This is a genomic window from Methylobacterium sp. OAE515, from assembly GCF_041806315.1.
GTDB classification, from domain to species: Bacteria; Pseudomonadota; Alphaproteobacteria; order Rhizobiales; family Beijerinckiaceae; genus Methylobacterium; species Methylobacterium tardum.
This window is the reverse complement of sequence record NZ_JBGMUV010000001.1, coordinates 511055-624973: the sequence shown is the minus strand read 5'-3', so window position 1 is coordinate 624973 and position 113919 is coordinate 511055. Positions and strand designations below refer to the sequence as shown.

Genomic DNA, 113919 nt, shown 5'->3' with positions numbered 1-113919 from the left:
GCAGAAGTCTTTCCCGACCGTGATCATTTCGGCCGCATCTTCTACAACCAAGCCCGGCTCTCGGCGGCCGGTATTCCGCAGATCAGCTGCGTCATGGGCTCGTGTACGGCCGGGGGCGCCTACGTGCCGGCCATGTCGGACGAGAGCGTGATCGTGCGCGGCCAGGGCACGATTTTCCTCGGAGGCCCCCCCCTCGTGAGAGCGGCGACCGGCGAGATCGTGACGGCCGAGGAACTCGGCGGCGCGGAGGTCCATACCCGGCTGTCCGGGGTCGCCGACCACGAGGCCGCCGACGACGCGCACGCGCTCGCAATCCTGCGCCGCATCGTCGGCACCCTGAACACCCGCAAGCAGCCGGACTTGGATATCCGGCCGCCCGTCGAATCCAGCCTCGATCCGGGCGACCTCGACGCGATCGTGCCGGTCGATCTGCGCAAACAATACGATGCCCGGGAACTGATCGCCCGGATCGTCGACGGGTCGGAATTTGATGAGTTCAAGCGGCTCTACGGCACGACCCTCGTCACCGGCTTCGCGCGGCTCTGGGGCATGCCGGTGGGAATACTGGCCAATAACGGCATCCTCTACTCTGAGAGCGCGCTGAAGGGCGCGCATTTCATCGAGCTGTGCTGCCAGCGGCGCATTCCGCTGCTGTTCCTGCAGAACATCGTCGGCTTCATGGTTGGGCGCGACGCCGAGGCCGGCGGGATCGCGCGCAACGGCGCCAAGCTCGTCACGGCGGTCGCCACCGCCGCCGTGCCCAAGCTGACGCTTCTCGTCGGCGGGTCCTACGGCGCCGGCAATTACGGCATGTGCGGGCGCGCCTACGCGCCCCGGTTTCTGTTCGCGTGGCCGAACGCGCGCATCTCCGTCATGGGCGCCGAGCAGGCGGCGAGCGTGCTCGCCAGCGTCCGGCGCGACAACATCGAGGCTGCGGGCGAAACCTGGACCGCCCGCGACGAGGAGGCGTTCAAACAGCCGATCCGCGCCGCGTTCGAGGCGGAAGGCTCGCCCTACTACGCCACGGCCCGGCTCTGGGATGACGGCATCATCCTGCCCGAGGAGACCCGGCGGGTGCTCGGGCTGGCTCTATCGGCCTGCCTCAACGCACCGGTCGACGAGACGCGCTTCGGCCTGTTCCGGATGTGAGGCGTCCACCGATGACCCGGCCCCTCACCTCCGTCCTCGTCGCCAATCGCGGCGAGATCGCTTGCCGGATCCTGCGCACGGCGCGGCGCCTCGGAATGCGGACGGTCGCGGTCTACTCGGAGGCCGACCGCGCGTCCCTGCACGTGGCCCTGGCCGACGAAGCCTACCCGATCGGGCCGGCGCCGGCCCTGGATTCCTACCTGCGGATCGACCGGATCGTGGAGGCCGCTTCGCGGGCCGGGGCCGATTGCCTCCATCCGGGATATGGCTTCCTGTCCGAGCATCCGGGCCTCGCAGAGGCCTGTGCGGAAGCCGGCATCGTCTTCGTCGGGCCGCCCGCCGCGGCGATCCGGGCCATGGGCCTGAAACATCGCGCCAAGGAACTTGTTGCGGCGGCCGGCGTGCCTATCGTCCCAGGCTATCAGGGCGAGGACCAAGACAGCGATCACCTGCGCGCCGAGGCCGACACGATCGGCTACCCCTTGCTCATCAAGGCGGTCGCCGGCGGGGGCGGGAAGGGGATCCGGCGCGTCGATGCGCCGACGGCCTTCGCCGAGGCCCTCGAGAGTGCGCGACGCGAGGCCACAAGCGCCTTCGGCAATGCGCAGGTCCTGCTCGAGCGGTACGTGCCGAACCCGCGCCATATCGAGGTTCAGGTCTTCTGCGACGCACAGGGCGGCGCGGTCCACCTGTTCGAGCGCGACTGTTCCCTGCAGCGCCGCCATCAGAAGGTCATCGAGGAGGCGCCCGCACCGGGCATGACGGCGGCGGTGCGCGCGGCGATGGGGCAGGCCGCCCTCGGTGCCGCCCGGGCGGTCGATTATGTCGGCGCCGGAACGGTCGAATTCATCGTCGCTGGGGACCAGGCCCTCACGCCCGAGAGCTTCTGGTTCATGGAGATGAACACCCGTCTCCAAGTGGAGCATCCGGTCACCGAGGCGATTACCGGCCTCGACCTCGTCGCGTGGCAGTTCAAGGTCGCGGCCGGCGAGCCGCTTCCCGCAAGCCAGGACGATCTGCGAATCGAAGGACACGCGATCGAGGCGAGGCTCTACGCCGAGGATCCGGCGGCGGGCTTTCTGCCCTCGACCGGCCAGCTCCACGTGCTGCGCCTGCCCGAGGCCGTGCGCGTCGATACGGGCCTGCGTGCCGGCGACGTCGTCGGCCCTCACTACGACCCGCTGATCGCCAAGCTGATCGCCCACGGCCCAACACGCGCCGAGGCCATCGCACGCCTGCATCAGGCGCTCGAGGCGACGCGCGTTGCCGGGCCGCGGACGAACCTCGCCTTCCTGCGGCGCCTGACCGCGTCCGAGGCCGTCCAGGCCGGCCGGTACGACACCGCCTTGATCGAGCGCCAGCGGGACAGGCTCGCGGAGTTCCCGTCGGACATCGACCCGGCCTGCATCGGCCTTGGGGTGCTGGCGCTGCTGGGCTTCGAGCCGCGGTCCATGGAGGGCAGGACAGCCTCACCCTGGGATTGTGCCGACGGCTTTCAGCTCGGCGCGCCGCGCCGCCAGCTCTGGCCGCTCCGGATCGACGGTCGGCGCGACGAGGTCATCCTGGTCTGGCCGGATCCCGGCGCGCGCGGCCTGCCGGAGGTCCGCTACCGGGGGAAAGCCTGTCCGACCCACGCGGCTGAAGACCGGATGATCGAGGTCGTGCCCACCGGGTGCGGGATTCTCGTCCTGCACGGAGGGCGCCAGATCAACCTTCAGGCGCCCGATCCGGCGGAGGTCGCCTCGGCGCAGACGGCGCAGGCGGGTGACGTCACCGCACCGATGCACGGCCGGATCGTTGCCGTCCATGTCGCCCCCGGCGATTGTGTCACGCGCGGCCAGCGCCTCGGCACCATCGAGGCGATGAAGATGGAGCACACGCTCACCGCACCGGCAGACGGTACGGTCCGCACGGTGACGGCCGAGCCCGGCCTGCAGGTGGCGGAGGGCGCCAGCCTGTTCACCCTGACGCAGGCGGAATCCGAATGACTCCCTCCTCCCACGCGCCCCATCCGCGGGGCGGCCTCTATTACGAGGATTTCGAGGTCGGCGCGGTCCTGTCCCATCGGCTCACCCGCACGGTGACGCAGACGGACAACATCCTGTTCTCGAGCATGACACTCAACCCACAGCCCCTCCACATCGACGCGCATTTCTGCGCGACCGAGACGGAGTGGGGTCGGCCGCTGATGAACTCGCTGTTCACGCTCGGGCTGATGATCGGCATCGCGGTCAACGACCTGACGCTGGGCACCACGATCGGCAATCTCGGCATGACCGAGGTGCGCTTCCCGGCCCCGCTCTTCGAGGGCGACACCATCCGCGTGACCACCGAGGTGGCGGCCAAACGCGTCTCGCGCTCCCGCGCCGATGCGGGGATCGTCGATCTCATCCACCGGGCCTACCGGCAGGACGAAGTTCTGGTTGCCGAGTGCCGCAGGCAGGCCTTCATGCGCCGTCGGCCCGCAACGAGCGGAGCGTGACGCCGATGCGCGCGCTGCTGTTCGTTCCGGGCGACGCGCCGCGGAAGCTCGAGACGGCGCTGAACGCCGGCGCCGACGCCCTCATCGTCGACCTGGAGGACTCGGTCGCCGCGAGCGGTAAGGCGGCGGCGCGCCGGCAGGCCGCCGCGTTCCTGGAGGAGGTCGGGAGCACCGCCGGGGGGCCGCTGGTTTTCGTGCGCGTGAACGCGCTCGGGACGGGTTGGGCGGAGGATGACCTCGCGGCTGTGATGCCGGCGCGACCTTACGGCATCGTGCTGCCCAAAGCCGTCATGAGCGCTGACATCCGCGCGCTCGATGCACATCTCCACCGGCTCGAGGCCGCCAGCGGCATCGCTGCCGGCGCGACGCGGATCCTGCCCATTGCCACCGAGACGGCCCGCGCCGTCCTCGCGCTGACAGCCCTGTCCGAGGGGCATCCGCGTCTCTGCGGGCTCACCTGGGGGGCGGAGGACCTCTCCGCCGATCTGGGGGCCGAGACCAACCGCGACGGGACCGGAGCCTGGACCGGTCCGTATCGCCTGGCGCGCGACCTCACCCTGCTCGCGGCGGCCGCAGCCGAGACAGACGCGTTCGACACGGTTCATCTCGCCTATCGGGACCTCGCGGCGCTCGAACGGGAATGCCGCGAGGCGCGCCGGGACGGTTTCGTCGGGAAGTTGGCGATCCACCCGGCTCAAGTTCCCATCATCAACGCGGCCTTCTCGCCCTCTGAGGCGGCCCTGGCCGAAGCGCGGGCCGTGGTCGCGGCCTTCGCGGGTTCGCCGGGGACGGGGGTGATCGGGCAGGCTGGGGCCATGCTCGACCGTCCCCACCTGCGCCGCGCCGAGCGGCTGCTGGAGCGCTTCGACCGGGGCGCCCCTCGGGGCCAGGCGTGAGGCCGGGGCCGCGTCCAAGCCAGATGGCCTCAGGGCAAACATCCGGCACGAGGCGGTGCCGAGCTACGCATCCACGAAGATCAGAGCCGGCGTTTCCAAGAGCGTCTTGATCCGCTGGACGAACACAGCCGCATCCCAGCCGTCGATGACGCGATGGTCGAAGCTCGACGACAGATTCATCATCTTGCGCGGGATGAACGCCGCCCCGTTCCAGACCGGCCGCATCGCGATCCTGTTGACACCGATGATGGCGACCTCCGGATGGTTGATGATCGGGGTCGAGGCGATGCCGCCCAGGGCGCCGAGCGAGGTGACGGTGATCGTCGAGCCGCCCAATTCCTGCCGCGTGGCGGAGCCCGTTCGGGCCGCCTCCGAGAGGCGGTTCAGTTCGGCGGCGCAGTCCCACAAGTCCCGCGCCTCCACGTGCCGGACGACGGGAACGACGAGACCCGCGGGGGTCTGGGTCGCGACACCGATATGCACGCTGCCGTGCTGGTGGAGGATGCCGGCTTCATCGTCGTAGAGCGCGTTCAGATGCGGCTGGTCGGCGATGGCTCTCACCAGAGCCCGCATCAGGAACGGGAGCAGCGTCAGCTTCGGTCGCTCCGCGCGCCTGTTCGCGTTGAGCGTCGACCTGAGATCCTCGAGCGCCGTGACGTCGATCTCCTCGACATAGGTGATGTGGGGAATGCGCGAAGCCGCGAGGGTCATCTTCTCCGCAATCTTGCGGCGAACACCCGTGACTTTGATCTGTTCGACGGTTGTGTTCGGCCTGGGGCTTGGCGTTCCCATCCTGCGGGCGTCACCGGTCAGATAGGCGTCGAGATCTTCGTGCGTCACGCGGCCTGAGGGCCCCGAGCCGGGCACACGACCCAGATCGATTCCGGCCTTGCGTGCGCGATGCCTGACCGCCGGCGACGCGCACGCCTTCTCGCCCTCCCTATGCGCGGCGGCAGGATCATGGCCGGGCGTAGGGGAGGGCTGATCCGCGTTCGGGGTGGGGAGGCCGTCGGGGACTTGGTCTGCATCGCCCGCATCCTCGACCGCCAAGCGGATCAGCGGCGCGCCGACAGCGACGATGTCGCCGGCCTCGCCCCCGAGCCATACGACGCGCCCCGTCACCGGGGAGGGAATCTCCGCGGTCGCCTTGTCGGTGGTGACGGCGGCCAGCACGGCGTCCTCATGGACGAACTGGCCCACTGTCACGAACCACTCGGCCAGTTCGGCTTCGGCAATCCCCTCGCCGACATCGGGCATGGTGATCAGGTGCTCGCCCATGTCAGGCCTCCACCGTCTCGACCAGCGCACGCGCCACGCGTCCCGGACCGGGGAAGTAGTCCCATTCCTGCGCGTGCGGATAGGGTGTGTCCCATCCGGCAACCCGGGCGACCGGCGCCTCAAGATGGTAGAAGCAGGTCTCCTGGATGAGGGCTGCCAATTCTGCGCCGAACCCCGACGTCAGCGTCGCCTCGTGGATGACCACGCAGCGACCGGTCTTGGCAACGGAGGCCACCATCGTGTCGAGATCGTATGGAACCAGGGTCCGCAGATCGATGATCTCGGCGTCGATGCCCGTCTCCGCGGCGGCCGCCTGCGCGACATGCACCATCGTCCCGTAGGCCAGCACCGTGACGTCTGTTCCCGCCCGAACGATGGACGCCTTTCCGAGCGGGAGAGCGAAGTGGCCGGCCGGAACGTCGCTGGCTGCGTGCTTCGACCACGGCGTGACGGGGCGCTCGTGATGTCCGTCGAAGGGGCCGTTGTAGAGCCGCTTCGGCTCGAGGAAGATCACGGGATCCGGATCCTCGATCGCCGCGATGAGCAGCCCCTTGGCATCGTAGGGGTTTGAGGGGACGACGGTCTTGAGCCCCGAGACGTGGGTGAAGAGCGCCTCCGGGCTCTGGCTGTGGGTCTGTCCGCCGAAGATGCCGCCGCCCGTCGGCATGCGGATCACCAAGGGGCAGGTGAACTCGCCGTTCGAGCGATACCGCAGCCGCGCGGCCTCCGACACGATCTGGTCGTAGGCCGGGTACACGTAATCGGCGAATTGGATCTCGACGCAGGGCCGCAGGCCGTAGGCGGCCATGCCGACGGCCGTTCCCACGATCCCGGATTCGCTGACGGGCGCGTCGAAGCAGCGCGACGTTCCGTATTTCTGCTGAAGCCCGTAAGTGCAGCGGAAGACGCCGCCGAAATAGCCGACATCCTCGCCGAAGACGACGACGCTCTCGTCGCGCGCCATCATTATGTCCATCGCATCGCGGATGGCTTCGACCATCGACATGCGCGGCATGGCCTACACTCCGGCCTGCTGGCGTTGACGGAGCAGGTGCGGTGGCATCTCGGCGTAGACGCCCTCGAACATCTCCCGCGCCGACGGCCTCGAGCCGGAATGGAGCGTCCCGAAACTCTCCGCCTCCTTCTGCGCAGCGATCACCGACTCGAGGATCTCGGCCTCCGCCTGCTTGTGCCGCTCCTCGGACCACGCGCCGCGCCGGATCAGGTGGTTCTTCAACCGAATGACCGGATCGCCGAGGGGCCAGGCGTCGGATTCGGTCTTCGGACGGTAGGCAGAGGGGTCATCCGACGTCGAGTGAGCTCCGACGCGGTAGGTCACATACTCGATGAGCGTCGGCCCGAGATTGCTCCGGGCCCGCGCGATGGCCCATTTGGCGACCGCGTAGACGGCCAGGTAATCGTTGCCGTCGACCCGGAGCGCCGGGATGCCGAACCCCAGGCCGCGCGCCGCGAAGGTTCCGGCCCCGCCCCGGGCAATGCCCTGGAAGGTCGAGATCGCCCATTGGTTGTTGACGATGTTGAGCACAACGGGGGCCTTATAGGTCGACGCGAAGACAAGTGCGGCGTGAAAGTCCGACTCGGCTGTCGAGCCGTCCCCAATCCAGGCCGCCGCGATCTTCGTGTCCCGCCTGATCGCGGAGGCCATCGCCCACCCGACCGCCTGCACATATTGCGTGGCAAGGTTTCCCGATACCGTGAAGAACCCGTGCTCTTTTGACGAATACAGAACCGGCAGCTGGCGGCCCTTCAGCGGATCACTCGCATTCGAGTAGATCTGACACGCCATGGTCACCAGCGGATAACCGCTCGCAATCAGGAGTCCGGCCTGCCGGTACGTCGGGAAGTTCATGTCTCCCGGCGCGAGGGCCTTCTGAAAGGCGCAGCTCACGGCCTCCTCGCCGAGGTGCTGCATGTAGAAGGACGTCTTGCCCTGCCTCTGGCTGAGCAGCATCCGCGCATCGAAGGTGCGCAGGGTCATCATATCCCGCAGGCCGTCCCGGAGCTCATCGTCGCTGAGCAGGCCGGCCCACGGCCCCACCGCCTCGCCCTCGCGATTCAGGACGCGGATGATCGAGAAGGCCAGATCCCGGATCGCTTCCGAACCGGTATCGACGTCGGGACGCGGCACCGCCCCGGCCTTGGGGATCTTGACGCTGGAGAAATCCGGGACCCCGCCCGGCCGGACCGCTGGCTCTGGAACGTGGAGCGCTAAAGGCGTGACTTCGGCCATTGCTTGCTCGCTCTCGCGAAACACGACGTGCAGGCCGGTCTATTCATGCACGAAGCCAGGGTAGATCACATCCACGAAATTCCGGTGTCCCTCGGAAGATGGCTGCCCGGTTTCTCTCTTAGAACACGCCCCCGGGCGGCTTGCGACTTGGGCATGAGGTAGCCCACACGCTTCTCCCGCAGCGGCTGGCTTTGGCTTACACGAAGCCCTCGACGGCATGTCGGCAGGTCGCCTCGGCGGAAACGGCCAACGCGCTGTTGCGTCGAACACGCTCCCAATCAAAAGGCTTTCAACCGCAGCCTGCAGTTAATCCCGTTCCTCGCGACGAATTTTCTTATTTCATAGCATGCGATTAAATTGCGCTCGACACCGGAGCGTAGAGGAATTTGATCTTGCCCCAGAAATTGCAGACTCTGACTGCTCTTGAACAGTATTCCTGCCTGTGCAAAAAAGCGGTGTCCGCAAGAGGCGATGCGGGAGAGCCCAGGCTGGCGTGAGCCGGTTATGGCGTCGAGGAGCGACCGCCCCCGGAAGCTCTGAGGCACAATCTCGTATCGCTGGACGATCTGGAGTGCGACGCATTCTGCGTCACTGACGAGCCGCAACCGCCAACGTAACGGTGGCATCGGCTTGCTGGCACCCGCGACAGAGGGGGGCGATCGAAATGCTTGGACGGGCATTTCCTCGCCCGTTTGTCGAGGGATCGCGGTATGTTTCCAGACGACGACGAATTCGAATTCAGCGCTCCTGACCGCGGCTGGAACTACGAGCCGTCGCGTGCCGAGCTGTTCCGAGATTTCACGTCGCCGGTCTACACGACCGACGCCGATGGTTGGCTGACCTACTACAACGATTCGGCCGCTGAGCTATGGGGCTACCGGCCTGAACTCGGCAAGACGCGCTGGTGCGGGTGCTGGCGTATCTACACGCCTGACGGGGCGCTCCTGCCGCTCGACCAGTGCCCGATGGCCGTAGCCATCAAGTCAGGGCAGCCCATCCGCGGTGTGCAGGCCGTGTTGGAGCGACCGGATGGTACACGAATCCCGTTCATGCCCTACCCGACACCGCTGCGAGATTCGTCGGGCAATCTGGTGGCCGCGTCCAACGTCCTTCTCAAGATCACGAACCTGAACGCGTCCGACCCGACCGATCTTCCAGCCGAGGAATGGGCTGCACCGGTGCTGGAGATGCGGACAGCAGGTCCCCATCTCGAAGATCTGACAGGCTCACTCCAGGCCACCTTGGCTGCCCTGGCTGATGTCGAGTTCAACTACCAGATCGACTGCGAGCGCCTGGAGGGCTGGTCCGGTTCTGCGGACGAGAAGGATCGGGTTCTGAACCAGCTTGGGCAGAAGCGGCAGCACCAGCGCGAGGCTCTGAACAAGCGGTTTCAGCAACTCCAGCAGGACGCCGTACACGCCATGATGCGAGGGGCGCTCGACCCGAAGCGAGCGACAACACGCGTCCCGTCAGGCTGCGACACGGTCCATTGACCGCCCTTGCGCCCTGTCGGGCTTCATCAGGCGAGCCCGCTGAGTTTACGCGTGCAACGCGCGAGCCGCCTCGCTGGCCGCGCACGGACCGTGCGTGAGCAGCGCCGCCGGAACGGAGAGGTCAGGCTCAGCGGCGTCCGGAAGGAGATGGCCGCGCGAAATCGGCGGCACAATCATCGCCGGCTCGGCATGCGCTTCCATGAACGCGACGATCTTCGGCACGATCTCGGTTCGGAACCGTGATCCGTTGAAGATGCCGTAGTGACCTGCCCCCATCTGGAGATGGTAGGCTTTCTTCTCGGCTGAGAGGTTGAGCGTCAGGTCGAGTGCCGCTCGGGTCTGGCCGATGCCGGTGATGTCGTCCTTCTCGCCCTCGATCGCCATCAGCGCGCAGCGCTGGATCGCGGCGGGATCGACAGGCTTGCCCCGATGGCGCATCTCGCCCCTCGGCAGAAGGTGCTCGATGAACACGGTCTCGACCGTCTGGAGGTAGTACTCCGCTGTGAGGTCCATCACAGCGAGGTACTCGTCGTAGAACTCACGGTGTTTGTCCGCCGAGTCGCCGTCGCCCTGCACCAAGTGGTTGAACATGTCCCAGTGCGCCGTCTGGTGGCGGTCAAGGTTCATGCTGATGAAGCCGGCCAGCTGGAGAAAGCCGGGGTAGACGTCACGGCCGTGGCCCTGGTGGGTCCATGGAACCGGGTGGATGCAGTGCCGCTTGAACCAGCCAATCGGCTTCTCCTGCGGCAACTTGTTGACCGCGGTGGGTGAGCGGCGGGTATCGATCGGGCCGCCGACCAGCACGGCTGAGCGCGGCACCAGTGGGTGATCCTCGGCTTCCATGCGAGCGATAGCCGCGAGAACCGGGACTGAGGGCTGGCACACGGCCATGACGTGCAGGTCCGGCCCGAGCGCCTCGAAGATCGCCGTGCAGTAGTCGATGTAGTCGTCGAGGTCGAAGCGTCCGGCGGAGAGCGGTACCTTCTTGGCGTCAGCCCAGTCGGTGATGAACACCTGATGCGTGTCGAGGAAGGCCGCCACCGTCCCGCGGAGCAGGGTTGCGTAGTGCCCGGAGAGCGGGGCGACCAGCAGCAATTTCGGCTTCGCCGAAGGCATACCGAAGGCGATCACGCGACAGAACGGGCGCTCCCACACCACCCGTTCACATGTGGGGAGGTTGAAAGCCGGCTTGGGATAGGTGCGCGTTGCCCGCTCGAACAGCTCGCAGGAAGCTGCGACGGCCCGGCCGTTCGGGGTGTAAGCGAGGGGGCTGAACGGGTTCTCGCAAGCGGTCCGGGCCATCTCTGCCGCCATCCGCATAGGCGAGAGCATCTGGTCGTAGGCATCACGCATCAGGTACAGCATACGAGCAGTTCCTCCGGCAGCCGCATGGCCGCTCATCTCCGAGGTGCCCAACGCTCCGGCACTATGATGCGTTGCATGCACGCCGCGAGGGCGAATCGCCCGCGAAATTGGCATAAAATTGCCAGCATGGAATTGTTCTGACCATGGCTGTCTGAGGTTGGTGTCGGCAATTGAGGGGCTGTGGTGCCGGCGAGCAACAGAGTCCTGTTCAAACCCTTCGGCGTCGCCCCGCGGTGGCAGTCGATCAGCCGCGACTTCCACGTCCGCGTTGAACCGGGGTTCCTCCATAAGGTTCTCGTTGAGTGCGGCTCTCGAATTGTTTCCGCCGCTCTACACGAAATGACCGGAGGACACGCTCGTGAACATCGCCCCGAACCTTGAGGTACCGAACGCGTTGCGCGAGCTGGCTGAGAAGGGCATCGACCAAGCGCGCCAGGCATTTGAGAGCTTCATCGAAGAAGCGCGCCGGACGGTTGCAGCAACCCAGGGCGGGGCGCACACGGCGGGTGCGAGCACGCAAGACATGGCGTCTTACAGCCTCCAGGCTGCTGAGCAGAATGTTCGAGCGACCCTCGACTTTGCGCAGAAGCTTACTCGGGCCAGGAGCCTACAAGAGGCCTTGCAGCTACAGGCCGACTTCGCTCGCAGCCAACTTGCGGCCGTGCAGGCGCAGGCGACCGAGTTCGGCGGCACGGCTCAGAGTGCGACGAAGCAAGGCGCGGAACACGCGATGAACGCTGCACGGAGCGGTGCCGATCAGTCCCGCATGTCCATGGAGGATGGTGACGAGGTCGGCCGTTAGCCGACAAGGTCGCCCCGGGGGGCTCTGAAGCCCATCAAGGGGCCGGCTCGTGCGATGTCGTCACGGACGAAACCTGCGGATTCGTCCGGCCAAGCGCACGACGCGATGACCACCCTCCACCAAAGCCGCGACAGCCGCCTGCAGGTCGAGAACATCAAAACACAGACCCGGCTTCGCCACTGAGCCTGGCGGGTTCGGAGTCCGGGAGTGCGAGGCGTTGCCCGTGTCCACGCTGAGCAGATCCATCTGCCAGCTTGGCTTGCCGACAGCGGCTTCCCTGCCTGCGCCGGGCGCCTGATCGCGGACACTCAAAACCCCGAGAGAAATCCATGCCGCACGTCGTGCTCCTCGGCGATTCCGTCTTCGACAACGCAGCTTATGTGAGCGGAGGCCCGGATGTGGTCTCGCAACTTCGAACGATCCTGCCCGTCGATTGGCAGGCGAGCCTCCTCGCCGTCGACGGTAACGTCATCGCAGACGTACCGCGCCAGCTCGCAGGTCGTCCTCGGGACGTGAGCCATCTCGTGGTCAGCGTCGGCGGTAACGATGCGCTGCGTGCCGCCGCGGTGCTGGAACAGCCAGTTCAATCCGTGGCGCACGCCCTGGCTGTCCTGGCGGACGTGCGGGATCGCTTCCTCGCTGCGTACGGCACCATGCTGGACGCGGTGCAGGCGACAGGGCAGCCGGCGGCACTCTGCACGATCTACGATCCGCGCTATCCCGACCCGCAGCGGCGGCGTCTGACTGCAGCAGCTCTCGCCCTGCTCAACGACGTCATCACGCGCGAGGTCTTTGCCCGCGGCCTGCCGCTGATCGACCTGCGCGTGCTGTGCGGCGAGGACGCTGATTTTGCCAATCCGATCGAGCCCTCCGTCCAGGGCGGGTGGAAGATCGCGAAAGCCGTCGCGGCTTTCGTGCGGTCGTGCCCCGAGCATTCGGGCAGCCCGGTCTTCGCGCGCTGAGGACAGAGCGCCCGCTGCACCGTCGGTCGCCGAATCCGCGCCATGCCCTGCGCCGGATACGGGTCGTCCTGTCACTCTCCAACGGTGACGCGGCGCTTCCCTCCTTCCAAGCACCTGCGCGTACGCTCGGAACTCACCGAGCGGTTTGGCGGCGTGATGGCTTTTACCCGCCGCCCGGCCGAAGGCCTCAGGAGGAAAACGGCAGGACGGTTCGCGACCTCTACGCTCCGTGGCGGGATGGCTACCGGCGCAGCCTTGCCCGGGTTCTAACAGGAGCGCATCGTTACCCGCGCACAGGACATCGCGCTGCTCTGATCGGCCGGGTCAGTAAGAGCGAAGCCTGCCGGCCGTGCCGAGCACAGGAGCGGTCGAGCGGGCGGTCGGCGTTGTTCCTGCTATCCATGAGAATGGAAACTCAGGTTCGCGTGCGAGCGGCGTGGGCAGCAGCACGTACGACGAGGATGGGTCGGGAGCGGCACGTCTGCTTATCTGGCCGTCTGTCTCCGAAGCAGTCATTCCGCTTTCGACCCAACCCAGCCGTCCAGACTGCTGTTGGCGCTTCCATAAAGCGATCGTTCGTCAGCGAGCCAGCGACTGCGGCACTAAGTGGAAAGCCAACACGCGGGTTGCGCCTATGCACGAACCCGCTTTCGAGAAAGGGTCCTGTGTGAAGGTCGAGCACTGTCGAAGGCGTCGCTCTCAACCCATTGCTCTAAGGATTGAGCGACCTAGATCCGGCGCTCCAGATCACCAGGGATCAAAGCGGCCGGGCTGAGGCCGCCGACTGTCCATACGGTCGTAACCAATCCGGGTTAGAAGCGATCCCATGGGTTCTGCCCCCAAATTTGGAAACGTCCGGCGATGGCCGTAGGTCGCGATGTAAGCCTTGATGCCGCGCGCGGTCTCGGAATACTGCTCGTGATATGCGGCCATCTGCTTGAGCCAGCATTCATCGGGCAGGAAGATGTTACCCGTGGCTTGGCTTTTACAATCTGGCGAACCATCTACGCCTTCCATATGCCGTACTTCTTCCTCGTCACCGGCATGATCGACAAGCTTGTTGAAGGCAGACGCTCTTCCGACGTGACCGCGACCGCTCTGCAGCTAGTGCTGACCGCACTCGCCTTCAGCCTCCTTGCGTACATCCCTCAGGTAATTGCCGAGAGCGTCTCGGTCACGGAAATCTTGATGCGCCATCTGGCCGGACAACGGCTCGGACTGGCGCCGCTCTGGTTCCTCATCGCTCTGGCACTCGTGCGCATTCTATATGCTGCCGCTTCCAAGATAAGTGGCCGAGTGGTGTACTGGTCATTTCTCATTGCAGTGTTGGTGGTGTCCTGGGGTTGCGCAAAATACCAATTCCAGCCTTGGTATTTCCAATCATTATTGGGCGCGCTTCCGTTTTATCTTATTGGGCGCCTGGCAGGGGCCGAAGGGCTGAAGGTTTCCGCCTCTGCTGCCTTATGTGGTCTGGCTGCGCTCCTGACCTGCTCATCGGACAATTTCGTTCATCTCGCGGCCGGGCAATACGGAGACCTTCCGCATTTTGCAGCCGGCGCTCTCGGTGGCTGCTGCTTTGCGCTGGCTCTGGTCGGCTATTTGCGGGGCGTAGCCTTGACGGCAGCTGCTTACTTGGGGCGCCGAAGCTTCGAGTTGTTCGTTATAAGCGGCATCGTCCTTGCTGCCTCGCCGGTGATTCGGCAGCTCGACAACGCAGTGGGCCTTCTGCTTATCTTCTTGCTCGGGGTCCCTTCGCAGATCGTTCTCGCCAGATTTCTGAGGCGTCCAATTACTGCTGCTCGGCAGGCGACCGGCGTTCTCGTTGAGCTTTGGAGGCATCCGCGAACACCCCCTGCTGGCGCGTGACCCTCCTGCATGACGCGATGGTAGCCAGCCCACCGTACTGCCTGGAAGCGGACCGGCAGGAATCCACACATCTAAGACGCTCACGCGGGCCCGCGTGATGACCGAGACCAGCACAAGCGCCGATTTCTTGAAACACAATCGAACCAGACGCTTACGAAAATCTACGCTCGCGGCCACGCGACATTCCATTGAACGTCGTTGAACGTGCCCGTCCAATTCGCAGCGTAGGATGACGGCGCGGTGCCCGCCAACCGTCTTTTGCCCTTCCGCGGGCTTGCCCAGGCTCTGGACGCGTTGGCGAGCGAGCCGGCGTAGGACGGCGCTCCACCCGTCGATCCGTCGCGAGGTGCCGGCGCCCACGTGGCGCTCGGCTCGCCGTTGACCATACGGGGCGTTCCCCGTCGCATGGTCGACGGGCTATCTTTTCGCGCTCACGCAGCGTTGCCGTCGTCACGACGCTCGACCGCTGATGAAAACACCTATCCAGGCTTTGATGTGCCGCTCTCCCCGTTCGAGGCTGATTGCTCGTGAGACTTGCTCCGTGTGGAGAGTGCAAGTGTTTCGAGAGCATTCCCAAGGGCCGCGAACTCCGCGGTGTTGTCGAAGATACACCACGCGCGACGTCCTTGGATTGTCTTCTGGTGCAGGCGCTCGGCGATCCGGGTGAGAACGGGCGGCTCATAGGCCGAACGGTACATGCGTGGGGAGCCATGGAGCCGGTAATAGGCGAGATCCATCCAACCGCCGGGCCTGCCCGCCTCCGGGACGGGCGCGGGATCGGCAGCGACCCGGGCGATCGCATGGTCGCAAAGCACTTTATCGACGTCCTGGGTAAACCAAGTCGCGTGGCGCGGTTCACAGACGATGTCGCCCGCGAAGCACCGCCTGAAAGTCGCCAGAAATCGCGCGGCGGATGCGCAGTCGAACGCCAGGCTCGGCGGAAGCTGAAGCAGCAGCGGCCCGAGCTTGGACCCAAGGCCCGCTACCTCAACCAAGAAGCGGGCGAGGACCGCGTCCACATCGGTCAGGCGCCGCTCATGCGTGACGGCCCGCGGCACCTTCACGGCGAACCGGAATTCGGTCGGCACCGCAGCAGCCCATTTTTCGTAGGTTGCAACGCGATGCGGCCGGTAGAAGGACGTGTTGATCTCGACGGCGGAGAGGCGCTGCGCGTATCGCTCCAGATGGCTGCCGTCTTCCGGGAAGTGCGGCGCGTAGGTTTTCGGCAGGCTCCAGCCCGCGGTGCCGATCATGATAGACTCTGGTGTGCGCATCGGCTGCCGCGGAGGCTCGTGAGCCGCGCCCGTCAGATGCGCGGCGGTTGAACGGGTGTCGATACGCATGCGCGCGCTTGAAGAGGTCTTCGATCGCCTGCCGCAATCCGCATTCCGTCAGCGATTCCGGCTTGCGGCCGCCGACCGGACCTACCTGCGCGACAAGGGCCTCTCGACGGTTCTCGAGCATGCACGGGACTTCGTCAAACGGCGCCTCGCGCCCGCCGAGCCGATGAATGACGGCAAGCAGACGCCCTTTCGCGGTCATCCGGTCTTCACGGCGCAGCATGCGACGGCGACGTGCTGCCGTGGCTGTCTGGCCAAGTGGTACGCCATACCGGCGGGGCGGGCCTTGACCGGTTCCGAGCAGGCTCACGTGATCGAGGCGATCGCGCGCTGGCTGCGTTCCCAGAGCGTCGATGGCGCGTGACGCGACACGTTCCCGAACTGCGCTGAGACCCGCAGCGACCGGGTGGAAGGACCACGCGCCACCTGAAGAGCCAGGATCGAGCCCTGAGATCTTGGACGACTGCAGCCGGCAACTTCAAGCTTGGCGTCGCGCTGCTGCCTGTCTCGGCTTTCCCGCCACTCTGCCCCGCCGCTTCCCACGATCAACCGGCGCTTTGCCTTTTCTCGCGCCAGGGTTGCCGGCTCCGGGTCGCTCCTGCGGCGGGGGGACGTGCGCGTCGAGGAAGCGCCGGCACGCGTCGAAATCCGTCTCTGTCTCCGGCGGACAGGGGACGCCTCGCTGCTCTGCCAGACTGCGCGCGTAGCGGAGCATCGCCGCGCTCGGGATACGCCGATCGCGAGGCTCGCCGGCGCCGTCCGTCTGAGGCACGCGTGGCCCGGCATGGGTGTCCAGGAAGGATCGGCAAATGCTGATGCTGCTCTTGCAGCCGCGGGGCAGCGTCACGCCCTTTCGCTCGGCCAAGCTGACGGCAAACGACATCATGGCCGAGGTCGGCGGCCGGTTGTCGGCCTGACCGGGCGGGATGAGGCTCGGATCGAGGCTGACCACCGGTGAGTCCGCGATCGCGGCGATCAGCTCATCGAGGCGCGCGCGGGTCCGCTGCCGGAACGCGTTCGCACGATCGACGGCCTCGGCACGCGTCGCCGCGCGACCGATCTCCGCCAACTCGGCCTCGAACATGGCGCGCCCGACCGGGTCACCGTAGGCCGGGAATACGCGCCGCACCGCCGTGATGAAGGCCAGCCCCACCTCGGTCACCGCGATGGCTGGATCCTTGCCGCTGGACAGCGTGACGTAGCGGCTCTTCAGCAGCTTGGGCAGGATCGTGTCGCGGGTCGCGGCGGTGCCGAGGCCCTTGGGTTCGTTCGGGTTGACCGGATTCTCCAGCGCGCGCTTGACCGCCGGATCATCCACCTGGTCGATCAGCCGGCCCATCACCACCGGCAGCTCGCCGCGGCTGATCCGCCGCGGCGGTTCGGTCATCGCGGTTGCGACGCCTGCCTTCGTGGCCGATGCGCCCTCGCCATCGTCCACGGCCGGCAGGCGCGCGGACGTGGCCTCGGCGTCGCGCTTCGCCTTGCCGGGGACGGCGTCGGCCTCGAGGTCAGCCTCGCTGCCGTAGATCGCGCGCCACCCCGGCGCGCGTATGACGCTGCCCGACACGGCGAAGCGCTTCGTCCCCAAAGGGGTCCCGACCTCGGCCGCGACACGCGTGCGGGCATCGATGCCGTCGGGAAGGTGGGCGGCCAGATAGGCCTTCGCGACGAGTTCCCACAGCCGGAACTGGTCGGCCGAGAGGCGGCCGCGCTCAGGAACCTTGCGCAGGGGCACGATGGCGTGGTGCTCGCCCGGATCCTTGACGTAGTGTCCCTTGGCCCCGCGTCGGATCACGGGCGCCTCGGTCCCGGGTATGACGCTGCGCAGATCGGTCAGCACGGAAACCACGGCCGTCATGACCGCAGCGGCATCGCCCGCCTGTCCGTCCGGCAGGTATTCGGACTCGGTCCGCGGGTAGCTGAGATAGCCCTGATCGTACAGCTCCTGGGCGAGACCGGCCGTGTGCTGCGGATCCCAGCCGAACCGCTTGGCGCAGCGCCGCGCCAAGGTGTCTTTCGAGAACAGCCGCGGCGGCGCGCGCCGCACGTCCTTGTGTTCGACGGCCAGGGGACCCGACCACGTCGCCGCGGCGGCACGGATCGTCTCGGCGATCGCCGGGTCGAAGATCCGCTCGTTGGGCGCATGCCACAGGATCAGCTCGGCGCCGGACCGCGTGCTCAGGTGCAGGGCCACCTTGAAGAAATTCTGCGGCACGAAGGAGCGGATGCGCGCCTCCAGATCGGCCAGAATCGCGAGGGTGGGTGTCTGCACGCCGCCGAAGCGCCAGGGCTCACGGAAGGCCGGCGGGCGCAGCCGCAGCGAAATCGCCCGTGTGCCGTTCAGACCGAGGTGGTAATCCTCGTACTGCCTGCACAGCGCCTCCAGGTAGGCGGCGTAGTCGCGCTCGCCTGAACCGGGCTCCTTGGCCAGGGCCGCGAAGGCGCGGCGGATCGAGACATCGTCGAGCGCACCGAGCTTGAGCCGGTCGACGCGCCCGCGCCAGCCGAGATGCTCCAGCACCTCCCAGGCGATCATGGATCCCTCGCGCCCCGGGTCGGTGGCGATGATCACCCGCTCGACGCCGCTCAGGGCCTGCCGGATCGAAGCGATCTTCGGCGCATGCGATTGGCCGGACCGGTTCGTGCCGTGGCTGACCGGGATCGTATCGAGCACGATTGGCAAGGCCTCGAAGCGCCAGGGCTTCCACTCGGGCCGGATGCTGCCCGGCTCCTCGGCCGACAGCAGGTGCCCCTCGGCAGCCACGCAGACGGTCGTCGGCGAGCGGAAGAAGCGCTGCAGCTGACGCATGGCCGAGGGCTTCTCGAAGAAGAACAGCGTGCGACCGGAATTCGGAGGTGACATGTCGCTGACCGCGAGGACGCTCGCTGCCCTTGGCAGCGGGTTCGCATTTTGTTCTAGTCGGGCTCCGCGCGCAACAGGCACACGGGATGGGACAGCTGCCGCTCATGCCGTACGCGAGCCGATGCCGCTTTAACGGCATCAGAGATCGTGACGCAAGTCTGACGCTTCCGCCGACGCAGCGGAAACTGGATCCGGGCGAGGGGGAGCGACATGCGCGGCGGCATCGCGGTCTCTGAGGGCCTCGTCTTCGGCGTCCGTGCCGACGGTACTCTCGCCCACATCTCGGAGGTCGGCTCCGGCTTGGCGTGCGGCTGTCGGTGCCCACGCTGTGGAACGCCGCTGGTGGCCCGCAGAGGTGACCAGGTCCAACACCATTTCGGGCATCACGGCGCGGCCGGGGAGCGCTCCTGTCACGGCGGCCCGGAGACAGCGTTGCACCGGTTCGCCAAGGAACTGCTCGCCTCCAAGCTGACGCTCGCCCTGCCTCCCGTGCTCCGCGCTGGTGAGCGGCAGCCTCTTCACCCGGGCGGGCCCTGCCGGTTCGATTCGGCACTCTTGGAGCACCGGCTCGGTACCATCGTGCCTGACGTGATCGTGCGCCGAGCAGACCGGGATCTGCTGGTCGAGTTTCAGGTCACGCACGCGTGCGGCCCCGATAAGATCGCCGGGATCGCGAACCTCGGGATCGCCGCGGTCGAGATCGACCTGTCAGGCTTGCTGCAGAGCGCAGGGCGCCGAGACCTTGAGGATGCCATCCTCTCCCGGTCGCCTCGTCGATGGCTGCACAACCCGAAACTTCAACGCGTTTCCGCCGCGCTGGCGGAGACGGTCGACCGCCCCCTCCGGCCGGGCCGGACCTCTGCCGCTCTGGAGCGCGCCTACGCCGCAGCGTGTCGAGAGGTGCGCGCGATGCCTGTCGCGGGTTTGGCGCCGGCCCGGATCGCGGCCGACGGCCTGTCCCACGCCATCGGGCTTGAGGTTGCCGGGTTCGGCTGCTTCAGCGTCTCGCCTCGGGATTGGCAGGCTCTGATCCTCATGTCTGCGCTCGATCGCGCGCTGGTGCGCGGCCCCGGCGCGGTGAAGGTCGAGACGGCGCTGCGGCAGGTGCGGGAGCGGGGATGGGTGCGGCGGCGCTTCATCCGCCTTCAACCGGCCGAATTCGCGAGCTTGCGGGCCGCATCGTCCTCGTTCGCGCTGCCGGATAGGGCGATTGCGGCCTGGGCGACGGCGCTCTCGCTGCAAGGCCTTCTGATCCCGAGCGGTCGGCGCAATGAATGGATCATCCGGCGCGAGACGCTGCACTCGGCGCGGGATGCACGCCATAATGGGGCGGCGTGCCGGCGGTGATCGGCGGGCCCCAAGGCAGCCAGGACCCCGGTCCCCGTACTTGGAGCGTCCGCCTCTGGGAGGCTTCACCGGCTCAGCCAATCCCGCAGCTTGGTCCAGCGCGGCTTCATGGTGCCGCCGCGGACCGCCACTGCCACGGCCTTGCGCTGCCCGAGCAGCACCACGAGCCGCTTGCCGCGGGTCACGCCCGTGTAGAGGAGGTTCCGCGCCAGCATCGTCCAGTGCTGCATCGCCAGCGGGATCACCACCGCCGGATATTCCGAGCCCTGCGATTTGTGGATGGTGGTGGCGTAGGCCGGCACCAGCGTGTCGAGCTCGCCGTAGGGGTAGATTACCTCCCGGCCCTCAAAATCGACGATCACCGCGCCCTCGTCCACGTCGATCCGCGCGACCGTGCCGAGGTCGCCGTTGAACACCTCCCGGTCGTAGTCGTTCTGGCTCTCCATCACCCGGTCGCCCGGGGAGAAGCGCCAGCCGAAGCGCTCCACCGAGACCGGCGGGTTCGGGTTCAGCACGGCCTGGAGTTCTTGGTTGAGGTTGCGCGCGCCGAGCACGCCGCGCTGCATCGGGGTGAGCACCTGCACGTCGCGGACCGGATCGAGGCCGAACCGGGCCGGGATCCGCCGGGTCACCACCTCGATCAGCGTCTGCACCGCCGGCTCGGGCTCATCGATCGCGATCCAGTGGAAGTCGCTTTCGGCGCCGCGCGGGGCGGGCTCGGGCATCGTGCCCGCGTTGATCCGGTGGGCGTTGACCACGATCCGGCTCTCGGCCGCCTGCCGGAACACCTCGGTGAGCCGCGCCACCGGCACCGCGCCGGAGGCGATCACGTCGGCGAGCACCTGGCCGGGCCCGACCGAGGGCAGCTGGTCGACGTCGCCCACGAGGAGCAGGCCTGCATGCTCCGGGACCGCCTTAGTCAGCGCGTTCATCAGCGGCACGTCGACCATCGAGGTCTCGTCGATCACCAGCAGGTCGCAGGGGAGGGGGTTCTCCTCGTTGCGCGAGAAGCCGCCGTGCTTGGGATCGATCTCCAGCAGGCGGTGAAGGGTCTTGGCCTCAAGCCCCGTCTGCTCGCTCATGCGCTTGGCGGCCCGGCCGGTCGGGGCGGCGAGCAGCACCCGGACCCCCTTGGCCCGCAGGACCCGCAGGATCGTGTCGAGGGTCGAGGTCTTGCCCACCCCCGGCCCGCCGGTCACCACGGCGAGCTTGGCGCCGAGCACGAGCCGCACGGCCGCCTCCTGCGACGGCGAGAGCGTCTTGCCGGTCTTCTCCGCCACCCAGGGCAGGGCCCGGACGAGGTCGATCTCCGGCCAGGGCGGGCCGCCCGCCGCCCGGCGTCGGAGCCGCTCGGCGATGGCACGCTCGGCGGCGTGCAGGCCGGCGAGGAAGATGCAGGCCTTGTCGCCGATGATGTCCTGGACGACCTCTCCGGTTTCCAGCACGTCGAGAAGCGCCGTGCGGATCAGCGGCGCCTCCACCCCGAGGAGGTCGACCGCCAGCGCGACGAGCTCCGCCACCGGCAGGGCGCAATGGCCGGCATCGGTGGCAGTCTGCAGCGCGAAGGAGATCCCGGCCCGTAGGCGCTGGGGCGCCTCCTGGGTCAGCCCGAGCTTCATCGCGATGGCGTCGGCGGTCTTGAAGCCGATGCCGCGGATGTCCTTCGCCAGCCGGTAGGGATCCTCGGTCATGACCGCGATGGCCTCGTGGCCGTAGGTCTTGAAGATCCGCACCGCCCGCGCTGTCCCGACGCCGTGGGCGTGGAGGAACAGCATGATCTCGCGCACGGCCTTCTGCTCGGCCCAGCCGGCGACGATGCGGGCGGCGCGCTTGGGCCCGATGCCCTCGACCTCGGTGAGGCGGCCGGGCTCGGCCTCGATGATCTCGAAGGTGCCTTCCCCGAAGGCCGCCACGATGCGCTTGGCCATGGCGGGGCCGATGCCGCGCATGTGGCCGGAGGCGAGATACTTCTCGATGCCTTCGACGCCCGTGGGTGGCGTCACCTTGAGCGTGTCGGCCTTGAATTGCAGGCCGTGCTGGCGGTCCGTGTGCCAGATGCCGGTGGCGGTGATCCACTCGCCCGCCCCGATCGCCGGGGCGTGGCCGATCACCGGCACGAGGTCGCGCTTGCCGCGCGCCTGCACCTTGAGGACGCAGAAGCCGGTCTCCGGGCTGTGGAAGGTGACGCGCTCGATCGTGCCGGCCAGCGCCTCGACGGGCTGATGGCGGTCGACAGGCTGTGGCGTCGCGCGCTGGTTCATGCCCGGACCGGCTGCGTCCGAGAGGGCGCACCCAAGAGTTCATATCCAAGGGTTCTCACCCGAGAGTTGAAGATCGGGGCTCGCAGGAGGCGAGGCAACGGGGCCGCGGCCGGCTGATCGGGGAGGGCGCCGCGACCCGTCGTCACGTGCGGGAACCCTGCCGGATGTCGCGCCGATCGGGTTCCTCGCGCACGGCGTGGTCGAGCCACGCCGCGGGCGCGGGGTGACCGCACCGCCGGTGCGCTGGGCTCCGGCTCGGTTTGCCGATGCAGACGACAAATCTTACCTAGCCGGCCGGGATGTACTCGATTGTCCGCAATCAATACGTGTCTTAAACGCTGACTTCCCGGTGTTGTACGAGCAGTTTTGTATGGAACCCTTTTCCGCGCTTGCCGTTGCTGCCTTCGATTGAACTCAGGAGGCTAACCAATGCGGAACATCATTCTCTCGGGCGCCCTGTTCGCGGCTCTGTGCGGTGCGGCGAGCGCCGAGGAGACCACCGTCGTTCGCCGGGACGGGCCCGCCGTCGTCGATCACCGCGACACCACGGTCGAGCGTCGTGAGGTCACCACCGGCAGCGTCGATTGCGGCTCGAAGACCGTCCACAAGGAGGACGGCATGGGCAACTCCAAGACCGTCCACAAGGAAGGCTGCAACTGAGATCCCGCGGCTCACATCGTTCTGACGCTCACGGAGACTCACACATGACCAACAAGCTCCTCCTCGCGCTGGCGACCGCCGGCCTCTTCTCCCTGCCGATGGCTGCCCAGGCGCAGGGCACCCTGCGCGGGGCCGCCGAAGGCGCCGAGGCGGGCTCGGCGGCAGCGGGCCCGGTCGGCGGCATCGTCGGCGGCGCGGTCGGCGCGGCCACCGGTACGGTCGGCGGAATCCTGGGCGTTGACGACCGCCCGCGCTTCCGCAGCTACGTCCGCGAGCGCGGCGCGCGCTCCTACAGCTGGGGCGGCCCGGTCCGGGTCGGCACCGTGCTGCCGGAGGACAGCGTGACCTATTACGACGTGCCCAGCGAGTACCGGGTGCGTCCGGGCTACCGCTACACGATCGTGAACGACCAGCCGGTCCTGGTCGATCGCACCCACCGCATCGTCGAAGTCATCGACTGACGATCGACGGATAGGTGGCGGGCGCCGGACCTTCCGGCGCCCGCCACCCGGACGGCCTGTCCGAAAGAGGCTTCCACGTCCTTGCGAGCGCAGCGAAGCAATCCAGGGTGGCGCCGCGTTCAGAGGCGTTCCGCTGCACTGGGTTGCTTCGCTGTGCTCGCAAGGACGGGGTCGCGACCGGGGCGGCGCGACGCCTGCGTCAGCTCCGGGTGAGCGCCGCGTCCGGCAGAGTCAGGGTGATCCGGTACTCGGACGCGTCGTGGCGGCGCTCCACATTCGCCTCGAGCTGCCGCAGGGACATCTCCACCAGCAGCGAGCCGAAGCCGCGCCCGGGCCGCGGCTCGGCCACGCGGGCCATGCGCTCGCACCAGACCAGGGCCAGCCCCGTCGCATCCCGGTCCCAGGTCACCGACAGCGACCCGTCGTCGGACCCGAGCGCCCCGTACTTCACCGAGTTCGTCGCCCATTCGTGCAGGATCATCGCCAGCGACGAGACGTGCCGCCAGTGGATCGCCACGAGCGGGCCCTCGATCACGGTCGGGACATGGTCGCGGTAGGGCCGGAGCGTCGCGCCGATCAGACCCGCGAGGTCGCTCATGCCCTGGCCGTCCGAGGGATCGGCCAGGGAATGCGCCCGCCCCAGGGCCGAGATGCGGTCGCGCATGTCGGAGGCGAAGACGCCGATCTCCCGGTGTGTCCGGGCGCCCGCCGAGATCATGCCGCCGATGATCGCGAACAGGTTCTTCACCCGGTGGTTCATCTCCCGCAGCATCAGGTCGCGGGTCTCGGCCAGCGCGTATTCGGGCGAGACGTCGATGCAGACGCCGACGATCCGCTTCCGGTCGCCGCTCCGGGTCAGGCGCCCGTAGCTCCGGATGTGCCGGGGTCCGTGCTCGGCCACGCGGATGCGCAGGCGCGCCTCGAACTCGTCCAGCCCGTGCGCTGCCTTGGCAAGTGCCGCCTCCAGGCCGGGGCGGTCCTCGGGGATCACGCAGGCGGTCAGGGCCGCGGTGGTGTGGGCGACGTCCGGAGCGAGGCCGAACATCGTGCCGGCCGTGCTGTCGACCAGGACGGTCCCGGCATCCGGGCTGTATTCCCAGACGCCGATGCCCCCGGCCTTGACGGCCAGTTCCAGCCGCTCCCGCTCCGCCGCGAGCTGGCGCTCCAACGACAGGGCGTCGGTGATGTCGGTGAGCACCAGGGTGGCGCCGTCGACGCTGCCGTTCTGCAGGCGGTAGGGCAGCACCCGCAGGGATAGCGTCCGGTCGCCGTCCCGGGTGGCGACGCGCCGCTGGATCACCGAGCCGCCGGCGCAGACCTCCTGCGCGTCGTGCAGGTAGTCCTGCCCGGCCAGGCGGCTCGCGACGTCGGCCAGCGGCCGCCCGCGGTCGCCCGGCTGAAGCGGGAAGATCGTCGTGGCCGTCGTGGTGAAGCTGCGCACCTTCAGCTCGCGGTCCAGCACGATCACCGCGAGGTCGGTGGATTCGAAGAAGTTGCGCAGGTCGGCGTTGGCGACGGTGAGCTGCTCGACCTTCGTCTTCAGCTCGTCGTTGACCGTGGACAGCTCCTCGTTCGTCGACTGGAGCTCCTCGTTCATCGACATCATTTCTTCATTGGAGCTCTTCAGCTCCTCGTTCGTGGTCTCCAGCTCCTCAACGGCGGACCGCAGCTTGTAGCGCGTGCGCAGCAGCTCCTCTTCCAGCGCCTCGACATGGTCGCCGCCCGCATCCATCTCGACCAGGTCGAGGTCGCTCGCCGGCTGGAAGGCGCCGATGTCGCGCAGGACGAGCAGCATCGAGCCGTCCGGCAGGGGATCGCAGATCAGCTCGACCGGCTGCATGCCGTATTCCGAGCGGATCTCCACGGTCTTGACGACGACGCGCTTACGGGCGTCCCGGGTCTGGCGCAGCAGCGGGCCGATCACGTCGCGTAGGCCGGGCCGCGCCAGGGTGATCGCACTGGTGCCGCCGGTGCGCGTCACCGGGAAGTCGAAGTAGCGGCTCAGGCGCCCGTAGGCGGCGATGATGCCGCCATCCTCGTTCAGCACCATGCTGGGTGGGGCGTAGCGCTCGATGACGCGGCGCACCGCCACGGTCTCGTCGGCGATCGAGGGCTCGCCGCGGCGCTCCTCGCGGCCGCCGCGCCGGGCCTCGCCGCGCCGGGCGCTGCCCGGCAGGTCGATCGGGTATTGCGGCGAGCCCGGCGGCCGCTCGAACAGGCGCGCGTGCTGGTCGATCGCCGGGAACAGGTGCTCGAAGCGGCTCACGCTCTCGGAGGGGCCGAGGAACAGGTATCCGCCCGGCCGCACCGCGTAGTGGAACAGCGGCACCACGGATTGCTGCAGGCGCTCGTCGAAGTAGATCAGCAGGTTGCGGCAGGAGAGCAGGTCGACCCGGGAGAAGGGCGGATCCTTGACCAGGCTGTGGCTGGAGAAGCGGATCAGGTCGCGGATCTCGGCCGCGATGGTGAAGCGTTCGGCATGCGGGATGACGTAGCGCTCCCGCAGGGGCGCCGGGATGTCGGCGAGCGCCGCCGCCGGATAGGTCGCCTCCCGGGCGATCTGGAGCATCCGCTCGTCGATGTCGGTGGCGAAGATCTGGACCGCCGGGGCCTGGCCGAGGCTGCGGGCGGCGTCGGCGAACAGCATGGCGATGCTGTAGGCCTCCTCGCCGCTGGAGCAGCCCGGAATCCAGACCCGGATGTCCTCGTCCGGATCGCGGCCGCGCAGCAGCGGCTCGATCGCCCGCTCCCGGAGGAGCTCGAACAGCTCGGCGTCGCGGAAGAAGCGGGTGACGTTGATCAGGAGGTCGCGGAACAGCGCCTCGCACTCGGCCTTGTCGGCGCGGACGCGGGCGAGATAGGCCCGGCCCGAATCGAGGCCGAGGACGTGCATGCGCCGCTCGACCCGGCGCACCAGGGTGGTCCGCTTGTAGCCGGCGAAGTCGTGGCCCACCGTCGTGCGGAGCACCCGGCAGAGGTCGTCGATGTGGTCGGCGACCGGGCCCGCCTCCGCGGCGTCGGTGCCGCGGCGGCGGAAGAACGCCGTGAGGCAATCCACGATCTCGCCCGGCGGCTGCACGAAATCGACGAGGCCGGTCCCGACGGCGGAGAGCGGCATGCCGTCGTAGCGCGCCGTGTCCGGCTGCTGCACCACGCAGACGCCGCCATGCTCCTTGACGGCGCGCAGGCCGGTCGTGCCGTCGGCCCCTGTGCCCGACAGGATCACGCAGGCGGCGTTGGCCTGCTGATCGACCGCGAGCGACAGGAAGAAATCGTCGATCGGCCGCCGCAGCCCCCGCGGCTGCACGAAATGCGTGAGTTCGAGGACGCCGTTCTGGATGACCAGACCCCGGCCCGGCGGGATGATGTAGACCCGGTCGCCGGCGAGCCGCTCGCCGCCCTCGCACTGGTGCACCGCCAACTCGGTGTGCCGGTCGAGGAGCTGGGCCAGCATGCTCTCGTGGTTGGGATCGAGATGCTGGACGATGACGAAGGCCATCCCGGTCGGGGCCCGGGCCCGGGCCAGCATCTCGCGCAGGGCTTCGAGCCCGCCCGCCGAGGCGCCGATGCCCACCACCGGCCCGGTGAAGGGCGGGGGCACGACCTGCCCGGGGCCGTCCAGGATCTCCGAGGCTTCCGCCCCGGGCGTGTTAAGGAAATCCTGGTGCATCGAGATCCGCGAGGGTGAGCTTCGCCTGCGCGACGGTGGCGACGGTGTTGGCGATCGTCATCAGGGACCCTTCGATGACGAGGCCACTCTCAGCAAGCGTCGGGCTCAGCCGGGTCAGGGTCCGGCTCAGTTCGGTATCGTAAGCGGAAAGCAAGTCCGGTTGCGAGCGGCTGACGTCGAATTGGGATGCGAAAAGAAAGCGCACCTCGCCCGACAACGCCTTCAACTTCGACATGTACAGAAGATTGACGAACGGTCGGCCGTCCTTGCGGAAGTTCACGATCGGCGTGCGCACCGAGTCCAGCCGGCCGTTCTCGAGGAACGCGCGGATCTTGGCCCGCGCCTCCTCGTTCGGTGCCTGGCGCTGCAGGAGGCGGCAGTTGCGCCCGACGACATCCGCGTCCGCGTAGCCGGTCAGCCGGTGGAACGGCTCGTTCACCAGCAGAAGCGGGTTGTCGTCTCCGACGGCGGCCAGGGCGAGCGCGATGTGCGTGCTCGCGAAGTAGGCCTTGAGTTCGGCCGGAATGGTCTGCGTGTCCACGGCAGGTTCCCTGTCGCCTCCGATCGGTCCGACGCGGCGCGTCCGGTCGGTCCAACTAGCGCGGTCCGTCCCCATGGCACGCGACGCCCGCCGCGTCTCCTCGGGCGACGTGCCGTCGTGAACGCCCGGGCCGCGCAAGGCAACGACCGGCGCGGCGTCGATGTCGCCCCGGGCCCTGGACGGCGCCCCCGGCTCTCAGGCCTCGCCCGCGATGATGCCGCGGATGCGGGTGGCCAAGGCCTCCAGGGCGAAGGGCTTGGTCATCACCTGCATGCCCGGCCCGAGATGGCCGTGGTTGAGCGCGGCGTTCTCGGCGTAGCCGGTGATGAACAGAACCTTCAGGTCCGGGCGGTGCTGGCGGCCGGCATCGGCCATCTGGCGGCCGTTCATGCCGCCGGGCAGGCCGACATCGGTGATCAGCATGTCGATGCGCACGTCCGACTGGAGCACCTTCAGGCCCGAGGACCCGTCCGCCGCCTCGATCGCCGCGTAGCCGAGATCCTCCAGCACCTCGGTGACCAGCATCCGCACGGTGGGCTCGTCGTCCACCACCAGGACCGTCTCGCCCTGCTCGGCGCGGGGCGCGTGGGCGAGGTCAGGCAGCAGCCCGTCGCCCTCCGCCTCGCCGAGATGGCGGGGCAGGTACAGGCAGACCATCGTGCCCTGGCCGACCTCCGAGTAGATCCGGACGTGCCCGCCCGATTGCTTGGCGAAGCCGTAGATCATCGACAGGCCGAGGCCGGTGCCCTCGCCGATCGGCTTCGTCGTGAAGAACGGGTCGAACGCCTTGGTGATCACGTCAGGGGTCATGCCGGTGCCGTTGTCCGAGACGCACAGCGTCACGTACTGCCCGGGCTTCAGATCGCGCTCCTGCGCGGAGCGGTGATCGAGCCAGCGATTGGCCGTCTCGATGACGATGCGGCCGCCCGCCGGCATCGCGTCCCGGGCGTTGAGGCAGAGATTGAGCAGGGCGTTCTCGAGCTGGCTCGGATCGACGAGCGTCGGCCACAGGCCGCCGGCGCCCACCGACTCGATCGTCACCGCCGGGCCGACGGTGCGGCGCACGAGGTCCATCATCCCCTCGATCAGGCGGTTCACGTCGGTGGGCTTCGGGTCGAGGGTCTGGCGGCGCGAGAAGGCCAGCAGGCGGTGGGTCAGGGCGGCGGCGCGCTTGGCCGCGCCCTGCGCCGCGCCGATATAGCGGTCGAGGTCGCCGACCCGGCCCTGCAGCATCCGGGTCTGCATCAGCTCCAGCGAGCCCACCACCCCGGCCAGCATGTTGTTGAAGTCGTGGGCGAGCCCGCCGGTCAGCTGCCCGACTGCCTCCATCTTCTGCGATTGCCGCAGGGCCTCCTCGGCGCGCATCAGCTCGTGCGTCCGCTCGGCGACCCGCTGCTCCAGGGTCTCGTTGAGGCTGCGCAGGGCCGCGGTGACGCGGTCCCGCTCCGCCGCGACGGCCCGGCGCTCGTCGACGTCGATGAGGACGCCCGGGAAGCTGAGCGGCGTCCCGTCCCGCCCGTGGTCGACGCGGCCGTTCGCCTCCAGCCAGTAGTAGCGCCCGTCGGCCCGGCGGACGCGGTACTGGTGCGCGTAGGCCCCGCCCCGGGCGATCGCGGCCTCGATCGCCTCGGCCAGTCCCGCCCGGTCGTCCGGATGGACGGTCGCCACCACCTGGGCGAGGCTCAGGCCGTCGCGTCCGAGGGCGGGATCGAGGCCGAAGCTCTTCGCGAAGGCCTCGTCCACGGTGAAGCGGTCGCTCGGCAGGTCCCACAACCAAGTGCCGATGATCGCGCCCGCCGCCAGCGCGAGCTGGACGCGCTCGACATTGGTCCGGGCGACCGCCTCGCTGGTGCGCAGGGCGTCCTCCGCCTGCCGGCGCGCGGTGATGTTCCGGAACAACACCGAGACCTGCCGCCGGCTCGGCGGCTCGATGCGGACCGCCGAGACCTCGATGGTACGCTCCACCAGCGCGAAGTAGCGCTCGAAGCGGACCGGGGTGCCGGTGCGGAGCACGCCGCCGTAGAGGTCGAGCCAGGCCTCCGCGTCGTCGGCCGGGACGAGCTCGCGCAGCGTCCGCCCGACGATGTCGGCGATGCCGGTGTGGCGCTCGTAGCCCGGATTGGCCTCGACATGGACGTAGTCGCTCAGCGGGCCGTGCGGGCCGTCGAGGAAGGTGATGACGCAGAAGCCGTCGTCGATGGCCTCGAACAGCGACCGGTAGCGCTCCTCGCTGGCGCGCAGGGCCTCGCGGGCCTGCCACTGCTCGGTGACGTCGCGCGCCACCCCGGAGAACCGGACCGGCCGTCCCTCCGCGTCGCGCTCGATCTCGCCGCGGCGAGCGATCCAGCGGATCGCCCCCGTATCCGGGCGGCGGATGCGGTACGTGACATCGCCGAGGACCCGCCCGTCCCGCCGGCTCTCCGCCGTCGAGACGAGGCTCTGGTCGTCCGGAATGACCAGAGCCTCGACCATCTCGGCCGGGTAGGTCGCGCGCTCCGGCAACCCGTAGAGACGGCAGAAATGCGGTGTCGGGTGCAGGATCTGGTCGTCGATATCGACCGAGAACAGGCCGATCCCGCCTGCCTCCTGCGCCCGCAGCAGGCGCGCCTCGGCGGCGCCGAGCGCCTGCCCGGTGGCGCGCAGGTCCGTGCGGTCCCGCAGGATCCTCACGTAGCCGATGTGAGACCCGGCTTCGTCGCGCAGCGGCATGACCTCGCCGGAGGCCCAGAGACGCGACCCGTCGGCGCGCAGGTGCCAGCCCTCGTCCTCGGCCCGGCCGTGGTCCAGCGCGGCGCGCATCGCGCGCTCCGGGCCGCCCGCGGCCTGGTCCTCGGGGGGGAAGATTCGGGCGATGGACTGGCCGCGCATCGCGTCCGCCGTCCAGCCGAGGATGTGTTCCGCGCCGGAATTCCAGTCGGTGACCCGTCCGTCCCGGTTCGTGGCGATGATGGCGAACTGGGTCGTGCTGTCGAGGATCGCCCGCTGCTGCCGCGCGCGCGAAGCGGGCCCGTCCTGGTCCGCCGCGGAGGCGGCCGCCCGCGCCCGTGTGCGGAGCCCGGCGGCCTCCTCCTCCAGGGCGCGGGCGCGCCGCAGGAGATCGTCGATCCCGGCCTCGCCCATGGTCAGATCCCGCGCCGTGCTGTGGGATCCGCCGGCCGCCCGGCCGCGCGCAGGCCGGCGCCTCTGCGGGGCGTGCGGCCGGTCTCGGTCGAGGCAGCGGTGGGCACGGGCAAACGGGTCCGTCTTGCGGGAGGGGCTTGTCGTGCGGAGGGCGGGCGTCGCGTGGCCGCCTTCTGCCGGAAACCTGCCCGCGGCGCCACAGTCTCAGCCTAACGCACGGTGGCCAAGGCGGCTCCGAGAGCGCCCTGTCGGCGCGGATCCGGCATCGTCGAAGCCCTGATCCGGGCCTTCTCCGGCACGAGCTTGGGGCGAAATGCTCTCGACGGTCCGTCTCCGCGCGGATGTTTTTCGACCGGTCAGTCGCTCCGGAATGCGGGGGCTGACGCGGCTGCGCTGCATCTTCCGCGACCCATCCCCAGCGCGGCCCTAGTGCGGCGCGGCGAGGCGGCAGGCCGCGCCGCTCGCTCGGGGCCAGCCGTAGTAGATCGTCTCTGCCTGCGCGGTCGCACCGGCGGCAACCACCGGGACCGCGGTGGTCGGCGTGTCGAGGACCGCCCCGCCGGCCCCCGTGAACGTGCACGCGACGGTCGCCTGCGTCACCGGATCCGGCCCCGTGTTCCGCACCGTGAACAGGGCGCGCTGCGGCTCGTGCGAATCCGGCGGGGTGTGAAGCCGGGTCTCCTGGACGACGAGGGCGCCGTCGGCCCGCACCGGCGTAACCACCCCGAAGCCGGCGCCGGCTGCCAGGAGGGCGGGAAACAACCGCACGTACCGCAAGCTGTGCATGATCCGTCCCATCCTCCGTCGCGCGCCGGGCCGCGGCGCCGATGCCTTCACCGATCAACGCCGAACCGGCCGTCCGGGTCTCCGGCCGCCGCTCAGTTGCGCAGCGGCTTGGCGTCGATCTGCATCCGGTAGATCGTCGTCGGAAACTTCACGGCCGAGGCCTCGCCGCCATTCATCGTCGGGGTGCGGTTCATCTGCGCCGCCGGGATCCACAGGCCGCCCTGTTCGTCGATCCACATCGCGTCGACCCAGACCAGCCGCGGATCCTGCACCAGGGTGCTCATCGTCCCGTCCGGAGCGATCTTGAGGATGCGCAGGCCGTCCGTGTCGCTCGCGTAGATTGTGCCCGCCGCGTCGATCGCGGTGCCGCCCGTCGCCACGGTGGCGGCGTGGAGCTTCACGTGCGTGGCCCGCTCGGCGTCGCTCAGGGCGTCGTCGTCGAGGTAGCGGGTCTCGATGCTGTAGAGCGGACCGGTGCAGGCCTGGTAGTAGAAAGTCTTGCCGTCCGGGGAGACCTCCAGCTGGTCGGCGTGGATGAACAGCAGCTTGCCCTTGTCGTCCCGGAGCACCCGGCCCTGGCCGGTGAGCGGGCGCTGCGCGATGGTCGACCAATGGCCGTCGAGGACCCGGCGCAAGGTCCCGGTCTCGAGGTCGAGCACGATCAGCCCGGGCTGGCCGGCATCCGTCAGGTAGACGCTGCGGCCGTTGAAGCGGAAATCGTCGATGAAGCTCTTGTCGGTGGTGGCCGCCTGGAGCGGATAGACCTTGCGCACGGCGTTCCGGGCGAGGTCGATCTGCACGAGCTTGGGGCCGCCCGGCAGCGGCGCCGCGCCCATGCCGGGCGCACCCTTGTCGACCACCCAGAGATCGCCGTCCGGGCCGATCCGGATGGCGTTGACCGCCACGAACGCCTTGGCCGGGTCGTCGCCCTGCTTCCAGGCGTTCCAGCCCGCGTCGGGGAACGGCACGGCCTTGCCGTCCCGCCACTCGCCGAGTTCGATCCCCGTGTCCGGACTCTGGCGCTGGAACGGCGAGAACAGCCGGCCGTCCTGGGATCGGGTGATGCCGTTGAAGACCAAATTGTCCGACTGGATCATCGGCTTGAGCGCATCTGACCCGGCCGGGGCCTCCGCGGCGCGGCCGGGCGCCGCCAGGCCGGCGGCCAGCAGGAGGGCGAGGATCGAGGCGCGCATCATGGGGTTCCGGGGCCTGCGAGAAACGGTCTGGGCGGTAAGACTGCCGGGCGGACCCTGTTCCGTGCCGCCCCGATCGGCCGCACCCGATCAGCGCCGCGTCCGGCAGGGACTGCGACCGTTCGCCGGGGCTGGATCCTGCGGAAATGAGAACATATAGTGAACGTATAGGAACGCCGCGCGTGGCGGACGAGGAGGAGCGAGGGATGGCTCGGTACCGGTTCCACTGCACCAACGGTCTCGAATGCGTGTTCGACGCGCGCGGCACGGAGGTGCGCGCCGCCTCGCGCCTGATCACCCGCGCCCGGAAGGTCGCGGCCGACGTGCGGCAATCCCTGGCGAACCGGACCGACTGGTCCGAGTGGCGGGTGAGCGTGCACGACCTGTCGGGCCGGCGCGTCCTCGTGCAGCCGTTCGAGCCGGCGGCGGACCGGATCAAGGTGGCGGCCTGAGATGGCCGCGCCGATCAGGACGGTCCGGGAGGGACTGCCGGTCCCGCCGCGGCCGTCCGCGACAGCCGGAGAGCCGGATCAGACGATCCGTCCGCTGAGCCTGTCCGAGTTCATCGGCCAGCGGGCGGCGCGGGCGAACATGCAGATCTTCATCGAGGCGGCGAGGAAGACCGGGCAGGCGCTCGACCACGTGCTGTTCGTCGGCCCGCCGGGCCTGGGCAAGACCACGCTGGCCCAGATCGTGGCGCGCGAGCTCGGGGTGAACTTCCGCTCGACCTCCGGGCCGGTGATCGCCAAGGCCGGGGATCTGGCCGCGCAGCTGACCAACCTCGACGAGCGCGACGTGCTGTTCATCGACGAGATCCACCGGCTCAACCCGGCGGTCGAGGAGATCCTCTACCCGGCCATGGAGGATTACCAGCTCGACCTGATCATCGGCGAGGGCCCGGCGGCGCGCTCGGTCAAGATCGAGCTGCCCAAGTTCACGCTGGTCGGCGCCACGACGCGGGCGGGCCTGCTGACCACGCCGCTGCGCGACCGGTTCGGGATCCCGATCCGGCTGGAGTTCTACGAGATCGACGAGCTGGAGCAGATCGTGGCGCGCGGCGCGCGGGTGCTGGGCCTAGGCATGTCGGCGGAGGGCGCCAACGAGATCGCCCGGCGGGCGCGGGGCACGCCGCGGATCGCGGGGCGGCTGCTGCGGCGGGTGCGGGACTTCGCGGTGGTGGCGGAGGCCGAGACGGTGACGCGGGCGATCGCCGACCGGGCGTTGCAGCTGCTCGACGTGGACGGGGCGGGTCTCGACGTGATGGACCGCAAGTACCTGAGCCTGATCGCGCGCTCGTTCGGGGGCGGACCTGTGGGCATCGAGACGATCGGGGCGGCGTTGTCGGAGCCGCGCGACGCGATCGAAGACATCATCGAGCCCTACCTGATCCAGCGCGGCTTCGTGCAGCGCACCCCCCGCGGCCGCATCCTCACCAAGCACGCCTACCGCCATCTCGGCCTCGCCGTGCCGCAGGACGAGACCCCCGCGGCGGCGGCCTAGGACCGTTCCCGACCACGTTGAGACGGTCGACGCCGAAACGGTGGTCGTGGGGTGGGTTTGGATCATCCGATCCTCGCCCTCATCCTGAGCTGCGGCGTGAGCCGCCGCGAAGGAGCCCTCCAGCTATCCGCGCGATCCCTGGAGCCCTCCTTCGAGGCCCGCTGACGCGCGCACCTCGGGATGAGGGGGGGGATGGGACATGGCGCGGTCGGCTCCAGCGCCGGAGCCGACCCGCGCCAGGGCAGGGCCCGGCTGGATCCCGGCGGAGCCGGCGACGGTTGATCCTGCGCCGTCGGGAAACGCGGGCGCACCGCATGCGCAGTCGGGACCAGGAGCGGGCGCACCTCGCCAAGACCGAGCAGGACATCGCCGCGGGCCAGATGCGGATCACCGCGCAGGAACTGCAGATCCAGAGGATGCGCCTGCGCGGCCACGATACCCGCCGCGCCGAGGAACTCCTGGATTGCCTGCGCCAGACGCTCGTGCAGTGGCACGCGCATCGCGCGGAGATCCTGCGGGCAATCCGCAGGCTGGAAGGCTCCTAGAGCGCGCGGTCTGTCGGGACGCAGGAGCCGGTTTAGACCTCCCGGCTGAGGCGACGCATGCTCCCCCTCGGGCGTCGATGGCACACCCGGATTGTCAAGCTGAGCGGGACAGTCTTCTCCCTGGTCGCACGGAGGCTCTCACGGAGGCTGTCTTGCCGGACCCGATCTCCGTCCCCGGCCGCGTACAACCGGTGGTTGGTTGAGAGCGCCCGGGAGGCGATCCGGCGGTCGCGCGCTTCTGAAACAGACCGTGCCGATGATTCTCAATCCGGGGCCGCGGGGAATGCGGCCGGCCAAGATCCAGGCCCTTTGATCCGCCTGGAGATCCAAGCCGCCCGCCACCGTGTTCCCCCTGGGCGTGGAGAGCTTAGCATGACCAATCGCGACATCATCGTCATCGGCGGCTCGTCCGGTGCGACCCTGCCGCTCAAGACAATCCTGGGCACGCTGCCGAAGGACCTGCCGGCGGCGGTGTTCGTCGTGGTCCACATCCCGGCCCGGAGCCTCGGCCTGCTCGCGACCGTGACGGCCGCGGCGGCCCACATGCCGGTCCATCCGGCGGCGGACGGCATGGCGGTCACCCCCGGCAACATCTATCTCGGCGTGCCGGATTACCACCTCATCCTGGCGGACGGGCGGATCCGGCTCGGGCGCGGACCCCGCGAGAACATGGCGCGGCCGTCCATCGACCCGCTGTTCCGCTCGGCCGGCGTGTCGTACGGCCCCCGGGTGATCGGCGTGCTCCTGAGCGGCCTCCTCAACGACGGGACCGCCGGCCTGGACGCGATCAAGCGCTGCGGCGGCCTCGCCCTCGTGCAGGATCCGGCCGACGCCATCGCCGACGAGATGCCGCGCAGCGCGCTCTCGACCCTGGAGGTCGATCTCACCCTGTCGGCGACCCGCATCGGCGACGTGCTCGCCGATCTCGTGCGCGATCCCGCCGGCCCGCCGCGGCCGGTGCCGCCGGAGCTGCGGCTGGAGGTCGACATCGCGGCGGGCGCCCGGGTCGGCAGCGACGTGATCGGCAGGATTGCCACGCCGGCTGCCCTCTCGTGCCCGCAATGCGGCGGCGTCCTCTCGACGATGAAGGACGGCAAGCCGCTCCGCTTCCGCTGTCAGGTCGGTCACGCCTTCACGGCCGAGCTCGTCGCTAAGGAGCAGGAGAACTCGGTCGACGAGGCCCTGCGGGTGGCTTTGCGCATCATCGAGGAGCGGGCCGAGCTCGTCCGGCGCATGGCCGCCGACGGCCGCGAGGCCGGGCGGCGGGCGCTGGCCGAGATGTACGACGAGCGCGCGGCCGAGTACCGCGCCTATGCCGAGACGATCCGAAAAGCCGTGCTGCACACGCTTCCCTCGCCCGAGCCCTCGGGTCATGAGGGAGCACAGGAGGAGTGATGCGTACGCCGGCTGCAATGTCCGCGACAGGAGCGGGGTCTTGGCCCCCATTCTGGCGGGTAACGACCGTCCGCACGCGTCCATGAGCCCCGGATCAGCGCCGCGATGGTGACAGCCTCTCCCGATGCGGCCACCCCCGACCACCGGCCCGCCGTCGTCGCGGTCTGTGCCTCGGCCGCGAGCCCGCAGCCGCTGCTGCAACTCCTGCGCGCGCTGACGCCGCACTCCGACATGGCGCTGGTCATCGTGCTGCAGCACCGGGAGGCGCTGGACACGGAGCCGTTCATGCACGCCCTGCGCGAAGCCGGCCACGTGCCGAGCCCGATCGCGCCCGACGCCCCGCTCGAGCCGGGGAAAACCTACCTGCCCGATCCGGACGTGATCGTGAGCCTGGAGAACGGCCGGTTCCGGATCCAGGCCGTCGAGGAGCAGCCCGGCGCGCGCGGAACCATCGACAGCTTCCTGGTGGCGCTGGCCGGCGACGAGGACGGCCACAGCATCGCGGTCATCCTGGCCGGCACCGGCGCGGACGGCACGCTCGGCCTCAAGGCCGTGAAGGCGGCGGGCGGACTGGCGCTCGCGGAGGAGACCGAGGAATCCCGGTCCAGCGAGCTCGCGCGCAGCAATCATCCCGCCGCCCTGGCCGACGCGGTTCTGCCCATCGATCAACTCGCGGAGCGAATCAAGGACGGGGTCCGCCAGATCGAGCCCGCCGCCGGGCTCGCCCGGCCCGACGACGCGGAGGTCTCGGCGGCGCTGGCGAGCATCGCGGGGGTCCTGCGCAAGCGGACCGGACACGATTTCCACGGCTACAAGCCCGGCACCTTCCTGCGCCGCGTCCAGCGGCGGGTGCAGGTCGTCCAGGTGACCTCGATCGGGGCCTATCTCGACTTGCTGCGCGAACGGCCCGACGAGGCTCAGGAGCTGTTCAACGATCTGCTGATCGGCGTCACGCAGTTCTTCCGCGATCCGCACGAGTTCGACCTGCTCGCCCGCGAGGTCGTCCCGAAGCTGTTCGCCGGCAAGGCCCAGAACGACCGACTCCGGGTCTGGGTGATCGGCTGCTCCACCGGCGAGGAGGCCTATTCCCTCGGCATCCTGCTGCGCGAGCACATGGCCACCCTCGATGACGCGCCGCAGGTGCAGATCTTCGCCACGGACCTCGACGGCCGGGCGCTCGCGGCGGCGCGGGCCGCGCGCTACGCGGCCACGATCGCCGACGACATGTCGCCGGAGCGGCTGGCGCGGTGGTTCGTCAAGGAAGGCAACACCTACTGCGTGGTCAAGGAGCTGCGGGAGATGTGCATCTTCTCGCAGCACAGCATCATCAAGGACGCCCCGTTCTCGCGCGTCGACATCGTCTCCTGCCGCAACCTGCTGATCTACCTCGACGCCGAGCTGCAGAACCACGTGATCCCGCTGTTCCACTTCGCGCTGCGGCCGGACGGCGTGCTGTTCCTGGGCAATTCCGAGAACGTCTCCCGCCACACGCACCTGTTCGCGCCGCTCGAGAACCGCTCACGGGTGTTCCGCCGGCTCGAAGCGCCCAACCGGCTGCTGCCCAACTTCCCGTTCACGGTGGCGTCGCTACCCGCCGAGAAGCTGCCCGCGCGCAACGCCCCGCCCCGCGCGATCGAGCCGTCCCTGGCGCAGCGGGCCGAACGCTTCGCGGAGCGCTATGCGCCGGCCTACGTGATCCTCGACGAACGCTACAACGTCCTGCATTTCTCCGCCCGGACGGGCCGCTACCTCGATCCGGTCGGCGGGGCGGCGACGCTGAACCTCCTGCAGCTGATCCATCCCGACCTGCGCTTCGACGTGCGCGAGGCACTGTCGCGGGCCGCCGAGGCGGAGGAGACCGTCGAGCTCGAGGACCGGCGGATCGGGCTCAACGGCCACAGCCTCGTCGTCGACCTCGTGGTCGAGCCGGTCAAGCACGCGTCCGGACCGGTGCGGAGCTACTTCGTCCTGTTCAAGGACGGGCACGCGGCGCCGGGGCCGGAGCAGATCGCCGCCACCATCGCCTCCGACCAGCAGGCCTATATCCAGCAGCTCGAAGCCGAGCTGCGCGAGACCCGGGAGCGGCTCCAGGCGACCGCCGAGGAGGCCGAGACCACCAGCGAGGAGCTGAAGGCCTCCAACGAGGAATACCAATCCCTCAATGAGGAGCTGCAAGCCGCCAACGAGGAGCTGCAGACCTCCAAGGAGGAGTTGCAGTCGCTCAACGAGGAATTGACCACCGTCAATGGCGAACTCAGCCTGCGGGTGCAGGAACTCGGGCGCAGCAACAGCGACCTGAAGAACTTCCTCGAGAGCACGCAGATCGCGACGATCTTCCTCGACAACGAGCTGCGGGTGACGAACTACACCCCGGCGGTCACCGAGATCTTCCATCTCGTCGAGACCGATGTCGGCCGCCCGATCGGCCACATCAAGTCGCGCCTTGCCTACGACGACCTCCAGACCGATGCCCGGCGGGTGCTGCGGACCCTGGCGGCGGCCGAGCGGGAGATCGAGAGCGTGGTGACGGGCGCGCACTACATGGTGCGGGTCCTGCCGTACCGGAGCATCGACAACTTCATCGCCGGCGTGGTCATCACCTTCGTCGACATCACGGCGCGCAAGCGTACCGAGACCGACCTGCGCGAGAGCCAGGAACGCTTCCGCCTCGTCGTCGAGAATGCCCGGGACCACGCCATCTTCACCCTCGATCCCGAGAACCGGATCACCGACTGGTATCCGAGCGCCGAAGCGGTGTTCGGCTGGACGGCCGACGAGGCCATCGGGCAGAGCGGCAGCGTCCTGTACACGCCGGCTGACCGGCGGCACGGGGAGGACGTGAAGGAGCTGGAGGAGGCGCGCCGGGAAGGCTCGGCGCCCAATGTCCGCTGGCACCTGCGCAAGGACGGCGCGCGCGTGTTCATCGAGGGCACGACCCGAGCCCTGCATCACGCGGACGGGTCGCTCCGCGGCTTCCTGAAGATCGGCCAGGACACCACGAACCGGCGGGAGACCCGCGAGGCCCTGCGCGCCAGCGAGACGCGCCAGCTGGCGCTGATCGAGGGCATCCCGCAGCTCGTCTGGCGTTCGGCCGATAACGGGCAATGGACCTGGGGCAGCCCGCAATGGCTGTCCTTCACCGGCCAGTCGCAGGAGGAGAGCGTCGGCCTGGGCTGGCTCGACGCCGTCCACCCGGACGATCGCGACGCCGCCCTGGAAGCCTGGGAGCAGGCCGCGGTCGATGGCGTCCTCGCCGTCGAGTACCGTATTCGCCGCGCCGCCGACGGGGCTTGGCTGTGGCACCATACCCGCTCGCTGCCGGTGCGGGACGCCGAGGGCCGCACCGTGGAATGGCTCGGCACCTCGACCGACATCGATGCCATCCGCCAGCTCCAGGCCCGGCAGGAGGTCCTGGTCAACGAGCTGCAGCACCGGGCCCGCAACCTGCTCGGCGTCGTCTCGGCCGTCGCCGACCGGACGGTGAAGCAGGGCGGGTCGGTGGAGGCATTCGAGGAGCGGCTGCAGGCGCTCAGCCGGGCGCAGGGCCTGCTCAGCCAGGGCGGCAACGACACCGTCGATGTCGGCGCCCTGGTGCGGGCCGAGCTGGCCGCCTACACCGACGAGGCCTCACCCGCCGTCGCGATCGAGGGGCCGGAGGTCCGGCTCAAGGCGCGGCAGGTGCAGAACTTCGCCCTCGCCCTGCACGAGCTCACCACAAATGCGGTGAAGTACGGCGCCCTGAAGGACGGCTCCGGACGCCTGTCGATCACGTGGGACCTCGCGCACGATGAGAGCACGGGCCGCCGGCTCGCGCTGCGCTGGATCGAGAGCGGGGTCGCTATCCCCCAGGGCGCGGCGCCCCGGCGCGGCTACGGCACGGAGCTGATCCAGGAGGCGCTCGCCTACGCGCTGCAGGCCGAGGTCGAATACGTCCTCGAGCCGGGCGGCGTGCGCTGCCGGATCGAGATGCCGGTTTCCTGACCAAGGTGAACCCGCGATCACGCTGTCCGGTTGAATCCCGTGTGTCCCGATCGGTCCCCGGAGAGCCCATGTCCTGCGCTGATGCTCCCCTGACCGGTCGCCGCGTCCTGGTCGTCGAGGACGAGTACCTGATCGCCAGCGAGGTGAAGCGCTGGCTGCAGGCGGCCGGGTCCGAGGTGCTGGGCCCGGTGCCGAGCGTGGATAGGGCCCTGGACCTGATCGAGGAGCGCCGCCCCGACGTGGCGGTGCTCGACGTCAATCTCGGCGCAGGCGATGACGTCTACCCGGTCGCCGACCGATTGGGAGCGCTGGGAGTGCCGTACCTGTTCGCCACGGGCGACGTGCGCTTGGCCGACACCTCGATCTACCGGGACCGGCCGCGGCTGGAGAAGCCGTTCCTGGCGCGGGAGCTGGTGCGCGCCCTGAGCGCGATCCTCGCCGAGAGCCGCGCCTGAGCGGGCCGCGCCGGGAGCGGTGAGGCGGCACACCCGCGCGGTCGGAGCCGGGCCGGGCTGCGGCGCGGTCGCGCGCTCGACAACCCGGCACGCACTCACCATCTTGGCGGCAACAAAGGACGTCCGCCATGACAACCTATCGCAAGTCGCCCGAGGCGATCGCGGCGCTGACGCCGGAGCAGTACCGGGTCACCCAGCAGAACGGCACCGAGCGGCCCGGCACGGGCCCGCTCCTCGGCAACAAGGAGCCCGGCATCTACGTCGACATCGTCTCCGGCGAGCCGCTGTTTGCCAGCGCTGCCAAATACGAATCCGGCTGCGGCTGGCCGAGCTTCACCCGGCCGATCGACCCCGCGCACGTGACCGAGCTCCGCGACGTGTCGCACGGCATGGTCCGCACCGAGGTCCGGTCCACGCACGGGGACAGCCATCTCGGCCACGTGTTCAACGACGGCCCGCGCGACCGCGGCGGCCTGCGCTACTGCATCAACTCGGCGGCGCTCCGCTTCGTGCACCGGGACGACATGGAAGCGCAGGGCTACGGCGCCTACCTGCCTCAGGTGGAGACGGTATCATGAGCATCGAACGCGCAGTTCTCGCCGGCGGCTGCTTCTGGGGCATGCAGGATCTGATCCGCAAGCTGCCCGGCGTGGTCTCGACCCGGGTCGGCTACACGGGCGGGGACGTCCCGCACGCGACCTACCGCAACCACGGCACGCATGCGGAGGGGATCGAGATCACGTTCGATCCCGCGATGATCAGCTTCCGCCGCCTGCTGGAATTCTTCTTCCAGATCCACGACCCGACCACGCCGAACCGCCAGGGCAACGACCGCGGCCTGAGCTACCGCTCCGCGATCTTCTACGTCACGCCCGAGCAGAAGCGGGTCGCCGAGGACACGATCGCGGATGTCGAAGCGTCGGGCCTCTGGCCGGGCAAGGTCGTGACCGAGGTCGCGCCGGCCGGCGATTTCTGGGAGGCGGAGCCCGAGCACCAGGATTACCTGGAGCGGATTCCGAACGGCTACACCTGCCACTTCGTCCGGCCGGGCTGGCGGCTGCCGCAGCGCTCCGACGCGGCCTGAGGAACCGGCGCACCTTGGGGGCGCCGTCATCCCGGGGCGCCGCAGGCGAGCCCGGGATGCAGAACCACTGTCGGAGCAAATCATCGGCACCTCGGCGAGTCTGGATCCCGGGCTCCGCTGCGCGGCCCCGGGATGACGGTGGCGCCGGCGGCCGGGGATGGGGAGGGGGCTTCGAGACTGGCCATGAGCGACGACGCGCCCGGACAGACCCTCAGCATCTACTACGATGGCGGCTGCCCGCTCTGCCGGGCCGAGATCGACCAGTACCGCCGCTGTGCCGGCGCGGAGCGGCTCGCCTTCGTCGATGTCGGCCGCGGCGTGCCGGAGCCGGCGCTCGGGCCGGATCTCCCGCGCGACGCCGCCCTGCGGCGCTTCCACGTCCGCACCGCGGAGGGCCAGCTGGTCTCCGGCGCGGCGGCCTTCGCGCGCCTCTGGCAGACCCTGCCGGGCTGGCGCTGGCTCGGACGGCTGATCGACTGGCGCGTGCTGGGCGTCCGGCCCGTGCTGCCGGTCGCTGAGGCCGCCTACCGCCTGTCCCTGACCGTGCGGCCCCGGCTGGCGCGGCTGGTCGCCCGGCGATCCGGGGCGTGACCCGGTGGCGACGCGCTGCGTCCACTATGTCGGCTTCCGGGACGACCGCTACTGGAACGCGGTCCGGATCTTCGGCGGCCCGCGGGTGATCCATCGCCGCTGGGACTTCTACGCGACCCGCGACATCGGTCCCGACGACATCGTGGTCTTCGCCGAGGGCGACGACACGCAGCCGATCGCCGCGCGCAACGCCACCGACCTCGACGAGCGCTGGCTGTAGCGCCCAGGTGGCGGGGAAGGCCGTCGATCCCGTCATTCCGGGTCCGCGTAGCGGAGCCCGGAATCCGGACCCGCCGCCGCGCCAAGATCCTGCGCCGACAGCGGCTCTGGTTTCCGGGCTCGCCTGCGGCGCCCCGGAATGACGGTGCGGCGTACCGCTTGTCGAGCTCCCGCGTGAGGATGGATCCTCTCAAGCGCGCCGCCCTAAGCCCGTGCGGGCGAGAAGGCCCCGCCGTGATCCTAGAGCGCGCCCGGGAAGAACGTCGCGTAGCCGTCCTCGTGGACCCGGCGGAGATAGTCCCGGTACCGGGCGTGGCCCGGCGCCTCCAGCCCGATGCGCCCGTAGCCGAATTCCGTGCCCGCCTGCTCGGGAAGCAGCGCCAGCGGCGCAGAGGCCGGCGTGAGCTGGGTGCCGCGGCCCGCGACCAGCGTCGTCAGGATCCCGTACATCTCGCCCTGGATGTTCGGGCGGCACAGCACCGCGAGCCGGTGCTGCCCGTGCCAGTTGGTCACCAGATAGATCATGCCCGACTGGCTCGGCACGGCGACGCTGCCGGATTGCGCGAACGGGGCGTCGATCCGCTCGGCCTCGCGGAACACCAGGCGAGCGCTGTCGGCGTCCCAGGCGATCTCGGTCCGGTAGGCGAAGATCGCGCCCGCATCGCCGAAGGAGGGCCGCAGGGTGAGGTAGCGCCCCTCGATCCAGGCCACGCTCTCCCGCGAGTAGGATCCCAGGGCGTCGGGTGCGTGGCGCGCCGCCTCCGGTGCCGGCCGGCCCGTCTCCTGGCGCAGGGACTGGCCCAGAGCCTCCTCGAGCCGGATCGTGGTCGCCAGGGTGAAGGGGCGGCGGCCGGCCAGCGCCTTCTCCAGCGTCGAGAGGCTGATCCGGGCCTCCTCGGCCAGGGTCTGCCGGGAGATGCGGCGGCGGGCCAGGGCCTCCCGCACGGTCTGGGCAATGGCGCGGCTCTGCGCCTCCGACAGCTCGATCTCGCTCACGGGCAGGCTCGCAGGGGCTCGACCCGCACAGATCCGCACGGAACCGCACATTTGCGCAAGCGTCGCCGTGTCGATCCCTGTGGCTCGTCAGGGCGTTTCCGCCTCCGCCTCGACGATCAGCCGCAAGGGTCCGGAGCGCAGGGCCGCGAGCGGCCAGCAGGTGACCAGGGCGAGATGCCGGCCGGGGGCCTGCGGGTCGAGCCCCGACGCGTCCCACGGCGCCACCCGCGCGCCGGTGACGCGGAAGCGGACGGCCCGGCCGTCGCGGCGAGTGACCGTGACGGGGTCGCCCGGCGCGAGATCCGCCAATACCGCGAACTGCGTGTCGCGGTGCGCGGCGAAGACCGCGATGCCGGGCTCGCCCGCCTCCGGCGTGCCGTCGAGCTGCCCGGGGCCGAAGGCCAGGGCCTGCCCGCTGCCGCCGCGCAGAACCACGAAGCTGCGGCCGGCCAGGTCGAGCCGGGCGACCGGTTCCGTGTCGGCCCAGGGCCAGGGCTTCATCGGGCGCCCCTCGGCCAGGGTGCGGGCGAAGGCACGCTCCAGCAGCGCCTGCGCCAGGACGGCCTTGGCGGGGATCCAGGCGGCCTGCGCGGCGAGGCCCAGGCCCGCAAGGGTGAGGAGGACCGCGAGGGCCCTCCCCAGTCCGGTTCCGGGACGGCCGCTCATCGCGCGTCCCCGATCCGACGGCCGCCGGACCGGCGCAGGCCGGCGCTCAGCAGCACGCCCAGGAGGGCGAGCAGCAGGCCGAGGCCGAGCTGCGCCAGGATCCCGGCACCCGTCTGGGGCAGGGCGATGCCGTCCCCGGCGGCGTTGATCGGCACGATGCGGGGCCCGGTCCCGCGGCTCGGGGCCGGTGCGACGCCGGGCTGATCCGATCCGAACACCGTGGCGAAGTCCCAGCCCGCCGGCAGGTTCAGCGGCAGATCGGCGGCCACGAGCGGCGTGCCCGGGGCACGGCGCGGGGTGGCGTCGACCGCCACGAGGCTGGTCAGGCGCGTCGTCAGCCCGTGCTCCAGGGCGAGGGCGAGGATCGCGGCATCGGCCGCGTCGGTGCCGAGGCGATTGGTGATGCGCGCCGTCTCGGTCTCGCCGATCCGGGAGCGCGCCCACACCTTCGAGATGCCGGCGCCCGGCGCGGCCCCGGAAAGGGCCAGCGTGCGGCTCCAGCGGCGGCCGCCGACCCGGCCCGAGACGGTCACGGACCCGCCGATCTCGGGGACCCGGGCGGCGAAGACCAGCGGCTCGCCGCGATAGAGGTCGGGCAGCGCGCCCGGCGTCACCTCGGCGCCGGGACTCGAGAAGGTCGCGGTGAGGTCGGTCACGGCCGGGGATTCGAGCTTGGCGTAGAGCTCACGGGTGCGCGCGTCGACCTGGGCGAGATCGCGGATCTCCGTGAAGCTGCCGCGGCCGATGGCGGCGGCATGGCGCATCAGGTGGCCGTTGGGCGCCGAGCCGATGCCGACCATGAACAGGCGCGAGCGCCCGAGATTCGCGTGGATCGCCGCGAAGATCCGCTCCTCGTCGCCGACCGCGCCGTCGGTGAGGAACACGACCTGGCGCACGCGCCCGTCCTCCGGATGGGGATCGGCCAGGGCCGCCTTCAGGGGCGCCAGCATCTCGGTGCCGCCGCGCGCCTCCAGGGCGGCGACGAAGCGCTCGGCCCCCGACAGGGCCTCCGGGGTCGCCGGGACGGGCTCGGGATGCAGCGCGTCCCAGGTGTCGTCGAAGCGGATGACGTTAAACCGGTCCCGCGGCGTCAGGCCGGCGAGGCCTGCGAGCAGCCCGGCCTTGGCCTGCCGCATCGAGGCGCCGGCCATCGAGCCGGAATTGTCGATGACGAAGGTGACGTCGCGGGCCGGCCGGGCGGCGGCCTCGGCCTCCACCGTCGGCGGGGTCAGGGTGGCGAGCAGGTAGGTCCGGCCGGCGACGGTCTCGCGGAACAGGCCGAGGCCCGGCATCCGGCTCGGGACAGGCTCCCAGGTCAGTTCGAGGTCGCGGTCGGCCGGCACCGCGCCGTCGGCCAGGGTGACGGTGCGGGCCTCCGGGCCGGCCTCGGTCACGCGGATCGCGTGGGTCGCGCTGTGGACGGCGCCGATGGCGAAGCCCGCCTGGAGCCGCACCGTGACGGCGACCGGATTGACCGGACGGGACGCGGCCGGGTCGAGCACGGGCGGGCTGATCCGGGCGCGATCCGGAACGGGATCGCGCGCCGCCTCGGCCGAACCGTCGAGGGCGACCGTACCCAAGGCCGACGGCGCCGGATTGTAGCGCGGCGCCACCACCAGCGGCAGGCGCAGCATCCGCGTCTCGCCGGAGACGGGGATCGTCTGCTGATAGGTGATCTGGACCAGCACCGTCTCGCCGGGGCCGATATTGGCGACCGTGTTGGTGAAGACGTTCGGCCTCTCCTGCTCGGTGAGGGCCGCCGACTGCCCGGCCGCCTTCGCGGCCTCGTAGGCGCGCTTGGCCGCCGCCCGCTCGCGGATATCGGCGACGATCACGCGGGTGCCCACGACGAGCTTCATCCCGTCGACGGCCGCGTCCTCCGGCAGGGGGAATACGTAGGTGCCCTCGACCCAGTCGGCCGTGGTGTTGCGGAAGGCCTGGGTGACGGTGGCGCGGGCGGTCGGGCCGCTGACGTCGACGCCGATATCGGTCGCCAGTCGGACGGCCTCCACCGGCGCGGTGCCGGCCGGCCCGCGCAGCATCAGGCCGCCCCGTGCCGGTCCCGGCATCGCGTGGGCCGAGGCGAGCATGACGAGGAGCGCCAGCAGACCGAGGAAGAGCGGCGACAGCGCGGCGGCGCGCGGCTGCCCGTGGGCGGATCGTGGAACGGAGAACGGCATCGGAGTCCCTCCTGCGCCGGCGGATCGGGGCCGGCTCAGCGCCGAAGTTCCCGCGCCGAGCGACGCGCCGCCACGGGAAGCTTCGCCCTTTTCCGGGCCTGAACCGGACGCGCCGGACAGGCCGCGGCGGATCGGTGCGGAGGCGGTGCGGTCCCGTGCGCCCTACGGCGCGTCCTGACGGATCCGCCACGGCCACGAACTTCGGCCAACGAGGCTTGGCTCAGGCTCGGAGAGACAAATCCGTCACTCCGGAACCGCGGAGCAGGGCCCGGAATCCGGATCCGCAACGCGTGCTCGGCCTGTCACGGTCGGCGGTTCGGGATTGCCCGCCTCTGGCGTGCCCCTCCGGGTCCGGGCCCGCCTGCGGCGCCCCGGACTGACGGCATGCGCATCCACGAAGACCCACGACGCGCCTTGACTTATGCGCAACTTGCGTCTTAGTTATGCTCAAGTTGAGCAGAAAGGCCCTGCGGTGACCGAATCCGAGTTCCTGGCCGGCTACAATCCGGCGGATTACGATCGGCCGGCCCTGGCGGTGGACCTCGTGCTGATGGGCATCCGGGCCGGCCGTCTGGCGGCGCTCCTGATGCGGAGGATCCAACACCCGCAGGCCGGGCTTTGGGCGCTGCCCGGCGGCTTCGTGGGCATCGACGAGACCCTCGACGAAGCGGCAGGGCGCGTCCTGCGCGACAAGGCCGGGATCGCCCGGGCGCGGCTGGAGCAGCTCTACACGTTCGGCGCCGTCGACCGCGATCCGCGCATGCGTATCGTCTCGGTCGCCTACCTGGCGCTCCTGCCCGCGGCGGCCTGCACCGAGGCCCTGGCCGGCGGCGGCCTGACGGCGGCCGTGCTCGGGGTGCCCTGGGCGGGCGAGGCCGGCGGCCCGGTCTCGGCCGTGTCGGAGGGCGGCGCGCCGCTCACCCTCGCCTTCGACCATGCCGACATCCTGGCGCAGGCGGTGAAGCGGCTGCGCGGCAAGCTCGACTACACGGACGTCGCCTTCGCGCTGCTGCCCGAGCAGTTCACGCTGCGGCAGCTCCAGGACGTCCACGAGGCCGTGCTCGGCGCGCCCCTCAACACCTCCGCCTTCCGCCGCCGCATGCGCGACCGGGGCTGGGTCGCGCCGACCGGCGCCCGCGAGGCCGGCACGGCGTTCCGCCCGGCCGAACTCTTCCGCTTCGACAGGTCACGTCAGTCTTGAGGAGACCCCCATGGCCACGATCCGCAACATCGGTGTGATCGCCCAGCTCCGGAGCGAGGCGAGCAGCCACATCATCCGCTTCCAGAACGGCCGCGTCCGCCAAAGCGGGCGGGGGCTGGTGTTCTGGTTCCGGCCGGAGACCGCGAGCATCAGCGAGGTGCCGGTGGACGACCGCGAGATGACCCTGTTCGTCCGCGGCCGCAGCCGGGACTTCCAGACCGTCGTGGTGCAGGGCACGATCGGCTGGCACGTGGTCGACCCCGAGCTGCTGGCGAGCCGGGTCGACTTCTCGATCAATCTCGCGACCGGGCGCCTGCAGTCCGAGCCGCTGGAGCGGATCGAGGCGCGCCTCGGCGGCATCGCGGGTCAGGCGGCCTTGCAGTATCTCGGGGCGAGCCCGATCGGCGCGCTCCTCGACGCGGGCCCGGAGCCCCTGCGGGCCGCTCTCGAGGCGGTTCTCGCCGCCGCCCCGGCTCTGGCCGAGATCGGCCTCGCGGCTGTGTCGGTGCGGCTGACCAACCTGGCGCCGACCAGCGAGCTCGAGCGGGCCCTGCAGACGCCGACCTTCGAGGCCCTGCAGCAGAAGGCCGACGCGGCGACCTTCGCCCGGCGTGCCCTGGCGGTGGAGAAGGAGCGCGCCATCGCGGAGAACGAACTCGCGACGAAGACCGAGCTGGCGCGGCGCGAGACGGTGCTGATTGCCCAGGAGGCGGAGAACGCCCGCGACCGCGCCGCCGGCCTCGCGGAGGCGCGCGGCCTGGAGGCGGCCGCGGAGGCGGAGCGCATCCGGCTGGTCGAGGGCGCCCGGGCCGAGGCCGAGCAGCGCCGCGCGGCGGTCTACCGGGATATGCCGCCGGCCGTGCTGCTCGGGCTGGCCGCGCGCGAGCTCGCCGGCAAGCTGGAGACGATCGAGCACGTCAACGTCACCCCCGACCTGCTCGCGGCGCTCCTGGGCGAGGTCCGCGGCGCGCTTCCCGCGCCGGTCGCGGCGCGCTGAGGAGGGCGCCATGCCGGCCACGACACCCCGCGTGGTCTTCGTGATCCGCGACACCGATTACGAGCTGCTCCTGGCCCGGCACGCGACGAGCGGCCAGGTCCGGTTCTTCCTGGAGAGCCGCGGGCAGTCGATCGCCGAGGTCGAGGCCCGCCACGCACAGTTCCACGCGGTGCTGGCCGAGGCCCGCGGCAGCGTGCCCCTGGACTGGCGGCAGGCGCTGGTGCGGCGCCCCGATCTCGACCGTTTCCTGTTCGCCCCCGAGGACATCGTGGTGGCGGTGGGGCAGGACGGGCTCGTGGCCAACGTTGCCAAGTACCTGGACGGCCAGCCGGTCGTCGGCGTCAATGCGGCGCCCGACCTCTACGACGGCGTCCTCGCCCGGGCCCGGGTGGGAAGCCTGCGCGCCCTCCTGCCCGCCAGCGCCGCCGGCACGGTGCCGCTCCAGCGGCGCACCATGGTGCAGGCTCAGTTCGACGGCGGCGTGCGGCTGCTCGCCCTGAACGAGATCTTCGTCGGCCACCGCAGCCATCAATCCGCCCGCTACCAGATCGACGACGGCGCGCGGGCGGAGGACCAGTCGTCGAGCGGGCTGATCGTGGCGTCGGGCACCGGCCTGACCGGGTGGGCGCGCTCGATCAGCGAGGCGACGCATCTCACCCTGGAGGTGGGCATCGAGGAGGCGGCCTTCGGCTACTGGGTGCGCGAGCCGTTCCCGAGCGTCGCCACCGGCACGGCGATGCGCGCGGGCCGGTTTGCCGGCGCACCGCTCACCGTGACGTCGCGCATGAACGAGGGCGGCGTGGTGTTCGCGGACGGGATCGAGCAGGACTTCGTCGCCTTCGATTGGGGCCGGCGCGTCGCGGTCACGCCCGCGTCGCGGACCCTCAATCTCGTGGTCGCCTGAGCCGCCGCGGTCCCGTCACGGGCCGGGCGGGTTGAGCAGCACCCAGAGGCGCGCGATCCGGCCGCCGACGACCTCGGCCACATCCGCTCCGGTGACCGCGACCGGTCCGCCGTCCGGACCGGCCTGCCACTGCAGCGAACCCAGCCCGTGGTGCCCGACGGCCGGGCCGACGGGCGTGAACCGGAATGTCGGCCCGAACTGATCCAGCAGCCTGCCGGCCAGAGCGGCGATGGCGGCCTGGCCGCGCACGATGTCGGCGGGCTCGTACAGGACCGGCTCGTCCACGAAGAGTTCCGCCAGCGCCGCCGCCCGCTTGCCGGCGTCGCGCTCGTTGAAGACGCGCTCCAGATTGGCGCGCAGCAACCGGTCGTAATCCGGCTCCGCCTCGGGCCGGACGGTGTCGCTGGTCTCGGGCATCGGGTCATCTCCATCCGCAGGCGGGCGCTCGGATCCGCCTGGTTCGTTCGTCAGACGAGGCGGGCGCCGCCGTCAACGTGCAGGGTCTCGCCGTTCATGAAGCCGTTGCTCATGAGGAAGACGATTGCCGCGCCCGCCTCCTCGGCCGTGCCGAGCCGGCGCTGCGGCAGTTTCTCGGTGAGCGCGGCCACATAGGCCTCGCGGTGGGCGCCGAGCGTGCGGGCGAGGAGCGGCGTGTCGGTGGTGCCGGGCGAGAGGGTGTTGACCCGTACCGGGGCCAGTTCCAGGGCGAGGCCGCGGGCCAGGGCCTCCATGGCGGCCGAGGCCGCCGCCAGCACCGCGGTGCCCTGGGCGCTCGGGCGATCCGCCAGGGCGCCGGAGATGAGGGTGACGGAGCCGTCCCGGGCCAGCCGGCCTCCGAGGGCCCGCAGGGCGTGCACCGCCGCCCAGACCCGCTCGTCGAAGGCGCGCTTCAGGTAATCGACGTCGGCCTCCAGCACCTTCCCGGCCACGAAGGTGCCAGCGAGGAGCACGAGGTGGTCGACTTGCGGGATGTCGGCGAGCGCCGCCGCGATGGTCTCGGGCCGGGTCACGTCCGCGGCGCGCCAGCCGGCGAAGCCGTGCTCGGCGGCGACGCGCTCGGCGCCCGCGGCGTTGAAGCCGACCACGACCACCCTGGCGCCGGAGGCCTGGGCCTGCCGGGCGGCGGCGAGGCCGATGCCCGAGGTGCCGCCGAAGATGACGACGGTGCGGTCCTGAAGGGTGCTGCTCATGACGCTGGTCCCGTGCGGCGCCCCGGCGGCGCCTGTGGACCACAGAATGGGACCGGCCTGCGCGCTTGATAATCGGGCTCGTTCTCGGTTCAGTCGTGCCGTCATGGAACAGATTGGCCTCGACCGCCTCACCGGCCTCATCGCATTCGCGCGCTCGGCGTCGCTCGGGAGCTACACGGCCGCCGCCCGCGCCCTCGGCATCTCGCCCTCGGCGGTGAGCAAGAGCGTGCAGCGGCTGGAGGCGCGCCTCGGCCTCAGCCTGTTCACGCGCACCACGCGCTCGCTCACCCTGACGCCGGAAGGCCGCGACCTGCACGAGCGGGCGCTGCGGCTCCTGCGCGAGGCTGAGGCGATCGAGCAGGCCGCCGTTGCGGCGCGCTCCGAGCCGGCCGGCACCCTGAAGGTCACGGCCCCGTTGCCGATCGGCGTGCACCTGCTCGCCCCGGCCCTGCCGCGGTTCCGCGCACGCCACCCGAAGCTCTCGGTCGACCTGCGCCTGGGCGACCGCTTCGCCGACCTGATCGAGGAGGGTATCGACGTCGCCATCCGGGTGGGCGATCTCGCCGATTCGCGCCTCGTCTCCCGCCGTCTTGCGCCGCACCGGCTCTGCGCCTTCGCGTCGCCGGACTACCTGGCCCGTCGCGGCACCCCGGCGCATCCCGACGAGCTGGCCGGCCATGCGTGCGTGAACTTCCGTTTCCAGAGCACGGGCCAGACGCTGCGCTGGCCGTTCCGGATCGGCGCGAAGGTCGTGGATGTCACGCCCGACGCCGGCCTCGTCACGGATTCCAGCGACGCGGTGGCGGCGATCTTGGTCGCCGGCGGCGGCATCGGCATCTCGCCGACCTACGTGGTCGCGCCCCTCGTCGCGCGCGGCGCGCTGGTGCCGGTCCTGCGGGATTTCGCGGTCGAGCGCTCGGCCGTCACGGCGCTCTGGCCGGAGAGCCGGCGCGGCAACCCGAACGTCAAGGCGTTCCTGGCCTTCCTCGGCGAAGTGTTCCCGTCGCCGACCCCCTGGGACGCCCTGATCGGCGCGTGATCCCGCAGCGGCGCGGGCCCGCCTCACAGGATCCGCGGATGGCCTTGGGCTGCATCCGCCGCGCGAACGCCATCGAGCGCACGGGGTAGCGGGTTCCTCCGGTGGCCGGTCGCTGGTATCGGCCATGCCTGCACGTGATGAGCAGCTTTGCCGTTCACGTCTGCTTTCAGGACTGAGCAAGGGATCCGCGCATGCCGAGCACGTTTGGCCTGAACCGCACGCTGGGCAGCGCCATCGGCGTCATCGCCCTGGTGTCGGTCCTCAGCAGCGGCGCGGTCCTGATCACCGGCAACCAGCTGCAGGAGGCAACGGACGCCCGAAACCGCTCCAGTCAGCTGATCCGCGGCCTCGATAATTTCCGGACCGCCATGCTCAATCAGGAGACCGGGCTGCGCGGCTACCTGCTCACCGGGCGCGAGGGCAGCCTGGAGCCGTACAGGTCCGGACGCCTGGCCCTTGATGAGGCCATCAGCCGGCTCAAGGTCATGATCGGCAACGATGCCGAGCGCACGCGTCTCCTGGCCGACGCCGTGGCAGCCGCGCGGAGCTGGCAGGCCGACATCGGCGAGGCGGCCGTCCGCAATGCGGCCGACCCGTCGACCCGGGCCGAAGCGGTCCGCATCGAGGCGGACGGCAAAGGCAAGCAGTTCTTCGACACGGTGCGCGAGAAGCTCGCGGCCATCGAGACCCTTGAGGATGCGGTGCGCACCGCGCTGGTCGGACGTGTCGCGCAGGCACAGCGCGACGAGAGCGTCGCCCTGTGGGGCGGGACCTTGCTGACGCTCCTGATCTGCGCAGGCATCTGGATCGCCATCAACCGTCTGATCGTCCGTCCCCTCGTGCGCGTCATGGCCTTCGTCGCGCAGGTCGGCGAGGGCGACCTGTCGGGACGGCTGGAGGCGGGCGTGGCCGGCGAGGTCGGCCGCCTCGGCACGACGCTGAACGCGATGGTGGCGGGGCTGTCGGACCTCGCGCGCACCAACCGGGCCGCCACCGCCGACCTGAGTGCGGCCGCGGCCGAGATCCGCGCCTCGGCGCAGGAGCAGGCCGCCTCCGTGGAGCAGCAATTCGCCGCCGTGCAGGAGACCGCCGCCACGGTCGACGAGATCACTCATTCGGGCGCGCAGATCAGCAAGCGCGCCACCGAGGTGATCGCCACCGCCCAGGCCACCGCCCAGACCTCCCGCCAGGGGCTGCGCGCCGTCTCGGACACCGCCAAGGCCATGGACGCGATCCGCGAGCAGGCCGAGGCGGTGGCCGGCAACATCGTGAGCCTGTCGGAGAAGACCCAGACGATCGGCGACATCATCGAGACGGTCAACGACATCTCGGAGCGCACGCACCTGCTGGCGCTCAACGCGGCGATCGAGGCGGCGGCGGCCGGCGAGAGCGGGCGCAGCTTCGCGGTGGTGGCCTCGGAGATGAAGCTGCTGGCCGACCAGGCGAAGGCGGCGACCGGCCAGGTGCGCGGGATCCTGGGCGAGATCCAGCGGGGCATCAACACGTCGGTGATGCTCACCGAGGAGGCGGTCAAGCGTGCCGCCGCCGGCAAGACGCGCTCGGACACGACGCAGCGGACCATCGAGGAAATCACCGCGAAGGTCGAAGAGGGCGCTCAGGTGTTCCAGCAGATCATCGCGTCGACGAACCAGCAGCAGCTCGGCATCGAGCAGGTGATGGGTGCGCTCCAGAACATCCGGCAGGCCAGCCAGCAGACGGCGGCCGGCACGCGGCAGGTCGAGACCGCCTCGGCCAACCTGACGGAGCTGGCCCAGGCGCTCATGGCCCTCGCCGAACGCTACCGGCACTGAGGCCTGTCCGGCCTCTTCTGGTCCCGTGTGCTGTGTCGGTTCCGGTTATACGGCCGCCGCTCGCGGCGACGCAGATCCGCAAGCGCCGCCGTATCCATCCTCATCCCGGAGCCGATGTCGGCCTCGATCGCACGGCTGAGCGCGTGCGCAGTTCCGTGAAAGCCTTTCGCTTGGGGAAGCGAAGCGCGTCGCTCGGGAGGCGACCGAAGACCCGGAAGACGGCGGCGCCGTGCACGCGCTGGGCTCCTGACCGCTCCGGGTGGCGCCGCCGCCGCGAGTTGCCCTCGCGGCGGCTTCCGGTGATCCGCCCCGGAGAGGGCGCCACATGAGCGAGGGGGCCTCTCGATGATGGCTCTCCTGCGCCTGGTCGCGGTGGCGGGCTACCAGAGCCGGGACAGGATTACCGAGGGTCCCGGCGCGCCCGCCCGTGATGCTGCGCCTCCGGGTCAGTAGCTGACGTAGCCGCCGGCGCCCTGGCCGGGGCGGCCCGCACCGCTGGTGTTCACGGGCGGGGCGGCCTGCTGGCGTTCGGCCGAGCGGTTGGCCAAGGCGCGCCCGGCGGCACAGCCTCCGACGGCGCCGAGGACGCCGTGCCCCGCATAGTGGCCGGCGATGCCGCCCACGATAGCGCCCTTGATGCAGCCCTTCGCCTCAGCCGCCGGACCGGCAGCCAGAAGGGCACCCGCCGCGAGAGCGGCCGTGACGACACGCTTCATCATGATAGTCTTCTCTCCGCAGCATCATCGCTGTGGCGGAGATGTAAGCTCTGGAAACCCGGCTTTAAGAGGTGTTGAGAAGAATAATTATAACTGTCGTGCCCTTGATTTTCGGAAATCATAGCACTGATCGGAACCGATCCGTCCCTCGGCGCAAAGGTTATGCTGATGAATGCTTGATGAATGGAGCTTGTTAACCGGCTGGACGGCACTGGCCAACCATGAGGTCCTGGCTATGGGCAGGCCCCTTCATCAGGCTGGCGATCTGCCCCCGCTACCAGACGCGCGGATCGATCGCCGTTCCGGGCGCCCGGCCACCCGTTCGCGTCGACCGATAGGCTGGCACCAGGACTGAAACGTCGGCACGCGCAGGACCATCGGTTCAAAAAACATATCGCCGCCTCTAGACGACCGGTCTAATCGAGCCTATGTCGAGTTCATGGCACAGGTCAGCGGCAACATCGACACCCGACGCGGCATCCTCGACACCGCCCACGGCATCGTGGGTGCCAAAGGGTTCTCGGGCGTCGGTCTCAACGAGATCCTGGTCGCGGCCGGGGTCCCGAAGGGGTCCTTCTACCACTACTTCGGCTCGAAGGAGGCGTTCGGCGAGGCCCTCCTGGCCGACTACTTCGAGGCGTACCTTGCCGACATCGACGCGACCCTCGCCGAGCCCGGCCTCAGCCATGCCGAGCGCCTGATGAACTACTGGCGCAAGTGGCAGGCGACGCAGGGCAGCATCGACTACCAGCGCAAGTGCCTTGCGGTGAAGCTCGCGGCGGAAGTCTCGGACCTGTCCGAGCCTATGCGGCTGGCTCTCAAGCGCGGCACGGCCGGGATCATCGACCGTGTGACGGGCGCCATCCAGGCGGGGGTTGCCGAGGGCTCGCTGAAGGTCGAGGCCGAGCCTCGCGCGACGGCCGAGACCCTCTACCACCTGTGGCTCGGTGCGAGCCTCATGGCGAAGATCGAGCGCACCGACGCACCGTTCGAAGCCGCGATGACGACGACGCGGCGCATCCTGGAGCCGGGACCCGCCTGACCGGGCGAACCGATCCCGATGCGGGGCATGTCCGCGCGCAGACCTTAGACGACCAGTCTACTAAATTCCCATCGGAGGAGAGACCATGACCCCACCAAGCGCAAATCCCATCGCTCCCTACCTGCTGCTCGCCGAACTCGGGGCCGCCTTGTTCGGTGGCACCGCCGCCTCGGCCGAGGAGCGCATCACCCTGGAGGTCATCGGCGCCGTCCGTATGGCCGGTCCCGAGTCGGCTCGCCGCGCGGGCCCAGCGCCCGAGGGAGCCGAGGCCAGGCCGGCGCGCGAGGCGACCGCCGCGCGTTCCATCGACGAGATGGCGGCCCGCCACAACTGACCCGCTCGCGCACGTACCGACGACAGATCCACACCAACCCCGGAGAACGACGATGAAGATCCTGATGGTACTGACCTCGCACGACCAGCTCGGCGACACCGGCCGGAAGACCGGCTTCTGGCTGGAGGAGCTTGCCGCCCCCTACTACGTGTTCAAGGATGCCGGCGCCGAGGTGGTCCTCGCCTCACCCAAGGGCGGACGGCCGCCGCTGGATCCCAAGAGCAACGAGCCGGGCTTCCAGACCGACCTGACCCGACGCTTCGAGGCGGACCGCGACGCCAACGCCGTCCTGGCGGACACCGTCCGGCTCGATGGCGTCAACCCTGAGGGCTTCGATGCGGTGTTCTATCCCGGCGGGCATGGCCCCCTGTGGGACCTGGCCGAAGATCCCGCTTCCGTCCGGCTGATCGAGACGACGCTCAGGGCTGGCAGGCCCGTCACCCTCGTCTGCCACGCGCCGGGCGTGCTGCGTCATGCCAAGGCGCCTGACGGCAGGCCGCTCGTCGACGGCAAGGAGGTCACCGGCTTCACCAACACCGAGGAAGAGGCCGTGGGCCTCACCCAGGTCGTCCCGTTTCTCGTCGAGGACGAACTGAAGCGGAACGGCGGCCGGTTCAGCAAGGCCGGGGACTGGGAGCCCTACGTGGTCGCCGACGGCCTGCTGATCACCGGCCAGAATCCGGCCTCGTCCGGACCCGCGGCCGAGCGCCTTCTCGGCCTGCTCGCGCGCGCCTGACGCCCTGGGGTGCACGGACCGCAGACGAACCCGAGGCGCGTTCGGCATCCCGGCCGACCGCGCCTCGGTATCTACCCCGGCAGGAGGCCCGAGGCGCGGTAGGTCTCGATCAGGCTGTCGAACTGCGCGACGTCCGACCGGCTCCTCGCGTACAGCTGGGCTCCGGACACGGCGGCGAAGATCGCTCGGGCCCGCGCCTCGCTGTCCTCGGGCTCCACAGCCCCCGCCATGACCAGCACCTTGCCGAGCCAGGCGATGTTGACGTCGGCGAAGCCTTGCGCCTCCCGCTGCACGATGTCCGGCAGGTTGGCGTATTCCGCCGACATGAAGCTGCACAGGCAGAGCCTGTTCCCGTCCTCGAGCGACCTTCGGAAGGTGCCTGGATAGAGCCGCAGGCAACGGACCGGATCCGAGGTCTCGGCCAGCATCGCATCCAGCTCCGCCGCCGTATCCTCCCAGTAGCGCTTGGCCACGGCGGCGCCGAGATCGGCCTTGCTGGCGAAGTGGTGGTAGATGCTCGCCGCCTTGATGCCGACTGCGTCGGCGAGATCGCGGTAGCTCAGCCCGCCGTAGCCGTGCGCCTGGGCGGTCTTCCGTGCGGCGGCCAGGATCGTTTCCCGCGCGTTCGAACTCATCGCACACACCCCACCCGCACCGAAAAACTAACGATCGTTAGTTAGGGATTGACGAGCCAAAAATCCAGTCGTACTTCTGGCCTGCCTAACGACAGGTAGGGAAGCGACATGACGCAGGACATCATCTTCTCGGACGCTACCGAACTGGCTGAGCTGATCCGGACGAAGCAGCTCTCGCCCGTCGAGGTCGTGCGGGCACATCTCGACCGAATCGAAGCCGTCGACCCCAAGGTCAACGCCATCGTCACCGTCGCGGCGGATGCGCTCGACGCTGCAGCGGCCGCGGAAGCCGCCGTCCTCGCCGGCGAGGAACTCGGGCCCCTGCACGGCGTGCCGTTCACCGTGAAGGATTCCATCGACACCGCCGGCGTGCTGACCCAGCGCGGTTCGCCGATCTTCAGGGGTCGGATCCCGGATGCCGATGCCACCAGCGTCGCGCGGATGAAGAACGCGGGCGGCATCCTCCTCGCGAAGACCAACCTCCCGGAATTCTCCTACTGGATCGAGAGCGACAACCTGCTCTCCGGCCGCTCAAACAACCCATGGAACCTCGACCGCACGCCGGGCGGCTCAAGCGGCGGCGAATCGGCGGCGATCGCGGCGGGCATGTCGCCGCTCGGCCTCGGGACCGACCTCGCCATCTCGGTGCGCGGCCCGGCGGCCCAGACCGGCATCGTTTCGCTGAAGGCGACCCACGGGCGCGTGCCGATGACCGGCATCTGGCCGCGGGCGCCGCGCCGCTTCTGGCATGTCGGCCCGATGGCGCGCAGCGTCCGCGATCTCGCGCTCGCCCTCTCGCAATTGGCCGGCCCCGACGGACTGGACAGCTTCGCGACCAGCACCGTCCCGTTCGACGCCGGCCTCGGCGCCGCCCCCGACCGCAAGCTCCGCGTCGGCTGGATGGTCGGGCCGGGCTTCGGGCCCATCGACACGGAGGTCGCCGCGACCGTGCGGGCGGCAGCCGAGGCCCTCAAGGGCGAGGGTCATCAGATGGAGGAGGTGCGCATCCCGGCGCTGGAGCGCGACTTCGCCCTCGACGTGTTCAACAAGCTCCACGTCATGGAGATGAAGCCGGCATTCCGCGCGGCGATCGCCGGCCGTCCCGACGCCGAGATCTACACGATGGCCAGGACGATGCTGTCGCTGCCCGACACGTCGATGGAGGATTACGTCGCGGCCGAGCAGGCGGCGGAGCGGCTCCGGGACGGCTATGCCGCCTATTTCCGCGACCACGATGTTCTCCTGACCCCCGTGCTGCCGGTCCCGGCGCACAGGCACGGCATCCGGGACCTCGTCGTCAACGGCGAGACCGTCGACCTGACCTACCTGCAGGGCGCGACCGTGCCCCTCAACGTGACCGGCCTGCCGGGCCTGTCGATGCGGTTCGGGACCAGCCGCGACGGGCTGCCGATCAACGTGCAGGTGGTGGGACGCTGGCAGGCGGAGACGACCGTGCTGCACGCCGCGTCGCTGCTGGAGGGCCTGAGCCCGGTCCGCGGGCTGCACCCGAGCCTCTGACGAGAGAGAGGAAACCTGCGGGGCGAGCCGAGGACGCTCGCCACCCGCGCGCCGCGGTCGCAGGTCGCCGGCACCGGTCACGCGGCCGGAAGCAGGCGGAAGGTCGGGGAACGGCTCGGCCGGGTGGCGAACGAGCCGACCGGCAGCACCGGCCCGTCATCGTCCAGGACGAGGTCGTTGTCCCGCAGTAACCGCGCCAGGACCAGCACCGCCTCGGACGTGGCCAGCTGCGCCCCGATGCACACGCGGGGACCCGCGCCGAACGGCAGGAAGCTGTAGCGATCCGGCTTCTCGGGTCCGAGGAAGCGCCCGGGGTCGAAACGCTCGGGCGACGTCCACAGGCGCGGGTCGGTGTGCAGCAGGGTGAACGGCATCAGCACGATGGCCCCACGCTTGACCGGGACGCCGCACAGCGCGTGATCCGCCACCGCCTGGCGTGCCGTCATGTAGGCCGGCGGGTAGAGACGCAGCGCCTCATCCACCACGGCGCGCGTCTGCGGCAGAGCGCCGACGGCCGACCCGGCCCCGCCCGGGGACAGGTCCACCCGCCGCGCTTCCCGCCGGACGGCGCGGCGCCAGTCGGGTGCGTTGGCCAGCAGGTAGCAGGCCCAGAACAGCGTCAGGCCCGTCGTCTCGTGCCCGGCGAAGATCATCGTCGACACCTCGTCGGCCAGGAGGTCCTCCTCCCGATCCCCGTAAGCCTCGGACAGAAGGTCGAAGAGGTCGCGCGGCGCCCCCGGGTGATGTGCGGCCCGGCGCTGGGCGATGATCGCGAGGATGAGCGCCCGCCAGCGCCGACGGAAGCGCGCGCGGCGGAGGGTGGCGAGCGTCGGCACCCGAGGCGGCAGGATGAAGTCGCTCGCCCGCGGCCGCCCGACGCCGTCGGCGTAGGACAGAAGCAGGGCGCGCAGCTGCGGTCCGAACGCGTCGACCTCCAGGGAGAACATGCTCGTGCAGGCGACGGCAAGGCTGAGGTCCTGCATCACCCCGAGCAGGTTCACGGGTTCGCCGCGAGACGCCTCCAGCCGGGCGAAGGCCGCCTCGGCGCAAGCGGCCATGTGCGGGGCGAGCAAGGTCACGGTGCGGGGCGTGAAGGCCGGCGCCAGAGTCCGGCGCTGCCGGCGCCAAGCCTGACCCTCGCTGGCGGCGACGCCGCGCCCGATGAGAGCCCCGAAGATGCGATCGCCGGCCGCGATGCGCCGGTAGAGGTCCGGGCGCGTGGCCAGCACGTCGCGCATCGCCTGCGGGCCGGCAGCGATGACGACGTCGCGGCCGAGCATCGGCAGAACGAGGACCGCCTGCTCGCGGCACCGGGGCGGAAAGGCGGAGTAGGCGTTGCGGCGCAGGCCGGCCAGGACGCCGAGGGCGCCCACGCGGTCGGGCGCCAGCGGCGGCATGGGCGGGGCGAAGGAGGCTTGCCCGGGCGTGTCGGTCGCCGTGATGACGGTGTCCATCGGGTGTCCTCGTTGAAGGCGACGGCGGTCGTGCGTCGCTTCCCGACCGCTGCCGGGCCGGTTCCGACGGGCAGCGGGCATGCCGGGATCCGTACCGGCTTCTCAGGCGCGGTTACAGGCCGGCCGCTGCTTCGGTTCGAAGCGCCCGCTCGGCGTGGATGCCAACGCTATGCCGCTCGGGCTGAGGCTGAGCGGGGCCAGTTGCCGCGACGGCCGCGTGCCGGCCGCCACCCGCGATCGGCGCCGGGGTGAGGACCGGCTGTCATGGGACCAGACCGGCCGCCCGAAGCTTGTCCGGGAGGCGCGGGTAGACCTTGAGCGCGTTCCCCGCGAAGACCTTGGCCCGATCCGTTTCCGACAGGGCGGCGGCTTCGACGTAGCGCTTGGTGTCGTCGTAGGCGTGCCCCGTTTCAGGGTCGATCCCGTTCACCGCACCCACCATCTCCGAGGCGAACAGCACGTTGTCGGAGGGCACGACCTTGAGCAGCAGGTCGATGCCCGGCTGATGGTAGACACAGGTGTCGAAGAAGACGTTGCCCATCAGCGCGGACAGCGGAGGCCGCTTCATGTCCTGGGCAAGCCCCCGGTAGCGGCCCCAGTGATAGGGAACCGCGCCGCCGCCATGGGGAATGATCAGGCGCAGCGTCGGGAAGTCCTTGAAGAGGTCCGACGTGACGAACTGCATGAAGGCGCTGGTGTCGCCGTTGATGTAGTGCGCTCCGGTCGCGTGGAAGTTGCGGTTGGCCGAGGCGCTGACGTGGACCATGCCCGGCACATCGAGTTCGACCATCTTCTCCCAGAGCGGGTACCAGAAGCGGTCGGACAGCGGCGGATCCGTCCAGTAGCCGCCGGACGGGTCCGGGTTGACGTTGCAGCCGACGAAGCCGAGTTCCTTCACGCAGCGCTCCAGCTCGGCCGTGCAGTTCTTCGGCGAGACGCCCGGCGTCTGCGGCAGCTGGCAGACGCCCACGAAGTTTTTCGGCATCAGGCTCGCGACGCGGTGGATCATGTCGTTCGACACGATCGACCAGTCGAGGCTGGTGCGGGCATTGCCGATATGGTGGCCCATCCCGCCGGCGCGCGGCGAGAACAGAGCGAGGGAGATGCCACGCTCGGACTGAAGCTTGAGCTGCCGACCGATCACGCTGGCGCGCACCTCGTCGTCGGTGACCTTCAAGTCGGCGGGCGCGGGCGATTGCGCGGGGTCGTTGATGGCGTCGACTTGGCGCTTGCGCCACGCCAGCATGGCGGCCGGCTCGGTCGTGTAGTGGCCGTGGCAATCGATGACGAGGCCGGTGTGGCGCGCGGGCTCGGCCTGCGCCGAGATCGACACCGCAGCGCCCAAGCCGGCGCCCAAGCCGGCAAGACCGCGCATAAAGCCGCGGCGCGGCAGGCAGCATGGGCAGGACGCGCCTGCGGCAGGCTCGATCTCGACGGTCATCGTTGGGCGTCCTCCGGCTGAGTAACGGGTGCGCGCGACCTCTCGCCGAGGGCCGGCGTGCCGTTCGGAAACGGTCGATCCGCGGTCATCCCGGATCGGCTCCCACCGCGCGCAGGTATGCGGCCGTCGCCGGATGCAGCCAGGCGGCCGGTACGGTCGCGACCAGATTGCGCGGGTCGCTCTCGCGGCCCTGAGGATAGGACCGGGCCAAAATATCCCGGCCCCGGTCGATCGCGCGGACGAGCCGGGTGACACCGATACCGTCGAGGCCGGGGCGCGCCAGGATGAAGCTCCAGGACCCGACGGTCTCGATCGCCGCGTCCTGTCCGCGGAAGGAGGCCGGCGGGACGGTCAGACGGCGCATCGAGGCGCGCAGGGCCAGGATGGTGGGGATCGCCTCGGGGGCTGGGCCGAAGAAGCGGGCGCCGCCCGGAGCATCCGCGAGCGTCCTGAAGCCCGGCCAGCCGAGGCTTGCGCCCCACAGGGCCGCCGCGCGGCCGTCGAGAACCTGTGCGGCGCCCTCGCCGGCGTCGTCGAGGAGGATCGGCGTGATGTCGTGGTCGGGATCGAGGCCGGAGCCCTGGAGCACGGTTCTCCCCATGATCGTGAAGCCCGAGCCGCGCGTCCCGAGCGCCACGGCACGGCCGCGCAGATCCTGAACGCCCCGGATCGGACTGGCGGCCGGGACCACGAACAGCCCGGGCGACGCGTCGATGGGGGCCACGACCGACAGGCGATCGCTTCGGGCCTGTTCGCCGGACAAGGCCTCATAGGCATACTCACCCTGCACCAGCGCCAGGTCGAGCTGCCCCGCTTTGAGCAGGGTCAGGTTCTCCGTCGAGCCCTTGGTGATCCTCGGCTCGATGGTCACCCCGGGATCGACGTCGCGGAGTGCGGCGATGAGCGCGCGGCCGAAGGCGGGGAAGGAACCGCCCGGCGTCGCGGTCCCGAGGGTCAGGTTGAGGGCGGCCTCGGGCTGCTGAGCCCATGGCTGAGCCCATGCGGGCGCGAGCGAGCCGCAGGCCGCCAAACCCAGGAGCAGTTGACGCCGCCGCATCATATTCTCCCTCCGCGGTGTTCAGCAGCGCCGGAGCGGTGCGGCACACCTCGACAATCGCGCCGGAAAGCCCTCAGATCGACGCGCAAGCCAGACGCGCGAACCAAGGCCGCACGCCAACTCCAGCGGCCGACAATGCCCCGCGCTGGATCGGGAGGACAAGGCGATGCGACAGTACGCGTTACTGCCGGTTGTGGCGGCTGCCATGAGTCTCGGTTTCGGTTGCGTCGGCGGCGCCGTCGCGAAACCGCTGGCCTTCTCGGGAATCCGGCTGATCGATGGCCGATCGGCCGAGCCTGTCGAGGACGCCGTGGTGATCGTCGACGGCGACCGCATCGTCGCGGCAGGACCGCGCACCGCGGTCGCGGTACCGCCCGATGCCGAGATCCGGGAGATGCGCGGCCGTACGATTATGCCGGGGCTGATCTCCGACCACTCCCATGTCGGCATCGTCCAGGGCGTCGATGTCGGCGCCCGGAACTACACGCGCGAGAACATCCTCGCCCAGCTCAAGGCCTATACCGACCGGGGCGTCACCACGATCATGGCGCTCGGGCTCAACGGCGCGATCATGCCGGAGATCCGCGCCGAGGCGCATGCGGGCCGGATCCCCGGCGCCGACCTGTTCGGGGTCGATCGCGGCATCGGCGTACCGGACGGGGGCCCGCCCCAGGCGATGATCCGCGTGAGCGCGGATCAGCTCTTCCGTCCCGCCAACGCCGAAGAGGGCCGCGAGGCCGTCCGCGCGATGAAGGGGCGCGGCACCGACATGGTGAAGCTCTGGCTCGACGATTTCGGCGGGGCCGTGCCGGCGAAGATGCAGCCCGCGGTCTACGAGGCCGTGATCGACGAGGCGCACCGGCTCGGCCTGCGGGTCGCGGCGCATGTCCACGACCTGGAGGATGCGCGTGCGATCACCAAGGCCGGTGTGGATGTGCTGGCCCACGGCGTGCGCGACAAGCCGGTCGATCCGGACCTGATCGCGCTGCTCAAGGCGCAGAACACCTGGTACATCGCGACGCTCGCCCTCGACGAGGCGACGTTCGTCTATGCGGACGCACCGGCCTGGGCGCAGACCCCGTTCGTCCGGACGGCGCTGGCCCCCGATCTGAAGGCCCGGTTCGACGATCCGACGTGGCAGCGCGAGACGCGCGCGAGCGCCAAGGCGCAGGCCGCCCGGGATTCGCTGGCGGTGAATCTGGCCAATCTGAAGCGTCTCGCCGACGCCGGCGTGCGGATCGGGTTCGGCACCGACAGCGGCGCGGCACCCGAGCGCGTTCCCGGCGTCGCCGAGCACCGCGAGTTGGCCTTGATGGTGCAGGCGGGCTTCACACCCATGCAGGCCCTCACCACCGCAACGTCGAAAGCGGCCGAGCTTCTCGGTCTTTCCGATCGCGGCACGCTGGAAGCCGGCCGCCGCGCCGACCTCGTGATCCTCGAGGCGGACCCGTCCAAGGACATCGCCAACAGCGCCCGGATCGTCGAGGTCTGGCGCGCCGGCCAACGGCAAGACGGGGCATCGACGGCGCCCGGCGCATCCGCGACGTCGCGATAGCGCCCCGTGCTCCCGATCCCGGTACGGCCGGGCGGGAGATGCCGCTGCGCGGGACACCGATGTCCCGCGGGGAGGCGTGGCCGCCGCTGACGCGGTCACCGATCCCTGCGCGGTCGAGATCGGACGCGTCGTGCAGCCCGCCGAGGCGGAGGTCCCAGAAAACCTTCGCCTTCACGGTGTCGACCGCCTCGGCGCAAGTCGAATTTCCAATCCTGCCCTTGCGCGCAAGAATGCGCTCGCCATCTTCAGGCCATCCAACGGGATGGTCTGAGGAGGGTCGAGATGGCGGAGAACGTGCGTGAGCTGCGGCCGAAGCTGCCCGACAGCGAGAAGCTGACGGTCAATCTCGGCTTCGTCGATCTGGGCCATATCGACCTGATGGTGCGCGACGGCTTCTACGCCAACCGGGCCGATTTCATCCGCACCGCGGTGCGCAACCAGATCGAGCGCCAAGGCGAGGCCGTGAGGCAGTCCGTCAGCCGCAAGCAGTTGCGGCTGGGCCTGTCGTACTACTCGAAGCTGACACTCGAAGCCGCCCGCGACTCCGGGACGCCGATCCACATCCAGGTGCTCGGGCTGGCCAGCATCGCTCCGGATGTCACCCCCGAGCTCGCACGCGCGGCCATCGCCGCGGTCGAGGTGCTCGGCGCCTTCCAGGCCAGCCCCGCAGTCAAGGCCGCCTTGGCCGACCGGATTACCTGACACGCCAACGCCGACACGATGCTTCCCGAACGAGGCCGAGCCTTCCGCTCCGTCCGTCGCGCGCACCAGGATCAGACCCCATGAACGCGTTTCCGAAGATGGACTTCTCCAAGCTCGGCATGCCCAAGCTCGACCCGGCACGCACGGCGCGGATGATGGAGCGGATGGCTCGGTTGCAGACGCAACAGGCCGCGGCCTACGCCCGCTGGGCCGAGGGCCAGAAGGCCGCGGCCTCCGCCGCCGAGGCGAAGGGCGCGGAGGGCGCGGAGGGCGGCGCGACGATCGACATGCGCCCGCCCGCGAGCCCCGGCGAAGCCTGGACGGCGCCGGATGCCGCGCCGGGCGGTGCTCCGGACAAGCCGGCCTTCGCGCCCCACGGCGACATCGCCGGGGATGTGATGCGGACGATCAAGGCGGCGCTGGCGAAGGGCGGCGTCGGGACCGGTCTGGGCTCCGGCCTCGACGACGGTCTCGGAGCCGCAACGCCGGCCGCGCCGCTCCCGGACGGCGCACGCTTCGAGGCCCGCACCTTCACGGGTGCCGTCGGCAGTCGGAACTACAAGGTCTACGTGCCCAGCGGCTACACCGGTCAAGCGCTGCCGGTCGTGGTGATGCTGCACGGTTGCACCCAGAACCCGGACGACTTTGCGCGCGGGACCCGGATGAACACGGTCGCCGAGGAACAGACGTTCCTGGTGGTGTATCCGGAGCAGCCGCGCTCCGCCAACATGCAGCGCTGCTGGAACTGGTACGAGCCGGGCGACCAGCAGCGCGAGGGTGGCGAGCCCGCGCTGATCGTCGGCATCGTCCGGCAGGTGATCGCGGAATTCTCGGGCGACGCGAGCCGGGTCTATGCCGCCGGTCTCTCGGCAGGCGGGGCCGCGGCCGCGATCCTGGCGTCGACGCATCCCGACCTGTTCGCGGCGGTAGGCGTGCATTCCGGGCTCGCTTGCGGCGCGGCCCGCGACATGCCCTCCGCCTTCGCGGCGATGCGCGGGGGCGGTGCCGGAGCGTCCGGAGGGACGCGGCACGGCGTCCCGACGATCGTGTTCCACGGCGACGGCGACAAGACCGTGAACGTGGCCAACGGCGATCGGGTGGCCGCACAGGGACCGGCCGGACCGGACCTCGCGCAGGCGGTCAGCGCGGGGCGGACGCCGGACGGCGTGGCTTACACCCGCACGGTGCGCAGCGACGCGTCGGGCCGGGCCGTGCTGGAGCATTGGGTACTGCACGGGACCGGCCACGCGTGGTCGGGTGGCGATCCGGCCGGGTCGTTCACCGATGCACGCGGCCCGGACGCCAGTCGGGAAATGGTGCGGTTCTTCCTGTCGCATGCCGGCCCGGCGAACCCGTCCGGCAGCGCGGCGGGCCGGGGGTGAGCGGCGCCATCCGCTTGAACGCCCCCGGCCGCGGGGGCGCGCCGACGGACCCTGCTGAACCTCAGCGGGGCGTCCCGGGCGCTGTGGTGCCCGTCGCCGCGCCCGGTCCCGACGTGATCGCCCAGAGTTCCGTCGGAAGGCTGATCGGCGCGCCGGGCTTGTAGTCGGCCGAGTCCTGGATGTGGGACGTCGTCACGTAGATCGTGCCGTCCGGCGCCTCGCTGAACGTATCCGGCCACCGCAATTGCGGGTCCTGCACCAGGGTCGTGAGGCCGCTCCCCTTGGCGGTGAGGTCGCGGACCTTCACGGCATTGTCCTGCGGCGAGGTCACGTACATCCGCCCGTCCTTGCGGGCGATCAGCAGGCCGTCGGCGGGGCCGTTCTCGCCGACCGTGACGATCTTCGAGTCCAGCGTCCGGTCGCTCAGCATCTCGGGCACGAACGCGGCGGTCGCCCAACCGGTGAGCGCGTCGGTCGGCAGGCTGTAGAGCGTCTTGCCCTTGATGGCCTGCCAGTACAGCGTCTTCCCGTCCGGCGAGAGGGCGATGCCGTCGGCCGAGAACGCGACGTCGCGGCCGTCCGGGCGGCGCAGCGGCTTGCCGTCGTACTGCACGGTCACGCTCTTGTCCGGCATGGTCGAGGCATGGCCGGACAGCACGCGCTTGGCGGAGCCGCTGTCGAGATCCACCACGATCAGCGCCCCCTCGGCGCCGGAATCGGTCAGGTAGGCGGTCTTGCCGTCGGGCGCGATCCGCACGTCGTTGATGTACGAGGCCTGCAGCACCGTGCTGGTATCGAACGGGATCGTCTTCACGACCTGGTTGGTCTTCAGGTCGATGCCGACGAGCTTGGGGCCGTCCTTGATCACGTGCGCCATGGCGGGCGCGGCCGCATCGACCACCCAGAGACGGTCCTGGCCGTCGGCCACGACGCTCTGCACGCAGACGAAGTGGGTCTTCGGGTCGACCTCGTCCGCCTTGGCGTTGCGCCAGCTGTTCCAGTCCGCGTCGGGGTACGGGACGGGCTTGCCGTCCTTCACCTCGGCCACCGAGACGGGGGCGTCCTCGCTCCAGCGGGGGAAGTTGACGAACATGCGCCCGTCGCGGCTGACGGTGATGCCGGTGACCTGATGCGCGAAGCTTGCCACCTTGGTGAGCTTCCCCGGCCCGGAATTGGCGTCCTGAGCCGCGGCGGGGCCCGCCAGCCCGACGGCACCCGACATCAACGACGCGGCCAGCCCGATGCGAACGCCAACAGCCAGCTTCATAGCGCGCACTCCAATCCGATGAGGGGGGATGTTCGGGCCAACGCGTCAGGGCGGGGCCGGGTCCTGGATGCGGCGGGATGACCCCCTCAGCTGCGGCCCCACGCCCGCAGATCCCGGACGAACAGGTCCGGGGCTTCCAGGGCGGCGAAGTGCCCGCCGCGCGGCATCGTCTGCCAGCGCGAGACCGCGTAACCGCGCTCCAACCACTCCCGCGGCGGCGCGGGCGTGCGCGGATCCGGGTAGGCCGCGAAGGCCGTCGGCACCGTGACGCGGCGCCCCGGCGGCATCCGGCGCACGCTCTCCTGCTGCGCGCCGGCATAGAACCACGTCGCCGTCGCGAAGGCATCGGTCAGGATGTAGAGCAGGGCGTTGGTCAGGAGCTGATCGTTCGAGAAGACCTGCGCGAAGGGCCGCTCCCGCAGGTCGGCCCAGTCGTGGAAGCGCTCGACCAGCCACGCCAGCTGCGCCACCGGCTCGTCCGCCATGGCGTAGCCCAGCGAGAGCGGCTTGGTGCCCTGGAGCTGCGCGTAGGCCCCGAGCGCCTGCTGACTGGCCGCGGCCGCCTTCTGCCAGGCCCGCTCCGCCGCGCTCTCGGGCTCGGCATCGGGCTGCACCAGCAGGTAGTTGAGATGGATCGCCTCCAGCGACGCGGCGTGGTCGAGGCCGAGCCAGGCCGCGACGCCGGCGCCCCAGTCGCCGCCCTGCACCCGGTATCGGGAATAGCCCAGCCCCTCGCGCATCAGGCGGTCGAACAGACGCGCCGTCGTGCGCGGCCCGATCGGCGCGGCGGGCTTTCCCGAGAAGCCGAAGCCCGGCAGCGCCGGGATCACGAGGTCGAACGCGTCCTCCGGCCGCCCGCCGTGGCGCGACGGGAAGGCCAGGGGCTCGATCACCGACCAGAACTCGTAGATCGAGCCCGGCCAGCCGTGGATCAGCAGCAGGGGGCGCCGGCCTTCCGCCTCGCCGACGACGTGGACGGCGTGCAGGTCGAGATCCTCGACCCGGGCCAGGATCTGCGGGAAGCGGTTGAGCTCGGCCGCCGCTTTGGCCTCGTCGAAGCCGTCGAGCCAGTAGGCGCACAGGCCGGCGAGGACGTCCGGGTCGCAGCCGTAGCGCCATCCGGCCTCCGCCGGCAGGCGCGGCATGCGGTGGGCCCGCACGCGCTCCCTGACCCAGGCCAGCCGGGCCGCGTCCCAGGCGACGGTGAATGTCTGCATTGAAAGCCTCCGCTCGTATCCGCGGCTCGGGAGAGCGCCGAAGCCCGCCTCCCGGCAGGAGCGGCGCTGATCTGCTTCAACGCGGCCGGGTCGAGACCGTCGCGCCGGGAATGGGCCTGGCGGCTATCGCAGCGCCGGGACCGGCTCCCGGGCGGCGGCGATGCGGGCGAGATAATCGACCTTGCTGAGCTGCAGGTGATCGACGCTGAGCTGCGCCAGCGCCCAGCGGTCGCGGTCGCGCAGAAGGTCGATCATGATCCCATGCTGGCTGATCGAGAGCCGAAGGCCGTCGGCATCCGCCAGGGTCTTGGCGCGTATCGGAAGCGTCAGGCCCATATAGTCGGTGAGCGTGCGCACGAGGTACGGGTTCCCGCAGGCCTCGAACAGGGCGACGTGGAAGGCGTCGTTCGCCTCATGGATGCCGCGCAGGTCGCGCTTCTCCACCTTGTCGCAATAGGCATCCTGAAGCGCCTCGAGGCGGGCGATGAGGTCGGGCGCGGCCGGCAGCGCGATCATCAGCATCGCCTGCCGCGTCAGCGTCTCGCGGACTTCGTAGATCTGCCGGACCTCCTCGGCGGAGTAGGACCTGACGGTCGCCCCGACGTTCCGCTCCCGCCCGACGACGCCCCGGCGCTCCATCTCGACCAGGGCCTGACGGATGAAGTGCCGGGAGGCGCCGAAGCGCGCCATCAGGGCATCCTCGGTCAGGCGGGCTCCGGGAGCCAGCCGCCCGAAGATGATGTCCTCCTCCAGGCGCGCCACGATGGCGCCGATGCCCTCGCGCCGGAGGGGCAGGATGGAATCCACGGAGCCGTCCCCGGTCACCGGGCTTCCGCCCGGCCCGCGAGCCGGTAGCAATCCTCTACGAGCCGCAGCGTCTCGAGATTGTCGGCCGGTTCGGTCTCGAACGGCGCGCCATCCTCCAGGCGGTCGATGAAATGCGCGATCGCTGCCGCGTAGGACTCCGCGTAGGTGGCGGCGAGGTCGAAGGTTTGAAGCCGCGTCTCCCGCCCCGTCATCGACAGCTCGGATCCCTGGAGCCGGATCGCGCCGCCGGGACCCAGGATCTCGAGGCGGTCGGGGGACGCGGGTGGGGCCCCATGGGCCGCGAAGGTCGCGAACACCTGCACGGCGACCCCGCCGGGACCGGTGAGCTGGATCAGCGCCGTGTCCTCCCCCGCGAGGTCCGGACAGGTCCGGCTGGTCGCGCAGGCGGTGACTCGCAGCGGCCCCAGCAGCATGCGCAGCGTGTCGAGGTGATGGATGAGGACCTCGGCGACGAGCATCCGCGCCTCGTCGCGCATGAACGGTTGGCGCTCCAGGGCCGGATAGCGGCCCGCGCCGTCCGGCAGGGTGCCGCTCGTCACGAGATCCAGCCGCGCCGCGAAGGGCCGCCCGATGACCCCGGCGCGCAGCCACGCCGCGGCCTCACGGTAATAGGCGCGGAACCGCCAGTTCTCGTGCACCATCAGACGTGCCCGGCCCTCCACGGCGGCGACCAACGCCTCCGCCTCCGCGAGCGTCGGGGCCAGGGGCTTCTGGCAGAGGATCGGCAGCCCGTGATCGGCCGCCAAGCGGACGAGCTCGGCATGCACGGCGCGGGGCGCCGCGATGTCGACGGCGTCGAGGCCACCCGCCGCCAGCAACGCCTGGGCGTCCGGGTAGGTGTGCGGGATCTGGAACGCTTGGGCCCGCGCCTCGCGCCGCTCAGCGGACGGGTCGGCGATCGCCACGACTTCGGCGCGGCCCTTCAGGGCGGCCCAGCCTACGAGATGATGCTGGGTGACCCAGCCGGCCCCGATCAGGCCGATCCGCCGGACGGCGCTCAATGGACAGCTCCGGCCCTGCCCGGGCCGCCACCGGGCAGAGGCGTGGCGGGGATGGCGGCCGTGGTCCGCGCGTCGAACAGAAAGGCGGCCTCGGACCGGAAGAACAGGTCGACGATTGCGCCCACCTCGGCGCGCGTGTCGCGCGGCAGCCGGGCCGTGCATTCGGTGCCGCCCTCCGTCTCCACGGCGAGGAGCGTCTCGGCGCCGAGGGGCTCGACGGCGAAGACCCGCCCCCGGATCCGGCCGGCCGCTGCGCTCCCGGCCGCCTCGGCCGACAGGTGCAGATCCTCCGCCCGGACGCCGAGCACCACCTCGCGGCCGGCGAGGGGGGCGAGCGCGGCCGGCGCCCAGCGCGTCAGCGCGGTCTCGATCGCGGCCGTGCCGACCCGATCCCCGCCGGTGAGCGGCACGGTGAACAGGTTCATCGGCGGCGAACCGAGGAAGCGGGCGACGAAGGTGTCGGCCGGGTTCCAGTAGACGTCGAGCGGTTTCCCGACCTGGGCGACGCGGCCGCCGTTCATGACACAGATCCGCGTGCCCATGGTCATCGCCTCGACCTGGTCGTGGGTCACGTAGATCATCGTGGAGGCGAGCCGGTGATGCTGCTTGATCAGCTCGTTGCGGGTGTTGACGCGCAACGCCGCGTCGAGGTTCGAGAGCGGCTCGTCGAACAGGAACACCATCGGCTCGCGCACCATGGCGCGCCCGAGGGCGACCCGCTGGCGCTGCCCGCCCGACAGGGCCTGGGGCTTGCGGTCGAGATAGGGCACGAGCCCCAGCATCGCGGCCGTCTCCCGGACCCGCCGCTCGATCTCGGCGGAGGGCGTGCGGCGGCGCTTGAGGCCGAAGGCGAGGTTCTCGGCGACGGTCATGTGCGGGTAGAGGGCGTAGGACTGGAACACCATCGCGATGTCGCGGTCCTTGGCGGGCACGTCGTTCATCGTCCGCCCGTCGATCGAGAGCGTGCCGGACGAGATGGTCTCGAGGCCCGCGATCATGCGCAGGGTCGTGGACTTGCCGCAGCCGGACGGGCCGAGCAGCACCATGAACTCGCCGTCCCCGATCGTGACGTCGACGTTGTCGACCACGACCGGCCCGTTGGAGCCGTAGCGTTTGCAGATCTTCGAGAGCTGAACGACAGCCATCTACGGGCCCTTACTTGACGGCGCCCGCGGTCATGCCGCGGATCAGCTTCTCGGAGAAGAAGATGTAGACGATGATCACGGGCACGACCGAGATCATGACGCCGGCCGCGATCATGCCGATGTCCTGGAAATGGTCGCCCATGAAGGCCCGGATGCCGATCGGGAGGGTCCGCTTGTCCGGATCGGTGATGAGCACCACCGCGAACAGGAACTCGTTCCAGAGCTGGATGAAGTTCAGGATCAACGTGGTGGCGATCGCCGGCATGCCGATCGGCAGGACGATGCGGCGGAAGATCTCGATGTCGCCGTAGCCGTCCATCTTCGCGGCATCGAACAGGTCCTGCGGGATCCGGGCGAAGAATCCCTCCAGCAGATAGACCGTCAGCGGCAACTGCAGCGAGACATAGACGAGCGTCAGCCCGAGAAGGCTGTTGTACAGCCCGTAATCGACCAGGATCTGATAGAGCGAGATCAACGTGATCTGCGGCGGGAAGATGATCGACGAGAACAGGATACCGTAGACGATGCGGTTGCCGCGGAACCGATAGCGGGCGAGCGCGTGGGCGGCCGCGGCGCCGACCAGCGTCACCACCGCGACCGCGGCGACGACGACCATCGTCGAGTTCCAGAAATAGGTGGCGAAGTCGGAATCGACCCAGGCGATCCGGAACTGTTCCCAGTGGAACGGGCGGGGCCAGGCGTAATGGTCGGCCGAGATCTCGCCCGTGGTCCGCACCGACATGGTCGCCAGCCACAGGAACGGCCCGAGCGTGTACGTGGTGTAGGCGGCGATAGCGACCGCGAGGGCCGTCCGGCTCGCCAGGAAGCCGCCCCGCCCGGCGGCCGGGGGCACGGTCGCGTCGGCGCTCACGTCAGTACTCCAGCCGATCGCGGGATTTGAAGACCCGGTTGAGGATGATGACCGCCGCGCAGACCACGCCGAACCAGACCGTCGCGATCGCCGACGGGTAGCCGAGGTCGAAGGTGTTCCAGTTGAAGGCGCGCTTGTAGACGTAGGTCGAGACCGTCTCGGTCGCCCAGAGCGGCCCTCCACCGGTCATGATCCAGACGAGGTCGAAGACCTTCATCTTCCCGATGAAGGCGAGGACGTAGAGGTTGAGCAGCGTGGGCCGCAGCATCGGCACGATGACGTAGCGCAGCTTCGCGCCCCAGCCGCAATTGTCGAGTTCGGCCGCCTCCAGCACCTCGGAGGGCAGGGCGTGGATCGCCGCGAGGCAGACCACCATGTTGAACCCGGCCCATTTCCAGGCATGCGTCACGATGAGGGACGCCAGCGCGGTGTTCGGGTCACCGAGCCAGGAGCGGGCCAGCGCGTCGAGCCCGACGGCCCGGAGGCCCTCGTTCACCACGCCCCAGTCGTAGTTGTAGATCCACATCCACAGGATCGCGACCACGACGTAGGAGAGCAGGACCGGCGTGAACCACGCGACCCGGAGGAAGCGCGCGAACGGGACGCCGGCATAGAGCGCGAGCGCCAGGAGCAGGCCCGTCGCGACGTCCAGCACCGGGGCGACGAAGGCCCACACGAAGGTGTTGCGCACCGCGATCCAGAACGTCTCGTCGCCCAAGAGGTCGCGATAATTGGCGAGCCCGACGTAGGTCCGTTCCGACCCCTCGATCGTGAACAGGCTGTCGAAGATCGTCCGGAAGGCCGGATAGGCCGTCAGCCCGAGATAGATCACGAGCGCGGGGGCGAGGAAGACGAGCAGGACGGGCCAGCTCGCCCGCCGCGGGTCCGACACGCGACCCGATGCCGGTGCATCCTCCGCGGGCGGCGCCGTCGTCTCGAGAGCCGTGGTGCCCGCCACCGCGTCAGCTCCCCTTGCGGCATGCCGCGTCCATCTTGTCGGCGGCCTCGGCCACGCCGATCAGGCCGGCCGGGAAGGCGTTGTTCATGACCTGGGTGTACGTCTCGGCGCACTTGGATCGATAGTACAGCAGCGGCGTTCCGAAGAAGTAGGTTGCGCCCTTGTTGCGGGCGTTTAGCTCGGCGAAGTACTCGGCATGGCTCGAGTTGATCTTCGCCGGATCCGACTTCAGGCCGGTCTGCAGGGAGACCTGCTCCATCCACTTGTCGCCATTCCCGGCGGTGGCCATGGAGTCGAGCAGCGCGCCGGCGCAAGGTTTGTTCTTCCCGCGCGAATACATCACGAAGCTGCCGGCCACCGCCAGCGTCTTGCAGGTCGGGCACTTGCCATCGTCCATGGCGGGGAATTGCATGATGCCGAGGGGGAAGTTCGCCGGCATGCCGCCGCTCTCGGGTGAGGCGAAGGCGCGTCCCGTGAACCAGCTCGGATCCGGGAAGGTCAGGGCGCCCGGCTTCTGGTAGAAGTAATAGTGGGACTCGCCGAGCTTCAGCGTCGCGAAGCTCTTCGGATAGGCGCCGGCATCCACAAGCCCCTTGAACCACGTCATCACCTCTTGGACGCGCGCATCCTTGAAGAACAGCGTCCCGTTCAGGAGCTTCCCGTAATCCTCGGTGCCCAGCTTGCGCAGGAGCGACTCGAACAGGAGCAGGCCGCCCGGGAACGGCCGGTCGCCGACGCCCTGCGACACGGGCGTGATGCCGGCCGCGGCCCCCTTCCTGACCAGATCCGCGAAGCCGGCCTGTGTCAGCTGATAGGACGGCGGCACCTCGACGCCGACCTTCTTCACCAGATCCTTGTTGTAGTACAGCTCGACCGTGTAGGCCTCGACCGGCAGGCCGTAGACCTTGCCCTTGTAGGTCCAGGCCGGCTTGGCCCAGTCCTCGAACTTGGACAAGTCGACATGGCCATCGAGCGGTTCGAGGAAGCCGCCCGCCAGGAATTCGGGCTGGTCAGGCTCCAGGTAGAAGACGTCGGGGGCCTGGCCTGTGCGAACGGCGGATTTCGCCTGCGTGTAGATGTCGGCTTTCGGGATGAAGCTGAGCTTGACCGCGCATTGCTTGTTGGTGGCTTCGAATTCCCGGACGCGAGCGGCCACCCAGTCCTTCTTGGCCGGCTCGTCCGGCCAGTTCGACCACATGGTGATCTGGACGGGCTCGGCCGCCACGGCAGTCCCGGCCGCGAGCAGGCCCGCGCCGAACGTGAACGCCAGTCCAAGGCCAGCCCTGGGCATCGCGCCTTCCTCCCTCATGTTTGTTGCCCAGATCGTCCGCGACTGGTTCGGGATTGTCAATAAATATGCGGCCGACGCGGATTGATCGCAGACACCTGGCTCCGATCTCGTGGATTTTATTGATAATCGAGGATCGGGCCGCACGTGCGTAAGCGCCGGCGGCGGCCTGTTTCCGGTCGTTCCGCCGGGTTGAGAGATCGTCGGGGCGGTGGATAGGCTCCGTGGGTCGCGCCTGCGCCAAAGCGATGTTGAGCGGCTGCCGGCAAGCACAGGTTCCGTTCCGCGGCGATCGTTTGTCCTGTCCGCGCCTGGCCGAACGCTATCGAGTGACGATCTCAGGTGTTCTTCTCATCGAAGCGGACCGCTGAACCTGCGGCAGGATGGACAGCGACGCGCTGAGTATGGCCGATTGTCGCCAACGCCGGGCTTAAGCATCGGCGACGGGACGGATACGCCAATGAAGACGACGCGTCGCGTTTTCCTGACAGGTGCCGCATCCGCCATCGCGGGCGGTCTGGTGCCGGGGGTGATCCGCTCGGCCTGCGCGCAGGGCGCCGGGTCGACGATCCGGATCGGCATGGTTCTGCCGGTGACGGGCCCAGGTGCGGATGCCGGTCGCTACGCCCTCGCCGGGGCCAAGATCGCCCTGGAGGCGGTCAACAAGGCCGGCGGCGTGCTGGGCAAGCCCCTGGAGATCGTCACCGAGGACGACCAGACCACCAATCCCGGCGCGGTCTTCGCCTTCTCCAAGCTCGCCTCGCAGAGCGACCTCGTCGGCTTCCTGGGCTCGATCCGCTCGACCCAGAACCACGCCATGGCGCCCGACATCCTGAAGACCGGCAAGCCCGTCTGTTTCGGCGGCACCGACCCGGTGCTGACCCAGCTCGGCAATCCCTGGCTGTTCCGCTTCCGACCCAACGACAGCTTCTCGGCCCGGGTGATCGCCGAGCACGGCGTCAACGGGCTGGGGAAGAAGAAGTGGGCGATCATCCACTCCACCGACGCCTTCGGCACCAGCGGCGCCAAGGCGCTGACCGAGAGCTTGGCCAAGGGCGGCGCCACGGTCGCCCTCGACCAGGGCTACACCAACCAGAGTCAGGACTTCACCCCGGTCGTGCTGGCGATCCGCCAGTCGGGCGCCGACGTGATCGGCTCGTACTTCACCTTCGAGAACGACATCGGCATCTTCGCCCGGCAATTGCGCCAGCTCGGCGTCACCGCGCCGTGGGTCGGCTCGCCCTCGATCACCAACGTGACGGCGCTGAAGCTTGCCGGGCCGTCGCTCTACGGCACCTACGGCGTGGCCGACTACGCCGAGGAATCGAGCGACGCCGCCCGGGCCTTCGGCAAGGCCTACCGGGCCGCCATGAAGGTCGCCCCCGACAACCAGTCGTCCTGGACCTTCGACGCGGTGACGGTGCTGGCCAAGGCGATCAACACGGCGGGCAAGACCGACCCGCAGGCGATCCGCGAGGCCCTGCTCGCGGTGCGCGGCCACGAGGGCGCCGAGGGTACCTACAACTTCGACAAGAACGGCGACGGCCTGCACGGCTACAACGTCGTGCGCAACGACAAGGGCAACATCGTCTTCGACCGGCGGATCGACTTCTACCAGGGCTGAGACGTGCCGATCGCGCCAGGCCTCGGGGCCGCGCCGATCCAGCCGGATCGGCGCGGCCCCGGCGCATCCCCGAGGAAGCAACGCGTGCGGACCGCATGGACCTGATCCTGCAACTCCTCTTCACCGGGATCGGCATCGGCTCCGTCTACGCCCTGGTGGCGCTCGGCTTCGTGCTGATCTTCCGCGCCACCAACGTGGTGAACTTCGCGCAAGGCGAGTTCTCGATGGTGGCGGCCTTCCTGATGGTGGTCTTCGCCGTTGATCTGCAATGGCCCTACTGGCTGTCGCTGCTGCTCACCCTCGGCGGGATGGCCCTGCTCGGCGCCCTGTTCAACCTGGGCGTCTACTACCCGCTGCGGCACCGCAGCTACCTGCCGGTGATCATCTCGACCATCGGCGCCTCGATCTTCCTGGCCAACACCACGCTTGCCCTCTACGGCCCGCAACCGCAGGTGCTGCCGCCCGTGTTCGAGACCCAGGGTTTCCTGCTCGGGCCGGTCTTCCTCGACAGCCAGTACCTGCTGATCATCGCCGCGACGGCCACCCTGGTGGCGTTCCAGTACTGGTTCTTCGAGCACACGCTGGTCGGCAAGAAGCTGCAGGCGACCTCGCAGGACAAGGAGATGGCCGCGCTCCTCGGCATCCCGGTGGCCGGCATGATCATGCTGACCTTCGTGTACAGCGCGGTGCTCGGCGGCATCGCCGGCATCCTGGTGGCGCCGGTGCTGTTCGTGTCGATCCAGATGGGCGCCACGATCGCCCTCAAGGCGTTCGCGGCGACGATCATCGGCGGCTTCGGCGACGTCTCTGGGGCGATCATCGGCGGCTTGGCGCTCGGCATCATCGAGACCTTCGGGGCGGCCTACATCTCGGTGCCCTACAAGGACGCCTTCGCCTTCCTGGTCCTCGTGGTCTTCCTGGTCGTGCGCCCGCAGGGCCTGTTCGGCGAGCGCGTGGCGGAGAAGGCATGAGCGGCACCCCCACTCCGATCACCGGCTCGGCCGCCGCAGCCCCGGCCTCCGCCTCCGCGGCGCGCCGCCGGCTGCCACTCGGCAGCCTCGCCTACGCGGTGCTCGCCGCGGCCCTCGTCGCGCTCGCCGCGACGACGCCGCTCAGCGGTTACGCCCTGAACATCCTGATGCAGGCGGCGACCTACGCCATCGCGGTGATCGGGCTCACCGTGGTGCTCGGCCTGTGCGGACAGATCAACTTGGCCCAGGCCGGCTTCTTCGGCATCGGCGCCTACGCGGTCGGCCTCGGCACGGTCGACGGCGGTCTGAACTTCTGGATCTGCCTCGTCACCGGCCTCGGCCTCGCCGTGGTGCTGGGCGCCGCGCTCGGCGCCTCCACGCTGCGGCTCGGCGGCCACTACCTCGCCATGGTGACGATCTCGTTCCAGCAGATCCTGACCCTGGTCCTCACCAATTGGATCCCGGTCACGCACGGGCCGGACGGCGTGCCGAACATCCGCCGCCCGGCCCTGTTCGCGGACGGGCAGAGCTACCTCGCCCTGTGCGTGCTGGTGCTGGCCGTCGTCGGCTGGCTCGTCTGGCACATGCCGCGGACCCGGCTCGGGCGCGCCATGCGGGCGGTGCGCGACAACGAACTGGCGGCGGGCGTCTCGGGCATCGACATCTACCGCACCAAGGTGGCGGCCTTCGCCCTCGGGGCGCTACTGGCGGGGCTCGGCGGCGGGCTGTTCGCCGGCAGCTTCACCTATATCAGCCCGGACCAGTTCTCCTTCGCCGAGTCGATCGTCTTCCTGACGATGGCCCTGCTCGGCGGCGTCGGCTCGCCGGTGGGCGCCGTGATCGGCACCGCCCTGCTGATCCTGATCCCGGAATGGCTCCGCTTCCTCAAGGAGATCCCGGGGCTGTACCTCGCGATCTACGGGCTCGCGGTGATCCTGATCGTGGTGTTCATGCCGGACGGGATCTGGGGCTTCCTCGGCGACCAGGTCCGGCGCCTGCGCCGCGCCCGTCCGGCCGCGCCGCCCGCCGCCGAACTGACCCTGAGCCAGGGTGAGGCGTCCGCCGCGCCGATGCTGGAGGTCTCGGGGCTCGCCAAGCATTTCGGCGGCCTTAAGGCCGTGGACGCGGTGAGCTTCACGGTGGCGCGGGGCGGGATCCACGCGCTGATCGGCCCGAACGGTTCCCGGCAAGACCACGACGCTCAACGTCCTCTCGGGCCTCTACAGCCCCACGGGCGGCACCGTTCGGCTGGCCGGGCAGGACGTCACGCGCCTGCCCCCGCACCGGCGGGCGGCGGCCGGGATCGGGCGCACCTTCCAGAACATCCGCCTGTTCCGCTCCATGAGCGCCCTGGAGAACGTCGTCATCGGTGCCGAGCGGCCCAACAACCCGCTCGCCGCCCGCGACTGGGCGACCCTGGAGGCCCGCGCCCGGGCGGCGCTCGCCTTCGTGGGTCTGGAGGCGCGGGCGCAGGAGCCGATCTCCGGCTTCTCGTATGGCCACCAGCGCCTGATCGAGATCGCCCGGGCGCTCGCCGGCAATCCCGTGCTGCTCCTCCTCGACGAGCCCGCCGCGGGACTCAATTCCAGCGAGAAGAACGCCCTGACGGTGCTCCTGCGCCGGATGGCCGCCAAGGGCCTGACCATCCTGATCATCGACCACGACATGACCTTGGTGAGCGACGTGGCTAGCCACATCACCGTGCTGAACTTCGGGCGGTGCATCGCGGACGGCGTCACCGCGGGCGTGCTGCGCGAGCCCGCGGTGATCCAGGCCTATCTCGGCGAGGACGCCGCCGCCGGCCCGGCGGCGAGCCTCAAGACCGACCTCGCTCCGGTGTGATCTCGCGATGCCGACACCCCTCCTCGAGATTCGCGACCTCGTCGTCCGCTACGGCGAGATCGAGGCCGTGCGCGGCCTGTCCTTCTCGGTCGGCGCCGGGGAGGTGGTGACGCTGCTGGGCTCCAACGGCGCCGGCAAGTCCACGACCCTGAAGGCGATCTCCGGGCTGGTGCGCCCCGCCGCCGGCACGATCCTGCTGGAGGGGAAGCCCCTGGAGGGTCTCAAGCCCGAGGCGATCGTGCGGCTCGGCGTCGCCCACGTGCCGGAGGGGCGGCGGGTCTTCCCCGGGCTGACCGTCCGCGAGAACATCATGCTGGGCGCCTCGAACCGCTCCGGGCTGCCCAAGCGGGCGCTGCGCGACGAGGTCGAGGCAATGTTCGACCTGTTCCCCGACATCCGCCGGTTCGGCGACGCGCTGGGCTGGACGCTGTCGGGCGGCCAGCTCCAGATGGTGGCCCTCGCCCGCGGCCTGATGGCCAAGCCCCGCATCCTGCTCCTCGACGAGCCCTCGCTCGGCCTCGCCCCGGTCATCGTCCAGGCGGTGTTCGCGATCATCGCCGAGGTGCGCCGCCGCGGAACCACGGTGCTGCTGGTCGAGCAGAACGCCCGGATGGGTCTTTCGGTGGCCGATCGCGGCTACGTGCTCGAGACCGGCCGGCTGGTCCTGGAGGGCGAGCCGCAGGCGCTCTGGGCGAACGACGAGATCCGGTCGGCCTATCTCGGTGGGCGCACGAAGCCCGAACTCTCGGCTTCCGGATGACACGCGTTCGGCTGCGGCCGGGTGCCCAGACCTAGCCCCGCGGACGGGGGAGATAGGACGGAAAGCAGGGCCCGCTCGACCCTGAGATGTTTACGACGTGCCACCAACTACCTGCGATGCCCAGAGGGCAAGGTAAGTGGTGGAGCTGAGGGGATTCGAACCCCTGACCTCCGCAGTGCGATTGCGGCGCTCTCCCATCTGAGCTACAGCCCCGTCGAGGCGCCGGCCTTGTAGGCGCGGGCGGCTCAGCCTGTCAATTCCTGTTTCACCGTCGTCCGCCACGCGCCGCTCCGGCGCTGGGTCGCGGGCGCCCCGAGGATAGCGCGCGAACCCGCATGAACGCCCTGATCTGGCTCTTCGACACGGTCGTCCAGCTCTTCATCTACGTCCTCATCGCCAGTGCGGTCCTCAGCTGGCTCGTGGCCTTCAACGTGGTGAACGTGCGCAATCCGATCGTCGCGCAGATCGGCGAGGTGCTCTACCGGATCACCGAGCCGGTGCTGCGGCCGATCCGCAACCTGCTGCCCAATCTCGGCGGCGTCGACATCTCGCCGATCATCCTGATCCTGCTGCTGCTGTTCATCAGCCGCCTGCTGCACGAGTATGCCGTGCCTGCAACCTACGTTTACGCGCAGTAGGATCGCCCGACCGTGAAGACGAATCCCGGCCGCTTCTTCGAGGATTTCCGCCTCGGCGAGACCATCCGCCACGCCACCCCGCGCACCGTGACGGTGGGGGACGTGGCTCTCTACACGGGCCTCTACGGGCCGCGCTTCGCCGTGCAGTCCTCGGACGCCTTCGCGCGCGCCTTCGGCTACCCGAAGAGCCCGCTCGACGACCTGCTCACCTTCCACATGGTGTTCGGCAAGACCGTGCCGGACGTCTCCCTCAACGCGCTCGCCAATCTCGGCTACGCCGAGGGCGGGTTCCGGCGGCCGGTCTATCCGGGCGAGACCCTGTCGACCGTCTCCGAGGTGATCGGCCTCAAGGAGAGTTCGAACCGCCAGACCGGCGTGGTCTACGTGCGCTCGGTCGGCTCCGACGAGCACGGCGAGACCGTGCTGAGCTATTGCCGCTGGGTCCTCTCGTGCGCAAGCGCGACCCCGAGGCCGCGATCGCCGAGGAGCACGTGCCGAGCCTCGCCAAGGTGGTCGACCCGCGGGATCTCGCGGGCGCACTGCCGAAGCTCTCGGCCGCCGCCTACGATACGGATCTGGCCGGCAGCCCGCACCGCTTCGCGGATTACGCGGTGGGCGAGAAGATCGACCACGTCGACGGCATGACCGTCGAGGAGGCCGAGCACCAGATCGCCACGCGCCTGTTCCAGAACACCGCCAAGGTCCATTTCGACGGCCTCGCCGCCAAGGACACCCGGTTCGGCCGGCGGCTGATCTACGGCGGCCACGTGATCTCGCTGGCCCGGGCGCTCAGCTTCAACGGGCTCGCCAACGTGTTCGCGATCGCCGGCATCAATGCCGGCCGCCACGTGGCGCCGCTCTTCGCCGGCGACACGGTCTATGCCTGGAGCGAGGTGCTGGATTCGGCCGATGTCGGCCGCGACGATGTCGGGCTCCTGCGCCTGCGCACGGTCGCCACCAAGAACCAGCCCTGCGGCGCCTTCCCGGACCGCGCGGGCGAGGGCTATGACCCGGCCGTAATCCTCGACCTCGACTACTGGGCCTTCGCGCCGAAGTAGAACGGGCGCCCGGACCCGCACGCCGTGGCGGCCAGGATCCCGAAGGCGGGCGCCGTGACCGTGCGGCGCGCCGTGCCGGAGGATGCGCCCGCGATCGCCGCGATCCACGTGACCGCCTGGCACGAGACCTATACCGGCCTCCTGCCCGACACGATGATCTCCGCCCTCACGGTCGAGGTGCGGCAGGCCTGGTGGGCGCAGCTTCTGAGCAATCCGCCGGCGACGCGCGGAGGCGCGGCGTACCTGGCCGCGCTTGACGGGACGCCCATCGGATTCGGCACCTGCAACGCTCAGCGCTCGGACGTGCTGGCGGCGGCGGGCTTCGACGGGGAGATCAGCAGCCTCTACGTCCTGCGCGCCGCACAGGGGCGGGGGGCGGGGCGGGCGCTCATGGCCCGGATGGCGACGCGTCTGCAGCGGGCGGAGTACCGCGCCGCCGGGCTCTGGGTGCTGCGCGAGAATGCGGCCGGCCGGCGCTTCTTCGAGGGCTGTGGCGGCACGCTGCCCGACGGGGATGCGGGTCTCCGCGTCCAGGGCCGGTTCACGGAAGTCGCCTATGGCTGGCGCGATCTCGCGCCGCTCACGGCCCTCGCACCGGATCCGGGCTCAGGTCCGGGCGCCCCGCGGCCGGCGCGCCGCACGGCGCCTCCGCGGGCCCGTGCGAGCGGGGGATGACCGGCCGTCCGGCGCCTCAGCGGATGCCGGCGCCCACCACCCCGGCCTCGACCGCCAGGGAGAGGCGGTCCGTAACCGCCCACTCGACGCCGACGCCCGCCACCGGCCGCACCGCGATGTCCTGGCGGGTGAACGGCAGCGTCGACGGCGTCGGGCCGACCCGCAGGGTCTCGTGGAGCGCCACGGCGCCGCCCTTGGCGTAGAGCAGCACGTCCGGGGTCAGGAGCGTCCCGACCTTTACCTCCAGGGCACCGGCGAAGTCGCGCGCATAGGCGAGGCGCCCGTAGCCCGGCGTCAGGGTGCCGTCGAGCCCGGCCAGATAGTCGAACCCGCCGCTGATCCCGTAGAGGATCGGGCCCGCCTGCCACATCCGGCCGCCCTCGAAGCCGATCGTAGGGCCCGAATAGCTGCCGAAGTGCCGGGAGGAGGTCACCGCGTACCCGGTCGACAGGCGGGCGTAGGAGCCGCTCCAACGGCCATACGCGTCCTCGGCCGTCTGGGGCCACGCGAAGGAGGGCAGCGGCGCGAAGCCGATCGAGGGCCACAGGAGCGCCTGGGCCGCGGCCGGCGACGCCTGAAGCAGGCAGAGGCCGAGGCAGAGGCCGGCGGCATGGCGGAGCGGACGCGAGGCGGCACGTCGAGTCATGCGGCCATGTTAGCCGAAGCCGTCGGGCCGCAACAGGGCAAGCTTGGCCATCGACGCCGCCTCCGGGCCGCCCCGGCCGGAACATGAGGGCCGCCCGCCGTCTTGCCGTCAGCGTAGGTCGAAGGGCGAGAGGCGGGCGCGATGCAGGGATACGGAACGGCGTTCGGCCTCGGGCTCGTGGCCGGGATGCGCAGCATGTCGGCCTGTGCCGCCCTGACCTGGGCCGCCGCGGACGGCCGGACGCGCGGCGCCTTCATTCCGGCCGGTGCCGGGGCGCGGGCGCTCGCCACGACGGCGGCGCTGGCCGAGATGGCGGGGGACAAGATGCCGTTCGCGCCCGACCGGCGCATCCCGCCGTCGTTCTCGATCCGGCTGGCCATCGGCGCGGCGGGCGGCTGGGCCCTGACCGGGCGGCACGCGCACCCCGGCTACGGGGCTCTGGCCGGTCTCGCAGGGGCGGTCTCCGGGACGCTGCTCGGTCGCGCGGCCCGCGGGCCGGATTCGCGCACGGCGCCGGGCCGGGCCAGGGGGCTGGTCGAGGACCTGGCAGCCGCCGGTCTCGCGGCGGCGATCGTGGTCTCGGCCGAGCGTCAGAGGCCGATCTAGCGCACGCGGCCGGTGCGGCCACGACGGTTTCCCGTCCTCTTCGGAAGCGGAGCGCGGCCCGGCGGCCGCGCCGCGCTCGCCGATTCCCGCCGCCCTGGATTGCTCCGCTCACGCGGATGGTCAGCCGCTGCGCCGGCCGGGAACGACATCACGATGTGTCGGCCCCCTTCTGAAGGTCGCGGTCCCGTTGGTCGCGCAGCCGCAGGAGTCGTTTTAACTTCGTCACCAACTGCCCCGCGGCCGCCGATTTGTCCTGTCCCGCGCGGTGCAATTCGCGAAGACGATGCAGCAGAGCGGTTACTTCCTCATCGGCCGCCACGATCTCTGCATTCTGCTGAAGCAAGTCTCGGATCCAGGTGTCCGACATCCACCCCCCAAAAGCTTCCCCCGGCAGCGGTCGCCTGACGCCTTGAGGCTCTCCCGTCATCGTCGCATGCCTCACGAATTCGTGAGGTATGGTACTTGCTGTACATGCTATCAGGCCGTCACGGGGGAAGCCACTTATGTCTGAGGACAGGCCGGTCGCGACGGCTGTCGCTGTTCGCGAACTTGTCGGTGCCGAATTCATCGACGGGGGCGATACCGTCGCGGTCCGCTTCGCGGCAGCAGATGGCCAGATCATCGGGGTATTGATCCCGCGATGGGTGTTTTCTGAGCTGCAGGCGATTGTGCCTGATGGATCAGATCGTCAGCGATAAGCCGGGTTCGTATCGGGCAGATGCGCCGCGTCCGCATCCGAGAGAAGGGCCAGGATCCGCTCTCCACCGCGAGCCGATGTTGCTGGACGGCCGGCGAATGGCCGCTTCCAGGGGGGCATCGAAGGCGATCCGGGCGGTTGCCAGGGGGCGCAACCAGACCGATCGCTCGGGGTGAATTTCGTCGGTCCGCGTCCGAGCGGTGAACGCAGCGGAGCGGACCTTGCTGGCCGGCTCGCCCGGAAGCCAATTCGTCGAAATCAAGTGATCAGCACAGCACTTTCGAAGGGCCTCCCGCGCATCCTGTCCGGATGCGATGGAGGTAGGCTATGCGGACGTGGGTGGCGGTGGGCGTGGCATTTCTGGCCCTGGTGGGGAGCATCAATGCGGCCGAGGCGCGCGCACGGATGCGCCTGTCGTTCGGGCGTACGGTGGCGCCCCAGCGGCCCGTCATGCCGGCCCCCAATGCTGCCGCAGCTCAGACTGGCTCCGCCGGACGGATCGGCTACCGGCCCGTCATCACGATCACGCCGGGCCAGGCCGCCGTCGCAGCTGCCGCGACCACGGTGCCGCTCGCAACCTCCGGCGATGCGACCGCCGGCGCCGGCCTGACGGCGCGGATAGAGCCTTCTGCGGTGACCTCAGAGCCCGCGTCGCCGCGCATCCGTGAGGTCCGCGCGGTCGCCCCGCCCTGCGAGGCTGGCAAGCGCGTTGGCGGTGTGGAGCACGAGGACGCCGGCTTCTGTCTGATCAACTGATCGCGTTCGCAGTCAGCCCCAGGATTCGATCCAGGAACCAGAACACTTCCATGTCGGGGGGCGGCGTCATTCTCGGCGCTCGGAACGGTCGCGTCTGCAGAACGGTTCGGCCGCAGGTTCGCTTCTCGAGGTCCGCTTCTCGCCCCGCAGCGAGGCTGCCGGAGGACATACGAACGCCGCTCTAGGAAGCGGAAAGGCCGGTATGGGTGGGTTCGCGACGGTCCACGGCGCCGCCCCCGGGCTTCGATCGGGCGCAGCACAAGCACGACCCGGTCCGCGGTCGGCCTTTGCCCTCGCTTCAGCTCCAATGCTTCCAGTCAGGGCTGATCTGCCGAATCAGTACGGTCCGTCGCCAGCTATTCGAGCCGACTGCACCCTTGGAAGCCGGAATCTAGCAGACACTGCATGAAGCATCTCCGGCTTCACCAGCACACCGAAGATGCATGTCCGCAAAACTGTCAACAGGCTACGAAGCCCGGCGCAAGCCAGGATCGATGCGCAGCCGACAGCGCAATCAAGTTGTACGCGCAGCGCTGACTTATAATCCCGCTCCCATGACCACAAAATATGAATTATTTTGCTTGCCAATCGGTTCTGGCACACAGAATAATGCATGCCGCCATGCCAATATCGAAACCTGACAAACGGTTTCGGCGAGGGCCGGCAATGCGGCGGCGTGCACGCCAAGTCTATAGCACGTCGCCGAATGTCAGCGCAGGGTTGAGGGAGGAAGCTCATGGCCATGCCAGATGCCACGCCGGCTACGGCAATACCCAGTACAAATCGATGGCTGCAGATCGTGCTCGGCGTGATCTGCATGGTTGCAGCGGCGAACATCCAGTACGCCTGGACGCTGTTCGTTCCCGAGATCCAGAAGACCTTCGGTTGGGACCGCGCCGCGATCCAGGTCGCCTTCACGATCTTCGTCGTCGTCCAGACCTGGCTGACACCGATCGAGGGCTATTTCATCGACAAGTACGGCCCGAGCCGCGTCGTCATGTTCGGCGGTCTGATGACGGGCCTGGCCTGGGTCATCAACTCCTACGCCACCAGCTTGAGCGGCTTCTATCTCGGCTCGGTGGCCGGCGGCATCGGCGTCGGTTGCGTCTACGCCACCTGCGTCAACAACGCGCTCAAGTGGTTCCCGGACAAGCGCGGCCTGGCGGTCGGCCTCACGGCGGGCGGCTACGGCGCCGGCTCGGCGCTCACCATCCTGCCGATCGCCAAGATGATCGATGGCGGCAACTACGCCCAGGCCTTCTTCGTCTTCGGCCTGATCCAGGGCGCGATCATCATCGCCGCCGCCATCGCCATGCGCGCGCCGCGCAAGGAGCAGGTACCGTTCTCCACCAAGGTCCTGCAGTCGCGGCGCGACTACACGCTGGGCGAGGCGCTGCGCACCCCCGTCTTCTACGTGATGCTGCTGATGTTCACCTGCACGGTGACGGGCGGCCTGATGGCGGTGGCCCAGCTCGGCGTGATCGCGCAGGATCTCGGGGTGAAGAACTTCCAGGTCAACCTGTACTTCTTCGCCATGGCGGCGCTGCCCTTCGCGCTGATGCTCGACCGGATCATGAACGGCATCTCGCGCCCGCTCTTCGGGTTCGTCTCGGACCGGATCGGGCGGGAGAAGACGATGTTCATCGCGTTCGCGATGGAGGGTATCGGCATCGTGGCCCTGGGCTATTTCGGCTCGAATCCGTGGGCCTTCGTGATCCTGTCCGGCGTGGTGTTCCTGGCCTGGGGCGAGGTCTACTCGCTGTTCAGCGCCACCGCCGCCGACACCTTCGGCTCGAAGCACATCGGCAAGATCTACGGCGTGCTCTACTGCGCCAAGGGCTTCGCGGCGCTGTTCGTGCCGGTGGGCAACCTGATCATGCAGGCGACTGGGACCTGGGCGACGGTCCTCTACACGGTGGCGACCATGGACCTGATCGCCGCCGTCCTGGCGATCGCGGTGCTGCGGCCGATGCTCAAGCAGCACCACGCGGCGAACAACGACGCGGCGGCTCCGGCGCTGAAGCTGGCGCACGCCTGAGCGACGGGCTCGGCCGCCCCGCGGCCGAGCCAGACCCGCGATGCCCCGGCTCCGGAATTCCGGAGCCGGGGCAGAGATGAAGGGCCGGGTCGCGCGTCGTCGGCAGGCATAGCGTCAGTTCATCGATACGCCTGATCGCCCGAGACGGCCTTGAGACTTCGGGCGTACGCCGCCGATCGAGCGAGACACAGCTTCGCTGACGCATCGCTCCGACGCACTCTCTGGACTTGGCACCAAGATCGATTCTCGCGTTCCCGGAGCCGACTGTGCTGCAGCCTCCTGAGACCTCTCTGGGTCTCGCCTCGATCGGACAGACTGCGAGCCTGCGTGAGCAGGCCTACGACAGCATCAAGCGATCGATCCTGGCGATGGATCTCTATGACGGATCGGCCCAGATCCGGTTGCACGAACACCAGATCGCGCAGGATCTCGGCATCAGCCGCACGCCCGTCAGAGAAGCCCTGACGCTTCTGGAGCGGGAGGGCTTTGTCTGCACGGTGCCGCGGCGCGGCCTCTTCGTGACGCGCAAGACCAAGCGCGAGATCGTCGAGATGATCACGGTCTGGGCCGCGCTCGAGGGCTTGGCAGCTCACGCCGCCGCAAGGCACGCCAGGGATGCCGATCTTCGCGAGCTCGGCAAAGCCTTCCAAGACTTCGATCGGTCGACATTGCCGGATCGGCTGAACGTTTATGAAGAGGCCGACCTCGACTTCCACCAGACGATCATCCGTCTCGGCGGCTGTGGGTTGATGGTCGAGATGACAGCCAACCTGTTCATCCACATACGGGCGCTTCGATCGACCTTCCTCCATCGGCCTGGGAGGATCGAGGACTCGATGCGCGAGCATGCCGGCATCATCGCCGCGCTGCAGGCCCGCGACGCGGATCAGGCTGCAATCCTCGTCCGCGACCATGCGCTTGGGCTGATCGCACATGTCGAAACCCATTGGGCCTGGCCGGAGGAATGAGCGTCACCTCTGGCGGAGGACCGACCTATGCTACCGTCCGTTCAGATCACAGATCTGCTTGGCCTCGGCTTCCTGATCCTCGGACTCGTCGGGGCAGGTGTTGCCAGTGCAAGCCGGTCGCCGCGTTTCGCAGAGGAGCCGCGGGAGGAGCTCGCGGGCGGAGCGCTGCTGGTGGCGATCCTCGGCCTCGCCTTCGTGCTTGCTGAATGAGCGGCGCGGCACGAGAGGAGTCGGCCTGTTCGCGTTCGACGGCGACTCAGCCCAATGCCAGCGATGGCCGAATTGCACGCACGTGCCAACGGACGAAACTCGGGATGGCCCGCGTTTGGATGGGGCGGGCGTTTCCGGATCGAGGCGCGGAACGCGCCATGATCCGGACGGTCAAGGATACGCCTCCAGCCGATGCTTGAGGCTGGCGGGCCGCTTGAGACGGCCCCGGCATGGCTCAGGCCAGGGTCGGGACCGCGCCGGTGAAGCCTGCGGCGGGCCTGTCGGCGTCGAAGTGATGAGCCAGTGCCACCGCGACCGCGAAGTTGGCGATGGCGGCGAACGGCAGAAGGGCGAGGGCGGTGAGAAGGGTCATCGGCGGCGTCCTGTTGTGCGGTGCGTAAGAAGCGATATCGCACCGCACACAGAGTGCTGGTATACCACATGCCTCACGCCAGACATGCGGCACCTGCATGAGCGCGTCGGGACTAAAAGCGGCCCTGGCCGATGGTCAGCATCCACATCAGGAACGCGGCACCGACAGAGGGGCTGCTCGGCGAAGCGTAGAACAGAGCTCCCTGTTCGACTTGCCGAGGTGCCGTCATCTGCTTCGACCTTCGCTTCGCTCGGACGTGAGTTGTCGCGCAACGTTCGCTGAACCACTTGGGTAATTCAGCCCGATCCACCCGGAGCCAGAGTTGCCGGACGGCTGGCGAAGTCCCGCCTCCGAGAAACGCCGAAGGCAAGCCGAGCGGCGGATGCGGGTCGCAAGTGGCAATGGCCGCGTTCGGATCAGAGGCGGAGGTCCAACTGCAATCCTCAAACGGTCAGTGGCGTAACGGCGGCTCTCGGGACGTCGCGCGGCGCACCAGCAAGCTCTTGCGTGCGAGCTAGCGCAGTCGTTCCGCGAGGGGGCGTGCCGTCGGTCAGCATGCGGAGAGGACGCTGCGCCGCCCTCGAACCGTCACGCCCGTGGGCCTCGGCTTCCGTGTACCAACGCCGTCATCATCCCGGCTTCAAGTGCAGATTTGAAAAAGCGCACCGACGACGAGCGGCGCACTCGAAAACTGCGGCCCATCGTCAGCATCGTTCTCCGATTGCCTAAGATGTCTGCACGATATCAGCATAGCAAAAGTCATATCCCGCGGTTATCTGCGAGAGGCGCGTATCGATTTCGGCAAATTATTAGATTTGTCTCCAATCTTTGAACGGTTACAATTGTAAAGACGATCTTTCTGGCGAACAAGTCTTGCCGAATCATATGAGTCATGAGAGGGGCGTGCCGCAGGACATCTACGGAAACATTTCCGGCAGATGATCTTCGATCTGCGAACTTGCGCCCGGTATACTGTAATAATTCTATGACGACGATGCCAGCCGAACGCGTCAATCCGTTTTTCAGGAAGCGGATTGCAATCATATCCGTGGCGCTGATTGGCTGCCTGAACGCGGCGTCCGCTGAGGAGCGTCCGATTGAGTCGGGCGTCACCCTTGAAGAAATCTCGGTTGAGGCTGTCTCCGCGCGCCGCGGGCCGATACCGGCCTATGCCGGCGGTCAGGTCGCGCAGGGCGGACGGCTGGGCGTGCTCGGCGACACCGAGGCGCGGAAGGCGCCCTTCAGCATCACCAGCTACACCGATACCCTCATCCGTGACCGGCAGGCGCGGACGGTCAACGAGGCCCTCGCCCTCGATCCCTCGGTGCGCGCCACCCAGACCACGGGGGCGCCGTTCGATTCCTTCTCCGTCCGCGGCTTTCCGGCCAACGAGAATACCAGCGGCGAGGTCGCCTTCGACGGCCTCTACGGGATCGCGCCGAGCTTCCGCATCTTCACCGACTACGCGGAGCGCATCGAGGTCCTGAAGGGCCCCTCGGCGGCATTGACCGGGGTCTCGCCGAACGGCGCGGTCGGCGGGGTGGTCAACATCGTCCCCAAGCGCGCCGGCGAGGACCTGACCCGCGTGACCCTGGATTACGGCTCGGCCGCCTGGGGCGGCAGCCAGGTCGACGTGGCACGCCGCTGGGGCCCAGGGCGGGAATGGGGCGCCCGGGTGGTCGGCAGCCTGCACGGCGGCGCCACGCCCTTCGACCACCAGACCGAGACGACCGGCGTCGGGGCGGTGGCCCTCGACTACCAGGGCGACCGGTTCCGCGCCTGGCTCTACCTGCTGGCACAGACCGACCGCTTCAACGCCCCGTTGCGTCCGTTCCTCCTGAGAGCCGGCGTGCCCGTGCCGCGGGCACCCGACGGCCACCTGAACCCGACCCAGCCCTGGGAGTATTCGGACATCGACGATCACGGCGGCCTGCTGCGCACCGAGTACGACGTCACCGACCAGCTCACGCTGTTCGCGGATGTCGGCGGCGGACGGACGGGGGTGGAGCGCTACTTCCAGTCCGCCCCGACGATCCTCAACCTGCGCGGCGACACGACCAGCACACCGCAATTCTACGCTCTCGCCGTCGACCGGCTGACGGCCGACGGCGGCGTGCGGGCGCGCTTCGAGACCGGGTTCATCCACCACGCCGTCACGGTGCAGGCTTCCGCGTACACGGAGGACACGGACCGGTGGGTCTCCCCCGGCCGGGGCGCCTACCTGTCGAACCTCTACGCGCCCACCCGTGGCGCCTACATCGCGCCGATCTACAGCGCCGGCCGGCCGCGCTTCTCCGACAGCACCCTGTCGGGGGTCTCGGTGGCCGACACGCTGTCGGCCCTGGACGAGCACGTCCTGTTGACCCTCGGTGTGCGCCGCCAGCGCGTCGAGGCCGACAATTACGTGTCGAATGTCGGCACCCTGGCCTCGTCCTACGACAAGAGCGCCACCACCCCGGTGGCCGGCCTCGTGGTCCGGCCCTGGGACGCAGTCTCGCTCTACGGCAACTACGCCGAGGGCCTGAGTCGCGGCGACGTGGCACCGCTGGTGGCGCGAAACTCCGGCGAGATCCTGGCGCCCTACGTGGCCCGTCAGGTCGAGGCCGGCGTCAAGCTCGATCTCGGCCGGCTCGGCGCCACGCTCGGCGCCTTCCGGATCACGAAGCCCGGCGGCGAGCTCGGGCCGCAGAACCGTTTCGCGCAGACGGGCGAGCAGCGCGTCAGCGGGCTCGAATTCAGCCTGTTCGGCGAGGTCACCCCGCAGGTGCGGGTGGTCGGCGGCGTCACGCTGCTCGACGGTGTGCTCACGAAGACGGCCCTGGCCACCAATCTGGGCCACCGGCCGATCGGGGTGCCGGGGGTGCAGGCGAGCCTGGGCGCGGAGTGGGATCTGCCCGGATCGCCGGGCCTGACGCTTGAGGGCGCGGTGCTCTACACCGGACGCCAGTTCGTCGATCTGGCGAACACGCAGGCCCTGCCGGACTGGGCGCGGCTCGATCTCGGCCTGCGCTACGCGACGGTGATCGGCGCGCACAGGACGACATTCCGCGCGCACGTGCTGAACGTGACCGGGGCGAACTACTGGACCGGTGTCGCCACGTTCGGGACCTTCTTCCAGGGCGCGCCGCGCACCTACCTGCTGTCGATGGCGGTCGACCTGTGAGCGTGACGCTGAGCGCCCCGTTGGCGGCGCGGCGCGCGCGGCCGCCGGGGCCGCCACCGCTGCCTCCGCTCCTCGATCCGCTAATCGAGCGGGTGATCCGCGACACCCCCGAATGCCTGCACGCGCTCGTGGCTCGGCACGGCTCGCCCCTCAACATCGTCTGGCCGCACACCGTCGCGGGCAACGTCGCGCGGATGCGCTGCGCGCTCTCCGCAGCGCGCGTCGATCACGCCATCTTCTACGGCGCCAAAGCCAACAAGTCCCAGGCCCTGATCAGGGCTGCCGTCGCCGCCGGCGTCGGGGTCGATGTCTCCAGCGCCGCCGAATTCGAGGATGCGGTGCGGGCAGGCGCTGCGCGCATCTGTGCGACCGGACCGGCCAAGACCGCGCTGTTCCTCCGGCAGCTCGCCGAGGCGGGTGCCCTCGTGGCCGTGGATTCCCTGGAGGAGCTGGACGACCTCGTCGCCCTCCTCGGACCGGCCGGCCGGGCGCGTGTGCTGCTGCGCTATCGTCCGCGCTCGGCTGGCCGCACCCGGTTCGGCATGGCCGCCGATGCGGTGCTGGAGGGGCTTCGCCGCGTCGGCCGGGCCGGCGCCCGCGTCGCCTTCGAGGGGTTCCACCTCCACCTCTCGGGCTACGACTACGCGAGCCGCGCCGCGGCCATCGCGGAGGTCGCCGCTCTGGTGGAGGCCGCGGCGGGCCTGGGCTTGCCGGCGCGGCTGATCGACATCGGCGGCGGACTGCCGGTGCGCTACGTCGCGCCGGAGGCCTATGCCCATTACCTCGCGGAGCAGGGGCCCGAGCATTACGGCACCGGCCGGGTTCCGGGTGATTTCTATCCCTACGGGAGTGCCCTGACCGCCGCGGATTGGATCGCCGGCCTGCTGCGGGCGCCCTGTCGCGGAACCACGGTCGCCGGCTATCTCCGGTCGGCGGGCCTCCAGCTCGCCCTCGAGCCCGGCCGCAGCCTGGTCGATCAGGCCGCGATCAGCCTGTTCCGCGTGATCCGGACGAAGCCCGTCGGGGACGGCACTGCAATCGTCTTCGTCGAGGGCAGCAGCTTCAGCGCCTGCGAGACCTGGTTCGCGTCCGAGTTCCTCGTCGATCCGATCCTGCTCCCCGCCGCGGCCCGGAGGCCGGACGCGGCGCCCCTGCGGGCTTCCATCGCCGGCCACAGCTGCCTCGACGGCGACGTCGTCTCGCACCGGCTGCTCGCGTTCGACGGCGCGCCGCAGGCCGGGGATCTGCTGATCTACGCGAATACGGCCGGCTACCAGATGGACCTGCTGGAGAACGAGTTCCACCGGCATCCCATGCCCGCGCGGCTGGTCGCCAGCCCATCCCCCGACGGTGCGTTCATCTTCGTCCGGGACAAGTGAGGTCGCCCCATGATCGTCGACAAGGTTTCCGATCTGATCGGCAACACGCCGCTCCTGCAGATCCCCGTCTCACCGGGGCCGACGCGGCTCTTCCTCAAGATGGAGAAGATGAATCCGGGCGGCAGCACCAAGGACCGGATGGCCTACAGCATGGTGCTGGCCGCCATAAAGGCCGGGCGTCTGCGGCCGGGCGGGGTCGTGGTTGAATCCTCGTCCGGAAATACAGGCATCGGCCTCGCCATCGCGGCCGTCGAGTTCGGCCTGCGCTTCATTGCGGTGGTCGATCACCACGCCGCGCCGGACAAGATCGCCGTCATGCGGGCGCTGGGCGCGGAAATTCGCACGGTTACGGGCACGTACCGCGAGGACGAGGTCGCGGTGGTCGAGCGGCAGCGCCTCGCGGCGCAGATCGCCGAGGAGATCCCCGGCGCGATCTTCATGAACCAGTCGGACAACACCGCCAATGCCGGCGGCTACAGCGCCTTCGTTCGCGAGGCGGTCGCGCAGGTCGGGGACCGGATCGACGCCTATGTCGGCTGCGTCGGGACGGGCGGTTCGGTGACGGGGATCGGCCGCGGCCTCAAGGCGCATGACGCCCGGACCCTCATCGCCGCCGTCGAGCCCGAGGGCTCGATCGTGTTCGGCGGCCCCGGTCACCCGTATTACCAATCCGGCACCGGTACGCCCGAGGGCGACACGGTCGGCCTCGTGCTCGATTACGGCTGCATCGATCTCGGCCTGCGGGTCTCCGACGCGCAGGCCTTCGAGACGGCGCGCTACTTCGCCCGGCGCTACGGGCTGCTGGTCGGCGGCTCCACCGGCGGCGCCCTCTACAAGGCGCTGGACCTCGTCGCCGAGGGGCGGATCGCCGGCAACGTCCTCGTCTCGGTCGCCGATGGCGGCGAGAAGTACCTTCAGACCATCTTCAGCGACGCCTGGATGGAGTCGAAGGGTCTGCACGACCCGGCGGTCTGGGACCGCCTCGACGCCTGGCTCGGCCGGCGGGCGGGTGCGGCCGCCCGGCCCGAAGTGCCGCTGCTGGCGGTGGCCTGACGCGATGATGCCCCTCAATGTCACGATCTGCGGCGGCGGCCGAACCGGCCACCTCAACGCGGTGCTGTTCAGCCGCCAACCCGGCGTGCGGGTCTCCTGGCTCACGTCGAATCCGGCGGTCGTCGGCGGCGCCGCGGGCGGGATCGTCGCCCGCCTGCCGGACGGATCGGCCCTGCCCGGAGAGCCCGCGCAGGTGGGTACGGATCCCACCAGCGCGGTGCGCCACGCGGACGTGGTGGTGATCACGGTGCCGGCCGACGCGCGGCCTGCCGTGCTGCGGGCGATCGGCCCGCACCTGCGCCGTGACAGACCGGTCTATGTCGGCGCGATCCCGGGCTTCTGCGGGTTCGACTGGCTGGCCGCCGACATCCTGGCCAACCGGCCGAACGCGGTGATCTGGGGTCTGAAGGACGTGCCGCACACCGCCTTCGACCTCGTGCCCGGCCGCAGCGTGCGGATGGGCGGGGCCAAGCAGCGGCTCCACGCCGCGACCCATCGCCGGGAGAGCCGGGAGGCCCGTGCCGAACTCGCCGCGCATCTGGGCCGGCTGTTCGAGGCGCCCGTGGAGATGCTGCAGGACTACCTCGAGATCACCCTGACCCCCGGCAACCCGATCATGCACGGCGCGGTGGTCTACGGCCTCGTCGGTCCCTACGGCCAGTGGCGCGACCGAACGCTGCCCGAAGACTTCTGCTGGTGGACGGACTGCCCCGAGCTCGGGGCCTATTTCCTGGAGCGCTGCGACGCCGAGAACCAGGCTTTGCGCCGCGCTGCCGCGGGGCATTTCGGGATCGACCTCAGTTCGGTCAAGCCGCTCGGAACCGAGATCATCGAGGCCTACGGCGACCAGATCGCCGACCCCGCCACGATGCTCACGATCCTGCGCACGAACCGGGCCTATGCCGGCATCCGGGCGCCGCTGGTCCATGACCCGGCCGCGGGCGGCTTCGTGCTCGACCGGACGAGCCGCGCCTTCCGGGAGGACGTGGTCTACGGGCTCGGCCTCCTCGTGCGGATGGCCGCGGGCCTGTCCGTGCCCGTCCCCCACCTCGACGAGATCCACCGCTGGGCGCTCGGCTACATGGGCGGCGTCGTGGGCGAGCCGCTCTCCTATCTGCCTCGGGCTTGGGCGGGAGCCGCGCAATGACCGGCCCGTCGTCCGCCGTCGCCGCCCCCGCACGTCCGGAAGAGGCCACCGTGCTCGCCCATGCGCGCCGCAACGCCCTGCGCCGGCTGGTGCGCTGCCTGTTCGCCGAGAACATCCTCGACGTGACGCGCCTCGCTCTGTCGCCCGACGGACGTGAGGCGCGGTTCCCGCTCGTGGATGGAAGCGCCCATCTCCACTTCGCGCATCTGGTCGTGGCACCGGCCCGCACGATCGTCCTGCACGGTCCGATCACGCGGGTCCGGGCAAGCGGCGCGCGCGAACCGGTGGCGGATCCGGACATGTTCCTGGATCTGGTCCAGGATCAGTTCGACGTCACGCCGAGCCCGGAGGGCCTCGCCGGGCTGAAGGCCGACATGGCCAACAGCATCGCCAACGACGTCGCGGCGCGCCGACACCGGCAGAACTGGAACCGGGACCTCGCGCGCCACATCCGCGCGGCCGGCGCGGCGGATCTTCCGACCTACCTGCGGCGGCACAGCGACGTGCGCGCGACCGCGATCCTGCTCGACCAATGGGGCGCCCTCGAAGGGCATCCCTTCTACCCCACCTGGAAGACGCGCCCCGGGCTGAGCGAGGCCGAGGTCGCCGCCCTGTCGCCGGAATTCGCGGCCCGCGTCCCCGTCCGGGTCGCAGCCCTCAGGGCCGACATGGCCCATACCGAGACGATGCCGCACGTGACGAGCGTCCACGCGTGGTTCGCGTCGGCCTTTCCCGAGACGTGGGAGCCTTGGCGGGCCGGTCTTGTGGCCCGTGGCTTCGACGCCGCGGATTGGCTGCCCCTGCCCATCCACGCCTGGCACCTCGAAGCCTTCGTGCGCGCGCACTTCGCCGACGCGACGGCCGAGGGGATCCTGATCCTCGACGGGCCGGAGATCGAGACGGCGCCGAGCATGTCGTTCCGCACGATGATGCCCGAAGGACCGCCGGACGCGCCGTTCATCAAGCTCCCGATCGCCCTCTGGATGACGAGCGAGCAGCGCAGCCTGCAGGCGAAGTCGATCCACATGGGGCCGCGCAACAGCGCCGTCATCGCGACCATCCTGGACCGCGAACAGGGCTTTGGCGGCCGGCTGGCGATCTATCCCGAGGAGGTCGCCTATCATTACCGTCACGCGGTCGATCGCGACGACGCGCCGGGGAAGAACCTCTCGGTGGTGTTCCGCGCGACGGCCCCCGCCTTCGCGGCCTGCGCGGGCAACCTGCACGTGCCGGTTGCGGCCCTCTTCACCGCACTCCCGGATACGGGACGGCCGTTCGTGACCGCCCTGATCGGGAACGGCGATCCGGAGGCGTTCTTCCGGGCTTATGCCCGCACGGTCGTGCAGCCGGTGTTGGCGATCTACCTCCTCTACGGAATCGGCCTGGAGGCGCACCAGCAGAATACCAGCATCGTCTTCGACTCCGAGGGTCAGCCGCTGCGAATCCTGGTGTGCGATTTCGGGGACGGGCGCACCTTCGCGCCGCTCCTCGAAGAGCGCGGGCTGACGCTCGAGCCCTACCGGTACCCCGGCATCCTGCCGACGGTCTTCCGCGACGATATCGAGCCCGTCCGCGCCCTCGTCCTCAATGCGTGCTTCGTCTGCCACCTGCACGAACTCGCCCTGGCCCTGACCGCCGCGTACGCGCTGGCGGCCACCCGGCTCTGGGAGATCCTGGGGGCGGAGACGCAGGCGGCGTTCGCGGCGGTGGCGGATCGAGTCGAGCCGGCGCTCTGGTCGGCGGAGCGCGACGCCTTCCTGCGCGCTCCCTGGACCGCCCGCTCGCTGCTGCGCATGCATCTCCTACGCTACAGCGATTATCGGCTCCAGCACGCCCTGCCGAACCCCCTCGATCCGGCGACCTGCGGCCGCTGACATGTCAGGCTCGACCGGCATCGTCCGCCTGCTGTTCGCGATCCAGCTCGTCACCATGGGCGCCATGGAGATGAGCGGGCCGTTCTGGCCGCTGCGCCTCCGGGAGCTCAGCACGTCGGAGACCGTATTCGGCGTCGCGTCCACCGGCACCTACGTCGCCCCGATGCTGGGAATCGCCCTGACCGGCAGCCTTTGGGGACGGATGGGCGACGGCTACGGCCACAAGCTGATGATGGTCCGCGCCCTGGCGGGCTTGGCGCTCACCCAGCTGGGCCTGGCCCTCGCGGGCGATGCCTGGGTGATCGTCCTGCTCCGCTTCGTGCAGGGGGCCTGCGCCGGCTTCTCGGCCCCGGCCCAGGCCTATGGGGTCGGCCTCGTGGCCGCCGAGCGCCGCGGCCGCCTGTTCGCCTTCCTGCAGGTCTCCACCAATGTCGGCTCCCTGGGTGGGGCCGTGCTCGGCGGCGTGATCCTCGACCATGCGAGCTTCTTCTGGATCAACGCCGCCGCCTCGGGGCTGTGCGCGGCCTGCGGCCTCGCCGTGCTCGCCCTCCTGCCGACCGGAATCGCGGCTCCGCGAACCGCACGCGCCGAAGCGGCGCCCGCCGCAGCCTGGCGCAATCCGGTGATCGCCAGTCTCCTGCTCGCGCAGGGCGGCCTGATCGCCAGCCGGCTCATGCCGCAGATGCCGTTCGCCCTCTACGTGCGCACGACCTTCGGGGTCGAGAACTGGGTCGTCGGCCTCTGCTACGGCCTCATGGCGGGCGGCTTCATCGCGTCCGCGGCGCTCTGGGCGCGGATCTTCGAGGGCCTCGCCCGGCCCAGGGCGCTTGCCGGCATCGCCGCGGTCGCCCTCGCCTGTGCCGCGACCGTGCTGGCTGCCGGAACCACGGCCCACGTGGCGGTCTTCGCGGCGAGCTACGGCCTCTGGGGCGTATTCCTCGGCGCCACGACGCCGGTCCTCACCGGCCTCATCTCGCGCGAGGCGGCAGCGCATCGTCAGGGCCACATCCTGGGCGTCGTGCAGAGCACCACGCAGGCCGCCTCCATGGCCGGCGTCGCCCTCGGAGGCCTCGTCACCCAGACGGCGGGAGCCTCCGCCGTCTTCCCCATCGTCTCGGTTCTGTACCTGGTCTCCTGCGGCCTCCTGCTGCGGGTGCGTCGATCCTGAAGCCGTTGCGTGCTGCCGCCGATGTGGAGCCGGCCATGAGCAACCTGGACTGCGTTCATCTGCCGATCGCGGTGCTGCGCCCGACGGAAGAGACACTCCCGTCCCGCGTGCGGGAGGTTGTGGCGATGATCCTGGAGGAGGACGCCTGGACCCAACCGATCTGCATCGAAGGAACCGCCCATGCGCTCCTTGATGGCCACCATCGCCTCGCAGCCGCCATCGCGCTGGGGCTCACCAGGGTCCCTGTCTACGTCTTCGACTATGCGGACGTCGAATTGCTGTCGTGGCGCGCGCAGATCGCGCCGACCCGCCAGGAGGTCCTTGCCCGCGCCCGCAGCGGCCAGCTCTATCCCTACAAGACCACGCGCCACGTCTTTCCGCCGCGCCCGGCCTGCACCGTGCCTCTCGGCGACCTCGGAATGCCGATCGAACCACGGAGAGCCTTCATCGCTTGATCGCGGCACGGCTGTCTTTGGCCGGCGAGAGCTTTCGACGGTGATCGGTTGGAAACCCCCAGGTCCTGACGCGTGTTGCGTTCCCGATCGAGCAGAACGCGCCAAGGCTCACGGTGCATCCGGAACCAACGGCCTGGCGGCTTGCCTCTCGACCGCCGCCAACATCGGTCGCCGACACGTCGGTTGGTGCATGCCGTCCGGCACGGACCGCCGACGCGTCGCCGCAGTGAGCCTGCTTAGACACCCTCACGCATGCGGGGTCGGGACGCGGTGATCAGGCGGGCCTGGACGCGTGCCGACGAACGTCCCGCTCGCGCACAGCAGGTCAGTCGCGCACGACCACCTTGGTGCCGACGCGCGCCCGGTCGTAGAGGTCGACCACGTCCTTGTTGGTCATGCGGATGCAGCCGGACGAGACCGCCGCGCCCATCGTCTCGGGCTCGTTCGAGCCGTGAATCCGGTAGAGCGACGAGCCGAGATACAGGGCGCGGGCGCCGAGCGGGTTGTCCTGGCCGCCGGCCATGTAGCGCGGCAGGTCGGGGCGGCGGGCCAGCATCTGCTGCGGCGGGCGCCAATCCGGCCATTCCTTCTTCATGGTGACGGTCTTGGTGCCGGACCACGAGAAGCCCTGCCGGCCGACGCCGACGCCGTAGCGGATCGCCGCGCCGCCGCCGAGCACGTAGTAGAGCCGCCGCTGGCGCGTCGAGACCACGATGGTGCCGGGCTTCTCCTTGCCGGTCCAGGCCACCGTCTCGCGCGGGATCGCCTGGCTGCGGAAGACGTTGAGGAAGTCGGCGATCGGGCCCCGGTCCAGCGGGTTCGCCGCCGCTGGGGCGCTCCCGAGCAGAAGTCCCGCGAGCCCGAGCATCGCGATCCGTCTCGACATGGTCTCCATCCTCCGTCGGTCGTGGCGCGGGCCGTTGCGGCGGCCCCACGCGCGTCGGGCGACCCGGCCCGGACTTCGCGGCAAGGTTGAGGCCGAGCGGCCGGGGAGGGCACTTCCAGGCGTGGCTGTGTGGTGTCGGCAACACCCGTTCCTCGGCACGGGACTTTGGCTTGGCTCAGAGCCTTCCGAGAAGAGGGCCGGGCCGATCCGGTGGGATCTCACGGCCTGTGCGACGTCCGGGGACGATCCCGGGCGGGCACCGCTGTGACGAGCTGCGCGTCGTTCGCGCCCGTGATGACCCACACGCTGCGGATGCGGGTCCAACGGCCGCTCGGCGTCCGAAGCGGACCCTCGCAGACCATTTTGGTCAAACCGCCGGTGTCGACGAACGCCTTACCGGTATCCGGATCACCGACATGTTCGAAGACGGCATCGGCGAAGCCGACGGGGTCTTAGGCGCTGAAGCCGAGGTCGCGGAAGAACTTGGCTTTCGAACCGCCGCTCGGGTGAGCCGGATTCAAGAGATAACCGCCGATCTTGCCGCCGGGAACGGTGAGGTTCTCGGGGATCGGCCGGCGCGTATTCACCCGGCGTGGCGGTCGGCCAGGGCGGCGGATGCGGCCGGGATGGTCGCCAGAGCACCTTCCGGCTCGGCGAACTCGACGATGAGGGTCCGTGCGTCCTGCGTCACGTAGACCACCGTCCCTTCCGTGCCAGCCGGCATCGCGTCGCCATCATCGGTCACGGCCTGATCGAGCAGCACGACGCGGTCGAGGTCCCGGATTGCGGGCTCGGCACGGCGCAGGCTGTACAGGGTCTCAACCGACATGGGCGCACTCTCGCGCGGCGCCTCATCGCGCGCAAGGTCTCGTTATCGCGCAAGGCCTCGTTCGGAGCGGCTTCGGAACCGGCGCGACGCCGTGGGTGATTGCGCCGGGCGACAGCCGTGCTTATCTCGGCTCCGTGATCCGATCCGTCGCCCTTCTGGCCCGTCTTGTCGTGGCCTTGCCGGACCGCCTCGCCCGGGGCCTCGCCGTGCTGGCGCTGCTCGTCCTCGCGACGGCCGCAATGGTCACCGCGCCTGCGCCGGGCGTGGCCGCGCCGACAATGGGGCCGTCCTGCGCCCTCGCGAGCCCGCGCCTGGCGATGCTGTCGGGCGCGCCGGACGCGCAGCCCGAGGCCGAGCGGTCGGCCTTCGGCCGCACCGATCTCTGTGCCGCCGACTGCGAGATCCTCACCGAACTCGGGCTGCCGCGCCCGCCGGTCGAGGCGCCGCGGCCCGGTCATACTGTCTTCGCATCGTTCGATCACCGATCCGACGCCGTGCCGGCCTCCGCGCCGGACGGCGCGCTGCACCGGCCGCCACGGCTGGCCTGACGCGCGCCCCGGCCCGCGAGGCCGGCGCCAGCGCGCGCCTGTCCTGATCTCCGTCCGACCGGTCGCGCGACCGGTCCCGGGATCTGCCTCGACGATGCGCGGGCTCCTGCTCCGCGCCAGCCTCAGCAGACGCATGCTTTCAGGAGCGTCGGTAATCGTGACCCGCACTCTGTCCGCTAGAATTCCGTCCGCGTTCCGCGCCTCGGCCCGCGCGACCGCCCTCCTGCCCGCGGCCCTTCTCATGGTCGGCCTCGCCGGCTGCAACCCGAAGCAGGCCGCCGCGCCGCCGCCGCCGCCCGTGCCGGAGGTCGGCTTCGTCAAAGTGGAGCCGCAGGCGATCCCCTACCTGCGCGATCTGCCGGGCCGCGTCGCACCGATGCGCATCGCCGAGGTCCGGTCCCGGGTCTCCGGTCTGGTGGTGAAGCGCCTGTTCGAGCAGGGCAGCCAGGTCAAGGAAGGCGACATCCTCTACAAGATCGACGCGGCGCCCTACGAGGTCGAGCTCGCCAGCGCCGAGGCCGCGCTCGCCCGCCAGGAGGCGGCCCTCGTGCTGGCGCGCCAGCAGGCCGACCGGCTCGAGCAGCTGCTCACCCGCGCCACGGCGAGCCAGGCCCAGTACGATGCCGCCTACGCGGCCAAGAAGCAGGCGGAGGCCGAGGTCGCCGGCGCCAAGGCGACCCGCGACCGGGCGCAGCTCAACCTCGGCTGGACCGACGTGCGCGCGCCGATCACCGGCCGCATCGGCCGGGCGCTGCTCACCGAGGGCACCCTGATCGAGCCGGGCTCGACGGGGGCGCTGGCCACGATCCAGCAGCTCGACCCGATCTACGTCGACATCACCCAGTCGGTGGGCGAATTGAACCGCCTGCGCCGGGACCTCGCCAGCGGCGAGCTGGCGCGGCTGGAGGACAACACCGCCAACGTCCACCTGATCATGGACGACAATTCGCTCTACCCGCTGGCCGGCCGGCTGCTGTTCTCGGACGTCACCGCCGACCCGAGCACCGGGCAGGTGACCCTGCGCGTGCAGTTCCCCAACCCGCACGACGAGCTGTTCCCCGGCATGTACGTGCGGGCGCGGATCAAGCAGGGCATCGATTCCGACGCGATCGCGGTGCCGCAGCAGGCGATCCAGCGCACCGACGACGGCCGCGCCGAGGTCTGGGTGGTGCGCGGCGACGAGACCGTCATGCGCCAGCCTGTCGAGGTCGGACCGGTGGTCGGGCAGAACTGGCTGATCCGCTCGGGGCTGAAGGCCGGCGAGCGGGTCGTGGTCGACGGCTTCCAGAAGATTACCGTCGGCGCCAAGGTGAAGCCCCTCGACCAGACCCCGGTCCACGGCGAGACCGGCCCGAAGCACGATGCCGACGAGGCGCCCGACGCGCCCGGCGACCACGGTTCCGGCGACAAGGCGGAGGCCGCGCGGCGCGCCGCCGCCGTCCAGCCGCGCCACTGAGCCGGGGAGAGCCCGACCATGGCCCGCTTCTTCATCGACCGCCCGGTCTTCGCCTGGGTGGTGGCGCTGTTCATCTGCCTCGGCGGCGCGCTCGCCATCCCGAACCTGCCGGTGGCGCAGTATCCGGTGATCGCCCCGCCCTCCATCGCCCTGTCGACGGCCTATCCCGGCGCGTCGGTGGAGAGCCTCTACATCGGCACGACCCGGCTCATCGAGGATGAGCTGAACGGCGCCGCCAACATCATGAACTTCGAGTCGACCACCGACTCGTTCGGTTCGGTCAACATCACCGCCACCTTCCAGCCCGGCACCGACCCGTCGCTGGCCTCGGTCGAGGTGCAGAACCGGCTGAAGCGCGTGGAAGCGCGCCTGCCGGCCGAGGTGCGCCAGCAGGGCATCCTGGTGGAGGAGGCCTCGGCCGCCACCCTCAACATCATCACCCTCGTCTCCAAGGACGGGTCGATGGACGAGGTGGGGCTGGGCGACTTCCTCATCCGCAACGTCATCAACGAGATCCGGCGCATCCCCGGCGTCGGCCGCGCGACGCTCTACTCGACCGAGCGGTCGCTCCGCGTATGGGTCGATCCCGACAAGCTGCGCGGCCTGTCGCTCAGCGCCTCGGACGTGACCGACGCGATCCGCAACCAGAACGTCCAGGTCGCCTCCGGCTCGGTCGGCGCGCAGCCGAGCCCGACCCGGCAGGCGCTCACCGTGCCGATCATCGTGAAGGGCCAGCTCGGCACGATCGAGGATTTCGGCGCGGTCGTGCTCCGGGCGAATTCCGACGGCTCGAACGTGCGCCTGCGCGACGTCGCGCGGATCGAACTCGGCGGCGACGCCTACCAGTTCTCGACGCGCCTCAACGGCGGCCCCGCCGCCGGCATCTCGGTGACGCTCGCCCCCGACGGTAACGCGCTGGAGACTGCCAAGGCGATCCGCGCCAAGATGGTGGAGCTGTCCCAGTTCTTCCCGCCGGACCTGAAGTGGGACATCCCGTACGACATCACCCCGGCGGTGGAGGCCTCGATCGAGAAGGTGCTGCACACCCTCGTCGAGGCGGTGGTGCTGGTCTTCCTCGTGATGTTCCTGTTCCTGCAGAACATCCGCTACACCCTGATCCCCACCATCGTGGTGCCGATCGCCCTCATGGGCACCGTCACGGTGATGTGGATCTCGGGCTTCTCGGTGAACGTGCTCACCATGTTCGGCATGGTGCTGGCCATCGGCATCCTGGTCGACGACGCCATCGTGGTGGTGGAGAACGTCGAGCGGATCATGAACGAGGAGGGGCTGCCCCCCAAGGAGGCCACCAAGAAGGCCATGGGGCAGATCACCGGCGCGATCATCGGCATCACCCTGGTGCTGGTGGCGGTGTTCATCCCGATGGCGTTCTTCCCCGGCTCGGTGGGCATCATCTACCGGCAGTTCTCGATCGCCATGGTGACCTCCATCGGCTTCTCGGCGCTGCTCGCCCTGTCGCTGACGCCGGCGCTCTGCGCGACCTTCCTGAAGCCGATCGAGAAGGGCCACGGCCACGCCAAGGGCGGCGTGTTCGGGATGTTCAACCGGTTCGTCGACCGGGAGACCGCCCGCTACGGCCGCGGCACCGCGGCGTTCATCCGGAAGTCCGGCCGGGTGATGCTGGTCTACCTCGCGTTGGTGGCGGGGACCGCTTACGCCTTCGTCAACCTGCCGGAGGGCTTCCTGCCGGTGGAGGACCAGGGCTTCTTCACGGTCGACGTCCAGACGCCCCCGGGCGCCTCCTACAACCGCACCCAGGAGGCGGTCCGCAAGGTCGAGGAGCACCTGCTGGCGCAGCCCGGCGTCGCCACCGTGACGATGCTGAACGGCTTCTCGTTCTCCGGCCAGGCCCCGAGCACCAGCCAGGCCTTCGTCACCCTGAAGCCGTGGTCCGAGCGTGACGCCAAGAACTCGGCCGCCGCGCTCGTGGCCGCCACCAACGCGGCGCTCAGCACCTACCGCGACGCCACCGTGGACGCCCAGGAGCCGCCGCCGGTCGACAACCTCGGCAACGCGGCGGGCTTCTCGTTCCGCCTGCAGGACCGGGCCAACCGCGGCTACGCGGCCCTGCTCTCGGCCCAGGAGCAGCTCCTGAAGCTGGCGACGCAGAGCCCGATCCTCCAGAAGGTGAAGATCGAGGGCCTGCCGCCGACCCCGCAGGCGGAGCTGGTGATCGACCGCGAGAAGGCGGCCGCCCTCGGCGTGAAGTTCGAGGACATCAACGCCACGATCCAGCTCAACCTCGGCTCGGTCTACCCGAACGACTTCCCCAACCGGGGCAAGATGCAGCGGGTCTACGTCCAGGCCGAGCAGCTCCAGCGCATGAACGCGTCGGACATCCTCAACTACGCGGTGAAGAACGCCACCAACACGATGGTGCCGATGTCGTCCTTCGCGGAGCTGAAATGGAGCATGGGGCCGAGCCAGATCGTCGGCTTCAACGGCTATCAGTCGGTGCGCTTCACCGGCGAGCCCAACCCCGGCTACACGTCGGGCGACGCCATCGCCGAGATGGAGCGGCTGATGCTCCAGCTGCCCAAGGGCTTCGGCTACGCCTGGACCGGCCAGTCCTACCAGGAGAAGCAGGCGGGCAGCCAGGCGAGCCTGCTGCTGGCCCTGTCGGTGCTGATCGTGTTCCTGTGCCTCGCCGCGCTCTACGAGAGCTGGGCGATCCCGGTCTCGGTGATGCTGGTGATCCCGCTCGGCGTCATCGGCGCGGTGGCGGCCGTGTACCTGCGCGGCATGCCCAACGACGTCTACTTCAAGATCGGGCTGATCACGATCATCGGCCTCTCGGCCAAGAACGCGATCCTGATCGTGGAGTTCGCGCGTGACCTCTGGAAGCCCGGCACCTCGGTGGTGCGGGCCGCGATCGAGGCGGCGACGCTCCGGTTCCGGCCGATCGTGATGACCTCGCTCGCCTTCATCTTCGGCGTGGTGCCGCTGGCCATCGCGACCGGCGCCGCCTCGAAGAGCCAGCAGGCGATCGGCACCGGCGTGATGGGCGGCATGATCACCGCCACCGTGCTGGCGGTGTTCTTCGTGCCGGTGTTCTTCGTCGTCGTCATGCGCCTGTTCCGGCGCAAGGCGGTGGCGGAGGGCGAGGCGGCGGAGGCGCGGACGCGGCACGAGCCGGCGCGGGTGGCGGCGGAGTGAGGCGGCGATCGCCGCTACGCGGTGGGCCCAGACTGAACCCTGAAAAGTAAAGCACTTTCCCCTCCCCCTTGTGGGGAGGGGCCAGGGGTGGGGGTGGTGCCGGATCGAGCGTGACGGTGCCTTCTGAACCACCCCCGCCTCCAACTCCTCCCCTGGCGATCCCGGGCAAGCCCGGGATCGCCAGGGGAGGAGAGCGCGTCCCAGCTAGCGGTGTCGGAATGTCGGAGCCCGCAGAGGGGGAGGGGTGCGCGTGTGGCGCCGCGTCAATCCCGCGATGCGTTAGCCATGATCGGGCGGGGAAAACGCACTTTGAAAGTCGACTAATGTCACTCAGCCGCGACAGGCTCGGCCATCGTCTTGTATACGGATGGTCCGATGCTTGCTGACGCCGCGGTGACACCGCCGGGGCTGCCGGCCGGTGGCGCATTCACGGTCTCGGAGATCCGCTTGTCCCGTTCAGCCCTGAAGATTCTCGCCCGCGGCGTGTCCGCGGTCGCGGTCGCGACGTTCGCGTTCGCCGCGCTGCCCGCGCAGGCCGCCAACGTCTTCCGCTTCGCCTTCCAGGGTGACCTGAAATCCCTCGACCCGTACTCCCTCAAGGAGAGCTTTACGGAAGGCATGCAGGAAGCGGCCTACGAGCCCCTCGTCACCCTCGACAAGAACCTGAAATTCGCGCCCGCCCTGGCCGAATCCTGGGAGACGCCCGAGCCGACCCGCTGGCGCTTCCACCTACGCAAGAACGTCAAGTTCCACGACGGCTCGCCCTTCACCGCCGACGACGTGCTCTTCTCCGCCCAGCGCGTCCGGGCCACGGGCTCGAACTTCACCACGAACGTCCCGGCCGACGCCGAGTTCGTGAAGGTCGACGACTTCACCGTCGACATGGTGCTGAAGAAGCCGAACCCGATCGCCATCGCCCAGTTTCCGACCTGGGTGATCATGTCGAAGGCGTGGTCCGAGAAGAACGGCGTCGTCCAGCCGACGCCGCCCAACGCCTCCAGCCCGAGCTACGCCACCCTGCACGAGAACGGCACCGGCCCGTTCGTGATCGCCGAGCACCAGCCCGGCGTGAAGACCGTGTTCAAGAAGTTCGACGGCTACTGGGGCAAGGTCGAGTCGAACCTCGACGAGGCGGTGCTGACCACCATCGCCAACCCGGCGACCCGCGTCGCCGCGCTGCTCTCCGGCGAGGTCGACTGGATCGACCCCGTGCCGCTGCAGGACCAGCAGCGGGTCAATGCCAGCGGCACCGCCACCGTGATGGCCGGGCCCGAGCTGCGCACGATCTTCCTCGGCATGGACCAGGACCGGGACGAGCTGAAGGATTCGAGCGTCAAGGGCAAGAACCCGTTCAAGGACATCAAGGTGCGCGAGGCCTTCTACCTCGCCATCGACGAGGACACGATCGCCAAGCGCGTCATGCGCGGGCAGGCGGTGCCCTCCGCGCTGATGATCGCCCCGGCCCTTTACGACCGCGGTGCCGAGTTCAAGCGCCCGGCCACGGACCTCAAGAAGGCCAAGGAACTGATGGCCCAGGCGGGTTACCCGGACGGGTTCTCGCTCACCATGGATTGCCCGAACGACCGCTACGTCAACGACGAGGCGATCTGCCAGGCGGTGGTCTCGATGCTGGCCCGCATCAACGTCAAGGTGAACCTCAACGCCCAGCCGAAGGCCAAGTACTTCGCCAAGGTGCTGGCGCCGAACTACGACACCTCGTTCTACCTGCTCGGCTGGACTCCGTCCTCGCTGGACAGCCACAACATCCTCTACGAGATCGTCGGCTGCCGGAAGCCCGGCGACAAGTCGGGCCGCGGTGGCTGGAACCTCGCGGGCTACTGCGATCCGAAGATCGACGAGATCGCCGACAAGGTCGAGGGCGAGACCGACAAGACCAAGCGCGACGCCCTGATCAAGGAGGGCTTCGACGTCCTCAACGCCGACTGGGGCTACATCCCGCTGCACCAGCAGGCCCTGGCCTGGGGCGTGTCCAAGAAGGTCCACCTGACCCAGCGCGCCGACAACCTGCTCCTGCTCTACTGGGTGTCGAAGGATCCGCAGTAGGAGCCGGGCGTGCTCGCCTTCCTGCTGCGCCGGGTGATCCAGGCGGCCGCGGTCCTCGCGGTCGTCGGGCTCATCGCCTTCGCGATGTTCCGGTTCGCGGGCGATCCCGTGAACCAGATCGTCGGGCCCGACACCACCGTGGCCGAGCGGGCCCAGATCCGGACGGATCTGGGCTTGGACGACCCGGTGCTGGTCCAGTTCGTCCGCTACGCCGGCAATGTGGTGCGCGGCCAGTTCGGCATCTCGTACCAGTTCCGGCAGCCGGTCTCGCAGCTCTTGGCCGAGCGCATGCCGGCGACGCTGGAGCTCGCCTTCTGCGCCACAATCTTCGCCCTGGTGGTCGGGATCCTGATGGGCGTGTACTGCGCGCTCCGCCGCGACTCCTGGCTCGCCGGGCTGTTCCAGGCGGTCTCGCTGATCGGGATCAGCCTGCCGACCTTCCTGATCGGCATCCTGCTGATCTACCTGTTCTCGGTGACGCTCGGCTGGCTGCCCTCCTACGGGCGCGGCGACACCGTGCGGCTCGGCTGGTGGACCACCGGATTCCTGACCACCTCCGGGCTCAAGGCGCTGATCCTGCCCTCGGTGACGCTCGGCCTGTTCCAGATGACGCTGATCATGCGGCTGGTCCGCGCCGAGATGCTGGAGGTCCTGCGCACCGACTACATCCGCTTCGCCCGGGCGCGGGGGCTGACCACCCGCGCCGTCCACCTGCGCCACGCGCTCAAGAACACGCTGGTGCCGGTGATCACCATCGCGGGGCTGCAGCTCGGCTCGGTCATCGCCTTCTCGATCATCACCGAGACGGTGTTCCAGTGGCCCGGCATGGGCCTGCTCTTCGTCCAGGCCGTGCAGAACGTCGATATCCCGATCATGTCCGCGTACCTGCTGCTCGTCGCGCTGATCTTCGTGACCATCAATCTCGTGGTCGACATCCTCTACACGGTGGTCGACCCGCGCCTGCGGCTCTCGACCGGGCGGGCGGCGTGAGACTGTACATGACGCACCGCTCCGCTTGCCTGTCCCTCCATCGTCATCGCGAGCGCAGCGAAGCGACCCAGGGCAGCGCGCGTCCGGTCGGCGTGGCGCGCCTGGATTGCTTCGCTCCGCTTGCAAGGACGGAGGCAGCCGCCCCGAAGCGTTCAACCGGACATGGCGTAAGGGGCGGCCGATGAGCGGATACGACCTCGACGTCGGCGACGCCCCGCCGGTCCCGCTGCCGGAGGCGAAGCCCTCGCGATTCGCGCGCTGGCGCGATTCCGACCTGCTGGCGAACTTTCTGCGCTCGAAAACCGCGGTGGCGGCGCTGATCGCCACGGTCCTGATGGTCGGCCTGGCCTTCGCGTCGCCGTGGATCGCGCCGCAGAACCCCTACGACCCGGCCCAGCTCGACCTGATCAACTCCAACCTGCCGCCGATCTGGCAGGCGGACGGACAGGCCCCCTACTATCTCGGCACCGACGACCAGGGCCGGGACGTGCTCTCGGCGGTGCTGTACGGGCTGCGCCTGTCGCTGATCGTCGGCGTGCTCGGGGTGGTGACCTCCGGGATCCTCGGCATCGCGCTCGGCCTGATCGCCGGCTACGCGGGCGGGGCCGTCGACACGCTGATCATGCGGGTCGCCGACGTGCAACTCACCTTCCCGGCGATCCTGATCGCCCTGGTGGTGGACGGCGTCGCCAAGGCGAGTTTTGGCAGCGCGCTCGATGTCGGGCCCTTGATCGGGCTGATCGTGGTGTCGATCGGCCTGTCCTTCTGGGTGCAGTACGCCCGCACCGTGCGCTCCTCCGTGATGGTTGAGAAGGGCAAGGATTACGTTCAGGCGGCCCGGCTGATCGGTCTGTCGTCGCCGGTGATCCTAGTGCGCCACGTCCTGCCGAACGTCACCGGCCCGGTCTTCGTGATCGCGACGATCAACTTGGCGCTCGCGATCATCACCGAGGCGACCCTGTCGTTCCTCGGCACCGGCCTGCCCGAGACCATGCCGTCGCTCGGCACGCTGATCCGCACCGGCAATCGCTTCCTGTTCTCCGGCGAGTGGTGGATCGTCGCCTTCCCGGGGCTAGCGCTGGCCGGGCTCGTCATCGCCATCAACCTCCTGGGGGATTGGCTGCGCGACGCGCTCAATCCGAAGCTGCAATGACCGAGACTATCCTCTCCGTGCGCGACCTCACGGTCGCCTTCGACACCCGGCGCGGGCCGCTCACCGCCATCGACCGGGTCTCGTTCGACATCGGCCGCGGCGAGATCCTGGGCGTCGTCGGCGAGTCCGGGGCGGGCAAGTCGGTGACCGGCTCGGCGGTGATCGGCCTGATCGACCGACCCGGCCGGATCGCCGGCGGCGAGATCTCCTTACGCGGCGAGCGCATCGACAACCTCTCCCCCGAGGCGATGCGGCGGGTGCGGGGCAAGCGCATCGGCATGATCTTCCAGGATCCGCTGACCTCGCTCGACCCGCTGTTCCGGGTGGGCGACCAGATCGTCGAGACCCTGCGTACCCACACCGACCTGTCGGCGAAGGCGGCCCGCACCCGCGCCATCGACCTCCTGGCCGAGGTCGGCATCCCGGCCCCCGAGCGCCGCATCGATGGCTACCCGCACGAATTCTCCGGCGGCATGCGCCAGCGGGTGGTGATCGCCCTCGCGCTCGCCGCCGAGCCCGAGCTGATCATCGCCGACGAGCCGACGACCGCGCTCGACGTCTCGGTCCAGGCCCAGATCATCACCCTGCTGAAGCGCCTGTGCCGCGAGCACGGCACCGCGGTGATGCTGGTGACCCACGACATGGGCGTGATCGCCGAGGCCGCCGACCGGGTGGCGGTGATGTATGCCGGGCGGGTGGCCGAGATCGGCCCGGTCGCCTCGGTGATCGCCAAGCCCCACCACCCCTACGCGGTCGGCCTGATGGGGGCGATCCCGACCCTGTCGCAGGAGGCCGACCGGTTGAGCCAGATCCCCGGCTCGATGCCGCGGCTCACTGCGATCCCCAAAGGCTGCGCCTTCAACCCACGCTGCCCGAAGGTCTTTTCCCGGTGCCGCGTCGAGCGGCCCGAGCCGATCCCGGTCGATGCGAGCCGGGTGGCCTGTCACCTGTACGATGCAGCGGAGCGCGCAGCGTGAGCGCCTACGTCGAAGTCACCGATCTGCGCCGCCGGTTCGACGTCTCGAAGCCCTGGCTCAACCGGGTGATCGAGCGCGAGCCGCGCAAATTCCTCACGGCGGTCGACCGGGTTGGCTTCGCGATCGAGAAGGGCGAGACCTTCGCGATCGTCGGCGAATCCGGCTCCGGCAAGTCGACGGTGGCCCGCATGGTGGTGGGCCTGTTGCCGCCCTCCGCCGGCGAGGTGACGATCACCGGCGTCTCGATGACCGACCCGCGCCAGGCCGCCGCCCGCAGGCGCCTGCGGGCGCGCATCCAGATGATCTTCCAGGACCCCTACGCGTCCATGAACCCGCGCTGGCGGGTCGGAAAGATCATCGCCGAGCCGATCCGGGCCTTCAACCTGATCCACGGCGAGGGCGCAATCCGCGCCCGGGTCAGCGAGCTGCTCGGCCTCGTCGGGCTCCACCCGGACGACGCGCGAAAATACCCCCACGAATTCTCCGGCGGCCAGCGCCAGCGGGTGGCGATCGCCCGGGCGCTGGCGAGCCAAGCGGAGTTCCTGGTGGGCGACGAGCCGACCTCGGCGCTCGACGTCTCGGTGCAGGCGCAGATCCTCAACCTGATGCGCGACCTGCAGGACCGGCTGGGGCTCACCTACCTGTTCATCTCCCACAACCTCGCCGTGGTCCGCCACATGGCAACCCGGGTGGGCGTGATGTATCTCGGCCGGCTCGTGGAGGTCGCCTCCGCCAAGGACCTGTTCGCCGCGCCGCGCCATCCCTACACGCGGATGCTCCTCGACGCGGTGCCCGACCTCGCCCATGTCGGCCGCGCCCGGGTGCCGGTTTCCGGCGAGATCCCGAACCCGATCGACCCGCCGCCCGGCTGCACCTTCAACCCGCGCTGCCCGCTCGCCAACGACCGCTGCCGCACCGAGGTGCCGGCGCTCCTCGACGGCGTCGCTTGCCATGCCGTGCAGGAGGGGCGGGCCTGACGGGCGGCCACGGATCCGCTCCGGTGCGCGCGCTTGCTGACGCGAGGGCGCGGGTGCGACCGCTCGAACAGGCGTGAACGCCCCTTGATTCCGCCGCGCAGGCGCCGCGTCAAAGGCCGAATTTGGCTAGACCCGCGCGGAGCTTTAGGGCCAGCATCTACGATACATTGCTCGCCAGGCAAGCGTGCCGCTCTGTACCGATCTTGTGTCATCCGGCCCCAATTCGGAACACAAAAGTACTGAATTTCCGGCCTGTGACTTGCTGCCCTTCGACAATCCGCACGCGCGTTTCTGGCGAGCGAAGCGTGTCATAGGCGGCACCGGCGGCTCCGAGAGACGGTCACCAGCATGATGGACTTGAACCGCAGGCTGATCATCCGGGGGCTCGCCGCGACGGCTGCCGCGACGATGGCCGGTTCATCCACGCGGGCGGATGAGCGCCGGACGTACGATGCGCCGCCGGAGCGGGCCGCCGATTTCGTCGGCCGGATCGGTGTCAATGTGCATCTCGCGCAGAAGGGCACCGTCTACGACAGATATTACGAGAGCTCGATCCTGAGGGCGATCGAAGATCTTTCGATCAAGCAGATCAGGCAAGGGGTCTACAGTCCGGCGCCGGGCGTGACCGACACATTGTACACGCGCATGCGCGAGCTGGCGCGCCTCGGGTGCCGGTTCTCGGCGGTCTGCAATGATCCGAGCGATCAATACGTGACCACGCCCCCCTCCGCACTGCCGCTGATCTACGAGCAATGTGACGGGGCGATCGACATCGTCGAGGGCGGGAACGAGCCCGCGCTCCTCGCGGATCCGACGCTCAATCCGACCCTGTCCTGGCTGCACCAGCGCGGCCTGCACGAGACGGTGCGCCGCGAGCTGGCCGGATCACGGATCGACGTCGCGTCGCCGAGCTACATCCAGGGCAACATCGCCCTGGCCAAACCCCTCGCGGGGTTCGCGGATCTGTCGAACCTCCATCCCTATCCGGGCATGGAGCATCCCGAGACGCGGGGGCCGGGGCGTCTGGGCGGCTTTCGCGCGGCGATGGTCCCGGTCTGCGGCGGCGTCGCGAGCCTCATCACCGAGACCGGCTATCACACGGCGCTGGCCACGGCGTCGGCGCATCTGCCGGTCTCGGAGGCGATCCGGGCGCGCTACATGCCGCGCCTGCTCCTGTTCGCCTATCTGGCGGGTATGCGGCGCACCTACATCTACGAGCTTCGCTCCAGCTTCGGCCGCGGTCCGGCCGATCCCGAATCCGCCTTCGGGTTGCTGACCCACGAGGGCCGGCCGACGGCGGCGTACCGGGCCGTGAAGACGCTCATCGCCCTGTTCTCGGGTTCGCGCGGACCGGCCGCAGCCCCGTCCCCGGGGCCGGCGTCCCCCCGACCGATCGCCACAATCGGGAGCCACGAGGACGTCCAGGGGCAATGCTTCCGGCGCGATGACGGAACGATCCTCCTGCCGCTCTGGCTGGGCGTCTTCGGTTGGGACAGGGGCGCGCAGGCGACGCGCGGTCCGGTGAGCCGTTCCCTGCGTGTCGAGTGCGGGGACCGGCGGAATGCGCTCACCGTGCACCGCTTCGATGACGAAGGCGGCAGCCAGGCGGCGTCCGTCCCGCTGGAAGACGGCGTGGGGCGGATCGAAGTCTCCGATCGTCTCACCGTTCTGGAATTCGCGGCCTGACCTGCATCGCGCGTGACACTGCACCATCATCGACCGGCGGGCGTAAACCTTAATGCCATCTATAAATTGCCCATCCCCGACCTAATGATTACCTTATCATAGCTTTATCGATCGCCAATGTAGTGCATCGATATTGTCTCGAACCGAAGAGCTGATGCCCATGCCGCCTTTCGGCTTGATCACGGACCGTGTGCGGCGATCCGTTCCGGCTCTCGGCCGGCGCGCACCCGATCTGGCTCAGCAGCTGGACGCGCATGGCGGGATCGGTCCCGGCTTCCACCTCCTGCGGCACGTGCTCTCGGTGCTCATCCTCGCGCACCATTGCCGCGTCGCGGTCATCGGTGCGGCCAAGCCCGGACAGGAGGCGCTCGAGACCGGCGCGACCGCG

98 protein-coding genes, 1 tRNA gene and 3 pseudogenes (2 of these 102 only partly in view) are annotated in these 113919 nt (G+C 69.8%); 65 read left to right on the top strand and 37 right to left on the bottom strand.

The genetic code is table 11. The features are described from left to right. The 4 genes in view from ABIE45_RS02990 to ABIE45_RS02975 are tightly spaced (at most 11 nt apart) and all read left to right on the top strand, a layout consistent with a single transcriptional unit that may run on beyond the window. Nucleotides 1-1149, top strand: the 3' portion of a protein-coding gene (locus ABIE45_RS02990) for a carboxyl transferase domain-containing protein (protein ID WP_192711086.1). 459 nt of this gene lie to the left of the window's left edge; the window shows 1149 of its 1608 coding nt (coding positions 460-1608); its start codon lies off the left edge, out of view; its stop codon occupies nt 1147-1149. 11 nt (nt 1150-1160) lie between these two features. Beyond that, nucleotides 1161-3137: a biotin carboxylase N-terminal domain-containing protein gene (locus ABIE45_RS02985; RefSeq protein ID WP_192711085.1), complete on the top strand. Its 1977-nt coding sequence runs from the start codon at nt 1161-1163 to the stop codon at nt 3135-3137. Continuing rightward, complete coding sequence (locus ABIE45_RS02980) at nt 3134-3631, top strand: MaoC family dehydratase (protein WP_192711084.1); 498 nt, start codon at nt 3134-3136, stop codon at nt 3629-3631. The genes ABIE45_RS02985 and ABIE45_RS02980 overlap by 4 nt, the downstream gene beginning before the upstream one ends. A 5-nt stretch (nt 3632-3636) precedes the next feature. Beyond that, entirely contained in the window at nt 3637-4527 is an 891-nt protein-coding gene (locus tag ABIE45_RS02975; protein ID WP_192711115.1) for a CoA ester lyase, read from the top strand. A 63-nt stretch (nt 4528-4590) separates the two neighbouring features. On the opposite strand, the gene ABIE45_RS02970 is transcribed toward ABIE45_RS02975, so the two are convergent. From ABIE45_RS02970 to ABIE45_RS02960, 3 genes are read right to left on the bottom strand one after another with little or no spacing between them, the layout of a single operon-like run. After that, a complete protein-coding gene (locus ABIE45_RS02970; protein ID WP_192711083.1) occupies nt 4591-5805 on the bottom strand; it encodes a dihydrolipoamide acetyltransferase family protein in 1215 nt (404 codons plus the stop codon). Between the two features lies 1 nt (nt 5806). Beyond that, nucleotides 5807-6820 carry an alpha-ketoacid dehydrogenase subunit beta gene (locus ABIE45_RS02965; RefSeq protein ID WP_192711082.1) on the bottom strand — a complete coding sequence of 338 codons (1014 nt, stop codon included), beginning with the start codon at nt 6818-6820 and terminating at the stop codon, nt 5807-5809. Between the two features lie 3 nt (nt 6821-6823). Beyond that, nucleotides 6824-8056 (bottom strand): 3-methyl-2-oxobutanoate dehydrogenase (2-methylpropanoyl-transferring) subunit alpha, encoded by a 1233-nt coding sequence (locus ABIE45_RS02960; protein WP_192711081.1) that lies wholly within the window; start codon nt 8054-8056, stop codon nt 6824-6826. Nucleotides 8057-8766: 710 nt separating this feature from the next. Between ABIE45_RS02960 and ABIE45_RS02955 the strand changes: the two genes are divergently transcribed. Beyond that, nucleotides 8767-9549 (top strand): PAS domain-containing protein, encoded by a 783-nt coding sequence (locus ABIE45_RS02955; RefSeq protein WP_192711080.1) that lies wholly within the window; start codon nt 8767-8769, stop codon nt 9547-9549. A gap of 45 nt (nt 9550-9594) precedes the next feature. Here ABIE45_RS02955 and ABIE45_RS02950 read toward each other — a convergent pair whose 3' ends face one another. Next, nucleotides 9595-10914 (bottom strand): polyhydroxyalkanoate depolymerase, encoded by a 1320-nt coding sequence (locus ABIE45_RS02950; protein ID WP_192711079.1) that lies wholly within the window; start codon nt 10912-10914, stop codon nt 9595-9597. A gap of 358 nt (nt 10915-11272) precedes the next feature. Here ABIE45_RS02950 and ABIE45_RS02945 point away from each other — a divergent pair, with 358 nt between their 5' ends. The 3 genes from ABIE45_RS02945 (at nt 11273) to ABIE45_RS02935 (ending at nt 14544) form a co-directional block, all read left to right on the top strand. Continuing rightward, nucleotides 11273-11716, top strand: a complete 444-nt coding sequence (locus ABIE45_RS02945) for a phasin (RefSeq protein ID WP_192711078.1) — start codon at nt 11273-11275, stop codon at nt 11714-11716. Nucleotides 11717-12045: 329 nt separating this feature from the next. After that, nucleotides 12046-12678 carry a GDSL-type esterase/lipase family protein gene (locus ABIE45_RS02940; protein ID WP_192711077.1) on the top strand — a complete coding sequence of 211 codons (633 nt, stop codon included), beginning with the start codon at nt 12046-12048 and terminating at the stop codon, nt 12676-12678. A gap of 861 nt (nt 12679-13539) precedes the next feature. Next, the gene (locus ABIE45_RS02935; RefSeq protein WP_192711076.1) at nt 13540-14544 is read left to right on the top strand and encodes an acyltransferase family protein; all 1005 of its coding nucleotides are present in this window, start codon (nt 13540-13542) and stop codon (nt 14542-14544) included. 479 nt (nt 14545-15023) lie between these two features. Here the strand turns inward: ABIE45_RS02935 and ABIE45_RS02930 are convergent, their stop codons facing one another. Continuing rightward, nucleotides 15024-15818, bottom strand: coding sequence for a DUF72 domain-containing protein (locus ABIE45_RS02930; protein WP_192711114.1), 795 nt, complete (start codon nt 15816-15818; stop codon nt 15024-15026). A 67-nt stretch (nt 15819-15885) separates the two neighbouring features. Here ABIE45_RS02930 and ABIE45_RS02925 point away from each other — a divergent pair, with 67 nt between their 5' ends. Continuing rightward, a complete protein-coding gene (locus tag ABIE45_RS02925) occupies nt 15886-16248 on the top strand; it encodes a DUF4186 domain-containing protein (RefSeq protein WP_192711075.1) in 363 nt (120 codons plus the stop codon). A gap of 114 nt (nt 16249-16362) precedes the next feature. On the opposite strand, the gene ABIE45_RS02920 is transcribed toward ABIE45_RS02925, so the two are convergent. Continuing rightward, nucleotides 16363-18747: a DNA topoisomerase gene (locus tag ABIE45_RS02920; RefSeq protein ID WP_192711074.1), complete on the bottom strand. Its 2385-nt coding sequence runs from the start codon at nt 18745-18747 to the stop codon at nt 16363-16365. Nucleotides 18748-19179: 432 nt separating this feature from the next. On the opposite strand from ABIE45_RS02920, the gene ABIE45_RS02915 reads away from it, so the two are divergent. Continuing rightward, nucleotides 19180-20094: a hypothetical protein gene (locus tag ABIE45_RS02915; RefSeq protein WP_373622114.1), complete on the top strand. Its 915-nt coding sequence runs from the start codon at nt 19180-19182 to the stop codon at nt 20092-20094. Nucleotides 20095-20159: 65 nt separating this feature from the next. Here ABIE45_RS02915 and ABIE45_RS02910 read toward each other — a convergent pair whose 3' ends face one another. Further along, complete coding sequence (locus tag ABIE45_RS02910) at nt 20160-22355, bottom strand: ATP-dependent RecD-like DNA helicase (protein ID WP_192711072.1); 2196 nt, start codon at nt 22353-22355, stop codon at nt 20160-20162. Nucleotides 22356-22784: 429 nt separating this feature from the next. Between ABIE45_RS02910 and ABIE45_RS02905 the strand changes: the two genes are divergently transcribed. After that, nucleotides 22785-23015: a hypothetical protein gene (locus ABIE45_RS02905; RefSeq protein WP_192711071.1), complete on the top strand. Its 231-nt coding sequence runs from the start codon at nt 22785-22787 to the stop codon at nt 23013-23015. 44 nt (nt 23016-23059) lie between these two features. Next, nucleotides 23060-23476 carry a DUF1236 domain-containing protein gene (locus ABIE45_RS02900; RefSeq protein ID WP_192711070.1) on the top strand — a complete coding sequence of 139 codons (417 nt, stop codon included), beginning with the start codon at nt 23060-23062 and terminating at the stop codon, nt 23474-23476. 199 nt (nt 23477-23675) lie between these two features. Here the strand turns inward: ABIE45_RS02900 and ABIE45_RS02895 are convergent, their stop codons facing one another. The 5 genes from ABIE45_RS02895 to ABIE45_RS02875 all read right to left on the bottom strand — a co-directional run bounded on the left by ABIE45_RS02895 (nt 23676) and on the right by ABIE45_RS02875 (nt 32786). After that, nucleotides 23676-27146: a chemotaxis protein CheB gene (locus tag ABIE45_RS02895; protein WP_192711069.1), complete on the bottom strand. Its 3471-nt coding sequence runs from the start codon at nt 27144-27146 to the stop codon at nt 23676-23678. After that, complete coding sequence (locus ABIE45_RS02890; protein ID WP_373622113.1) at nt 27127-27825, bottom strand: PAS domain-containing protein; 699 nt, start codon at nt 27823-27825, stop codon at nt 27127-27129. Before ABIE45_RS02890 ends, ABIE45_RS02895 begins: the two co-directional genes overlap by 20 nt. A 57-nt stretch (nt 27826-27882) precedes the next feature. Next, the gene (locus ABIE45_RS02885) at nt 27883-30807 is read right to left on the bottom strand and encodes a PAS domain S-box protein (RefSeq protein WP_192711068.1); all 2925 of its coding nucleotides are present in this window, start codon (nt 30805-30807) and stop codon (nt 27883-27885) included. A 426-nt stretch (nt 30808-31233) separates the two neighbouring features. Further along, complete coding sequence (locus ABIE45_RS02880; RefSeq protein WP_373622112.1) at nt 31234-31593, bottom strand: hypothetical protein; 360 nt, start codon at nt 31591-31593, stop codon at nt 31234-31236. Nucleotides 31594-31685: 92 nt separating this feature from the next. Beyond that, nucleotides 31686-32786, bottom strand: a complete 1101-nt coding sequence (locus tag ABIE45_RS02875; RefSeq protein WP_192711067.1) for an L-dopachrome tautomerase-related protein — start codon at nt 32784-32786, stop codon at nt 31686-31688. A 206-nt stretch (nt 32787-32992) separates the two neighbouring features. Between ABIE45_RS02875 and ABIE45_RS02870 the strand changes: the two genes are divergently transcribed. From ABIE45_RS02870 to ABIE45_RS02825, 10 genes and pseudogenes are all read left to right on the top strand, one after another. Continuing rightward, nucleotides 32993-33238, top strand: a complete 246-nt coding sequence (locus ABIE45_RS02870) for a hypothetical protein (protein WP_192711066.1) — start codon at nt 32993-32995, stop codon at nt 33236-33238. Nucleotide 33239: 1 nt separating this feature from the next. Then, nucleotides 33240-34286: a Holliday junction branch migration DNA helicase RuvB gene (gene ruvB / locus ABIE45_RS02865; protein WP_192711065.1), complete on the top strand. Its 1047-nt coding sequence runs from the start codon at nt 33240-33242 to the stop codon at nt 34284-34286. 314 nt (nt 34287-34600) lie between these two features. After that, complete coding sequence (locus ABIE45_RS02860) at nt 34601-34831, top strand: hypothetical protein (protein WP_192711064.1); 231 nt, start codon at nt 34601-34603, stop codon at nt 34829-34831. A 372-nt stretch (nt 34832-35203) separates the two neighbouring features. After that, on the top strand, nt 35204-36226 hold the full coding sequence (locus ABIE45_RS02855) for a chemotaxis protein CheB (protein ID WP_192711063.1): 1023 nt from the start codon (nt 35204-35206) through the stop codon (nt 36224-36226). 105 nt (nt 36227-36331) lie between these two features. Next, the gene (locus ABIE45_RS02850) at nt 36332-40207 is read left to right on the top strand and encodes a CheR family methyltransferase (RefSeq protein ID WP_192711062.1); all 3876 of its coding nucleotides are present in this window, start codon (nt 36332-36334) and stop codon (nt 40205-40207) included. 68 nt (nt 40208-40275) lie between these two features. Beyond that, nucleotides 40276-40464 (top strand): annotated as a pseudogene (locus ABIE45_RS02845) (response regulator); the annotation flags it as partial. A gap of 326 nt (nt 40465-40790) precedes the next feature. Continuing rightward, nucleotides 40791-41240 (top strand): peptide-methionine (R)-S-oxide reductase MsrB, encoded by a 450-nt coding sequence (gene msrB, locus ABIE45_RS02840; RefSeq protein WP_192711060.1) that lies wholly within the window; start codon nt 40791-40793, stop codon nt 41238-41240. Then, a complete protein-coding gene (gene msrA, locus ABIE45_RS02835) occupies nt 41237-41746 on the top strand; it encodes a peptide-methionine (S)-S-oxide reductase MsrA (protein WP_192711059.1) in 510 nt (169 codons plus the stop codon). Before msrB ends, msrA begins: the two co-directional genes overlap by 4 nt. A gap of 183 nt (nt 41747-41929) precedes the next feature. After that, nucleotides 41930-42337 carry a DUF393 domain-containing protein gene (locus ABIE45_RS02830; RefSeq protein WP_192711058.1) on the top strand — a complete coding sequence of 136 codons (408 nt, stop codon included), beginning with the start codon at nt 41930-41932 and terminating at the stop codon, nt 42335-42337. 4 nt (nt 42338-42341) lie between these two features. Next, nucleotides 42342-42557 carry a hypothetical protein gene (locus tag ABIE45_RS02825; RefSeq protein ID WP_192711057.1) on the top strand — a complete coding sequence of 72 codons (216 nt, stop codon included), beginning with the start codon at nt 42342-42344 and terminating at the stop codon, nt 42555-42557. A gap of 239 nt (nt 42558-42796) precedes the next feature. On the opposite strand, the gene ABIE45_RS02820 is transcribed toward ABIE45_RS02825, so the two are convergent. The 3 genes from ABIE45_RS02820 to ABIE45_RS02810 are packed head-to-tail and all read right to left on the bottom strand — an operon-like array spanning nt 42797 to nt 46398. After that, nucleotides 42797-43603, bottom strand: a complete 807-nt coding sequence (locus tag ABIE45_RS02820; RefSeq protein ID WP_373622111.1) for a multiprotein-bridging factor 1 family protein — start codon at nt 43601-43603, stop codon at nt 42797-42799. A 36-nt stretch (nt 43604-43639) separates the two neighbouring features. After that, nucleotides 43640-44218 (bottom strand): class GN sortase, encoded by a 579-nt coding sequence (locus ABIE45_RS02815; protein WP_192711055.1) that lies wholly within the window; start codon nt 44216-44218, stop codon nt 43640-43642. Beyond that, nucleotides 44215-46398, bottom strand: a complete 2184-nt coding sequence (locus ABIE45_RS02810; protein WP_192711054.1) for a marine proteobacterial sortase target protein — start codon at nt 46396-46398, stop codon at nt 44215-44217. Before ABIE45_RS02810 ends, ABIE45_RS02815 begins: the two co-directional genes overlap by 4 nt. Before the next feature lie 472 nt (nt 46399-46870). Between ABIE45_RS02810 and ABIE45_RS02805 the strand changes: the two genes are divergently transcribed. The 3 genes from ABIE45_RS02805 to ABIE45_RS02795 are packed head-to-tail and all read left to right on the top strand — an operon-like array spanning nt 46871 to nt 49500. Beyond that, nucleotides 46871-47599, top strand: coding sequence for an NUDIX hydrolase (locus tag ABIE45_RS02805; protein ID WP_192711053.1), 729 nt, complete (start codon nt 46871-46873; stop codon nt 47597-47599). 10 nt (nt 47600-47609) lie between these two features. Then, the gene (locus ABIE45_RS02800) at nt 47610-48596 is read left to right on the top strand and encodes an SPFH domain-containing protein (RefSeq protein ID WP_192711052.1); all 987 of its coding nucleotides are present in this window, start codon (nt 47610-47612) and stop codon (nt 48594-48596) included. 10 nt (nt 48597-48606) lie between these two features. Next, nucleotides 48607-49500 carry an NAD(+)/NADH kinase gene (locus tag ABIE45_RS02795; RefSeq protein ID WP_192711051.1) on the top strand — a complete coding sequence of 298 codons (894 nt, stop codon included), beginning with the start codon at nt 48607-48609 and terminating at the stop codon, nt 49498-49500. 15 nt (nt 49501-49515) lie between these two features. Here ABIE45_RS02795 and ABIE45_RS02790 read toward each other — a convergent pair whose 3' ends face one another. Both ABIE45_RS02790 and ABIE45_RS02785 read right to left on the bottom strand, forming a co-directional pair. Further along, a complete protein-coding gene (locus ABIE45_RS02790) occupies nt 49516-49917 on the bottom strand; it encodes a nuclear transport factor 2 family protein (RefSeq protein ID WP_192711050.1) in 402 nt (133 codons plus the stop codon). A 50-nt stretch (nt 49918-49967) separates the two neighbouring features. Beyond that, on the bottom strand, nt 49968-50690 hold the full coding sequence (locus ABIE45_RS02785; protein WP_192711049.1) for an SDR family oxidoreductase: 723 nt from the start codon (nt 50688-50690) through the stop codon (nt 49968-49970). Nucleotides 50691-50793: 103 nt separating this feature from the next. On the opposite strand from ABIE45_RS02785, the gene ABIE45_RS02780 reads away from it, so the two are divergent. Both ABIE45_RS02780 and ABIE45_RS02775 read left to right on the top strand, forming a co-directional pair. Continuing rightward, a complete protein-coding gene (locus ABIE45_RS02780; RefSeq protein ID WP_192711048.1) occupies nt 50794-51729 on the top strand; it encodes a LysR family transcriptional regulator in 936 nt (311 codons plus the stop codon). A gap of 191 nt (nt 51730-51920) precedes the next feature. Beyond that, a complete protein-coding gene (locus ABIE45_RS02775) occupies nt 51921-53540 on the top strand; it encodes a methyl-accepting chemotaxis protein (RefSeq protein ID WP_373622109.1) in 1620 nt (539 codons plus the stop codon). 446 nt (nt 53541-53986) lie between these two features. Here the strand turns inward: ABIE45_RS02775 and ABIE45_RS02770 are convergent, their stop codons facing one another. After that, a complete protein-coding gene (locus ABIE45_RS02770; protein ID WP_373622107.1) occupies nt 53987-54259 on the bottom strand; it encodes a hypothetical protein in 273 nt (90 codons plus the stop codon). Nucleotides 54260-54695: 436 nt separating this feature from the next. On the opposite strand from ABIE45_RS02770, the gene ABIE45_RS02765 reads away from it, so the two are divergent. The 3 genes from ABIE45_RS02765 (at nt 54696) to ABIE45_RS02755 (ending at nt 56368) form a co-directional block, all read left to right on the top strand. Further along, the gene (locus ABIE45_RS02765) at nt 54696-55298 is read left to right on the top strand and encodes a TetR/AcrR family transcriptional regulator (RefSeq protein WP_192710696.1); all 603 of its coding nucleotides are present in this window, start codon (nt 54696-54698) and stop codon (nt 55296-55298) included. 85 nt (nt 55299-55383) lie between these two features. Next, nucleotides 55384-55632, top strand: a complete 249-nt coding sequence (locus ABIE45_RS02760; RefSeq protein ID WP_192710697.1) for a hypothetical protein — start codon at nt 55384-55386, stop codon at nt 55630-55632. Nucleotides 55633-55684: 52 nt separating this feature from the next. Then, entirely contained in the window at nt 55685-56368 is a 684-nt protein-coding gene (locus tag ABIE45_RS02755; RefSeq protein WP_192710698.1) for a type 1 glutamine amidotransferase domain-containing protein, read from the top strand. Nucleotides 56369-56439: 71 nt separating this feature from the next. Here the strand turns inward: ABIE45_RS02755 and ABIE45_RS02750 are convergent, their stop codons facing one another. Next, a complete protein-coding gene (locus tag ABIE45_RS02750; RefSeq protein WP_192710699.1) occupies nt 56440-57003 on the bottom strand; it encodes a TetR/AcrR family transcriptional regulator in 564 nt (187 codons plus the stop codon). A gap of 108 nt (nt 57004-57111) precedes the next feature. On the opposite strand from ABIE45_RS02750, the gene ABIE45_RS02745 reads away from it, so the two are divergent. Then, nucleotides 57112-58521: an amidase gene (locus ABIE45_RS02745; RefSeq protein ID WP_192710700.1), complete on the top strand. Its 1410-nt coding sequence runs from the start codon at nt 57112-57114 to the stop codon at nt 58519-58521. Nucleotides 58522-58598: 77 nt separating this feature from the next. On the opposite strand, the gene ABIE45_RS02740 is transcribed toward ABIE45_RS02745, so the two are convergent. The 3 genes from ABIE45_RS02740 to ABIE45_RS02730 form a co-directional block, all read right to left on the bottom strand. Then, a complete protein-coding gene (locus ABIE45_RS02740; protein WP_192710701.1) occupies nt 58599-59975 on the bottom strand; it encodes a cytochrome P450 in 1377 nt (458 codons plus the stop codon). Between the two features lie 262 nt (nt 59976-60237). Then, nucleotides 60238-61416, bottom strand: coding sequence for an amidohydrolase family protein (locus tag ABIE45_RS02735; protein WP_373622105.1), 1179 nt, complete (start codon nt 61414-61416; stop codon nt 60238-60240). 85 nt (nt 61417-61501) lie between these two features. Then, nucleotides 61502-62473: a TAXI family TRAP transporter solute-binding subunit gene (locus ABIE45_RS02730; protein ID WP_192710702.1), complete on the bottom strand. Its 972-nt coding sequence runs from the start codon at nt 62471-62473 to the stop codon at nt 61502-61504. Between the two features lie 205 nt (nt 62474-62678). Here ABIE45_RS02730 and ABIE45_RS02725 point away from each other — a divergent pair, with 205 nt between their 5' ends. The 4 genes from ABIE45_RS02725 to ABIE45_RS02710 all read left to right on the top strand — a co-directional run bounded on the left by ABIE45_RS02725 (nt 62679) and on the right by ABIE45_RS02710 (nt 66112). Next, nucleotides 62679-64028: an amidohydrolase family protein gene (locus tag ABIE45_RS02725; protein WP_209578415.1), complete on the top strand. Its 1350-nt coding sequence runs from the start codon at nt 62679-62681 to the stop codon at nt 64026-64028. 76 nt (nt 64029-64104) lie between these two features. Beyond that, nucleotides 64105-64299, top strand: coding sequence for a hypothetical protein (locus ABIE45_RS02720; RefSeq protein WP_192710704.1), 195 nt, complete (start codon nt 64105-64107; stop codon nt 64297-64299). Between the two features lie 11 nt (nt 64300-64310). Further along, the gene (locus ABIE45_RS02715; protein ID WP_192710705.1) at nt 64311-64730 is read left to right on the top strand and encodes a CopG family transcriptional regulator; all 420 of its coding nucleotides are present in this window, start codon (nt 64311-64313) and stop codon (nt 64728-64730) included. An 80-nt stretch (nt 64731-64810) separates the two neighbouring features. Next, nucleotides 64811-66112 (top strand): PHB depolymerase family esterase, encoded by a 1302-nt coding sequence (locus ABIE45_RS02710; RefSeq protein WP_192710706.1) that lies wholly within the window; start codon nt 64811-64813, stop codon nt 66110-66112. Between the two features lie 61 nt (nt 66113-66173). Here the strand turns inward: ABIE45_RS02710 and ABIE45_RS02705 are convergent, their stop codons facing one another. The 8 genes from ABIE45_RS02705 to ABIE45_RS02670 all read right to left on the bottom strand — a co-directional run bounded on the left by ABIE45_RS02705 (nt 66174) and on the right by ABIE45_RS02670 (nt 74690). Beyond that, nucleotides 66174-67334 (bottom strand): L-dopachrome tautomerase-related protein, encoded by a 1161-nt coding sequence (locus ABIE45_RS02705; protein WP_373622838.1) that lies wholly within the window; start codon nt 67332-67334, stop codon nt 66174-66176. Nucleotides 67335-67465: 131 nt separating this feature from the next. Next, complete coding sequence (locus tag ABIE45_RS02700; RefSeq protein ID WP_192710708.1) at nt 67466-68596, bottom strand: epoxide hydrolase family protein; 1131 nt, start codon at nt 68594-68596, stop codon at nt 67466-67468. Nucleotides 68597-68719: 123 nt separating this feature from the next. Beyond that, the gene (locus tag ABIE45_RS02695; RefSeq protein ID WP_373622104.1) at nt 68720-69403 is read right to left on the bottom strand and encodes a GntR family transcriptional regulator; all 684 of its coding nucleotides are present in this window, start codon (nt 69401-69403) and stop codon (nt 68720-68722) included. A 14-nt stretch (nt 69404-69417) separates the two neighbouring features. Next, the gene (locus ABIE45_RS02690; RefSeq protein WP_192710710.1) at nt 69418-70425 is read right to left on the bottom strand and encodes a Gfo/Idh/MocA family protein; all 1008 of its coding nucleotides are present in this window, start codon (nt 70423-70425) and stop codon (nt 69418-69420) included. After that, complete coding sequence (locus ABIE45_RS02685; RefSeq protein ID WP_192710711.1) at nt 70422-71570, bottom strand: ABC transporter ATP-binding protein; 1149 nt, start codon at nt 71568-71570, stop codon at nt 70422-70424. Before ABIE45_RS02685 ends, ABIE45_RS02690 begins: the two co-directional genes overlap by 4 nt. A 10-nt stretch (nt 71571-71580) precedes the next feature. Continuing rightward, nucleotides 71581-72441, bottom strand: coding sequence for a carbohydrate ABC transporter permease (locus ABIE45_RS02680; protein WP_192710712.1), 861 nt, complete (start codon nt 72439-72441; stop codon nt 71581-71583). Nucleotide 72442: 1 nt separating this feature from the next. Then, the gene (locus tag ABIE45_RS02675) at nt 72443-73399 is read right to left on the bottom strand and encodes a carbohydrate ABC transporter permease (RefSeq protein ID WP_192710713.1); all 957 of its coding nucleotides are present in this window, start codon (nt 73397-73399) and stop codon (nt 72443-72445) included. A 4-nt stretch (nt 73400-73403) separates the two neighbouring features. Further along, nucleotides 73404-74690 (bottom strand): extracellular solute-binding protein, encoded by a 1287-nt coding sequence (locus ABIE45_RS02670; protein WP_192710714.1) that lies wholly within the window; start codon nt 74688-74690, stop codon nt 73404-73406. 457 nt (nt 74691-75147) lie between these two features. On the opposite strand from ABIE45_RS02670, the gene ABIE45_RS02665 reads away from it, so the two are divergent. From ABIE45_RS02665 to ABIE45_RS02650, 4 genes and pseudogenes are all read left to right on the top strand, one after another. Further along, nucleotides 75148-76311 carry an ABC transporter substrate-binding protein gene (locus ABIE45_RS02665; RefSeq protein ID WP_192710715.1) on the top strand — a complete coding sequence of 388 codons (1164 nt, stop codon included), beginning with the start codon at nt 75148-75150 and terminating at the stop codon, nt 76309-76311. Nucleotides 76312-76406: 95 nt separating this feature from the next. Then, on the top strand, nt 76407-77282 hold the full coding sequence (locus tag ABIE45_RS02660; RefSeq protein WP_192710716.1) for a branched-chain amino acid ABC transporter permease: 876 nt from the start codon (nt 76407-76409) through the stop codon (nt 77280-77282). Continuing rightward, nucleotides 77279-79124, top strand: a pseudogene (locus ABIE45_RS02655) (ATP-binding cassette domain-containing protein). The gene ABIE45_RS02660 and the pseudogene ABIE45_RS02655 overlap by 4 nt, the downstream one beginning before the upstream one ends. Before the next feature lie 7 nt (nt 79125-79131). Next, complete coding sequence (locus tag ABIE45_RS02650; RefSeq protein WP_192710718.1) at nt 79132-79884, top strand: ABC transporter ATP-binding protein; 753 nt, start codon at nt 79132-79134, stop codon at nt 79882-79884. Between the two features lie 137 nt (nt 79885-80021). On the opposite strand, the gene ABIE45_RS02645 is transcribed toward ABIE45_RS02650, so the two are convergent. Then, nucleotides 80022-80097 (bottom strand) — tRNA-Ala (locus tag ABIE45_RS02645). A 122-nt stretch (nt 80098-80219) separates the two neighbouring features. Between ABIE45_RS02645 and ABIE45_RS02640 the strand changes: the two genes are divergently transcribed. The 3 genes and pseudogenes from ABIE45_RS02640 to ABIE45_RS02630 all read left to right on the top strand — a co-directional run bounded on the left by ABIE45_RS02640 (nt 80220) and on the right by ABIE45_RS02630 (nt 82255). After that, nucleotides 80220-80522 carry a YggT family protein gene (locus ABIE45_RS02640; protein ID WP_091722957.1) on the top strand — a complete coding sequence of 101 codons (303 nt, stop codon included), beginning with the start codon at nt 80220-80222 and terminating at the stop codon, nt 80520-80522. A gap of 12 nt (nt 80523-80534) precedes the next feature. Beyond that, nucleotides 80535-81580 (top strand): annotated as a pseudogene (locus ABIE45_RS02635) (MaoC family dehydratase). A gap of 24 nt (nt 81581-81604) precedes the next feature. After that, nucleotides 81605-82255: a GNAT family N-acetyltransferase gene (locus tag ABIE45_RS02630; protein WP_192710720.1), complete on the top strand. Its 651-nt coding sequence runs from the start codon at nt 81605-81607 to the stop codon at nt 82253-82255. A gap of 16 nt (nt 82256-82271) precedes the next feature. On the opposite strand, the gene ABIE45_RS02625 is transcribed toward ABIE45_RS02630, so the two are convergent. Further along, complete coding sequence (locus tag ABIE45_RS02625) at nt 82272-82901, bottom strand: hypothetical protein (protein ID WP_192710721.1); 630 nt, start codon at nt 82899-82901, stop codon at nt 82272-82274. A gap of 141 nt (nt 82902-83042) precedes the next feature. Here ABIE45_RS02625 and ABIE45_RS02620 point away from each other — a divergent pair, with 141 nt between their 5' ends. Then, a complete protein-coding gene (locus ABIE45_RS02620; RefSeq protein WP_192710722.1) occupies nt 83043-83507 on the top strand; it encodes a hypothetical protein in 465 nt (154 codons plus the stop codon). 148 nt (nt 83508-83655) lie between these two features. Here the strand turns inward: ABIE45_RS02620 and ABIE45_RS02615 are convergent, their stop codons facing one another. Continuing rightward, nucleotides 83656-83874 (bottom strand): hypothetical protein, encoded by a 219-nt coding sequence (locus ABIE45_RS02615; protein ID WP_192710723.1) that lies wholly within the window; start codon nt 83872-83874, stop codon nt 83656-83658. Nucleotides 83875-84010: 136 nt separating this feature from the next. Here ABIE45_RS02615 and ABIE45_RS02610 point away from each other — a divergent pair, with 136 nt between their 5' ends. From ABIE45_RS02610 to ABIE45_RS02590, 5 genes are all read left to right on the top strand, one after another. Then, nucleotides 84011-84205 (top strand): hypothetical protein, encoded by a 195-nt coding sequence (locus tag ABIE45_RS02610; protein WP_192710724.1) that lies wholly within the window; start codon nt 84011-84013, stop codon nt 84203-84205. A gap of 326 nt (nt 84206-84531) precedes the next feature. Next, nucleotides 84532-84960, top strand: a complete 429-nt coding sequence (locus ABIE45_RS02605) for a hypothetical protein (RefSeq protein WP_192710725.1) — start codon at nt 84532-84534, stop codon at nt 84958-84960. Between the two features lie 736 nt (nt 84961-85696). Continuing rightward, nucleotides 85697-86998, top strand: coding sequence for an oxalate/formate MFS antiporter (oxlT, locus tag ABIE45_RS02600; protein WP_192710726.1), 1302 nt, complete (start codon nt 85697-85699; stop codon nt 86996-86998). A 266-nt stretch (nt 86999-87264) separates the two neighbouring features. After that, on the top strand, nt 87265-87966 hold the full coding sequence (locus ABIE45_RS02595) for a GntR family transcriptional regulator (protein ID WP_192710727.1): 702 nt from the start codon (nt 87265-87267) through the stop codon (nt 87964-87966). Nucleotides 87967-87993: 27 nt separating this feature from the next. Further along, nucleotides 87994-88176: a hypothetical protein gene (locus ABIE45_RS02590; protein WP_192710728.1), complete on the top strand. Its 183-nt coding sequence runs from the start codon at nt 87994-87996 to the stop codon at nt 88174-88176. A 235-nt stretch (nt 88177-88411) separates the two neighbouring features. On the opposite strand, the gene ABIE45_RS02585 is transcribed toward ABIE45_RS02590, so the two are convergent. After that, a complete protein-coding gene (locus ABIE45_RS02585; RefSeq protein ID WP_192710729.1) occupies nt 88412-88549 on the bottom strand; it encodes a hypothetical protein in 138 nt (45 codons plus the stop codon). A 985-nt stretch (nt 88550-89534) separates the two neighbouring features. Here ABIE45_RS02585 and ABIE45_RS02580 point away from each other — a divergent pair. The 7 genes from ABIE45_RS02580 to ABIE45_RS02550 are packed head-to-tail and all read left to right on the top strand — an operon-like array spanning nt 89535 to nt 98788. Next, entirely contained in the window at nt 89535-91712 is a 2178-nt protein-coding gene (locus ABIE45_RS02580) for a TonB-dependent receptor (protein WP_373622103.1), read from the top strand. Nucleotides 91713-91714: 2 nt separating this feature from the next. Then, nucleotides 91715-93091, top strand: coding sequence for a Y4yA family PLP-dependent enzyme (locus ABIE45_RS02575; RefSeq protein ID WP_192710731.1), 1377 nt, complete (start codon nt 91715-91717; stop codon nt 93089-93091). Nucleotides 93092-93100: 9 nt separating this feature from the next. Further along, the gene (locus ABIE45_RS02570) at nt 93101-94144 is read left to right on the top strand and encodes a cysteine synthase family protein (protein WP_192710732.1); all 1044 of its coding nucleotides are present in this window, start codon (nt 93101-93103) and stop codon (nt 94142-94144) included. A gap of 4 nt (nt 94145-94148) precedes the next feature. Next, nucleotides 94149-95291: an NAD/NADP-dependent octopine/nopaline dehydrogenase family protein gene (locus ABIE45_RS02565; RefSeq protein WP_192710733.1), complete on the top strand. Its 1143-nt coding sequence runs from the start codon at nt 94149-94151 to the stop codon at nt 95289-95291. Continuing rightward, nucleotides 95288-97165, top strand: coding sequence for an IucA/IucC family protein (locus tag ABIE45_RS02560; protein ID WP_192710734.1), 1878 nt, complete (start codon nt 95288-95290; stop codon nt 97163-97165). The genes ABIE45_RS02565 and ABIE45_RS02560 overlap by 4 nt, the downstream gene beginning before the upstream one ends. 1 nt (nt 97166) lies before the next feature. Continuing rightward, entirely contained in the window at nt 97167-98333 is a 1167-nt protein-coding gene (locus ABIE45_RS02555) for an MFS transporter (RefSeq protein WP_192710735.1), read from the top strand. A 35-nt stretch (nt 98334-98368) separates the two neighbouring features. Continuing rightward, the gene (locus ABIE45_RS02550; protein ID WP_192710736.1) at nt 98369-98788 is read left to right on the top strand and encodes a ParB N-terminal domain-containing protein; all 420 of its coding nucleotides are present in this window, start codon (nt 98369-98371) and stop codon (nt 98786-98788) included. Between the two features lie 325 nt (nt 98789-99113). Here ABIE45_RS02550 and ABIE45_RS02545 read toward each other — a convergent pair whose 3' ends face one another. The 3 genes from ABIE45_RS02545 to ABIE45_RS02535 all read right to left on the bottom strand — a co-directional run bounded on the left by ABIE45_RS02545 (nt 99114) and on the right by ABIE45_RS02535 (nt 100503). Then, nucleotides 99114-99674 carry a L,D-transpeptidase gene (locus ABIE45_RS02545; RefSeq protein WP_192710737.1) on the bottom strand — a complete coding sequence of 187 codons (561 nt, stop codon included), beginning with the start codon at nt 99672-99674 and terminating at the stop codon, nt 99114-99116. Nucleotides 99675-100126: 452 nt separating this feature from the next. Next, nucleotides 100127-100261 (bottom strand): DUF6883 domain-containing protein, encoded by a 135-nt coding sequence (locus ABIE45_RS02540; protein WP_373622102.1) that lies wholly within the window; start codon nt 100259-100261, stop codon nt 100127-100129. Beyond that, nucleotides 100258-100503 carry a DUF4926 domain-containing protein gene (locus tag ABIE45_RS02535; protein WP_192710738.1) on the bottom strand — a complete coding sequence of 82 codons (246 nt, stop codon included), beginning with the start codon at nt 100501-100503 and terminating at the stop codon, nt 100258-100260. The genes ABIE45_RS02540 and ABIE45_RS02535 overlap by 4 nt, the downstream gene beginning before the upstream one ends. 134 nt (nt 100504-100637) lie before the next feature. On the opposite strand from ABIE45_RS02535, the gene ABIE45_RS02530 reads away from it, so the two are divergent. The 10 genes from ABIE45_RS02530 to ABIE45_RS02485 all read left to right on the top strand — a co-directional run. Further along, entirely contained in the window at nt 100638-101051 is a 414-nt protein-coding gene (locus ABIE45_RS02530; protein ID WP_192710789.1) for a hypothetical protein, read from the top strand. Between the two features lie 241 nt (nt 101052-101292). Beyond that, the gene (locus tag ABIE45_RS02525; RefSeq protein WP_373622836.1) at nt 101293-102507 is read left to right on the top strand and encodes an efflux RND transporter periplasmic adaptor subunit; all 1215 of its coding nucleotides are present in this window, start codon (nt 101293-101295) and stop codon (nt 102505-102507) included. Nucleotides 102508-102525: 18 nt separating this feature from the next. Further along, on the top strand, nt 102526-105684 hold the full coding sequence (locus tag ABIE45_RS02520; protein ID WP_192710740.1) for a multidrug efflux RND transporter permease subunit: 3159 nt from the start codon (nt 102526-102528) through the stop codon (nt 105682-105684). Between the two features lie 447 nt (nt 105685-106131). Continuing rightward, nucleotides 106132-107748, top strand: a complete 1617-nt coding sequence (locus ABIE45_RS02515; RefSeq protein WP_192710790.1) for an ABC transporter substrate-binding protein — start codon at nt 106132-106134, stop codon at nt 107746-107748. A 9-nt stretch (nt 107749-107757) separates the two neighbouring features. Continuing rightward, on the top strand, nt 107758-108738 hold the full coding sequence (locus ABIE45_RS02510; RefSeq protein WP_192710741.1) for an ABC transporter permease: 981 nt from the start codon (nt 107758-107760) through the stop codon (nt 108736-108738). Between the two features lie 181 nt (nt 108739-108919). Next, nucleotides 108920-109891, top strand: a complete 972-nt coding sequence (locus tag ABIE45_RS02505) for an ABC transporter permease (protein ID WP_192710742.1) — start codon at nt 108920-108922, stop codon at nt 109889-109891. Then, nucleotides 109888-110868, top strand: a complete 981-nt coding sequence (locus ABIE45_RS02500; protein WP_192710743.1) for an ABC transporter ATP-binding protein — start codon at nt 109888-109890, stop codon at nt 110866-110868. The genes ABIE45_RS02505 and ABIE45_RS02500 overlap by 4 nt, the downstream gene beginning before the upstream one ends. Beyond that, a complete protein-coding gene (locus ABIE45_RS02495) occupies nt 110865-111845 on the top strand; it encodes an ABC transporter ATP-binding protein (RefSeq protein WP_192710744.1) in 981 nt (326 codons plus the stop codon). Before ABIE45_RS02500 ends, ABIE45_RS02495 begins: the two co-directional genes overlap by 4 nt. Nucleotides 111846-112193: 348 nt before the next feature. Beyond that, nucleotides 112194-113531: a hypothetical protein gene (locus tag ABIE45_RS02490; protein WP_192710745.1), complete on the top strand. Its 1338-nt coding sequence runs from the start codon at nt 112194-112196 to the stop codon at nt 113529-113531. 154 nt (nt 113532-113685) lie between these two features. Then, nucleotides 113686-113919 carry the start of an acyltransferase family protein gene (locus ABIE45_RS02485; RefSeq protein WP_373622101.1) on the top strand. Its footprint extends 1014 nt past the window's final position, so only the first 234 of its 1248 coding nucleotides appear in the window; it begins with the start codon at nt 113686-113688; its stop codon lies beyond the right edge, outside the window.

Excerpts from the sequence above, each read along its gene's own strand:
- ABIE45_RS02985 (WP_192711085.1), top strand. The coding sequence starts at position 1,161 with ATGACCCGGCCCCTCACCTCCGTCCTCGTCGCCAATCGCGGCGAGATC.
- ABIE45_RS02980 (WP_192711084.1), top strand. The coding sequence starts at position 3,134 with ATGACTCCCTCCTCCCACGCGCCCCATCCGCGGGGCGGCCTCTATTAC.
- ABIE45_RS02975 (WP_192711115.1), top strand. The coding sequence starts at position 3,637 with ATGCGCGCGCTGCTGTTCGTTCCGGGCGACGCGCCGCGGAAGCTCGAG.
- ABIE45_RS02970 (WP_192711083.1), bottom strand. The coding sequence starts at position 5,805 with ATGGGCGAGCACCTGATCACCATGCCCGATGTCGGCGAGGGGATTGCC.
- ABIE45_RS02965 (WP_192711082.1), bottom strand. The coding sequence starts at position 6,820 with ATGCCGCGCATGTCGATGGTCGAAGCCATCCGCGATGCGATGGACATA.
- ABIE45_RS02960 (WP_192711081.1), bottom strand. The coding sequence starts at position 8,056 with ATGGCCGAAGTCACGCCTTTAGCGCTCCACGTTCCAGAGCCAGCGGTC.
- ABIE45_RS02955 (WP_192711080.1), top strand. The coding sequence starts at position 8,767 with ATGTTTCCAGACGACGACGAATTCGAATTCAGCGCTCCTGACCGCGGC.
- ABIE45_RS02950 (WP_192711079.1), bottom strand. The coding sequence starts at position 10,914 with ATGCTGTACCTGATGCGTGATGCCTACGACCAGATGCTCTCGCCTATG.
- ABIE45_RS02940 (WP_192711077.1), top strand. The coding sequence starts at position 12,046 with ATGCCGCACGTCGTGCTCCTCGGCGATTCCGTCTTCGACAACGCAGCT.
- ABIE45_RS02935 (WP_192711076.1), top strand. The coding sequence starts at position 13,540 with ATGGCCGTAGGTCGCGATGTAAGCCTTGATGCCGCGCGCGGTCTCGGA.
- ABIE45_RS02930 (WP_192711114.1), bottom strand. The coding sequence starts at position 15,818 with ATGCGCACACCAGAGTCTATCATGATCGGCACCGCGGGCTGGAGCCTG.
- ABIE45_RS02925 (WP_192711075.1), top strand. The coding sequence starts at position 15,886 with ATGCGCGCGCTTGAAGAGGTCTTCGATCGCCTGCCGCAATCCGCATTC.
- ABIE45_RS02920 (WP_192711074.1), bottom strand. The coding sequence starts at position 18,747 with ATGTCACCTCCGAATTCCGGTCGCACGCTGTTCTTCTTCGAGAAGCCC.
- ABIE45_RS02910 (WP_192711072.1), bottom strand. The coding sequence starts at position 22,355 with ATGAACCAGCGCGCGACGCCACAGCCTGTCGACCGCCATCAGCCCGTC.
- ABIE45_RS02905 (WP_192711071.1), top strand. The coding sequence starts at position 22,785 with ATGCGGAACATCATTCTCTCGGGCGCCCTGTTCGCGGCTCTGTGCGGT.
- ABIE45_RS02900 (WP_192711070.1), top strand. The coding sequence starts at position 23,060 with ATGACCAACAAGCTCCTCCTCGCGCTGGCGACCGCCGGCCTCTTCTCC.
- ABIE45_RS02895 (WP_192711069.1), bottom strand. The coding sequence starts at position 27,146 with ATGCACCAGGATTTCCTTAACACGCCCGGGGCGGAAGCCTCGGAGATC.
- ABIE45_RS02885 (WP_192711068.1), bottom strand. The coding sequence starts at position 30,807 with ATGGGCGAGGCCGGGATCGACGATCTCCTGCGGCGCGCCCGCGCCCTG.
- ABIE45_RS02880 (WP_373622112.1), bottom strand. The coding sequence starts at position 31,593 with ATGCACAGCTTGCGGTACGTGCGGTTGTTTCCCGCCCTCCTGGCAGCC.
- ABIE45_RS02875 (WP_192711067.1), bottom strand. The coding sequence starts at position 32,786 with ATGCGCGCCTCGATCCTCGCCCTCCTGCTGGCCGCCGGCCTGGCGGCG.
- ABIE45_RS02870 (WP_192711066.1), top strand. The coding sequence starts at position 32,993 with ATGGCTCGGTACCGGTTCCACTGCACCAACGGTCTCGAATGCGTGTTC.
- ruvB (WP_192711065.1), top strand. The coding sequence starts at position 33,240 with ATGGCCGCGCCGATCAGGACGGTCCGGGAGGGACTGCCGGTCCCGCCG.
- ABIE45_RS02860 (WP_192711064.1), top strand. The coding sequence starts at position 34,601 with ATGCGCAGTCGGGACCAGGAGCGGGCGCACCTCGCCAAGACCGAGCAG.
- ABIE45_RS02855 (WP_192711063.1), top strand. The coding sequence starts at position 35,204 with ATGACCAATCGCGACATCATCGTCATCGGCGGCTCGTCCGGTGCGACC.
- ABIE45_RS02850 (WP_192711062.1), top strand. The coding sequence starts at position 36,332 with ATGGTGACAGCCTCTCCCGATGCGGCCACCCCCGACCACCGGCCCGCC.
- msrB (WP_192711060.1), top strand. The coding sequence starts at position 40,791 with ATGACAACCTATCGCAAGTCGCCCGAGGCGATCGCGGCGCTGACGCCG.
- msrA (WP_192711059.1), top strand. The coding sequence starts at position 41,237 with ATGAGCATCGAACGCGCAGTTCTCGCCGGCGGCTGCTTCTGGGGCATG.
- ABIE45_RS02830 (WP_192711058.1), top strand. The coding sequence starts at position 41,930 with ATGAGCGACGACGCGCCCGGACAGACCCTCAGCATCTACTACGATGGC.
- ABIE45_RS02820 (WP_373622111.1), bottom strand. The coding sequence starts at position 43,603 with ATGTGCGGTTCCGTGCGGATCTGTGCGGGTCGAGCCCCTGCGAGCCTG.
- ABIE45_RS02815 (WP_192711055.1), bottom strand. The coding sequence starts at position 44,218 with ATGAGCGGCCGTCCCGGAACCGGACTGGGGAGGGCCCTCGCGGTCCTC.
- ABIE45_RS02810 (WP_192711054.1), bottom strand. The coding sequence starts at position 46,398 with ATGCCGTTCTCCGTTCCACGATCCGCCCACGGGCAGCCGCGCGCCGCC.
- ABIE45_RS02800 (WP_192711052.1), top strand. The coding sequence starts at position 47,610 with ATGGCCACGATCCGCAACATCGGTGTGATCGCCCAGCTCCGGAGCGAG.
- ABIE45_RS02795 (WP_192711051.1), top strand. The coding sequence starts at position 48,607 with ATGCCGGCCACGACACCCCGCGTGGTCTTCGTGATCCGCGACACCGAT.
- ABIE45_RS02790 (WP_192711050.1), bottom strand. The coding sequence starts at position 49,917 with ATGCCCGAGACCAGCGACACCGTCCGGCCCGAGGCGGAGCCGGATTAC.
- ABIE45_RS02785 (WP_192711049.1), bottom strand. The coding sequence starts at position 50,690 with ATGAGCAGCACCCTTCAGGACCGCACCGTCGTCATCTTCGGCGGCACC.
- ABIE45_RS02780 (WP_192711048.1), top strand. The coding sequence starts at position 50,794 with ATGGAACAGATTGGCCTCGACCGCCTCACCGGCCTCATCGCATTCGCG.
- ABIE45_RS02775 (WP_373622109.1), top strand. The coding sequence starts at position 51,921 with ATGCCGAGCACGTTTGGCCTGAACCGCACGCTGGGCAGCGCCATCGGC.
- ABIE45_RS02770 (WP_373622107.1), bottom strand. The coding sequence starts at position 54,259 with ATGATGAAGCGTGTCGTCACGGCCGCTCTCGCGGCGGGTGCCCTTCTG.
- ABIE45_RS02765 (WP_192710696.1), top strand. The coding sequence starts at position 54,696 with ATGGCACAGGTCAGCGGCAACATCGACACCCGACGCGGCATCCTCGAC.
- ABIE45_RS02760 (WP_192710697.1), top strand. The coding sequence starts at position 55,384 with ATGACCCCACCAAGCGCAAATCCCATCGCTCCCTACCTGCTGCTCGCC.
- ABIE45_RS02755 (WP_192710698.1), top strand. The coding sequence starts at position 55,685 with ATGAAGATCCTGATGGTACTGACCTCGCACGACCAGCTCGGCGACACC.
- ABIE45_RS02750 (WP_192710699.1), bottom strand. The coding sequence starts at position 57,003 with ATGAGTTCGAACGCGCGGGAAACGATCCTGGCCGCCGCACGGAAGACC.
- ABIE45_RS02745 (WP_192710700.1), top strand. The coding sequence starts at position 57,112 with ATGACGCAGGACATCATCTTCTCGGACGCTACCGAACTGGCTGAGCTG.
- ABIE45_RS02740 (WP_192710701.1), bottom strand. The coding sequence starts at position 59,975 with ATGGACACCGTCATCACGGCGACCGACACGCCCGGGCAAGCCTCCTTC.
- ABIE45_RS02735 (WP_373622105.1), bottom strand. The coding sequence starts at position 61,416 with ATGACCGTCGAGATCGAGCCTGCCGCAGGCGCGTCCTGCCCATGCTGC.
- ABIE45_RS02730 (WP_192710702.1), bottom strand. The coding sequence starts at position 62,473 with ATGCGGCGGCGTCAACTGCTCCTGGGTTTGGCGGCCTGCGGCTCGCTC.
- ABIE45_RS02725 (WP_209578415.1), top strand. The coding sequence starts at position 62,679 with ATGAGTCTCGGTTTCGGTTGCGTCGGCGGCGCCGTCGCGAAACCGCTG.
- ABIE45_RS02715 (WP_192710705.1), top strand. The coding sequence starts at position 64,311 with ATGGCGGAGAACGTGCGTGAGCTGCGGCCGAAGCTGCCCGACAGCGAG.
- ABIE45_RS02710 (WP_192710706.1), top strand. The coding sequence starts at position 64,811 with ATGAACGCGTTTCCGAAGATGGACTTCTCCAAGCTCGGCATGCCCAAG.
- ABIE45_RS02705 (WP_373622838.1), bottom strand. The coding sequence starts at position 67,334 with ATGTCGGGTGCCGTCGGGCTGGCGGGCCCCGCCGCGGCTCAGGACGCC.
- ABIE45_RS02700 (WP_192710708.1), bottom strand. The coding sequence starts at position 68,596 with ATGCAGACATTCACCGTCGCCTGGGACGCGGCCCGGCTGGCCTGGGTC.
- ABIE45_RS02685 (WP_192710711.1), bottom strand. The coding sequence starts at position 71,570 with ATGGCTGTCGTTCAGCTCTCGAAGATCTGCAAACGCTACGGCTCCAAC.
- ABIE45_RS02670 (WP_192710714.1), bottom strand. The coding sequence starts at position 74,690 with ATGCCCAGGGCTGGCCTTGGACTGGCGTTCACGTTCGGCGCGGGCCTG.
- ABIE45_RS02665 (WP_192710715.1), top strand. The coding sequence starts at position 75,148 with ATGAAGACGACGCGTCGCGTTTTCCTGACAGGTGCCGCATCCGCCATC.
- ABIE45_RS02660 (WP_192710716.1), top strand. The coding sequence starts at position 76,407 with ATGGACCTGATCCTGCAACTCCTCTTCACCGGGATCGGCATCGGCTCC.
- ABIE45_RS02650 (WP_192710718.1), top strand. The coding sequence starts at position 79,132 with ATGCCGACACCCCTCCTCGAGATTCGCGACCTCGTCGTCCGCTACGGC.
- ABIE45_RS02640 (WP_091722957.1), top strand. The coding sequence starts at position 80,220 with ATGAACGCCCTGATCTGGCTCTTCGACACGGTCGTCCAGCTCTTCATC.
- ABIE45_RS02625 (WP_192710721.1), bottom strand. The coding sequence starts at position 82,901 with ATGACTCGACGTGCCGCCTCGCGTCCGCTCCGCCATGCCGCCGGCCTC.
- ABIE45_RS02620 (WP_192710722.1), top strand. The coding sequence starts at position 83,043 with ATGCAGGGATACGGAACGGCGTTCGGCCTCGGGCTCGTGGCCGGGATG.
- ABIE45_RS02615 (WP_192710723.1), bottom strand. The coding sequence starts at position 83,874 with ATGTCGGACACCTGGATCCGAGACTTGCTTCAGCAGAATGCAGAGATC.
- ABIE45_RS02610 (WP_192710724.1), top strand. The coding sequence starts at position 84,011 with ATGTCTGAGGACAGGCCGGTCGCGACGGCTGTCGCTGTTCGCGAACTT.
- ABIE45_RS02605 (WP_192710725.1), top strand. The coding sequence starts at position 84,532 with ATGCGGACGTGGGTGGCGGTGGGCGTGGCATTTCTGGCCCTGGTGGGG.
- oxlT (WP_192710726.1), top strand. The coding sequence starts at position 85,697 with ATGGCCATGCCAGATGCCACGCCGGCTACGGCAATACCCAGTACAAAT.
- ABIE45_RS02590 (WP_192710728.1), top strand. The coding sequence starts at position 87,994 with ATGCTACCGTCCGTTCAGATCACAGATCTGCTTGGCCTCGGCTTCCTG.
- ABIE45_RS02585 (WP_192710729.1), bottom strand. The coding sequence starts at position 88,549 with ATGACCCTTCTCACCGCCCTCGCCCTTCTGCCGTTCGCCGCCATCGCC.
- ABIE45_RS02580 (WP_373622103.1), top strand. The coding sequence starts at position 89,535 with ATGACGACGATGCCAGCCGAACGCGTCAATCCGTTTTTCAGGAAGCGG.
- ABIE45_RS02570 (WP_192710732.1), top strand. The coding sequence starts at position 93,101 with ATGATCGTCGACAAGGTTTCCGATCTGATCGGCAACACGCCGCTCCTG.
- ABIE45_RS02565 (WP_192710733.1), top strand. The coding sequence starts at position 94,149 with ATGATGCCCCTCAATGTCACGATCTGCGGCGGCGGCCGAACCGGCCAC.
- ABIE45_RS02560 (WP_192710734.1), top strand. The coding sequence starts at position 95,288 with ATGACCGGCCCGTCGTCCGCCGTCGCCGCCCCCGCACGTCCGGAAGAG.
- ABIE45_RS02555 (WP_192710735.1), top strand. The coding sequence starts at position 97,167 with ATGTCAGGCTCGACCGGCATCGTCCGCCTGCTGTTCGCGATCCAGCTC.
- ABIE45_RS02550 (WP_192710736.1), top strand. The coding sequence starts at position 98,369 with ATGAGCAACCTGGACTGCGTTCATCTGCCGATCGCGGTGCTGCGCCCG.
- ABIE45_RS02545 (WP_192710737.1), bottom strand. The coding sequence starts at position 99,674 with ATGTCGAGACGGATCGCGATGCTCGGGCTCGCGGGACTTCTGCTCGGG.
- ABIE45_RS02535 (WP_192710738.1), bottom strand. The coding sequence starts at position 100,503 with ATGTCGGTTGAGACCCTGTACAGCCTGCGCCGTGCCGAGCCCGCAATC.
- ABIE45_RS02525 (WP_373622836.1), top strand. The coding sequence starts at position 101,293 with ATGGTCGGCCTCGCCGGCTGCAACCCGAAGCAGGCCGCCGCGCCGCCG.
- ABIE45_RS02520 (WP_192710740.1), top strand. The coding sequence starts at position 102,526 with ATGGCCCGCTTCTTCATCGACCGCCCGGTCTTCGCCTGGGTGGTGGCG.
- ABIE45_RS02505 (WP_192710742.1), top strand. The coding sequence starts at position 108,920 with ATGAGCGGATACGACCTCGACGTCGGCGACGCCCCGCCGGTCCCGCTG.
- ABIE45_RS02500 (WP_192710743.1), top strand. The coding sequence starts at position 109,888 with ATGACCGAGACTATCCTCTCCGTGCGCGACCTCACGGTCGCCTTCGAC.
- ABIE45_RS02490 (WP_192710745.1), top strand. The coding sequence starts at position 112,194 with ATGATGGACTTGAACCGCAGGCTGATCATCCGGGGGCTCGCCGCGACG.